The 114,628-nt window shown below is 59.4% G+C and carries 107 protein-coding genes, 2 tRNA genes and 7 pseudogenes (2 of these 116 only partly in view); 62 read left to right on the forward strand and 54 right to left on the reverse strand.

What is annotated here, in order from left to right; genetic code table 11:
* The 6 genes from PWG15_RS33315 to PWG15_RS33340 all read right to left on the reverse strand — a co-directional run.
* Positions 1-144 carry the start of an MFS transporter gene (locus tag PWG15_RS33315; protein ID WP_275027740.1) on the reverse strand. 1,185 nt of this gene lie to the left of the window's left edge, so only the first 144 of its 1,329 coding nucleotides appear in the window; the start codon lies at positions 142-144; its stop codon lies beyond the left edge, outside the window.
* Positions 145-147: 3 nt separating this feature from the next.
* A complete protein-coding gene (locus PWG15_RS33320) occupies positions 148-651 on the reverse strand; it encodes a DUF3833 family protein (RefSeq protein WP_275027741.1) in 504 nt (167 codons plus the stop codon).
* A gap of 68 nt (positions 652-719) precedes the next feature.
* Complete coding sequence (locus PWG15_RS33325) at positions 720-1,109, reverse strand: hypothetical protein (RefSeq protein WP_275027742.1); 390 nt, start codon at positions 1,107-1,109, stop codon at positions 720-722.
* 265 nt (positions 1,110-1,374) lie between these two features.
* Positions 1,375-1,557, reverse strand: a complete 183-nt coding sequence (locus PWG15_RS33330) for a hypothetical protein (protein WP_275027743.1) — start codon at positions 1,555-1,557, stop codon at positions 1,375-1,377.
* 81 nt (positions 1,558-1,638) lie between these two features.
* The gene (gene groL, locus PWG15_RS33335) at positions 1,639-3,267 is read right to left on the reverse strand and encodes a chaperonin GroEL (protein ID WP_275027744.1); all 1,629 of its coding nucleotides are present in this window, start codon (positions 3,265-3,267) and stop codon (positions 1,639-1,641) included.
* 52 nt (positions 3,268-3,319) lie between these two features.
* Complete coding sequence (locus PWG15_RS33340; RefSeq protein WP_275027745.1) at positions 3,320-3,634, reverse strand: co-chaperone GroES; 315 nt, start codon at positions 3,632-3,634, stop codon at positions 3,320-3,322.
* A gap of 282 nt (positions 3,635-3,916) precedes the next feature.
* Between PWG15_RS33340 and PWG15_RS33345 the strand changes: the two genes are divergently transcribed.
* The 4 genes and pseudogenes from PWG15_RS33345 (at position 3,917) to PWG15_RS33360 (ending at position 5,592) form a co-directional block, all read left to right on the forward strand.
* On the forward strand, positions 3,917-4,189 hold the full coding sequence (locus PWG15_RS33345) for an usg protein (RefSeq protein ID WP_275027747.1): 273 nt from the start codon (positions 3,917-3,919) through the stop codon (positions 4,187-4,189).
* 207 nt (positions 4,190-4,396) lie between these two features.
* Positions 4,397-4,870 (forward strand): Hsp20 family protein, encoded by a 474-nt coding sequence (locus PWG15_RS33350; RefSeq protein ID WP_275027748.1) that lies wholly within the window; start codon positions 4,397-4,399, stop codon positions 4,868-4,870.
* Between the two features lie 70 nt (positions 4,871-4,940).
* Positions 4,941-5,180, forward strand: a pseudogene (locus tag PWG15_RS33355) (DUF982 domain-containing protein); the annotation flags it as partial.
* A gap of 109 nt (positions 5,181-5,289) precedes the next feature.
* Complete coding sequence (locus tag PWG15_RS33360; RefSeq protein WP_275027749.1) at positions 5,290-5,592, forward strand: DUF982 domain-containing protein; 303 nt, start codon at positions 5,290-5,292, stop codon at positions 5,590-5,592.
* A gap of 612 nt (positions 5,593-6,204) precedes the next feature.
* Here the strand turns inward: PWG15_RS33360 and PWG15_RS33370 are convergent.
* A complete protein-coding gene (locus tag PWG15_RS33370) occupies positions 6,205-7,131 on the reverse strand; it encodes a LysR family transcriptional regulator (RefSeq protein WP_275027967.1) in 927 nt (308 codons plus the stop codon).
* A gap of 160 nt (positions 7,132-7,291) precedes the next feature.
* On the opposite strand from PWG15_RS33370, the gene PWG15_RS33375 reads away from it, so the two are divergent.
* The 6 genes and pseudogenes from PWG15_RS33375 to PWG15_RS33400 all read left to right on the forward strand — a co-directional run bounded on the left by PWG15_RS33375 (position 7,292) and on the right by PWG15_RS33400 (position 15,712).
* A complete protein-coding gene (locus tag PWG15_RS33375; RefSeq protein WP_275027750.1) occupies positions 7,292-8,980 on the forward strand; it encodes a GMC family oxidoreductase in 1,689 nt (562 codons plus the stop codon).
* 25 nt (positions 8,981-9,005) lie between these two features.
* Positions 9,006-11,519, forward strand: coding sequence for a CoA transferase (locus tag PWG15_RS33380; RefSeq protein ID WP_275027751.1), 2,514 nt, complete (start codon positions 9,006-9,008; stop codon positions 11,517-11,519).
* 117 nt (positions 11,520-11,636) lie between these two features.
* Positions 11,637-12,638, forward strand: coding sequence for an ABC transporter substrate-binding protein (locus PWG15_RS33385; protein ID WP_275027752.1), 1,002 nt, complete (start codon positions 11,637-11,639; stop codon positions 12,636-12,638).
* Between the two features lie 89 nt (positions 12,639-12,727).
* The gene (locus PWG15_RS33390) at positions 12,728-13,615 is read left to right on the forward strand and encodes an ABC transporter permease (RefSeq protein ID WP_275027753.1); all 888 of its coding nucleotides are present in this window, start codon (positions 12,728-12,730) and stop codon (positions 13,613-13,615) included.
* Positions 13,608-14,687, forward strand: a complete 1,080-nt coding sequence (locus tag PWG15_RS33395) for a quaternary amine ABC transporter ATP-binding protein (protein WP_275027754.1) — start codon at positions 13,608-13,610, stop codon at positions 14,685-14,687. The genes PWG15_RS33390 and PWG15_RS33395 overlap by 8 nt, the downstream gene beginning before the upstream one ends.
* Positions 14,688-14,735: 48 nt before the next feature.
* Positions 14,736-15,712: pseudogene (locus PWG15_RS33400) on the forward strand (MDR family oxidoreductase).
* A gap of 629 nt (positions 15,713-16,341) precedes the next feature.
* On the opposite strand, the gene PWG15_RS33405 reads toward PWG15_RS33400, so the two are convergent.
* The 3 genes from PWG15_RS33405 to PWG15_RS33415 all read right to left on the reverse strand — a co-directional run bounded on the left by PWG15_RS33405 (position 16,342) and on the right by PWG15_RS33415 (position 18,985).
* Positions 16,342-17,535, reverse strand: a complete 1,194-nt coding sequence (locus tag PWG15_RS33405) for an MFS transporter (RefSeq protein ID WP_275027755.1) — start codon at positions 17,533-17,535, stop codon at positions 16,342-16,344.
* Positions 17,536-17,603: 68 nt separating this feature from the next.
* Positions 17,604-18,203: an NADPH-dependent F420 reductase gene (locus PWG15_RS33410; RefSeq protein WP_425536847.1), complete on the reverse strand. Its 600-nt coding sequence runs from the start codon at positions 18,201-18,203 to the stop codon at positions 17,604-17,606.
* Positions 18,204-18,232: 29 nt separating this feature from the next.
* Entirely contained in the window at positions 18,233-18,985 is a 753-nt protein-coding gene (locus PWG15_RS33415) for a 3-oxoacyl-ACP reductase family protein (RefSeq protein WP_342457081.1), read from the reverse strand.
* Between the two features lie 109 nt (positions 18,986-19,094).
* Between PWG15_RS33415 and PWG15_RS33420 the strand changes: the two genes are divergently transcribed.
* Entirely contained in the window at positions 19,095-20,024 is a 930-nt protein-coding gene (locus PWG15_RS33420; protein WP_275027757.1) for a LysR family transcriptional regulator, read from the forward strand.
* A gap of 594 nt (positions 20,025-20,618) precedes the next feature.
* Here the strand turns inward: PWG15_RS33420 and PWG15_RS33425 are convergent.
* The 3 genes and pseudogenes from PWG15_RS33425 to PWG15_RS33435 all read right to left on the reverse strand — a co-directional run.
* Positions 20,619-20,756, reverse strand: a pseudogene (locus tag PWG15_RS33425) (D-amino-acid oxidase); the annotation flags it as partial.
* The gene (locus tag PWG15_RS33430; RefSeq protein WP_342457082.1) at positions 20,720-21,595 is read right to left on the reverse strand and encodes a 2-hydroxyacid dehydrogenase; all 876 of its coding nucleotides are present in this window, start codon (positions 21,593-21,595) and stop codon (positions 20,720-20,722) included. The gene PWG15_RS33430 and the pseudogene PWG15_RS33425, both read right to left, overlap by 37 nt.
* A gap of 401 nt (positions 21,596-21,996) precedes the next feature.
* Complete coding sequence (locus tag PWG15_RS33435; RefSeq protein ID WP_275027758.1) at positions 21,997-23,553, reverse strand: hypothetical protein; 1,557 nt, start codon at positions 23,551-23,553, stop codon at positions 21,997-21,999.
* 395 nt (positions 23,554-23,948) lie between these two features.
* Here PWG15_RS33435 and PWG15_RS33440 point away from each other — a divergent pair, with 395 nt between their 5' ends.
* Entirely contained in the window at positions 23,949-24,257 is a 309-nt protein-coding gene (locus tag PWG15_RS33440; protein WP_275027759.1) for a hypothetical protein, read from the forward strand.
* Positions 24,258-24,849: 592 nt separating this feature from the next.
* Here PWG15_RS33440 and PWG15_RS33450 read toward each other — a convergent pair.
* Positions 24,850-26,496: a caspase family protein gene (locus PWG15_RS33450; protein WP_275027760.1), complete on the reverse strand. Its 1,647-nt coding sequence runs from the start codon at positions 26,494-26,496 to the stop codon at positions 24,850-24,852.
* A gap of 15 nt (positions 26,497-26,511) precedes the next feature.
* A complete protein-coding gene (locus tag PWG15_RS33455; RefSeq protein ID WP_275027762.1) occupies positions 26,512-26,697 on the reverse strand; it encodes a hypothetical protein in 186 nt (61 codons plus the stop codon).
* A 345-nt stretch (positions 26,698-27,042) separates the two neighbouring features.
* Here PWG15_RS33455 and PWG15_RS33460 point away from each other — a divergent pair, with 345 nt between their 5' ends.
* Positions 27,043-27,309, forward strand: coding sequence for a hypothetical protein (locus PWG15_RS33460; RefSeq protein WP_275027764.1), 267 nt, complete (start codon positions 27,043-27,045; stop codon positions 27,307-27,309).
* Between the two features lie 110 nt (positions 27,310-27,419).
* Here the strand turns inward: PWG15_RS33460 and PWG15_RS33465 are convergent, their stop codons facing one another.
* From PWG15_RS33465 to PWG15_RS33480, 4 genes and pseudogenes are all read right to left on the reverse strand, one after another.
* Complete coding sequence (locus PWG15_RS33465) at positions 27,420-28,043, reverse strand: tetratricopeptide repeat protein (RefSeq protein ID WP_275027765.1); 624 nt, start codon at positions 28,041-28,043, stop codon at positions 27,420-27,422.
* A 5-nt stretch (positions 28,044-28,048) separates the two neighbouring features.
* Positions 28,049-28,180, reverse strand: a pseudogene (locus tag PWG15_RS33470) (tetratricopeptide repeat protein); the annotation flags it as partial.
* 62 nt (positions 28,181-28,242) lie between these two features.
* On the reverse strand, positions 28,243-28,611 hold the full coding sequence (locus PWG15_RS33475) for an adenylate/guanylate cyclase domain-containing protein (RefSeq protein WP_275027766.1): 369 nt from the start codon (positions 28,609-28,611) through the stop codon (positions 28,243-28,245).
* Entirely contained in the window at positions 28,590-28,802 is a 213-nt protein-coding gene (locus PWG15_RS33480) for a hypothetical protein (protein ID WP_275027767.1), read from the reverse strand. The genes PWG15_RS33475 and PWG15_RS33480 overlap by 22 nt, the downstream gene beginning before the upstream one ends.
* A gap of 94 nt (positions 28,803-28,896) precedes the next feature.
* On the opposite strand from PWG15_RS33480, the gene PWG15_RS33485 reads away from it, so the two are divergent.
* Positions 28,897-29,172, forward strand: coding sequence for a DUF4242 domain-containing protein (locus tag PWG15_RS33485; protein WP_060521340.1), 276 nt, complete (start codon positions 28,897-28,899; stop codon positions 29,170-29,172).
* A gap of 376 nt (positions 29,173-29,548) precedes the next feature.
* Here PWG15_RS33485 and PWG15_RS33490 read toward each other — a convergent pair.
* Positions 29,549-29,677, reverse strand: a pseudogene (locus PWG15_RS33490) (cold-shock protein); the annotation flags it as partial.
* 430 nt (positions 29,678-30,107) lie between these two features.
* Positions 30,108-30,329, reverse strand: a complete 222-nt coding sequence (locus tag PWG15_RS33495) for a hypothetical protein (protein ID WP_275027768.1) — start codon at positions 30,327-30,329, stop codon at positions 30,108-30,110.
* A 495-nt stretch (positions 30,330-30,824) separates the two neighbouring features.
* On the opposite strand from PWG15_RS33495, the gene PWG15_RS33500 reads away from it, so the two are divergent.
* Together PWG15_RS33500 and PWG15_RS33505 are read left to right on the forward strand one after the other, a co-directional pair.
* On the forward strand, positions 30,825-30,983 hold the full coding sequence (locus PWG15_RS33500; protein ID WP_192372824.1) for a hypothetical protein: 159 nt from the start codon (positions 30,825-30,827) through the stop codon (positions 30,981-30,983).
* 34 nt (positions 30,984-31,017) lie between these two features.
* Positions 31,018-31,281 carry a hypothetical protein gene (locus PWG15_RS33505; protein WP_275027770.1) on the forward strand — a complete coding sequence of 88 codons (264 nt, stop codon included), beginning with the start codon at positions 31,018-31,020 and terminating at the stop codon, positions 31,279-31,281.
* Positions 31,282-31,377: 96 nt separating this feature from the next.
* Here the strand turns inward: PWG15_RS33505 and PWG15_RS33510 are convergent, their stop codons facing one another.
* The 3 genes from PWG15_RS33510 to PWG15_RS33520 all read right to left on the reverse strand — a co-directional run bounded on the left by PWG15_RS33510 (position 31,378) and on the right by PWG15_RS33520 (position 33,717).
* Entirely contained in the window at positions 31,378-31,623 is a 246-nt protein-coding gene (locus PWG15_RS33510) for a hypothetical protein (RefSeq protein WP_275027771.1), read from the reverse strand.
* A 562-nt stretch (positions 31,624-32,185) separates the two neighbouring features.
* Positions 32,186-33,283, reverse strand: coding sequence for an IS1595 family transposase (locus tag PWG15_RS33515; protein ID WP_275027772.1), 1,098 nt, complete (start codon positions 33,281-33,283; stop codon positions 32,186-32,188).
* A 125-nt stretch (positions 33,284-33,408) separates the two neighbouring features.
* Positions 33,409-33,717, reverse strand: coding sequence for a helix-turn-helix domain-containing protein (locus PWG15_RS33520; protein WP_342457083.1), 309 nt, complete (start codon positions 33,715-33,717; stop codon positions 33,409-33,411).
* Positions 33,718-33,772: 55 nt separating this feature from the next.
* Here PWG15_RS33520 and PWG15_RS33525 point away from each other — a divergent pair, with 55 nt between their 5' ends.
* The gene (locus PWG15_RS33525) at positions 33,773-34,663 is read left to right on the forward strand and encodes a LysR family transcriptional regulator (protein WP_275027774.1); all 891 of its coding nucleotides are present in this window, start codon (positions 33,773-33,775) and stop codon (positions 34,661-34,663) included.
* 100 nt (positions 34,664-34,763) lie between these two features.
* Here the strand turns inward: PWG15_RS33525 and PWG15_RS33530 are convergent, their stop codons facing one another.
* From PWG15_RS33530 to PWG15_RS33545, 4 genes are all read right to left on the reverse strand, one after another.
* Positions 34,764-35,822: an SIS domain-containing protein gene (locus PWG15_RS33530; protein WP_275027775.1), complete on the reverse strand. Its 1,059-nt coding sequence runs from the start codon at positions 35,820-35,822 to the stop codon at positions 34,764-34,766.
* 10 nt (positions 35,823-35,832) lie between these two features.
* A complete protein-coding gene (locus PWG15_RS33535; protein ID WP_275027777.1) occupies positions 35,833-36,801 on the reverse strand; it encodes an ROK family protein in 969 nt (322 codons plus the stop codon).
* Positions 36,802-36,810: 9 nt separating this feature from the next.
* Positions 36,811-37,569, reverse strand: a complete 759-nt coding sequence (locus PWG15_RS33540; protein ID WP_275027778.1) for a GntR family transcriptional regulator — start codon at positions 37,567-37,569, stop codon at positions 36,811-36,813.
* 91 nt (positions 37,570-37,660) lie between these two features.
* A complete protein-coding gene (locus tag PWG15_RS33545; protein ID WP_275027780.1) occupies positions 37,661-39,259 on the reverse strand; it encodes a choline dehydrogenase in 1,599 nt (532 codons plus the stop codon).
* Positions 39,260-39,450: 191 nt separating this feature from the next.
* Between PWG15_RS33545 and PWG15_RS33550 the strand changes: the two genes are divergently transcribed.
* The 4 genes from PWG15_RS33550 to PWG15_RS33565 all read left to right on the forward strand — a co-directional run bounded on the left by PWG15_RS33550 (position 39,451) and on the right by PWG15_RS33565 (position 43,635).
* The gene (locus PWG15_RS33550) at positions 39,451-40,782 is read left to right on the forward strand and encodes an ABC transporter substrate-binding protein (protein WP_275027781.1); all 1,332 of its coding nucleotides are present in this window, start codon (positions 39,451-39,453) and stop codon (positions 40,780-40,782) included.
* A gap of 64 nt (positions 40,783-40,846) precedes the next feature.
* Entirely contained in the window at positions 40,847-41,710 is an 864-nt protein-coding gene (locus PWG15_RS33555; protein ID WP_275027782.1) for a carbohydrate ABC transporter permease, read from the forward strand.
* On the forward strand, positions 41,707-42,534 hold the full coding sequence (locus tag PWG15_RS33560; RefSeq protein ID WP_275027783.1) for a carbohydrate ABC transporter permease: 828 nt from the start codon (positions 41,707-41,709) through the stop codon (positions 42,532-42,534). Before PWG15_RS33555 ends, PWG15_RS33560 begins: the two co-directional genes overlap by 4 nt.
* A gap of 30 nt (positions 42,535-42,564) precedes the next feature.
* On the forward strand, positions 42,565-43,635 hold the full coding sequence (locus PWG15_RS33565; protein WP_275027784.1) for an ABC transporter ATP-binding protein: 1,071 nt from the start codon (positions 42,565-42,567) through the stop codon (positions 43,633-43,635).
* 142 nt (positions 43,636-43,777) lie between these two features.
* On the opposite strand, the gene PWG15_RS33570 is transcribed toward PWG15_RS33565, so the two are convergent.
* Positions 43,778-44,653 carry an alpha/beta hydrolase family protein gene (locus PWG15_RS33570; RefSeq protein ID WP_275027785.1) on the reverse strand — a complete coding sequence of 292 codons (876 nt, stop codon included), beginning with the start codon at positions 44,651-44,653 and terminating at the stop codon, positions 43,778-43,780.
* 312 nt (positions 44,654-44,965) lie between these two features.
* Here PWG15_RS33570 and PWG15_RS33575 point away from each other — a divergent pair, with 312 nt between their 5' ends.
* Complete coding sequence (locus tag PWG15_RS33575) at positions 44,966-46,198, forward strand: MFS transporter (protein WP_275027786.1); 1,233 nt, start codon at positions 44,966-44,968, stop codon at positions 46,196-46,198.
* A 46-nt stretch (positions 46,199-46,244) separates the two neighbouring features.
* Here PWG15_RS33575 and PWG15_RS33580 read toward each other — a convergent pair whose 3' ends face one another.
* Both PWG15_RS33580 and PWG15_RS33585 read right to left on the reverse strand, forming a co-directional pair.
* Positions 46,245-47,126: a sugar phosphate isomerase/epimerase family protein gene (locus PWG15_RS33580; protein WP_275027787.1), complete on the reverse strand. Its 882-nt coding sequence runs from the start codon at positions 47,124-47,126 to the stop codon at positions 46,245-46,247.
* Positions 47,127-47,156: 30 nt separating this feature from the next.
* On the reverse strand, positions 47,157-48,092 hold the full coding sequence (locus PWG15_RS33585) for a Gfo/Idh/MocA family protein (RefSeq protein ID WP_425536848.1): 936 nt from the start codon (positions 48,090-48,092) through the stop codon (positions 47,157-47,159).
* Between the two features lie 198 nt (positions 48,093-48,290).
* On the opposite strand from PWG15_RS33585, the gene PWG15_RS33590 reads away from it, so the two are divergent.
* Positions 48,291-49,115: a helix-turn-helix domain-containing protein gene (locus PWG15_RS33590; RefSeq protein ID WP_275027789.1), complete on the forward strand. Its 825-nt coding sequence runs from the start codon at positions 48,291-48,293 to the stop codon at positions 49,113-49,115.
* A 38-nt stretch (positions 49,116-49,153) separates the two neighbouring features.
* Here the strand turns inward: PWG15_RS33590 and PWG15_RS33595 are convergent, their stop codons facing one another.
* Positions 49,154-49,843 carry a hypothetical protein gene (locus tag PWG15_RS33595; RefSeq protein WP_275027790.1) on the reverse strand — a complete coding sequence of 230 codons (690 nt, stop codon included), beginning with the start codon at positions 49,841-49,843 and terminating at the stop codon, positions 49,154-49,156.
* A gap of 397 nt (positions 49,844-50,240) precedes the next feature.
* Here PWG15_RS33595 and PWG15_RS33600 point away from each other — a divergent pair, with 397 nt between their 5' ends.
* The 12 genes from PWG15_RS33600 (at position 50,241) to PWG15_RS33655 (ending at position 65,462) form a co-directional block, all read left to right on the forward strand.
* Entirely contained in the window at positions 50,241-52,043 is a 1,803-nt protein-coding gene (locus PWG15_RS33600; protein WP_275027791.1) for a thiamine pyrophosphate-binding protein, read from the forward strand.
* Positions 52,044-52,146: 103 nt separating this feature from the next.
* On the forward strand, positions 52,147-53,457 hold the full coding sequence (gene hisD / locus PWG15_RS33605; RefSeq protein WP_275027792.1) for a histidinol dehydrogenase: 1,311 nt from the start codon (positions 52,147-52,149) through the stop codon (positions 53,455-53,457).
* A 63-nt stretch (positions 53,458-53,520) separates the two neighbouring features.
* The gene (locus PWG15_RS33610; protein ID WP_275027794.1) at positions 53,521-54,768 is read left to right on the forward strand and encodes an ABC transporter substrate-binding protein; all 1,248 of its coding nucleotides are present in this window, start codon (positions 53,521-53,523) and stop codon (positions 54,766-54,768) included.
* A 75-nt stretch (positions 54,769-54,843) separates the two neighbouring features.
* Positions 54,844-55,737 carry a carbohydrate ABC transporter permease gene (locus tag PWG15_RS33615; protein WP_275027795.1) on the forward strand — a complete coding sequence of 298 codons (894 nt, stop codon included), beginning with the start codon at positions 54,844-54,846 and terminating at the stop codon, positions 55,735-55,737.
* Complete coding sequence (locus PWG15_RS33620) at positions 55,730-56,605, forward strand: carbohydrate ABC transporter permease (protein WP_275027797.1); 876 nt, start codon at positions 55,730-55,732, stop codon at positions 56,603-56,605. The genes PWG15_RS33615 and PWG15_RS33620 overlap by 8 nt, the downstream gene beginning before the upstream one ends.
* 4 nt (positions 56,606-56,609) lie before the next feature.
* A complete protein-coding gene (locus PWG15_RS33625) occupies positions 56,610-57,710 on the forward strand; it encodes an ABC transporter ATP-binding protein (protein WP_275027798.1) in 1,101 nt (366 codons plus the stop codon).
* Between the two features lie 9 nt (positions 57,711-57,719).
* Complete coding sequence (locus PWG15_RS33630) at positions 57,720-59,216, forward strand: GMC oxidoreductase (protein ID WP_275027799.1); 1,497 nt, start codon at positions 57,720-57,722, stop codon at positions 59,214-59,216.
* A gap of 5 nt (positions 59,217-59,221) precedes the next feature.
* Positions 59,222-60,868, forward strand: a complete 1,647-nt coding sequence (locus PWG15_RS33635) for a GMC family oxidoreductase (protein WP_275027800.1) — start codon at positions 59,222-59,224, stop codon at positions 60,866-60,868.
* A gap of 417 nt (positions 60,869-61,285) precedes the next feature.
* Positions 61,286-61,915, forward strand: a complete 630-nt coding sequence (locus tag PWG15_RS33640) for an HAD family hydrolase (protein ID WP_275027801.1) — start codon at positions 61,286-61,288, stop codon at positions 61,913-61,915.
* The gene (locus PWG15_RS33645; protein ID WP_275027802.1) at positions 61,912-62,694 is read left to right on the forward strand and encodes a DeoR/GlpR family DNA-binding transcription regulator; all 783 of its coding nucleotides are present in this window, start codon (positions 61,912-61,914) and stop codon (positions 62,692-62,694) included. The genes PWG15_RS33640 and PWG15_RS33645 overlap by 4 nt, the downstream gene beginning before the upstream one ends.
* Positions 62,695-62,831: 137 nt before the next feature.
* Entirely contained in the window at positions 62,832-63,725 is an 894-nt protein-coding gene (locus PWG15_RS33650) for a glycoside hydrolase family 3 N-terminal domain-containing protein (RefSeq protein WP_275027803.1), read from the forward strand.
* Positions 63,726-64,022: 297 nt separating this feature from the next.
* On the forward strand, positions 64,023-65,462 hold the full coding sequence (locus PWG15_RS33655) for an aspartate ammonia-lyase (protein WP_275027804.1): 1,440 nt from the start codon (positions 64,023-64,025) through the stop codon (positions 65,460-65,462).
* A 65-nt stretch (positions 65,463-65,527) separates the two neighbouring features.
* On the opposite strand, the gene PWG15_RS33660 is transcribed toward PWG15_RS33655, so the two are convergent.
* Together PWG15_RS33660 and PWG15_RS33665 are read right to left on the reverse strand one after the other, a co-directional pair.
* Entirely contained in the window at positions 65,528-65,749 is a 222-nt protein-coding gene (locus tag PWG15_RS33660; RefSeq protein WP_275027805.1) for a hypothetical protein, read from the reverse strand.
* Positions 65,750-65,785: 36 nt separating this feature from the next.
* Positions 65,786-65,923, reverse strand: coding sequence for a hypothetical protein (locus PWG15_RS33665; RefSeq protein ID WP_275027806.1), 138 nt, complete (start codon positions 65,921-65,923; stop codon positions 65,786-65,788).
* 74 nt (positions 65,924-65,997) lie between these two features.
* On the opposite strand from PWG15_RS33665, the gene PWG15_RS33670 reads away from it, so the two are divergent.
* On the forward strand, positions 65,998-67,179 hold the full coding sequence (locus tag PWG15_RS33670; protein WP_275027807.1) for an MFS transporter: 1,182 nt from the start codon (positions 65,998-66,000) through the stop codon (positions 67,177-67,179).
* A 137-nt stretch (positions 67,180-67,316) separates the two neighbouring features.
* On the opposite strand, the gene PWG15_RS33675 is transcribed toward PWG15_RS33670, so the two are convergent.
* The 3 genes from PWG15_RS33675 to PWG15_RS33685 form a co-directional block, all read right to left on the reverse strand.
* Positions 67,317-67,778, reverse strand: coding sequence for an NUDIX hydrolase (locus PWG15_RS33675; RefSeq protein WP_275027972.1), 462 nt, complete (start codon positions 67,776-67,778; stop codon positions 67,317-67,319).
* A gap of 364 nt (positions 67,779-68,142) precedes the next feature.
* Positions 68,143-68,218, reverse strand: a tRNA-Ile gene (locus PWG15_RS33680).
* A gap of 281 nt (positions 68,219-68,499) precedes the next feature.
* Complete coding sequence (locus PWG15_RS33685; RefSeq protein ID WP_275027808.1) at positions 68,500-68,940, reverse strand: lipid-binding SYLF domain-containing protein; 441 nt, start codon at positions 68,938-68,940, stop codon at positions 68,500-68,502.
* 251 nt (positions 68,941-69,191) lie between these two features.
* Here PWG15_RS33685 and PWG15_RS33690 point away from each other — a divergent pair.
* Positions 69,192-69,360 (forward strand): annotated as a pseudogene (locus tag PWG15_RS33690) (AhpC/TSA family protein); the annotation flags it as partial.
* An 89-nt stretch (positions 69,361-69,449) separates the two neighbouring features.
* On the opposite strand, the gene PWG15_RS33695 reads toward PWG15_RS33690, so the two are convergent.
* From PWG15_RS33695 to PWG15_RS33725, 7 genes are all read right to left on the reverse strand, one after another.
* Positions 69,450-69,944, reverse strand: coding sequence for a ferritin-like domain-containing protein (locus PWG15_RS33695; RefSeq protein ID WP_275027809.1), 495 nt, complete (start codon positions 69,942-69,944; stop codon positions 69,450-69,452).
* A gap of 296 nt (positions 69,945-70,240) precedes the next feature.
* On the reverse strand, positions 70,241-71,125 hold the full coding sequence (locus tag PWG15_RS33700; protein ID WP_275027810.1) for a YihY/virulence factor BrkB family protein: 885 nt from the start codon (positions 71,123-71,125) through the stop codon (positions 70,241-70,243).
* 299 nt (positions 71,126-71,424) lie between these two features.
* A complete protein-coding gene (locus PWG15_RS33705; protein ID WP_275027811.1) occupies positions 71,425-71,754 on the reverse strand; it encodes a hypothetical protein in 330 nt (109 codons plus the stop codon).
* A 202-nt stretch (positions 71,755-71,956) separates the two neighbouring features.
* Positions 71,957-72,736, reverse strand: a complete 780-nt coding sequence (locus tag PWG15_RS33710; RefSeq protein ID WP_275027813.1) for a COG3904 family protein — start codon at positions 72,734-72,736, stop codon at positions 71,957-71,959.
* Positions 72,723-74,030 (reverse strand): hypothetical protein, encoded by a 1,308-nt coding sequence (locus PWG15_RS33715; protein ID WP_275027814.1) that lies wholly within the window; start codon positions 74,028-74,030, stop codon positions 72,723-72,725. The genes PWG15_RS33710 and PWG15_RS33715 overlap by 14 nt, the downstream gene beginning before the upstream one ends.
* Before the next feature lie 180 nt (positions 74,031-74,210).
* Complete coding sequence (locus tag PWG15_RS33720; protein WP_275027815.1) at positions 74,211-74,924, reverse strand: MOSC domain-containing protein; 714 nt, start codon at positions 74,922-74,924, stop codon at positions 74,211-74,213.
* 70 nt (positions 74,925-74,994) lie between these two features.
* Entirely contained in the window at positions 74,995-75,213 is a 219-nt protein-coding gene (locus PWG15_RS33725) for a DUF982 domain-containing protein (RefSeq protein WP_275027816.1), read from the reverse strand.
* Positions 75,214-75,355: 142 nt separating this feature from the next.
* Here PWG15_RS33725 and PWG15_RS33730 point away from each other — a divergent pair, with 142 nt between their 5' ends.
* The 5 genes from PWG15_RS33730 (at position 75,356) to PWG15_RS33755 (ending at position 78,777) form a co-directional block, all read left to right on the forward strand.
* Positions 75,356-75,583 (forward strand): hypothetical protein, encoded by a 228-nt coding sequence (locus PWG15_RS33730; protein WP_275027817.1) that lies wholly within the window; start codon positions 75,356-75,358, stop codon positions 75,581-75,583.
* 433 nt (positions 75,584-76,016) lie between these two features.
* Positions 76,017-76,262 carry a DUF982 domain-containing protein gene (locus PWG15_RS33740; protein WP_275027818.1) on the forward strand — a complete coding sequence of 82 codons (246 nt, stop codon included), beginning with the start codon at positions 76,017-76,019 and terminating at the stop codon, positions 76,260-76,262.
* Positions 76,263-76,863: 601 nt separating this feature from the next.
* Positions 76,864-77,433: a nutrient deprivation-induced protein gene (locus PWG15_RS33745; RefSeq protein ID WP_275027819.1), complete on the forward strand. Its 570-nt coding sequence runs from the start codon at positions 76,864-76,866 to the stop codon at positions 77,431-77,433.
* Complete coding sequence (locus PWG15_RS33750; protein WP_275027821.1) at positions 77,426-77,845, forward strand: phage holin family protein; 420 nt, start codon at positions 77,426-77,428, stop codon at positions 77,843-77,845. Before PWG15_RS33745 ends, PWG15_RS33750 begins: the two co-directional genes overlap by 8 nt.
* A complete protein-coding gene (locus PWG15_RS33755) occupies positions 77,842-78,777 on the forward strand; it encodes a DUF3618 domain-containing protein (protein ID WP_275027822.1) in 936 nt (311 codons plus the stop codon). The genes PWG15_RS33750 and PWG15_RS33755 overlap by 4 nt, the downstream gene beginning before the upstream one ends.
* 244 nt (positions 78,778-79,021) lie before the next feature.
* Here PWG15_RS33755 and PWG15_RS33760 read toward each other — a convergent pair.
* Positions 79,022-79,171 (reverse strand): annotated as a pseudogene (locus PWG15_RS33760) (transposase); the annotation flags it as partial.
* Positions 79,172-79,518: 347 nt separating this feature from the next.
* Here PWG15_RS33760 and PWG15_RS33765 point away from each other — a divergent pair.
* The 4 genes from PWG15_RS33765 to PWG15_RS33780 all read left to right on the forward strand — a co-directional run bounded on the left by PWG15_RS33765 (position 79,519) and on the right by PWG15_RS33780 (position 81,464).
* Positions 79,519-80,016 (forward strand): hypothetical protein, encoded by a 498-nt coding sequence (locus tag PWG15_RS33765; RefSeq protein WP_275027823.1) that lies wholly within the window; start codon positions 79,519-79,521, stop codon positions 80,014-80,016.
* A gap of 263 nt (positions 80,017-80,279) precedes the next feature.
* Complete coding sequence (locus PWG15_RS33770; RefSeq protein ID WP_275027824.1) at positions 80,280-80,483, forward strand: Y4lK-related protein; 204 nt, start codon at positions 80,280-80,282, stop codon at positions 80,481-80,483.
* 183 nt (positions 80,484-80,666) lie between these two features.
* Positions 80,667-80,972 carry a DUF1236 domain-containing protein gene (locus PWG15_RS33775; protein ID WP_275027825.1) on the forward strand — a complete coding sequence of 102 codons (306 nt, stop codon included), beginning with the start codon at positions 80,667-80,669 and terminating at the stop codon, positions 80,970-80,972.
* 366 nt (positions 80,973-81,338) lie between these two features.
* Entirely contained in the window at positions 81,339-81,464 is a 126-nt protein-coding gene (locus PWG15_RS33780) for a hypothetical protein (RefSeq protein ID WP_275027826.1), read from the forward strand.
* Between the two features lie 181 nt (positions 81,465-81,645).
* Here the strand turns inward: PWG15_RS33780 and PWG15_RS33785 are convergent, their stop codons facing one another.
* Entirely contained in the window at positions 81,646-82,032 is a 387-nt protein-coding gene (locus tag PWG15_RS33785; RefSeq protein ID WP_275027827.1) for a hypothetical protein, read from the reverse strand.
* A 680-nt stretch (positions 82,033-82,712) separates the two neighbouring features.
* Entirely contained in the window at positions 82,713-83,207 is a 495-nt protein-coding gene (locus PWG15_RS33790; RefSeq protein ID WP_275027829.1) for an NUDIX hydrolase, read from the reverse strand.
* A gap of 210 nt (positions 83,208-83,417) precedes the next feature.
* Here PWG15_RS33790 and PWG15_RS33795 point away from each other — a divergent pair, with 210 nt between their 5' ends.
* From PWG15_RS33795 to PWG15_RS33810, 4 genes are read left to right on the forward strand one after another with little or no spacing between them, the layout of a single operon-like run.
* Positions 83,418-84,311, forward strand: coding sequence for an SDR family oxidoreductase (locus PWG15_RS33795; protein WP_275027830.1), 894 nt, complete (start codon positions 83,418-83,420; stop codon positions 84,309-84,311).
* Between the two features lie 31 nt (positions 84,312-84,342).
* The gene (ligD, locus tag PWG15_RS33800; RefSeq protein WP_275027832.1) at positions 84,343-86,967 is read left to right on the forward strand and encodes a DNA ligase D; all 2,625 of its coding nucleotides are present in this window, start codon (positions 84,343-84,345) and stop codon (positions 86,965-86,967) included.
* Positions 86,968-86,973: 6 nt separating this feature from the next.
* Entirely contained in the window at positions 86,974-87,876 is a 903-nt protein-coding gene (locus tag PWG15_RS33805) for a hypothetical protein (RefSeq protein WP_275027835.1), read from the forward strand.
* A complete protein-coding gene (locus PWG15_RS33810; RefSeq protein ID WP_275027836.1) occupies positions 87,869-88,372 on the forward strand; it encodes a DUF4334 domain-containing protein in 504 nt (167 codons plus the stop codon). Before PWG15_RS33805 ends, PWG15_RS33810 begins: the two co-directional genes overlap by 8 nt.
* Positions 88,373-88,396: 24 nt before the next feature.
* Here the strand turns inward: PWG15_RS33810 and PWG15_RS33815 are convergent, their stop codons facing one another.
* Both PWG15_RS33815 and PWG15_RS33820 read right to left on the reverse strand, forming a co-directional pair.
* Positions 88,397-89,209: a non-homologous end joining protein Ku gene (locus tag PWG15_RS33815; RefSeq protein ID WP_275027838.1), complete on the reverse strand. Its 813-nt coding sequence runs from the start codon at positions 89,207-89,209 to the stop codon at positions 88,397-88,399.
* 14 nt (positions 89,210-89,223) lie between these two features.
* Positions 89,224-90,111: a non-homologous end joining protein Ku gene (locus tag PWG15_RS33820; protein WP_275027974.1), complete on the reverse strand. Its 888-nt coding sequence runs from the start codon at positions 90,109-90,111 to the stop codon at positions 89,224-89,226.
* A gap of 248 nt (positions 90,112-90,359) precedes the next feature.
* Between PWG15_RS33820 and PWG15_RS33825 the strand changes: the two genes are divergently transcribed.
* From PWG15_RS33825 to PWG15_RS33855, 7 genes are all read left to right on the forward strand, one after another.
* A complete protein-coding gene (locus tag PWG15_RS33825; RefSeq protein ID WP_275027839.1) occupies positions 90,360-90,560 on the forward strand; it encodes a hypothetical protein in 201 nt (66 codons plus the stop codon).
* Positions 90,561-91,110: 550 nt separating this feature from the next.
* A complete protein-coding gene (locus PWG15_RS33830) occupies positions 91,111-92,430 on the forward strand; it encodes a PQQ-dependent sugar dehydrogenase (protein ID WP_425536849.1) in 1,320 nt (439 codons plus the stop codon).
* A gap of 402 nt (positions 92,431-92,832) precedes the next feature.
* Positions 92,833-93,117 carry a hypothetical protein gene (locus tag PWG15_RS33835; RefSeq protein ID WP_275027840.1) on the forward strand — a complete coding sequence of 95 codons (285 nt, stop codon included), beginning with the start codon at positions 92,833-92,835 and terminating at the stop codon, positions 93,115-93,117.
* Positions 93,118-93,368: 251 nt separating this feature from the next.
* Positions 93,369-94,355, forward strand: a complete 987-nt coding sequence (locus PWG15_RS33840; RefSeq protein ID WP_275027841.1) for a sensor histidine kinase — start codon at positions 93,369-93,371, stop codon at positions 94,353-94,355.
* Between the two features lie 28 nt (positions 94,356-94,383).
* Positions 94,384-94,740, forward strand: a complete 357-nt coding sequence (locus tag PWG15_RS33845; protein ID WP_275027843.1) for a response regulator — start codon at positions 94,384-94,386, stop codon at positions 94,738-94,740.
* 34 nt (positions 94,741-94,774) lie between these two features.
* Positions 94,775-94,903, forward strand: coding sequence for a DUF1515 family protein (locus tag PWG15_RS33850; protein ID WP_275027844.1), 129 nt, complete (start codon positions 94,775-94,777; stop codon positions 94,901-94,903).
* 107 nt (positions 94,904-95,010) lie between these two features.
* Positions 95,011-95,265 (forward strand): hypothetical protein, encoded by a 255-nt coding sequence (locus PWG15_RS33855; RefSeq protein WP_275027846.1) that lies wholly within the window; start codon positions 95,011-95,013, stop codon positions 95,263-95,265.
* Positions 95,266-96,364: 1,099 nt separating this feature from the next.
* On the opposite strand, the gene PWG15_RS33860 is transcribed toward PWG15_RS33855, so the two are convergent.
* Positions 96,365-96,583: a hypothetical protein gene (locus tag PWG15_RS33860; protein WP_275027847.1), complete on the reverse strand. Its 219-nt coding sequence runs from the start codon at positions 96,581-96,583 to the stop codon at positions 96,365-96,367.
* A gap of 716 nt (positions 96,584-97,299) precedes the next feature.
* Between PWG15_RS33860 and PWG15_RS33865 the strand changes: the two genes are divergently transcribed.
* Entirely contained in the window at positions 97,300-97,665 is a 366-nt protein-coding gene (locus PWG15_RS33865) for a VOC family protein (protein WP_275027848.1), read from the forward strand.
* Positions 97,666-98,668: 1,003 nt separating this feature from the next.
* Here PWG15_RS33865 and PWG15_RS33870 read toward each other — a convergent pair.
* Positions 98,669-98,744, reverse strand: a tRNA-Ile gene (locus PWG15_RS33870).
* A gap of 483 nt (positions 98,745-99,227) precedes the next feature.
* Here PWG15_RS33870 and PWG15_RS33875 point away from each other — a divergent pair.
* The 4 genes from PWG15_RS33875 (at position 99,228) to PWG15_RS33890 (ending at position 105,594) form a co-directional block, all read left to right on the forward strand.
* On the forward strand, positions 99,228-99,899 hold the full coding sequence (locus PWG15_RS33875) for a DUF938 domain-containing protein (RefSeq protein WP_275027849.1): 672 nt from the start codon (positions 99,228-99,230) through the stop codon (positions 99,897-99,899).
* 1,117 nt (positions 99,900-101,016) lie between these two features.
* Positions 101,017-102,240 carry a hypothetical protein gene (locus tag PWG15_RS33880; RefSeq protein ID WP_275027850.1) on the forward strand — a complete coding sequence of 408 codons (1,224 nt, stop codon included), beginning with the start codon at positions 101,017-101,019 and terminating at the stop codon, positions 102,238-102,240.
* A 98-nt stretch (positions 102,241-102,338) separates the two neighbouring features.
* Positions 102,339-104,057, forward strand: coding sequence for a type I secretion system permease/ATPase (locus PWG15_RS33885; RefSeq protein WP_275027851.1), 1,719 nt, complete (start codon positions 102,339-102,341; stop codon positions 104,055-104,057).
* A gap of 1 nt (position 104,058) precedes the next feature.
* Entirely contained in the window at positions 104,059-105,594 is a 1,536-nt protein-coding gene (locus PWG15_RS33890; RefSeq protein WP_275027852.1) for an HlyD family type I secretion periplasmic adaptor subunit, read from the forward strand.
* 221 nt (positions 105,595-105,815) lie between these two features.
* On the opposite strand, the gene PWG15_RS33895 is transcribed toward PWG15_RS33890, so the two are convergent.
* The 3 genes from PWG15_RS33895 to PWG15_RS33905 all read right to left on the reverse strand — a co-directional run.
* Positions 105,816-107,147, reverse strand: a complete 1,332-nt coding sequence (locus PWG15_RS33895; protein WP_275027853.1) for an HlyD family type I secretion periplasmic adaptor subunit — start codon at positions 107,145-107,147, stop codon at positions 105,816-105,818.
* Positions 107,144-108,994, reverse strand: a complete 1,851-nt coding sequence (locus PWG15_RS33900) for a type I secretion system permease/ATPase (protein ID WP_275027854.1) — start codon at positions 108,992-108,994, stop codon at positions 107,144-107,146. Before PWG15_RS33900 ends, PWG15_RS33895 begins: the two co-directional genes overlap by 4 nt.
* A 101-nt stretch (positions 108,995-109,095) precedes the next feature.
* Positions 109,096-114,628: the 3' portion of a beta strand repeat-containing protein gene (locus PWG15_RS33905; RefSeq protein WP_275027856.1), read on the reverse strand. 104 nt of this gene lie beyond the right edge of the window; 5,533 of the gene's 5,637 nt are visible here — the last part of the coding sequence; its start codon lies off the right edge, out of view — the gene reads right to left on this strand; its stop codon occupies positions 109,096-109,098.

Genomic DNA, 114,628 nt, shown 5'->3' on the forward strand with positions numbered 1-114,628 from the left:
TAGGCCCATGACCTCGGAATAAAAGGTTGGAACGATAACGAAAAGCGGCAAAGCCAGCGCCGCCAACGGAAGCGCGGGTAGCGCATAGAGGATGAGTGTCGATGCCTGCGACCTGTAGGCTGTTCCGCCCGATGCTTCCCCCATGCGTCACCGTCTCCTGAACTCGACACGCGTCCAGGCAACCGGCAATCCGAACTTCGTCACATAGGCGGTATTGAGGAGTCGACCATCAGCATTTAACGTCATGGTGTCGTGAAAGCGCACTTTGTTTCTCCGGTTTTCTGGATCCAGCAACACCAAGTAGCTGAAGCGCGCGACGTTACCTTTAATCGACACCTCGGTCTCTCCAATCACGTCCTCCCGCGTACCCCTGTATTTGCCGGGTCCATCCTTGATGAACCGCCATGTCTTGCGATCTCGCGTGCCGTCATCGAACGTGAAATCTTCCCTGAGCGTTAAGGTTCGACCATCCCATTTGCCCAGCAACTGAACCTGGAAGGTCTTCTTGACTCCGGTGATGCTGCGAAAGCTGCCCTCGGCGATCGACCTGCCCGTAAAGAAGCGCTCAAGCGAAAAGGATTCGGCGGCCGCGGGTGTAACAAATGCGAGGTTCATAGCGATGACCGTGAGAAAAACACTGATGGTGTGCATGCTCGTTCTCCGTCAAATCGAAATGCGCGGCATAAGCATCAATTCCACTCCCCATATTCGGTGCCATTTCAAAGCTCGGGGCCGATTCGGGCGATACCGGTCTTTCCGTCGTTCCGGATCCACTTCAGCTTCTGGTCGTTGACCCGATACAGCTCGAAACACATTGGGCGACCGTCGTACCAGGTGCGAAACCGCTGGCAGAGGCGATCGGAGTCTATCCACCACTTGCCCGTGTCCTTCGGTTTGACGAACCGACCAAGGCCCAGGGCTTCGCCGTCCCCGTCGACACTGCCAGTCCTTCGATAGTTCAGGGGGAATTCTCCACCCAGCGGTGCTGCAAGGAAAATGCGGCGGCCGACGATTTCTCCCTCGATCTCGTTTGCCTTGTATTGCTCCGCGGCGGCCTCTGACGGAAGGGCTGCGCACACAGTTGCGATCGCTATTGCGGTTCGGAACATGGTCGTTCGTTCGCTCCCGTTGTTTTGTCAGCTGAATTACGAGACCTGGGTGCTGTTGGATCAGTCTGGATCAGCATTGAAGTGATTCTGATTGGGCGATGATCCCGGCCCCATTCTCATGCGTGAAAGGAGCGCAGGCCAAAGTGGCGGACCGTCCGTCGCGTAAATGGTTAGAGGTTACCCTTCAAAGCACAATGGAGAACGAGCCCGCTAAAGCAGGAGGGTGCCGCCCTTTCGAACTTTGCTGGGGGCAAGAGGCGAATACTTAGAGGCGGACATAATCGCGCTCCCACGAGCCCTGCACGGCTGTTGCTGTGATGTTCACCTTCTGGGCTAAGATGATCGCATAATGTATCGACTGGATCGCATCGCGGGGTCGATCGAGACCGGGCGGCAAGGTGCGGGCAAGGATTATCTGATCTGCCTCGAAGACCGCAAACTTCGACAAGAGTGAACTTCGTCGTTGCCGGGGGGCCGATCGTGGAGCCGGTCAGGCCCGCCCTTGGGAGAACGGGCCTGAATCATCGCTTCAGAAGTCCATTCCCGGGCCGGCCGGTAGTACTGGCGCGACGTCCTTCTTCGGCTTCTCTGCGATCATCGCTTCGGTCGTAACCAGAAGACCAGCGACGGAGGCAGCATCCTGTAGCGCTGTGCGCACGACCTTGGCCGGGTCTATGACGCCCTGGGCATAGAGATCACCATATTCGCCGGTCTGAGCGTTCCACCCGTAGGAGAAGTCCGTCTTTTCGCGCAGCTTGCCGACGATGATGGAGCCTTCGGCGCCGGCATTCTCGGCAATCTGCCGAACCGGTGCCTCGACCGCTCGCCGCACGATCTCGATCCCAACCTTTTGGTCAGGATTGGCCGAAGGGAGAGCGTCAAGCGCCTTGACCGCCCTTAGCAGCGCGACACCGCCACCCGGAAGAATGCCTTCTTCCACCGCTGCCCGGGTAGCATGCAGCGCATCATCGACGCGGTCCTTCTTTTCCTTCACCTCCACCTCGGTCGAGCCGCCGACACGAACGACGGCAACGCCGCCGGCGAGTTTGGCCAGGCGCTCCTGCAGCTTCTCGCGATCGTAGTCGGACGTGGTTTCCTCGATCTGGGCGCGGATCTGGGCAACACGGGCGTTAATGTCAGCTTTGGCTCCAACGCCGTCGATGATCGTGGTGTTCTCCTTCTCGATCGTGACCTTCTTCGCCCGGCCGAGCATATCGGGGGTGACATTCTCGAGTTTGATACCGACGTCGTCAGACACAACCGTGCCGCCGGTGAGAATGGCGATATCTTCCAGCATGGCCTTGCGGCGATCGCCGAAGCCTGGTGCCTTAACAGCTGCGATCTTCAGGCCGCCGCGCAACTTGTTGACGACCAGCGTTGCGAGCGCTTCGCCTTCGACATCTTCTGCGATGATCAGCAACGGCTTGCTCGACTGCACGACCGCTTCGAGAACTGGCAGCATGGCTTGAAGGTTGGACAGCTTCTTCTCGTGGATGAGGATATAGGGATCGTCAAACTCGGTCCGCATCTTATCGGCATTGGTCACGAAATACGGGCTGAGATAGCCGCGGTCGAACTGCATGCCTTCGACGACTTCGAGTTCGGTCTCTGCAGTCTTGGCTTCCTCGACGGTGATGACACCCTCATTGCCGACTTTCTGCATCGCCTCAGCCAGGTAGCGGCCGATCTCCTCGTCGCCGTTGGCCGAGATGGTTCCAACCTGGGCGATCTCCGAGTTGTTCGAGATCTTGCGGGCGTTGGTCTTGAGTTCCTTCACGATCGCGTCAACAGCAAGGTCGATGCCCCGCTTCAGATCCATAGGGTTCATGCCCGAAGCAACGGCCTTCGCGCCTTCCTTGACGATCGCTTGGGCAAGCACGGTGGCCGTGGTCGTCCCGTCACCGGCGAGATCGTTGGTTTTGGACGCGACTTCGCGCAGCATCTGCGCGCCCATGTTCTCGAATTTGTCTTCCAGTTCGATTTCCTTGGCGACCGACACGCCATCCTTGGTTATGCGCGGAGCGCCAAAAGACTTGTCGATGACGACATTGCGCCCCTTTGGGCCGAGCGTCACCTTGACGGCATTGGCAAGAACATCGACCCCACGCAGCATGCGTTCACGGGCATCGGTGTGAAACTTGACTTCTTTCGCAGCCATTTCTCTAACTCCTCACTAGGCAGCTATTTGACTGATGGATGGTGTGGTCGGCTCAGGCTGCCTGCTTGCGCTCGGCCTTGGCGTCAAGCACACCGAGGACTTCGCTTTCTTTAATGATCAACAGGTCTTCCCCGTCGATCTTGATCTCGGTCCCTGACCACTTGCCGAATAGAATACGGTCGCCCGCCTTGACGTCGAGCGCCTGGACCTGGCCCGCTTCGCTTCGTGCGCCAGGACCGACGGCAACGACCTCGCCCTCCTGCGGTTTTTCCTTTGCTGTGTCGGGGATGATGATCCCGCCCCTGGTTTTCTCTTCTGAGTCAACCCGGCGGACGAGAATGCGATCATGCAGCGGTCGGAAAGACATGTTTTCCTCCATTGGACAAACATTATTGACGTTGTTCCCCCATCACCGGACCGGATCACCAGTCCGGACGGGTGCAAAACCTCGTCTGAGCGTTCTGCGCGAAATCATCTGGTTTTGCGGTTTTTTGATTTCAAGAGGGCGGCTCAAAAAAGTCAGCACTCGCTCAGCGTGGCTGCTAACACATTGTAAAGGAACAACAAAGTCCTACCGGCGTTTAGAAATCCATTGATGACCGCGAACAATTGCGCCACCTTGGCGCTTGTTGAGAAACGGAGATGAAGCATGCGATTTTCGTCGGATTTCGAGCGTCAAATAAACGGCTATGGACTGACCACCGCGCATATCCTTTACCGCATTCCCGATTTCGAATCCGTTCTGCAGACCTTTGTCTGGCAGGACTACGATCTCGCTCCTGACTTTCCGGAAATGCAGAAGTTCCTCGATTTCTGGCAAGCCAATCTCGATGGCCCCCTGCATTCTGTACGGTATTCCCATCAACGTCTGATCGGTCCCAATGAATGGCGCCGCGTGGATGGCGAGTTCAGGGTGAATTGAGACGCTTCCCTGAAAGGAGCCGGGTCCGCACAGGGGCTGCGCCCTCAGGGCGGTTGAGGGCTTTGTAAATTTTTTCTTCCGGCCCCTTGAAACCAAACTTGTGCCTAACCAAATCGCTTGCCGCCAGCCGCTGAATGAGGGCTGGACTTGCTGGAAGCGCGGTCTTTCGGCGCTTCCGTACCCATGTTGCTCTAGGAGGATATGGTTATGGCAACAACTTACGACTACGCACCGCTTTTCCGTTCGACTGTGGGGTTCGACCGGCTCTTCAATCTGCTCGAAACCCAGCGCGCGCGTTCGATCAGCGATTGGCCCCCCTACGACATCGCCAAGACCGGAGATGATAGCTATCGGATCTCGATTGCGGTTGCCGGTTTTACCCGCGACGATCTCGACATCACGTTTCAAACCAATCTTCTGACGGTCGTCGGCAAGAAGCAGGAACCCTCTTCCGATGCGTATCTGCATCGCGGGATCGCCGGTCGACCGTTCGAGCACCGGTTCGAGCTTGCGGACCACGTGCGGGTGACAGGCGCTGATCTGAACAACGGTCTCCTGGAGATCGACATGGTGCGGGAAATCCCGGAAGAGATGAAACCGCGCAAAATCGCGATCGAAAGCGCTGCGGCGGCTGAACGGTCACAGGCGCCGATGCAAATCGAGGCATCGAATGCCGCATGACTTATCCCAATAGACTGGGCGCCGGTCCTTAAGGCGCCCATCGACATCCCGGGTTGGAAAGGAGAGCACGATGAAACCCGATATGTTCGAGCGGCCAGTTGGCATCCTTGTGGGTCTCGGTTTTCCCGCAGAAATCCGGTCAGTGATGGACGCTTACCGTCTCCTCGTAGAGTGGCGGCACTCTTCGGGGGACGCGGCCCATTCGATGGCGCTTAAGGCCTGTCTGGCTGCATTGCGCGGCGAGGTTGAAGCAGAGACTGTGCGAGGCCTCTTCGTCGCCTTCGCCGAAAGACACCATCTGCTGGCCCCAGTAATGGACACGAGCGGACGATTTGCGCCGCCGACTTTTCAGATCGGCACTGCTCCTCGCACAAGCGTTGGAGAGTCTTCGTTTGGCATCAATGCGAAGGGAGATCACCATGCTTAATCCCGAACTGCTGCTCATGGCACCCATCTCGGTTGAGATGAAGGACGGTACACGACAGGTCTTTGCATCTGTCAACGACGTCCTCGACTTCCTGGAAGGCGAATGGACGATTTATCGAGGTCGGAAGTATAGCCGGGCGGTGCAAACCTGTCGTCGGGCGCTTAATCGAATGACGCCGGTTGCCATCGCCCGCGAAGCGTTCGTTGAGGCCTGCCGAGACGCCGGAATGCCTACCGATGCCGAGCGGCCCCTGGGCGCCAGACCTGATGCTGGTGGCCACCATTCCCCAATCTAGAATGGCGAAGGTCATGACTCCCGAAGCGCCAGCCCGAGACGATGTCATCCAGCATTGCCCCGTCGCTGGCGCACCTCATCCTCGACATGGAGCCTCGAGATGGAACAGCTTACCATGAAACTCCTCACCGATCGCTTGATCGAGATCATTCGCCCTGTGCCCGAAAAACGGGAAGCGCGGAGCACTGCGATGTGTCTGTGTTGTCATAAAAAGTTCCCAGCCTCACGCATGGACGTCGACGGCTGTGGCATTTGCGAGGAATGTCTCGCGCCTTAGTGGGCCGGTGGGCGATCACCATGTTGGATCTGTCCTGGCGTTCTTCGTTCGTAGAGGTTCTCCCCGCCCGTCCGAACGGCGCACGGTACGCAGTGGGCTCCTGGCGAAAGACCGCCGCTCAAATTATAGTGTAATCGTTAGCCCACCTAAGTTCGTGCAAAGATCGTGACAGTCTCGCCTTCTGACATTGCAAAGCGCGCGGCCGTCTCGGTGAAGACGGTTTCCGGCGCGTTGCATGGCGGCTCTCTATTTGCTGGCCTCGCGCCGGCAAACGCGTCTTTCACAGACAGGCACACGCGTTTCGGCGAACCGCTGCCATCACCCAGACCGGTGCGACTAGATCCAGACCCGTCTGATTGCATCAAAAGCAGCCGTTATAGAGGGATCGCCGAGGCGAGCTTCCAGGCAAACGAAACTCAGGGTCGTCGCGATCTTCACGTTTTCTGCGATCACGAGGCCGTGCGCCTGCTGTTCATGAAGGGCAATCGACTCTCGGCAAAGGCTCAATCCCACCCCGGTCCGTACCATGGCAACCATGGACGTCTCCTGATCCACTTGAGCGACTATATTCTGCCGAACGCCTAGATCGGCAAACAGGCGCGACAGCAATCGATTATGGACCGAGGCCTGCGGTGTGCCGATCCAAGGAAGCGACGCGAGCTGTGGCCAATCCGCGCCGCGCACGAAACCGGCGAGCGATGGTGGAGCGACGACGCGATAGGTTAATTGCGCGAGCTCTCGGGCATGAAAAAGCGGTGCGGCACTTTCTCCGGTAATCTCGGCGGCAGGATCATAATCTCTTGGGTCGCCGAGATAGAAACCGGCATCGAGTTCATTTCGCCTCAGCCTCTCCGGCACGTCGCCGCTCATTCCGTGACGTAGTGTGGTTTCTATACCTGGGCCGCTTTCAATCAACGCCTTCAGGAACGCACCCAAGCGGGTGAACTCCGGGTCGATGATCGTGCCGATCCGTAGTTTCCCTCGCACGCGCGTCGCAAGGTGCCCGGCCGTCTGGCCAAAATCCGTGAGGGCTGCCAACACCTGCTCCGCCTTGGCTGCCAAAAGGGCTCCTTCCTGCGTCAGTTCCAGCCCCGTGGAGGTTCTGCGGAACAAGGTGAGCCCCGTGTCGGTGGCAAGGCGCTTTAGTTGCAGCGTGACGGCAGGTTGGGTGATGTGCAGTTGCTCCGCGGCACGCGTGACGTTTCCCTCGCGCGCGACGGTGACGAATGCCTTCAATTTTCTCAGGTCGATTGGCTGAGGCATATTAATTTCACTTATAATGCCTTGCGTCATTTGTCATTGGATTTCCGGGCCGCTCCTCCGCTATTCCTGAAAATGGAGATGAGGAGGAGGCTAAAATGCTACGGCAAATCGTCGAAGCTTATAATTGTGCGGTGCTGCATCGCGGCAGGCGGGCAAGCCGATGACCAGCCACACTTCTCACCGCGCCGCCGACAGTTTCGATTATATCATCGTCGGTGGTGGCTCCGCCGGCTGTCTGCTCGCCAATCGCCTCAGCCGCGATCCCGCGATGCGCGTGCTGCTGCTGGAAGCTGGCCGAAAAGACGACTATCACTGGATTCACATCCCCGTCGGCTATCTGTATTGCATCGGAAACCCGCGCACCGACTGGCTGTTCAAGACCGAGCCGGATGCCGGATTGAACGGCCGATCGCTCCGCTATCCGCGTGGCAAGACGCTCGGCGGCTGCTCCTCGATCAATGGCATGATCTACATGCGCGGACAGGCGCGCGACTTCAACGGCTGGGCGGCGGCGACCGGCGATAGCGCCTGGTCCTGGCAGAACTGCCTGTCCGATTTCAAGGCGCATGAGGATCATTATCGGCTGGACAACGGCGCGGACCCAAAGACCGGCGGCAACAGCCGCTTCTCCGACATGCACGGCCACGGTGGCGAATGGCGGATCGAGAAGCAGCGGCTCAAATGGGATATCCTCGAATCCTTCGCCGAGGCCGCCGTCGAGGCCGGTATTCCGCGCTCCGACGATTTCAACAGCGGCGACAATGAGGGCGTCGGCTATTTCGAAGTCAACCAGCGCTCCGGCTGGCGCTGGAACACGTCGAAAGCCTTCCTGCGCCCGGCGAAAAACCGACCGAACCTGACGGTCTGGACGCAGGCCCATGTCGAACGGCTGATCCTTGAAGTCGTGGCGTCCGGCCGCAAGCGTTGTACCGGCGTCGTTGTCCGGCGGCAGGGGCAAAGTGCAGAGGTCAGAGCCCGCAGGGAGGTCATCCTGTCCGCCGGCGCCATCGGCTCGCCGCAGATCCTGCAACTGTCGGGCCTCGGGCCCGGCTCTCTCTTGAAGCGCCATGGTGTCGAGGTCACGCACGAGCTGCCAGGTGTCGGGGAAAATCTTCAGGACCATCTGCAGATTCGCGCGGTCTTCAAGGTCGGCAATGCCAAGACGCTGAACACGCTTGCCAACAGCCTGTTCGGCAAGGCGATGATCGGGCTCGAATATGTGCTGAAACGCAGCGGCCCGATGAGCATGTCGCCCTCGCAACTCGGCGCTTTCACCCGTTCAGATGACAGCCAGGTCCACGCCAACCTGGAATATCACGTCCAGCCGCTTAGCCTCGACGCCTTCGGTGAACCGTTGCACAACGTACCCGCTTTCACCGCGAGTGTGTGCAATCTCAACCCGACCAGCGTCGGAAGCGTGCGCATTCGTTCCGATAAGGCCGTCGACGCCCCGGCGATCGCGCCCAACTATCTGAGCACGGAAGAGGACCGCCGCATCGCTGCAGAGAGCTTGCGGCAGGTGCGCAAGATCGTGTCGCAGCCGGCATTGGCCAAATACCAGCCGCAGGAATGGAAGCCCGGCTTGCAGTTTCAGAGCGACGAGGAGTTGGCCCGGCTCGCCGGCGATATCGCCAACACCATCTTTCATCCCGTCGGGACAACGAAGATGGGACGTGACGACGATCCGATGGCAGTAGTGGACAGCCGTCTCCGGGTGCGCGGGATTGATGGCCTGCGCGTCGTCGACGCAGGCATCATGCCGAAGATCACCAGCGGTAATACCAATGCGCCGACGCTGATGATCGCCGAAAAGGCGGCCGGCTGGATCGTCGCCGATGCGCGCGCATAGAAAAATCTTGGGGAGATAAGAGAAAATGACATCGATCGCACGTTCCGCGCTTCCGCTTTCCGGCGTTCGGGTGGTTGATTTCGGGCAATATATTGCCGGCCCGGCGGTGGCCATGATCCTTGGCGATCTCGGCGCGACCGTCGTGCATGTCGATCCGCCCGGCGGTCCGCTCTGGGACAATCCCGCCAATGCCATCCTCAACCGCAACAAGCTGATCGTCACCCTCGATCTCAAAACGGAGGAGGGGTTGGGCGAGGCGAAAGCGCTGGTGGCCAAGGCTGATATTGTCGTCGAGAATTTCCGTCCCGGCGTGCTTGCCCGGCTCGGGATCGATTTTGCGGCGTTGCGCACGGCGCGGCCTGAACTGATCACCCTGTCGATCCCTGGCTTCGCCTCCGACGATGAGCTTCGCCGCGATTGGCGTGCCTTCGAGACGGTGATCGCGGCCTCGTCCGGCGTCTTCACGGATATGGGGCTCAACCGCGTGCTGATGGGCATCAACCCGTCTTTCTCGCCGCTGCCGCTGTCTTCCGCCTATGGCACCATGCTTGCGGCGTCCGCAACGGTGCTGGCGCTTCAGGCGCGCGAGCGCACCGGCTACGGCGATCATATCGAAGTGCCGCTGGCAAGCGCCGTCATGGAGGGCCTCTCCTACAATTCCATCCTGATCGACGACTATCCGCTGCGCTACCAGACCCAGCGCGAGCGGGAGATCGAACGGCGGCGCGCCGAAGGCCTGCCGATGGACATGTCCTATGACGACCTTCAGGAGTTCCTCGATCCCTTCTATCGCAGCTATGTGTGCGCTGACGGGCGGATGTTCTACGTCGTCTGCCCCAGCCACAAGAACCATGCGAAGCGCTGCCTGCAAGCTCTCGGCATCTACGATGAACTGGTGGCCGAGGGACTGCGCGAGGAGGAAGACACCTATCTGCCGGTCTCGCAATGGTCGTCCGACGTTTCGCTGGGCGTCTATCCGCTTCCTAAATTCTGGGCCGACAAGATCGCGGCCCGCATGAAGGAGGTTTTCCTGACCAGGACGGCGGCCGAATGGGAGCGCGTCTTCGGGGAAGGGCTGTTTCCGGGCGCGCCGCAACGCTGGCTGAGGGAATGGATCGGCGACGACCACGCCAGGGCCGCCGGCCTGATGATCGCGGTGGACGATCCGATCCTTGGCCGCATGACCCAGCCGGGACCGATGACCTGGCTGCAGGAGAGCGCCGAAGCCATGCTAACGCCGCTCCCTCGGCGTTGGGGAACGGCCAAGGAGGCGCTGGCACTGCTCGTCGGCATGGAACGTCCTTCCTTGCCGGTTGCAGCGAATGACGCCCCCGGGGGCTGGCTAGACGGTGTCAAAGTTCTCGATCTGTGCAATGTGATCGCCGGTCCGCATTCGGTCGCCTATCTCGCCCGCTTCGGTGCGGAGGTTATCAAGATCGATCCGGCCAAGCCACTCTACGACTGCTGGAATACAGTGATCTTCGGCATGTCGCACATGCGCGGCAAACAGTCCGTGCTGCTGAACATCGGTTCGCCCGATGGCCGTGTCGTCTTCGAGGAACTGGTGCGCTCTGTCGACGTCGTGGTCTGGAACGCCACCGACCGGCAGGTCAAGGCGATGAAGCTCGACGCCGAAAGCCTGAAGGCGCTCAATCCGCAGGCTATCTTCTGCCAGCTCGATTGCTTCGGCGGCGTTCGCACCGGCCCGCGCACCGATTATCTCGGCTATGACGATCTCGTGCAATCGGCGACCGGCATCATGCTGCGCTTCGGCGGTTCGATGGACACGCCGGAAGAGCACGCCCATGTCGGCACCATCGATGTCATGTGCGGCTTCGGCGCGGCGCTCGGCATTGCCGCTGCTCTCTACCAGAAATCCAGAACCGGGATCGTCGGCCGCCCACGCACATCGCTGTCGGCACTGACCGGCCTCGCGCAGATACCCTTCTGCTACGACTATGCCGGGCGCGGCCCCTTCGACGAGCCGTCCGGCCGCGAAACCAAGGGGTATCACGCCCTGTCGCGGCTCTACGAAACGGCAGGCGGCGACCACCTTCTTTTGTGCGCCTCGGAAGCCGATCTTCCGCGCTTCGGCAAGGTTGAAGGTCTGAGGGGGCTTGTTGAGATGGCCGCGTCCGATCGCGAGGCCTATCTCGCAGGGGCCTTCCTGACCGCGCCGGCGGAAACCTGGCAGCGGCGCCTACGGGAAGCCGATATCGGCGTATCGCTCTGCGAGAACATCGAAACGATCCGCAGCCGCAGTGCCCGCATTGCCGACGACACGCCCGGGATCGACCGGGGCAGCTATTCCTTCTCGATCTTCCCGGATCATCCGAGCGGGCACACGGTCACGCAGCTCGATCCCTTCGCCATCCGTCCGGCTGTCTGCAAGGTCAAGGCTGTCGCGCCGGCGGAGAAGTATGGAGCCTCCACGCGTGCCGTTCTCCGGTCGCTGAACTACACCGACGCCCAGATCGATCGGCTGATCGCCTCCGGTGCGATCAGCGAGACCTGGAGCGAGGAATATCTGCCGAGCTAGCAGAAAACGGCGGCTTCGGGTTCTGAGGAGGATATCGAAGCCGCTCGCGGCCCGCCGAGATATGCGATGGCGTCGACGGGCTTGGAATTTCAACATCGCACATAGGGAGGAAGTGCCATGAAAGAACTCTTCGCCTCGACATGCCTTGCAGCAACGATGCTGACCTTTGGCAATTCGGCGCAGGCTGCGGATTGCGGTGACGTCACCATCGCCAGCATGAACTGGCAGAGCGCGGAAGTGCTCGCCAGTCTGGACAAGTTTATCCTGTCCGAGGGTTACGGTTGCAACGCCGAAATCATACAGGGCGATACGGTCCCGACGATCACGTCGATGACCGAAAAGGGTCAGCCCGACATCGCGCCCGAAGGATGGGTCGATCTTCTTCCCGATGTCGTCAACGCCGGCGTTGCAAACGGAAAGCTCGTCGTCACATCTACCGTCCTGACCGACGGCGCAGTGCAGGGCTGGTGGATGCCGAAATACCTTGCTGACGCCCACCCGGACATCAAGACGATCGATGATGTCCTCAAGCATCCGGAGCTGTTCCCGGATCCCGAAGACAAATCGAAAGGTGCGATCCACAATGGCCCGCAGGGCTGGGGTGGCACGGTCGTGACCTCGCAGCTTTACAAGGCCTACGGCGGCGAAGCGGGGAACTTCACGCTCGTCGATACGGGTTCGGCGGCCGGCCTCGACGGCTCGATCGCCAAGGCCTACGAGCGCAAGGAAGGCTGGGTCGGCTATTACTGGGCCCCGACCGCGCTTCTTGGCAAGTACGACATGGTCAAGCTCGACTACGGCGTGCCGCACGATGCGGCCGAGTGGAAGCGCTGCAATACTGTCGCGGATTGCCCGGACCCGAAAAAGAATGAATGGCCGAAGGACACCGTCCAGACGCTCGTGACCAAGCCGTTCTCCGAGCGCGCCGGCGAGGACGTCATGGGCTACCTTAACAAGCGCGCCTGGTCGAACGACACCGTCAACAAGCTGATGGCCTGGATGACCGACAACCAGGCAAGCGGCGACGACGGCGCAAAGCACTTCCTCGAAGAGAACGAGGCAATGTGGAAGGAATGGGTATCGCCTGAGGCAGCCGAGAAGATCAAGGCGGCGCTTTGATCTCGTTCAAGACGTTGCTGGCGCCTATCGCGCCGGCAACGAACAGCGCGTCCAATGAATGCGCTAGCTGTTATCGAGGAGGATAGATTTTGGATTGGCTATTCAACTTTCCGCACATGGATGATGCGTCATTGCGCGATCTCAAGAAGGCAATCGACGAAGGGTTTCGCGGTTTCACACGGGCTTATGGGGACGGTCTTGAAGCGATATTCGAGCCGCTACAGCATTTTCTGATCTGGTCCGAGCGCTTCATGACCAAGACGCCCTGGCCGATCATCCTCTTGCTCATTGCCGCCGTCGCCTGGTTCGCCAGCCGCAACTGGAAGATCGTCGCAGGAACGGTCGTGACGCTTCTGCTCATCGGCTATTTCGACATGTGGGACGACACAATGAAGACGGTCTCGATGATCTTCGTCTGCACGGTCCTGTCGATCGTCGTAGGTATTCCCATCGGTATCGCCATGTCGCGCTCGGACCGCGTGCAGGGCATCGTCAATCCGGTGCTCGACGTCATGCAGACTATGCCGAGCTTCGTCTACCTGATCCCGGTCGTCATGCTGCTCGGCATCGGCAAGGTGCCGGGGCTCATCGCCGTCGTCATCTACGCCATTCCGCCGATGATCCGTCTCACCAATCTCGGCATCCGCCTGGTCGACAAGGACGTGCTGGAAGCCGCCGATGCCTTCGGCTCGTCGGGCTGGCAGAAGCTGAAGAACGTGCAGATGCCGCTTGCCCTCCCCACCATCATGGCTGGCATCAACCAGACGATCATGATGGCGCTTGCGATGGTGGTCATTGCCTCGATGATCGGCGTTCAGGGCCTTGGCCAGCCGGTGCTTAAGGCGATCTCCAACCAGTATTTCACGCTCGGCATCTTCAACGGCCTCGCCATCGTCGGCATCGCGATCATCTTCGACCGCGTCAGCCAGGCCTTCGGCGCGCGCCTACAAAAGCACCGGGAGGTGGTCCATGGGTAACAAGAATATTGGCGGCTTCGGCATCGAAATCAAAAAGCTCTACAAAATCTTCGGACCAAATGGTGCGGATTGCGTAAAGCTCATCGAGCAGGGTGTTACGAAGACGGAACTGAACGCAAAACATGGCCATGTCCTTGGTCTGAAAGACATCAACATCTCCATGCCTGCCGGTGGTATTCAGGTGATCATGGGACTTTCGGGATCGGGAAAGTCCACGCTCATTCGCCACATCAATCGCCTTATCGATCCGACGTCAGGTGAAGTCGTCATCGGTGACGAGGATGTGGTCAAGATGGATGCCGTGCATTTGCGCGAGTTCCGCCGGCATCAGACGGCCATGGTGTTCCAGAAGTTTGCACTCCTTCCGCACCGCACCGTTCTCGAAAACACCCTCTATGGCCTGGAGATACAAGGGGCGCCACGGAACCGGCAGGTCGACTGCGCCATGCGATGGATCGAGCGGGTCGGGCTAAAGGGTTTCGAGAGCAAATATCCCAATCAGTTGTCCGGCGGTATGCAACAGCGCGTCGGTCTTGCCCGCGCGCTGGCGAACGATGCGCCGATCCTGTTGATGGACGAGGCGTTTTCCGCACTAGACCCGCTCATTCGCGTCGATATGCAGACCGTGCTCCTCGATCTGCAGAAGGAGATCAAGAAGACGATCGTCTTCATCACTCATGATCTGGACGAGGCGCTGAGGCTGGGGGACCGTATCGCGATATTGCGGGATGGCGAAGTCGTACAGCAGGGCACCGGCCAGGACATCGTGATGAACCCGGCAGACGATTACATCGCCAGCTTCGTGCGGGAAGTGAACCGCGCGCGTGTCATCAAAGTTGAGACTGTCGCCACCGCGCCGAACGGCTCGTTCCGCGAGTTGGAGATTTCGGTTCCGGCCGGCGCGACGCTGGAGGAAGCAGCAAGAGCGATGACGCTGGCCGGGACAAGCGAGATCGCCGTCGTCGATGCCGACGGTCAGGCCAGAGGCGTGCTGACGCTTCCCCAGGCGGTTCATGCCATGGTCAATGCGCAAGTGGCCTCCTCACCGTCCGACACCAAGAAGGTTGCGTAGGCAAGCTAGGGAAATGCGGGAAAGGAACCTCAGACGTTTGACGCCGTCCTGATCGAAAAGTCCGATAGCGGGCAGGAAGCCGGTCTTTGCAGGATCGATACCGCGCAACTTCCACAAGGCGACGTGCTGGTGGATGTCGCATGGTCGACCCTGAACTACAAGGACGCCTTAGCAATCACCGGCGCGTCGCCGGTGGTTCGCAGTTTCCCGATGGTACCGGGGATCGATTTTGCGGGCGTTGTTGCCGAAAGTTCCCATTCCGACTTTAAGCCGGGCGATCGGGTTGTGCTGAACGGCTGGGGCGTTGGAGAGCGGCATTGGGGTGGACTGGCGGCCAGGGCGCGCGTGAGCGGAGACTGGCTTGTGCTTCTGCCGGAAGGGATCAGCCTGCGGAACGCCATGGCGATAGGCACGGCTGGTTACACGGCGATGTTGTGCGTGCTGGCGCTCGAGCGCAATGGGGTGCTGCCGGGCAGCGGAGAAGTGGCGGTAACCGGTGCGGCCGGTGGTGTCGGGAGTATTGCAACCATGCTTTTGGCCGCGCGTGGCTACAGCGTAGCTGCTGTTACCGGGCGGCCGGACGAGGCGGATTATCTCACGGGCCTCGGCGCCACCACCATCATTGACCGGGTGGAGTTCACACAGGTCGGCCGACCTTTGGCCAAGGAGCGTTGGGTGGGAGCCATCGACGTGGCAGGCGGAGCCGTGCTGGCCAATGTACTGGCGTCGATGCGCTATCGCGGTGTCGTCGCCGCATGCGGACTGGCGGGCGGCATGGAACTCCCACGACCGTCGCCCCTTTCATCTTGCGCGCTGTGACGCTTGTCGGGATCGACAGCGTCATGTGTTCAAAGCCCGAGAGGCTGATCGCCTGGCAACGGCTCGCAAAGGAACTCGACATGGCGAGACTCGATGCAATGACGACGGAAGTCCTGCTCGCCGATGTGGTCGCATTCGTCCCGCAGTTCCTCGAGGGTAAAGTGCGTGGTCGCATTTTAGTACCGGTTAATCCGCAGCTTCATTGAGACCTATACCAGTTTGCCAAGGTCCCCGGCGTACGCGAGTTATCACCAGTCTTGCCGACAGCGGATTTGAAGTAGCCTCATACATCCCGGGCCATGATCTCGCACTGGGTAAATGAGAGAGATAATGCGCCCATTATCGCTAATCACAATCCGAAGATAAAAGTGCGTTCCGGACCAGAGCGGCGGCGCCCTTGGTCAACGGCGGAGGGTTAGCACTTCACAGACATCGCGCTGGCGAGCTCAGACCAACTAAAGCTCATCGATCTCGTCGCTCGGTAGCAGGAGCGGGAAACTGATGGCCATTGTTCGTGTCGGCAACTCCAGTTGGACAGCGAGAGGCTATGGGTGGCCACCGTTACGCAGAGGTCTCGAGACAGAAAAGACCCCGACCCGGGAGGAGGGGTCGGGGTCCCTGGATCTGATCGGCCCGGGAGGAGGTGAGCCGATCGGCATCTGACGCAGCGGGAGGAGGTGCTGCGCTTCGACATATTCATCATAAATCACTTCGCGTGATTTAATACTGTTCATGCTGCATTGCAGCATTGCGTGATGCGCAGAGCAAACCCGGCGCCTTCGACGCACGAAACGGCAGCAAGAAACCAAATGCCATGACGATCGTCCGCCCTGGATCAATCAGCTTTTCTGGTTAGTGCGATCAGGCTCGCGGTTAGTAGTGCGCTTGCCGCACCGAGCCAGAGAGCGCTTGGCACGCCGAAATTATCGACTGCGAGGCCGCCGACCAGCGCGCCGAGCCCGATTGCAAGTTGCGCGATCGAGACGAAGAGGGCGGCGATGCTTTCCAGCCGGTTCGGTGCGGAACTGAACAGGAAGGTTTGCATGGCGATCGGCAGCATGCCGAAACCGAACCCCCAAGCGAGAACCCAGGCAATGGCGATAAGCGCGTTGCTGCCGGTTAGCAGCAAGCCCGCCACCGACAAGGAGATCAGAAACGCAGTACCGGCAAGCGCGAGGACGAAGTTCCGGCCAGCGGCCCAGCCCCCAAACAGGTTTCCGGCAAACCCCGCCGCGCCATAGCCGAGCAGCACCATGCTGAGGGTACCCGTATCGATCCCGGTTGCGCCGATGAGAAACGGCGTAATGTAGGTATAGGCCGCGAATTGCCCGACAAAAATGAGCACGGCTGCCGTCAGACCGATCCGGATCCGCCGCAACCGCAACACGTCCGGAACCTGCTTCAGCCCCGACCCCTTCTGCGCTGTTATTGCCGGTAGCAGAAACTGGAGCGCCGCCACGACCAGCAACGCCACGCCCGATACGAGCAGGAACGCGGTACGCCAGCCGAACAGGTCGCCAATCAGGGCGCCCGCGGGAACCCCGGCGACGGTGCCCAGCGAGACACCCGAGAAGATCAGTGCCGTGGCACGCGGGCCTTCCGTACCCGGACGCAGGCGTGGGCCAAGCGAGCCGCCAATCGTCCAGAAGCCGCCGACCGCAATTCCGAGCAGCACCCGTCCGAACATCAGTGCGGCAAAGCCCTGGGCTGTTGCGACGATGGCGTTGGAGACGACGAGCAGCACTAGCAGTGCGACAAGCACATGCTTGCGATCGAAGCGCGCGGCAAATCTGAGGGTCATCGGCGCCGCAATTGCCGCAAGGAAGCCGGGCGTTGTCACCATCAGTCCGGCCGTTCCCTCGCTGATGCCAAGGTCGGCCGCTATCAGAGGCAGAAGGCCGACCGGCAGGAATTCGGTGGTGACCAGAGCGAAGGCCCCGACGCCGACACTGGCGACTGCCGCCCAGGAGGCAAGCGGTTTGCTATCCGCGTGGCTTACGGGAACACTGCGGGAGACTGGCATGTCCATGGGAGGATTCCTTGGTGAAGAATTGGGCGAACCGGAGAAGAAGGGGGCTCCAGTTCGCCGACGATCGTTTAACCGAACTTGACGAGGTTAAGGGTGGGCAGAGGGCCGCCGGGGAACTGCACCAGTTTGCCGCCGACCGAGACCGGGCCGAGATCGATGCCGGTGAAGCCGAGCCTGGAGATCAGCGCGCCAACTTCCGCCTTGGAGCGCGCATCGTCGCCCGAATAAAACAGAACTCGCGAGCCACCCTCGGCTTTCGGATCACCCGAGATCAGGTGCGGTTGCAGATGGTTGAACGCTTTGACGGCACGTGCTCCGGGCACGAGATCGGCGAAGATCTCGGTGGAAAGACGACCGTTCAGCTCGGCCGGCTTGAACAGCGGCGCCTCGATGGGATTGTTGGCGTCGATGACGATGCGGCCGCCGAAATCCGGCAGACCCTTCAGCGCCTGCGGCAGCTTCGACCAGTTGACGGCGACCAGCACCATGTCAGCGCTGGCGGCTTCCTCAAGCGTACCTGCCTTGATGAAGGGCTTCAGTTCCGTTTCGAGTGCGGCAAGCGAGGCCGGGCCGCGACTGTTGGCGATGGTGGCGGAAATACTGTTGCGTGCAAGGGCACGGGCGAAGGCAGAGCCGATATTGCCGGCGCCGATGATACCGATAGACATGGTGATTTCCCTTTGAATTCGGTGACGGATTAGGCGGTGAAACCACCGTCGGCGACGATGTCGGCGCCGGTTACAAAGGCCGCTTCAGGGCTAACGAGGTAGGCCACGACGCTGGCGACCTCGTAGTCCTTGCCGTAGCGGCCGATTGCCATCCCGGGGCCGACAATCTTCGAAACAGGGCCACCATCCGGGTTCATGTCGGTGTCGGTCGGACCGGGATGCACGGTGTTGACGGTGATCCCTTTCGGACCGAGGTCACGCACGAGACTGCGGTTGAAACCAGCAACGGCTCCCTTCGTCAGGGTATAGAGTGAGGCGGTCGGGAAAGCGGCATAGCGGGTCATCGACGAGCCGATATGGACGATACGTCCGCCGGACTTCATCCGCCGTGCGGCTTCCTGAGTTCCGACGAAGACGCCCGTGACATTCACGGCGATCATGCGTTCGTAATCCTCGAACTTGATCTCGTCGATCGGGCCACCAAGGGCGATGCCGGCATTGTTGACGAGAATGTCGAGCGAACCGAACGTCTCTTCTGTTTTCGCGACAGCCGCGCGGACGGACTCCGGATTACCCGAGTCGGCGTGAATGGCGATGGCGCGGCCGCCAGCGGCTTCGATCTCGGTGACGACAGCGGCCGCCTTGTCGGGCGATGCGCTGTAGGTGATGGCGACAGCGGCACCATCGGCGGCGAGACGCTTGGCGATTGCGGCGCCGATCGAGCGCGAGCCGCCGGTTACGAGAGCGGCCTTACCGGCCAGATTCAGAGAAGTGTTGGTCATTTGGATACCTCCAAGGTTGGTTGATGGAGGCAATATCGGCTTCTTATTTTCTTGCGAAAAGTGGTAATGGGCTATTATCTATTTCAAGCAACTGTTGAAAGTGATGGACATGGAGACGCTTGCCAATCTGGAATCGTTCGTTCGCAGCGCTGAACTTGGCAGCTTTTCTGCGGCGGCCCGGCGCTTAGGGCTGACTCCGGCCGCCGTCAGCCGCAACGTGGCTGCGCTGGAGAGCAATCTAAAGCTAAGGCTGTTTCAGCGCAGCACACGCAATCTGGCACTCACGGAACCCGGCGAGCGGTTCCTGCTGTCGATCCGCGATCACCTGGCGAGCCTACAGGGGGCTATTGCGGAAGCCACGAGCGATCAATCAGAGCCGGCAGGCGTATTGAAGCTGAGCATGAGCCCGACCTTCGGAATGAACTATATCCTACCGACTCTGCCCGAGTTCATGAGACGCTATCCACTGGTCAGGCCGGAATGGTTGTTTGAAAATAGGCAGGTCGATCTGATAGCCGAAGGCTACGATGCGGCGATCGGGGGCGGCTTCGAACTGACCCCAGGCATAGTCGCCAAGACCCTCGCGGCCGCTCATATCATTGCCGTGGCGTCGCCTGCTTACTTACACAATCGCGCTCAACCACATGATCCCACCGCCTTGCAGGAACTCGACGGCATCGTGATGCGGTCGATGCGGACCGGTCGTATTCGACAGTGGCAGATGCGGAACGTCGCCGGCGAAGAACAGCCGGCCCTGCTGCGGGAAACGATTGTCGTGAACGATCCGGCCGCCATGCGGTCCGCAGCGTTGCTAGGGCTTGGGGTCGCAATGATCGCCAAGCCCGACGCGCTGCCCTATCTGGAAAGCGGTGAACTGGTCCGGGTGTTACCAGCTTGGTACGCCGATGCTGGGCCGATCTCGATTTACTACGCCAACCGTACACTTCTGCCGCTCAAGACCCGTGTTTTTATCGATTTCCTCGTCGAAACGTTCCAGCGCGAAAAGTGGCCGGAACGGTTCGCAGGGAGTCTGGGATAGCGAAGTCAGTGGTGCGCCTCCGAGGACGCCCGCGACCGGGGCATTGTCGCCCATAGCCGCTGTGCCAAAGGCTGCGCGCCTCGATAAGATGGACCCGGTACGCCCGAAGGCGGGGGCGCTTATCGCGCCGCCCCTTCGGTTTCGTTCTTCGCTTTCATTTGGCGGAGGGTGAGCTTGCCGTCGATAGGAATGGCTTGCAGCGCGATATGGAAGGCGTCCCGTCATCGTGCGGCCGGTTTTCGACCATTCGGATGGGAGGAAAAGGACCTGAGAGGCCACGCAGTTGAAACCCGAGTTGTGAAGCTGGGCCGTCGCCGCTACGATTGTGCCTCATGCGCTAGCCGCACAGTAGCCATTTCTGACACTAGCCGTGGTGCTGTACGCGCGCGACCAATTCCTACTATCAAGGATATCAGATGCAATGACGCTGCGTAAACATATGGATTGATAACGTCAGTTGCAAGTGCGCTTGCGGCGACCTCGATCTGGCATAAACGGCTGCGCTGGCGGCGACGTTGCCAGCCGCCAGGACTGGGTTGGCGCAGTCGGAACCGACTTCAGTGTCTTCGCCACAGCACCTAGAGCCTTGCCTCCCTAGAAATCGGCGACCTTACCCCAGGCAGATTTTCGGAAGCGGTCTGGATGGTAGGGGCGAGCGTCGACGATTGTTTCTTCACCGGTGACGATGTCGGCGATCAGGTGACCGGCGCCGGGACCAATGCCGAAGCCGTGGTTTCGGGTTGAGTCACGCTCGCTATGTGTGGCGTCAGCAGAATCTTCGAATGGCGCCAGATGGCATGATCCGCCGGGAGCGGCTCGGGGTCGGTGACATCGATGACGGCTCCGGAGAGATGGCCGCTGTCGAGTGCATCAAGGAGTGCTTGGTGGTCGAGCTGCGGACCGCGGCCGACATGAACGAGCGCCGCACCGGCCGGGAGCTTGGCGAAGAGCGTGGCATCGAGGAAGCCGCGCGTCTCGTCGGTTAGAGGAATGAGACAGATGAGGATGTCGGTGTCGGCCAACAGATTGTCGAGACCGTCAGCACCGTGCAGGCATCTGACACCCTCGAGTTCGTGCGCGCTGCGGCTCCAGCCGGATAGGGAAAAGCCGAAGGGCTTCAATCGTTCGAGAACCGCGGTGCCGAGCATGCCGAGGCCGAGCACGCCGATGCGGCGTTCCGACGCCTGAATCTGGGAAATGGCCCGCCAATGTTGGCTGCGCTGCTGGTCCAGATAGGCCGGCAAGTTGCGATGGAGCGCGAGCACGGCAAGTGTCACATATTCCTGCATCATTCTGATGATGCCGTCCTCGACCATACGCACGACCTTCACATGCGGCGGAACGGCCTCGATGCGGAACTGGTCGACGCCGGCGCCGATAGAAAAGAGGATTTCAAGATTGCGATAGCGTGAGAGATCTTCCGGAACCGTCCAGGTGATCAGGTAGCGCACCGCATCCGGATCGACCGCCGCCGCATCCGTGGCGAAAGGAACGTCCGGAAGCTCACGCGAAAAAGCTTCGGCGAAAATCGCACCGCGTTTTGCGTGTCCATGAATGCGAGATCCGATCATCTGGCTTGGCGCGGCCGAGCCAAGACAAGTGGATGAAAGTGAGTGAAAATCGGGTGGATCATCCGCCCTGCAGGCACAACCACACTGACGACAATCGGTTAAGGGTTCATTGCGGCCGGGAACGCCAAGCTTGATCGATAAGGTACTCTTCATATAACGGACACTGACAGCCGCTATACCCTGAAATACGCTTTCTGAACACGAACGTTGAAGTCGCATGGGAGGCGGGTGGATTGATCCGTCCAAACATCCAAGGAACGAGAAGCCCCCGCTCTTCTGAGTGCGGGGCCTTCTTTTAGACGCGACCGCCTTTCAAGCCCGGGCGACCTGGCGCTCAGACGCCCGCCGCGATCAGAGCCTTGATGCGACGCGACGACATTAACCCCCGCCAGCGAGGCGGTTCAACCGGGAGGCAGCCGCGTTCCATCCCAACCTTCACCACTGGCCGGTCTGACAAACCGCACCTTTTTCGGTCCCTCGAGCCGTCCGTCCGGAAAGCGCATTGACAGATTCGGGCTATCGACAGGTTCGCCGGTTCTGAAAGAGACGAGCTGCGAATAATGATCGAAGTTGCAGACATACTGCCGCCCCGGCACCTCCACCTCGCAGCCAGTTTTCACGACCCGCTTCAGCCTCACTTCCAGTTCCCCGAATTTACATCTTACATACTCGTCAGGCGCGTAGCGTCCCGGGGAGCATCGCATTGCTGCGAAGGTGTCATTAAACCCTTCGACGACGGCAAACATGTATTTGGCCATATCGTCGGCGCTCGGCTCGTTGCGATCGGCCTCGCCGGCAATACTCTCGACTTTGACCTCAGCAAGCGCGGCCAGTCTGCGGCCCTCCGCGGCAACGGCAGCAAGGGCAGAGGAAGTGTTTCGCAGGCCGAGTACGTTGAAAATCACGTTCTCAGTGGCGTCCCGCGGCTTTGCCTGGCCGCGGGCGGTGGCAAGCGCCGAGCGAAACTCGATGGCTATGCCAGGCATAGCTTCGAGGTCTGCAATCCGCTGGAACAGGGGCGCAAGAAGGTCTTCCTGATCGAGCACCCCGAATGCATGTTCCAGCGATTGGCGGTAATCCTCGATCGGGGCAATCGCTGCGCGGGCTTCGGCGAGGCCCTCGAGAGAGGATGGCACCTTGGGTGCCATCGCAGCGATTTCTGTCAGTTTTGGCCTCAGCACGTCCGCCACTCGCTTCTTGCAGGCGCTATAGACGCGCTGCTTGATGTCGTCCGGCCAGTCTGACTTTTCCGCCTGACCATAGATTCGCAACGCAACTCCAATGCCTCGAGGAAAGTCCCTCGGACCAGCCTCCAGTTCCTCCAGCAAGGCTGCCGAGCGAATACTCCCGCGCGCCGCCGTAATCTCCTCCAGCAGCGCGAGTTTGGTGGCGCGATCGACATAGCTCGTTACGACTTCGGTTTCGAGCATTTTCCACCAGCTCGGTTCATCGACGTGCTTCTGAACGTAATCCTGCGTTCTCGCGCGAACCGCGTTTATCCACTTTGGTCCTTTTCTGTCCTGCACCTTCTGCGCCAGCGGCGGCGGCGGTTTCTTGAAGGGCCTCTGGAAGGTCGCCCTGAAGCCGCCCGGTTTACATCCCACAGGCCGTCCTTGAATCTGAGGCGGACCGCTCCCCACGCTGATCACTTGCCCTTGCAGCTCGACCGCTCTGAAACCTGGTGGCTGATGGATCCAGGCGCCCGGCGTCAGTTCGAACGTGCCATCGGGCTTAGAGGTGCCAACGACATGATAGCTCACCTTGTTCCATCCGGCTCGCACCTCGAAAACGCCCTCGATCTGGCCGCTAGCCGTTTTTTTGATGTCCAGGATCATCCGGCTGTTTTTGGCCTGGCCGCAGGTGAAGACACCTCGCCATTCACCGACCAAACTCTCCGCCGCCAGAGCCGATGTACCGGAGCCCAGCAGGAGACATGACGCACAAAGCCACTGTTTCATCTCATTCTCCCCGGTCTCCGGCTCCTGCTGACGCCCGGCCTTGTCGCAACGCGAGTGCTTCTGCCACGGCCTTTACTTCCCGCATGCTACGCGCCGAGCCCTGGAGTACAATTCATCCGTTCGGATGAAAGCGCTGGAGTCGCAGAGCGCAGGCGGCATCGGCGGGTAAAACGAGCGTTTGAGCGGGCTGAGGATCAGAAATCCACGGCATATTAGGGGCGATCGAGCGTCACGGGTTTGTTTTGCCTGCGGCTCGCGTGAAATGGATGTTCTCAACAATCTGCGAAGCCGGTGACAGGGGCAAAACTCGCGTCGCTTAGGGACGATGGGGCGGGCTTGAAGGCGGTAACGTCTGCGCTACATGCTGCCTCTGATTGTGCGAAGCCGGGTTATCTATGACGCGTTTTACTCTCGATGCGAAATGTCTGATCGAACTCGATGGAAATGGAACAGCCGCCAAGGACGTGGCCGCCTTGGTTGAGGCGGCAAGGCAGGGACAGGCTGACGTCGCGATTGTTGCGTCAAGTAGCTCTAGATACCACCCCGGCGGCGCGCGCTTGGCCCGTTTCTCCGACTTCAAGAAGCAAATGGCCGAGGTTGGACTTGGATCGCTTTCGCTTCTGCGACCGAAAGCGAAGCATGGATTTACATATCACGGCTTTGGTGTGTTGGGCATGGGGCCGCGGTGGAGCGTGAGCGCCTGATCTTCGAAACGCTCTTCGCTGACGTGTTCGACGCGCTGACAGCCGACCGGCCTTACCGGGCCGCGATGCCGATTAACAAGGCGATTGCAATCCTTTGGGACGGCGCCGGGCAGTCGCATGATCCGATCTGCATTGAGGCGCTAGAACGAGCACTCGCCAAAACGTCGTTGCGCAATGTTGACGCGCCGAAGCATTCGGATGAGAAGGTTCCCGACGCAGCGCCCAGCGAAAGGGCTGCGTAGGATTTGCGTGTATCAGCTCACGCGGCAAGCCAGATCCGTGGGTCGGTTACAGCCTGCAGCGGCCCTTAACCGAAGCGCCTACGGGCAGCCAAGGTCAAGACCCTCAGGTATTTATGCTGCGGCGGGCCATTGACGAGCAAGAGCAGGTTCGGGTCGCGCGGGTCTAGCAACGACTACGATATACGTCATTCCGAGGCCATCGATCTTCGTCCGAAACTGAGCGGTGCGGATGGGTTAACAGGGCCTTATTCCAGCCGCTCGAAAGAGGTATCACTGTCGGTTCGCGAGATCGCTTGGAAGGCGCAGACCCGCCTGACGCGCATCGCAGATGCACGGACATCAGCCTCGCCCTACATCTTGGTCATGGTAATAACGCCTGAGCAGCCGCTGCCTGCTCCGGTCCCCTTGAACCTGCCGGTCCCTTTGCCTCCTTTTATCATGCCCGTTACGGTGTTGCCTCCTTTCCTCCCTTTATGGACGAAGGTGCTGGCAATATTGACGGACCCGTTGCTGGAGATCTTTCCTGAGAAGCTCGAGCTGGACGATACCACGCCGTTTCGTACGAAGAGGAGTGTCGAGAGTTCGCGCCAGTCGCCGCAGTCCGTCTTTGCATGCCGTGTTAAGTACCATGCGCCGTCGTAAGCACTCAGACCGGGCTCCACGCAGCGGTTGTCCCGAGCCACCGTTCCGTTGCCGCAGACGAGCGGACAGACGCGATTGCCGATCGCCATCAGCCCATTCAAAAGCTCCTCGGTCGGCGAGAGCGAGGCAAGCTTGAGCCCCCTGCGTACGGCGTATTCTTTCAGGGCCTTCTGACTGCTCTCACCCCACTTGCCGTCGATCTGGCTGAGGCATCCGATCCGCGCCAGTTGACTCTGGGTAGCGAGCGCCAGGTCCCCGGCAGCCATGTGGCCGGCGGACGAACCTGACGCCTGGGCCTCTGGGGTGGTCTGCTCGAGCGCGGCGACGTTGGTTTGGCTGGCGTTGTCTTTCGGGTCTACGGCGCGCTTGGAATCCGTCTTCTCCTGTTCCGTCGCCTGCCGTTCCTTTTCGCGTTCTGCGATTGCCGCAATCTTCAACTTCGCAAGCGTTGCGAACGCGCCATTGGGGTATTCCTGAAGGTATGCTTCAAAGAAGCTGCTTGCGGTCAGATCCTTGATGGAATTCCAGTAGGTTAGCTCCACGGTTCTGTCGGTATCTGTCGTCGCGACCGGGCTCGTCGCCGTGGCTGCAACTGGCGACGGATTGAGAACGACGGGGCCCGTCAGGGATGAGCTGTCCCAGGGAACCTGCTTGCCATCAGTGGCCTGTAAGACTGTGCGACGCACTGCAATCAGGTCATCCGTTATACTCTGCCCGGGCGTGCCGAGGTGGTTCAGCAGCGCCGTCGTGAAGGGGGAGTTTCTGCCAGCGCCGTCAAGAGCAACGTTTCCGGGCTGCGTGGCGAACGCAATCAGCGAGCCCACGCCGGTATCGAGTTTCGCCAACCCCCGGCCAACGGCCATGGATCGGGTTCCCATAGAGCGGGCCAATGTCGCAGCGAGTGGATTGTCGCGGCACGCATCCAGGAAGACCAGGCTGACCCTGGCGTTACGCTCCATTGCAGACAGCACAAGTTCTATCGGCAATGCCTCGAAATCCAAGTCGTTGTTTGAACGAAGCTGCGCGTCGACCGGGATCATGTAGTTGCCGCCGTTTACCTGCAGCCCATGACCGGCATAGAAAAACAGCGCTACGTCGGCGCCCTCGACCTTGCCGACAAATTCTCGGATCGACCGGCGCATTCCCGTAAGATCGAGGTCGCGGCCCGTGACGACCACGAACCCCAGTCCTGTCAGTTTCGACGTCATGTCGCTGGCGTCATTCTGGGGATTGGCAAGCGGCGGCGCATGCTGGTAGGCCGAGTTTCCGATGACCAAGGCGACGCGCTTATCGGCCCAAGCGTAAGAGCTTAAGAAAAAGAATGAGAGCAAGACGACCGCGCGAAGGTAACGCATGGGAGCCAGCCTGCATTACCGCCACTTCGGTGCGCGCTGCGCGTTGTTCAGGAGTTCGCGGGCTGTGGCGAACATCCCAAACAGGCGCGTCAAACGACGTTCCTCGTCGTCGCAAAGGCGGTATCGTTTGCAGAAATCATGAACGGACCAGACCTTCGTGGCAGCGTCGGTTTCGAGCTTTTCGGCTTCCAAGCGTTTCATGCTTGCCTCCTCCCTGCGCACCTGCACTCTATTAAAGTCTAATGTAGTTGAAAATAAACTGAGACATAGCCCAATCCGGCTAAAGCCCGCTGTTGAGGACGGCGGCTGCCCGGAGGAAGAGAGGCGTCTTTTCGAAGCGCGCTCCGCTTTCCGATGACCAGAAGATGTTCCTGCGCCCGCACCAGGCTCACCAGCCCAGCGCCATCAATTCCCAGGAACCGCGGCCTTTTTCTTCGATGGCGACGGTTGTCAAATCCGTAGGTACGATAGGGGCGCGTCGGATCGCATCAACGTTGACAGGGCCGGCGCGCTTTTCGGGATAGTTTCGCGTGCGGATGCGCTGCGATGGCAGCGAGATCGGGACATTGGGCCGACCTGCTGGCAGACAAGGTATCGGACACCTCGATCCCGATCGGGCATCCCGACGACACCGTTGGGCACATCGATATCATGATTGCGACCGACGCGGCGCGGACCCCCATCACAGATCCGGTTTCCGGAATGCTCGTCGGCCTCATCGCCCGCACGGATCTGCCTCGTCTCAGGCAATCCCATGAATCCGCTGAACTGGAACGGCGACCCTTTCTTGGAAGGACTTTTCCGGAGAGTTGAAACAGCGCGGCTCGGTACAGGTTTGTTATATCCCGACTGCTATTTTGGCTGCGTACCATCCATCTTGAGGTTGAGTTTCTCAACCCTGTTTCGTGGACGGTTCCTTGTTTTCATTGCGGCGTTTCCAGGTCCTTTGCCCGACGAAAGAGACGATCGGCTAGTTCCCAGTCACCCTTGAGCTGCGCCAGCAAGCCAAGATTGTAGTTTGTTTCCGGATCGTCCGGTCGCAGACGGAGGGCGGTGAGGTAGTGTTGCTCCGCAGCGGCGAGTTCGCCGTTTTCATGCAGCAGAACCGCCAGGTTGTTGTGCGCCTCGGCATACTCCGGACACGCAAGAATTGCGGCGCGATAATGCTCCTCGGCCTTGGCCCGATCGTCGCGTTCAAGCAACATCGCGTAGTTGTAATGCGCTTCGGCGTAGTCAGGCCGCAGAATGAGTGCTTGGGCGTAGTGTCCCTCAGCGCCCGCCGCGTTACCCTGCTTTTCGAGAAAGATGCCAAAGTTGTTGTGCGCCTCGGCAAAACCAGGTCGAAGGTGGATGGTCTCAATGTAGTGTTGTTCGGCTCCAAGTCGATCACCGGCGACATCGAGGAGACCGGCATACCGCAGCCATGCTTCCACATAGTCGGGACGCAGTTTGATCGCCTGGCTGTAATGGATCGCAGCCTCGGCCCGGTTTCCCTTGGTTCCAGGAGAATGGCCAGATTGTAGTGTGCCTCGGGATATTGCGGCCAAAGACGAAGTGCCTCGTGATAGTGCTGGATGGCGGCGTCGGCGTCGCCGTTCGCCTTGAAGAGGATGCCCAGATTGTTGTGAGCTTCCGGATAGTTGCTCCGAAGCCGAAGGGCCTCCTGGTAGCATCGCAGCTCCAATTGCGAAACCCTGCCTTTTGGATCCGAGAGACTGACGCCTTTCAGAAACCAATCCTCTGCCGTCAGCCTGTCTTCGGGCCGCGCTGCAAGCGCGGCCCGGTGACTGAAGACAGCCGATAGAGCAGCCTCGTCGGAAGAAAATCCCCTCTCAACTCAAAGAGCCCAGCCTCGCTGAACTCGTAGACCGGCAGGTCGATGAGCTCGAGGATCGTCTGTGTGACGAAAAGCGAATCCGGCTCTGCGCTGGATTCCACGCGCTTGGCGATATTGATCGCGCGTCCTACCCAGGCATCTTCCTCCTCCATTTGTGAGCATTCGCCGAAATGACAACCGACTCTGACGGGCAGATCCTGAGCGTTCGGGACCGAGAACAACGAGCGGCGCCGCTGCTTCCAGTAGGCGATGAGCTTCAGCCCGAAATGGACGGCCACATCCGCAGACTCAAACAGATACAGATGACCGTCACCGGTGAAATTTTCATGCCGCCATACTGGCTGGCGAGCGAGCGCGACAGGTAGCGATACTCGGTGATGACGTGCGTGACGGTGTCGCGAGCTACCTTGTTCCACACGGCGGAGTGTCGAACCAGGTCCGTGAAAACAGCGGCGAAGTAGATACTCATACCGTTCACCAGCGGAGCGCGCTATTATTTAGAGGATGCGCATATTGAAGAGGGTTTGACAACGCATTCGCTGAACCTGAAGGGGAGTCTGATCATGCCACAATATATGGTCGAGCGACACTTGCCGGGCATCACACCAGAGCAACTCATGGCCGCTGCGGGCCGCGCAAAGGCGGTAACCGCCGAGATGACACAGCAGGGAAAGCCGGTGCGCTATCTGCGCTCGACGTTTGTGCCGTCGGAGGAAAAATCCTTCTGCCTCTTCGACGCGCCCTCAGCCGAGCGGGTGCAAGAGGCAAATGAGCTTGCTCAGATTCCATTGCTGAAGATCACCGAAGTTGCGCACATCGCTTCAGAAGATCTGGCTTGAAGCCGAGGCTGGCTGGCGTGGGTCGGGCGGGTTGGAGAATTGGCGCGCGTTGTCTCCGATGTCCAAGAGCGTCAGCGAACCCTTCGAAACGAGTGTCTTGTACACGCCTCGGCGCTTCCTTATCTCAGATTTAATCCTCGACATGGAGCCTCGAGTTGGATCAGGTGGCAATGAAACTCACTACCGAGCGCGAGATCGAAATCATCCTGCCCACGCGCGATGAAGGGGACCCGCAGACCACTACGACCTGCCTGTGTTGTCAAAAGAAATGCCCGGCCTCGGTCATGGACGTCGACGGTTGTGGCATATGCGAGGAATGTCTCGCGCCTTAAGCATGCTCTGGGCGAGCGAGCTCCCGGAAAGATCGGCTAGGCGTTCAAGCTGGTCTGACGTTTTCGGCTCGCGATTTCCCCGTCTTTCGGTCTTGCCCAATGTCGTAGCTGACCTTCTGACCGTCTCGCAGCGGACCTGCGCCTTCGACTGCGGAAACATGGACAAACACGTCCTACGCCATATCCGCTTTCGGAGGCACGCGACCGAGCCATCAAATCATGACCGACCCCTACCACCTTACAAACGGGCTCCATGTTCCAGGGGAGGTACGTGGAGCCCGTCTTTGATCCTCGGGGCATGATCGGAGCGGCAGCGAATCTCCGCGACACCAATTTGTTCCGCAGCCAGGCCCGAAATACGGATCCCGGCCATTGAGATATTCTCGAATTTTCAGATAGATAGACGGCGCGCGAGGGACGTTCTGATCGACTTGCAAGTAGCGTCGTCGCGTGCTCGGGATCTTTCCCCTGAGGATGCGAGAGATACACTTCTTGACGCGGCGGGCATCATCCGGGCGCTGCGGATCATGCAAAATAATTTATGGTGATACCAAGCACCGGCTCGGCAAAGTCCTGAACAGAGCTCCGCAGCGCGGCCACAGTTCAGGCCTCAGCAACTACGATGTCGTCGCGGATCAGCCTCGCCAGCTCGTCTTCGTCGGTCACGCCGAACTCATACCAGCTGATCAGCGATTTGGCAGTGCGTCCGCCTTCTTGACTATCGGCGCGGTGGCCGCGCTCGTCGCACCAGTCTCGCAAGATCCGGCGAAGCACGACAATCGTTTCCGAGGTCACCGCCGATTTTGGCCAATCCGTCTTCCACATTGCCGCCGCCCCCTCTGAACAACCAACCCCATGCGGACTCTGGCGAGAATCACAAGCTGTGAAATCCACGGTTATCGAATACCGAGCCCGGCAATCCAACGAAGTCTATGCACCACCCCCTCAATGCGCTTGAACCTCCGCACCGGTTACGGAGGTCCAAGCCATGTGCGCGAATGAAAATGGAGGAATTGCGCGGCAATAAAAACAGCACTCTCTCATCTTTAACTTGTGCTTTTCTGGTGCGCAATCTCAAGTACATGATTGCAATTGCCCGTCTCGAAATCAATAAGATTTTATGAACAGTAGCTAATCAATTGGGGCTACTCTGGATTGCCGCGTGGATCAGGCGCGTGCCTCATAAGTCTTCAAACACGGGCTACGTCAGAGAGAAGTGCCCAGAAGCTTGCACATGCCAGCGGGCGGCCAGATCCATTCGGCGTAAGTCTCACTCAAGCAGAATGGAATATAACCCCTCAATCTTTAGGGGTTTAGGCGATGACATACGTGTTCGAAGTGGTCGACGAAGCGGGTGCGGTTCGCAACTACGTCGCCAAGTTCATGCGTCGGGAAGCGGACAAGTTGGTCGTAGAATACCGCGGGCTTCAGATGCGGTTCGCTATCTCGCACATCCGCGACTGGTGCGCCGTAGAATAAGGCCGCATCTCCGCGTTGCCAGGAGGCTAAAATAATGGCGAGCCGAGGAAAGATCATAGGTCTCTTAGCGGAGAGGGTCGTTCATATCGGCGGACTGAGTATCCCTCCGGGGCTTTACGCGGCGACGGTGAGAACATCGTTATCCAGCCAGCACCGGAAGAAAACCCTGGAGATCACGTATGAGCTCCATCTGAATGCCCGCGATCTTAAAGCGGTCCGCGGTTTCATCGCAGATGAACGCGGCGCCAGCATGGATGCGACAACAGCCGTCCAAAAGGGATATTTCACCATCGCCTGATGCGCGGTCGCGCCGAGGGTGAGCGGCCACATAGGAATATCGCGAATTTGTCTAAGGGCGGCCTAGCATTGTTTCCTCAACGACCAGGTCTATCGCTCACTCAGCGCTTTCTCCGTCGGACGTCTCGCTCGCAAGATCGTGGAGGGCCTGGGCATCCTCTGAGGCATACTCGGCGGACAGGATGATGGTGAGAAACGCAGCTCGGGCAATGTCTTTTTTCGAAGCATTTGGGTGCCGGGCCTTGACGGCTTCAATCAGGGCCCTTGGCTTCATACCCGGGACTGCCAGTTCCCTGATCGTTTCGGAGATGGTTTCGGTCTCGCGAAGCTTCTTCTCTCGCATTGGTACTCCCTGTGCTGACGTTCAACACTCATACCCGCGGTACATGAGAGATTTGTGATTTAATCCTGCTGGGCGGCTCGTCGGATGTGGCTAAGAGTTTGCTGTCGTCGCGAGATCTCATGGTCGATGTCCGCCATTCATCCGCCATAACGCCCGACATTGGTGGTGAACGGAGGCCCGAGATGTGCTCCCGCAAATCAACAAAACCGAACATCTGCTGCCGTCACGGTGGGAGTCGACTGTGTCGAACCGTTGACCTCGAGTCCCTCGGGACGCTGGTTGCCTTTCAATGTCGATCAATGAGGAACCCCTAAAATTAGAGGGAACAAAGATAGTCGGAGACCAGAACGAAGGCGCAACCATGCCGACAGTTATGGAAACGACTGCCGCAACATAAAGTCGAGTAAATCTGGAAGGAATGCGGACGAAGCCCACGTGACCTTGAACGGCCGGTTGCCGCGCCAGCGCTGTCAACAAACAAACTGCGCGACCTCATCGGGTTCATGTGCCGAGTTTGTTTCCGGTTTGTGCGTCTGGGATCGCATAATGTATCGGGCCCTTATCAACCAAAGACAGCGACCGCTGATTTGACGATGATGCCACCATCCGGACTTCTGCGCAGCTGACGGCCGGTCGCGACGCGAAAGATTTGCAGCAATTGCAGCGCCGGCGGCACGCGCGACCACAGGGTTTTCATCCGTTCCCTGCCATTTCGGCTTTTCCGAACAGCCTGGCCCGTCACAATGCGCTGTGACCAGCGGAAACCGATCTCGTGGAAATACAGGTCGGCGTGCTGCGGGCTGATATGATGAAAGACACCGGCGATGGTGCGGCGGACGCGGGCATTGAAACCTTCGACCGAATTGACATGAACGGCGTCACGAACGTATTCGCGGCTGGAATGCTTCACAGTGTCATGCCTGGCATAGTTCTCGCCAAGGGCCATGAACGCTGTCGCCTCATCGCTCATCAAGTAGGCGTCCGGGTCGATCTGCGCTTCGGCGGCGCGCGCCGCTGCACGGAGCGAAAGACCCGTCACCACCGCAGCACGCGCGTCACCGGCCGGAGTGCCGGGTGTGACGTCATCTGGCCGCTGCACGATCACCATGACCGGCGTCTTCTGGGTGTTCGGCAGACCTTTTCGGCCTCGGCCAGGCGGTGGATCGTCCGGATTTATTCTGGCTCGCCCGCCGAGATAAAAATGGTCGATCTCCACCGTGCCATCGAGCATGTGCTCGCGCGCCGCCATGAGACGCAGCGCGTGTCCCATCCGCCAGGCCGTCGGTTGGCTCACGCCCAGGGCCTCGGCCAGGCGCACCGAGGACAAACCTTTATCCGACTGCAGCATCAGCCACATGCCCTTCAGCCAGAGACTCAAAGGAAGCTTTGTGGAATGCAGCGGCGTGTGTGTCGTCACCGTAAACTGGAAGCGACAATCGCCGCTGGAGCATTGATAGAGACCCGGACGCGCACGCCGCTTGCCCATATCGCGCCCGGCGATTGCGATCGAGCGTTTGTAACCACAGGCAGGGCAAACTCTCCCGGCCGGCCACACCAGGCTTTCCAGCAATCGCCGGCACTGCTCCTCATCGCGAAAGGCCACGATCATATCTTCCGCGGTGCGAATGTTGGTAAGCGCTGCAAGCATCGTTTCCGCCATTCGTATCCCCCTCGGATCATGCCCGAAGAATCGCATGGCAAGCCCCTAGATAGCAAGGCTATTGCTGTCTTTGGTTGATAAAGGCCATGTATCGACCGGAACGTGGATAGCGCTGGACCGAAAGGCTAATCCGACTCTGCCTTTCGCATGATCTCAAACGGATCGGCGCCGATCGCGCGGCTTACCTTCACAAATTCAGCAGGATCCAACCGGCGCTCCCCAAGTTCAAACTTGGAAACGAACGTTTGGCGTTGGCCAATGCGCTCGCCCAATTCGACTTGAGTGATGTTCGCCGCTTTGCGGGCTGCAACGAGCCCGTCAATCATTCGACCGTAAACAATTGCGTGGAACGAAGACAAATTGGATCGCCAGTTTGAGAAAACTGACGTCTTCAATAAAACCGATTTTCGGATACCCCAAAATAGGGTATTCATGGTTGCACGCGAGCGGATCGCTCGCGTTTTCGTGGCCGTAGATCGGAGCATGAGCATGGAACTACGCCAACTGTCTTTTTTCGTCGCCGTGGCCGAAGAGCTGCATTTCAACCGTGCGGCCGCGCGGATGTGCATCGCGCAGCCGGCGCTGAGTGCGCACATCCAGGCGCTGGAGAAGGAGCTCGGCGTCCGGCTGCTCGAGCGATCGACGCGCCGGGTCGAGCTGACGCGGGCAGGGGCGGTATTCTACGATCGGGCGGTCCGGATCATTGGCGATGTAGGACTGTCGATGGATGTGGCGCGGTCTGTTGCCGGCAAGGCGGCGCGCACGATCAAGATCGGAACCGTCTATCCGGCGACCATAGGCGTGCTGCCGGCGTTTCTTTCGCGCATCGGCCGGAAGTTTCCCGACGTCGCCCTGCATGTGACGAGCGGCTCGACCAGCGACATCATCCGCGGACTAGAGAATGGCCAGATCAATCTCGGCTTCATCCGTCCGGTCGAAAACATCGGATCCTTGCGCTTCTTCTCGATCGCGCATGAGCGCTATCTGCTGGCGGTCGAAAAGACGAGCACGCTCGCACTTCGAAGCGAGGTTGACATCGAGGACCTTCGCTTAGAGAAGATCATCGCCTTTTCCCGTCAGAACCCTTCCTATTCCGAGCGCTATTTCTCCGAGATGTTCGAGACCCATGGGCTGACCGGCAACATCGCCTATAGCTGCGACGATACCTTTTCGCTGGTGTCTCTGGTCTCCGCCGGCCTTGGTATCGGATTTGCCCCGGAATGGACGAAGGATCTGCCGAACCGCAACTTCGAGCTTCGGCCCGTGCGCGGCGTTGATCTGAAGATCGGGCTTGGGGTTGCGTGGAATAGAGAGGATCCGACGGCATCACGGGACGACATCATCGACATTGCCCGGTCGCTGGCGCGGCCGGGCAGGTGAGGCGAGGAGGGCTGCTGATCGAGCGCGGCAGCTTGATCCGTCCCGCACCAAATCACGGTCGGAAGGGGCCGCTGGACGCAGCATTTGGCTCCCTCATCTCCTATTCGATCACAGTGATCTTCGAGCCGTTGAGGAACTTTGCGGGCTCAAAGCCTCGGGCAAGGGCCATGGGGACCATCAACAGCTGAATGGGAAGTATTTCCAATACGGGGAGCAATCCTTCGGCAACGGTCGGAAGAGGCAGGACCAGACCGTGACTGGAGGGTTCCGCTGCCGCGTTCGTGGGGGCGATGACAAGGCAGCCGCCTCCGAGGCGGGTGATATCGGCCACAGTCCTCAAGTTGAGATCGAGTGTCGCACCCGGGCCACCGAGGAACATCACGCTACGGAAACCCTCGCGGACCAGTTCCAGCGGGCCATGGCGAAATTGGCCCCCGGATAGCGCCTGCGTCGGTGCCTTTGCCGCTTCCGCGGTGACCAGGGCTGCCATTGCAGCACTGGCAAAGCTTGCACCGCGGCCGACGAAGGTCAGCGGAGCGTCGTGGCCGAGGAAGGCCAGCATCTCGTCGAGTTTTGCGGGCAGGGAGGCAAGGAGTGCATCGACGGCGCCGGCGAGCGTCGCAATCTCTTCGGCGAGCGCATCGGCGTGACCGGTCAGAATGCGCTCAAGGATGTAGAGGGCCGCAAGCCCAGCGGTATAGGTCTTGGTCGAAACGGTCTGCTCGGGGCCGACCTCGGTTGCCATCGATAGGGTGGCCCAACACGAAAGCGTGTTGTCACGCGGATTGGTAATTGCGACCTTGACGCTCACACCGGCGTCCAATTCCGTCATGCGGCACAGCTCGACGCTTTCACCCGACTGAGAGATGGCGATGACCATCGCACCGGAGCGCAAAAGGGCGGGCGTCTGCTGGATTAGCTCGGACGTATCCCAAAGCGACACGGGAACCGGTAGCGACTGGCTGAGCCGCAGCCAGGTGCCATAGGCGCTGTACAGAGATCCGCCCATGCCCGTAAGGATGACGTGCTGCACGTCGCCCCGATCGATCGCGGCACGGATGGCCTGAACCTTCTCGATGAGGTCAGGCGTTACAAGCTGAGCCAGCTTGCGGATTGCGGCCGGCTGTTCGGCGATTTCGTCGAGATAGGATTGGGACACGGGAACTCCATCATGCCTGGGGGATAAGAAAGATCTGGGCTGCGGCGCCTATGATGCCGGCATCGTTGCCGAGCGAAGCGAGCGAGAATCGAACTGGCGCGAGATACATGTCGAGGCCGCAAAGCCTGGCTTCACGTTCGAGCGGCGCTAGCAGGAGGTCGCCGGCGGCACTCAAGCCGCCGCCAAGCAGGATGACATCCGGCGCGAAGATCTGCGCCCAGGTTGCAGCACCCCGGCCGAGCCACCGGCCGACATCGGCAAGCATCGCCCTTGCAGCGGTATCGCCGTCAAGCGCCGCCATGATGACATCTGAAGCATCGGCTTCGCGCCCGAGTTCACGTGCCCTTGCGGCGATCGCGCTGTCGGGAACCTCGATACAATAGCGTCGCGCGATGCTGTTCAACGCATCCCCGGATGCCAGCGATTCCAGGCATCCGACGCATCCCTGACGACAGGGCTGGCCCTCGCTACCGGAGATGATGAGCTGTCCGGCGTTCCCAAGACCCCCGCCGGATGTGATGAAGGGTTTTCCGTCGACAGTCAGGGCAACGCCGATGCCAGTTCCGGCCGCGATCAACAGAAGACGTCCGGCATCCTTGTCCTTGCCGAACATTGCCTCCGCAAGGCCGGCCGCGGTCCCGTCATTTTCCATCCGGGCGGGGAGGAAAAATTGTGCACCGATGCGTTCCGCCAGGGGAAAGTCGTCGAGGGCAGGGATATTGCCGAGATCGCCGGAGAGATTGTCCGGATGGATGCGGCCCGGAAAGCCGATGCCGATCCCGCGCGGTCTTGCCTGCGGCTGCGCGGCCATGATCTCCCGGATCGCTTCCGCATAGTGGTCGACGATGACATCGGCATCGTCAGCGTCGCCGACGACGATGCGACGCCTCTCGACGATGTCACCCCCTGCCGAGACAAGTCCGATCTTGGTGCTGCCGCCGCCAATGTCGATACCGATTGCGAAATCCTGATCCGGCACTGACTGCTCCTAGAGACGATAGCGGTTGACGCTCAGCATGAAGCCGTCGCCCTTGTAGACGGACTTCACATATTCGACGGCCTGGTCGGTGTCGGTTACGGTGACACGCCAGACGGTGAGCACCGGCGCACCCGGTTCAATTTTCAGATGGCCGGCCTCTTCCTCCGTCGCGGATGTCGGCTCGAACAGTGCGTCGGTCCAGGTCGGAACGATGCCCCAGGTCGCTGCCATTTCCGCATAGAGCGAGGCACCTTCGAACGTCGCGCGCGTCGCCGATGGGTAGAGCGCTGCCGGCAGGTATGCATCCTCGAGTGCTACCGGATTGCCATCGATGCTGCGTACTCGACGCAGGAAGAGGAAATCCGGACCGCTTTCGCCAGCCGTCTGGAGATGCTTGCGGAAGGCGGGTGACAGGGCTTGGCCCTCCTCGTAGGCAACGATAGTCGAGCCAGGCTCGGCGCCGAGTTTGCGGACTTCCGTCGTGAAGCTGTGGAAGCCGGAGACACCCTTCATGCGCGAAGCGGTACTGAAGTAACCGCGGCCGTGTTCGCTGTAGATGACGCCGCGGGTCTCCAGTTGCTTGAGCGCCTGGCGAACGGTGACGCGCGATACGCCGAACTCGCGCGACAGTTCGCCTTCGGAGGGCAGGGCGAAATGTGCGCCGTTGCGCGCCTTCACCTCATTGTCGAGGATTTCGGCGACTTGCACATACATCGGCGTAGCGCCGCTCTTGCGGATTGGTTTCTTCTTCAGCCACATCTCGGTCATCGGTCTTCCTTTCTCCTGAGGCGGTCGAGCCGCTAGTCTCTAACATGTCGAGACAAGTCGGCAAGCACACCTGCAGGGTGCAGCCTTGTCTTCAATGCCGTGTCATGGTCGCGGCGATCTTTTCGGCCGCCATGATGATCGGTGCGTTGATGTTGGCAGACGGCACGCGCGGGAGGATGGAACCATCGACAATGCGCAACTTTTCCAATCCGTGCACCCGGCCAGTGGAATCGGTGACCGCGAAGTCGTCGGAACCCATGCGGCAGGTGCTCGTCGGGTGGTGTTCCGTGTTGGCCACGGTGCGCAGCCAGGCCTCGATCTCGGCGTCTGACGCCTTGATATCCGGTGTGTCGACCGCCTGACCGCGATAGCGACCCCAAGCCGGTTGGTGTGCCATTTCCAGCGTCTTGCGGATACCGTCCACCATTTCGAGCGTGTCGCGCCGATCGGTAAGGTAATTGAAACGGATCGACGGCTTTGCAGCCGCGTCGGCGGATCGAAGTGTGATCCGACCGCGGCTATGGGGTCGCATCTGGCTGACGAAATACTGGAAACCGTCGGAGATCGTCACCTTGCCAGACTGGAAATCAGCGAGGAACGGCAGGAACTCGTGCTGCATGTTGAAGTAGTCGATCGTGTCGCTGGACTTGAAGAAGGCGCCGACCTCGAAAAAGTTGGTGGCGCCCAGCCCGCGCTTGAACAGCAGCCATTCAATGCCGAGCTTCAGCCTGCCAGCCATGTTCAGCTGCCGGCGTATGGACACGCCGCCCGGCGACGTGAAGCGCAAGGGAGCAACGACGTGGTCTTGCAGGTCACCGCCGACGCCCGGAAGGTGGGCGGTGCTGCTGATGCCGTGCTCCTTCAGTGCTTCCCGGTCGCCGACGCCTGAAAGCATCAGCAGATGCGGCGAACCGACCGTGCCGGCCGACAGGATGGTTTCGCGCGCTGCGCGGATCGTTCGGCGCTCGCCGCGCTCAACGAGCGTGACGCCAACCGCCGCGCGGCCCTCAAGCAGGATCTTTTCAACGAGGCAGCCGGTCATCACGGTGAGGTTTGCCCGGTTCTTCGCCGGCGTCAGGTAGCCGAGACTGGTGCTGCAGCGGACGCCATCGCGGATGGTCGCCTGGGTGATGTGCACGCCATCCTGCGCGCCGCTGTTATAGTCGTCGGCGTCGCGCAGACCGAATTCTTGGCCGGCCGCAAGGAAGGTGCGGTAGAGCGGGTGGTCGGCCTTGCTGCGAACGACGCTGATCGGGCCGGCGCCGCCGCGCATCGGGTCGCGGCCGCCCTCGAAGCTTTCTAGTTTCTTGAAATAGGGAAGGCAGTCGTCAAAGTCCCAACCCTCGACACCGAGGTCACGCCAACCGTCGTAGTCCTGCCTTGCTCCGCGCACGAAAACCATGCCGTTGATCGAGGAGCTACCGCCAAGGCCGCGTCCACGCGCCTGGCCGATGCTGCGGCCATGAAGTTCCGACTCGGGCTCGCTCTCGAATTTCCAGTTGTAGCGGTCGCTTTCGATCGGGAAGGTCAGTGCGGCCGGCATCTGGATGAAGATGCTGCGGTCGCTCGGGCCGGCCTCAATGAGGCAGACGGAAATGGCCGGATCCGCGCTCAAGCGATTGGCCAGCACGCAGCCCGCCGAGCCGGCGCCAACAATCACATAGTCAAATTCCTTGGTTGCGGTGGGCATTTCTCTTGTCTCCGAACGGCGCTGGGCCGGATTTTTGCGCGGCCGCCCGACTTCGCCTCACGTTTGGAGAGCTTTTTAGAAGGGGCTGGACAGCGATCTGAGCCTGTGTTAGCTACTGTTTAACATGTAGTAACAAGTTGTCAAGCGGTCAACATAACTACATGCAACCAAAACAAATCGGGAGCAGAGCCATGAAACGAAGGGGATTCATCACGTTAGCGGCTGCGTTCGCAGCCGCTGCCTTGTCCACCAGCGCATACGCCATCGACTGGAAGCAGCAGTCCGGTCAGCAGATCACCGTGTTGCTCAGCGAACACCCTTGGACCTCCGAGCTTCGCAAGCATGTCGGGGAATTCGAGGCTGAGACCGGAATCAAGGTCAAGATCGACGCATTTGCGGAGGATCTCTATTCGGATCGCATGAACCTTGCGGTGCGCTCGGCCGAATCCGTCGCTGACGTATATATGATCCAGATGGACTCGGCCCTTTACACCCAGTGGGAGGCCGGTGTGGTCGAGCCGCTGACGCCCTATCTCGACGATCCTGCCAAGACGGATGCCGACTACAATCTCGCCGACTATCCGGAAGGTTTTCGCGCCGGCGCATCCTTCCCCGTCGCAGAACCGAACCCGCAACTCTATGCGATCCCGATCTCGTTTGAAGCCTACACGCTCTTCTACAACAAGGATCTGGTCGAAAAGTATCTGGGCGGCAAGGTGCCGGCGACGATGGATGAGCTGATCGCTGCAGCAAACGATATCAGCGCCAAGGGCGAGGGCAAGATCTTCGGCGCATCGATGCGCGGCAAACGCTCGGCCGAGCTGGTGGATACGATGACAGGCATCGTGCTCGACGCCTGGGGCAGCGAACCGGCGAACCTTCCCTATAACATCTGGTTCGATGGCGACTGGTCCAAGCCGCGCTTCAATGATCCGCGGGTCGCCAAGGGGCTATCCTACTATGCCGGCCTCCTCAAGGCCGGTCCGCCGAGCGCGCTTTCCTATGGCTGGGAGGATGCGAGCCGCTTCTTCTCGCAGGGTAATGCCGCCTTCTTCGTCGACGCTTCGGTCTTCGGTCCGGGCTTTGAGGATCCGAAGACTTCGGCAATCGCCGGCAAGGTAGGCTATGCGCCGCTACCGGCGTCCACGGGGGATATCGGCTACAGCGGCCATTGGTCATGGGGCATTTCGATTGCCAAGAACTCCCCGAAAAAGGACGCTGCCTGGCTCTTCGTGCAATGGGCGACGAACAAGAAGATGACGGCGGCGCTCGGCGTTGCGACCGGCGGCGCGCCGCGCGACACGTCCTGGGAGGATCCCGACTACGTCAAGGCGCTCGACGCCGGATACGTTTCCGCGGTGAAGGCCCAGATGAAGCACACGCGTCCGACATCGGTTTTCCGCCAAGGCTGGAACGATGTCGTGCTCTTGGTCGTCGACGCCATTCACCAGATCTACCAGGGCACCACGCCCGAGGATGCGGTGGCCGAACTTCAGACGAACGTCGAAGACACGCTGCAATAGTCCGTACCCTCCCGGGGCCGGACCGTCCGGCCCCGTTTCTCCCGAAAGCAGGATCGTATCGACCATGCGTCGTGAAAAACATATCCGTTGGCTGATCGCGCCGGCCCTCGTGCTTCTGGCCGCGGGAACGCTCTATCCGGTCATCTATTCCGGCTATCTGTCGCTCCTCCAATGGAACTGGGGCTCGGAAGCAAAGTTCGTAGGACTGCGCAATTTCGTGCGGATTCTGTCGGGCAGCGGTTTCCCTAAGGCGCTGTTCAACACCTTCTACTTCGCCGTCTTCGCCGTCGTGATCGAGACTTTTTTAGGACTGGGCCTGGCACTTGCCATCAACCGCATCCGCATTGGTGCGGGCCTGATCCGGACGCTGATGATCCTGCCGCTGATGGTCTCCGGCATCGCGGTGTCGCTGATCTGGAAAGTCATGCTCGACCCGACGCTCGGCATCGTCAACTATCTGCTGTCGCTTGTCGGCATACCCGGTCCCGCCTGGCTCGGTACGGTGCCGACCGCGATGCCTTCCATCATCATGATCGACACCTGGTGGCAGACGGCCTTCACCTTCATTATCCTCTCGTCGGCGTTGAAGAGCCTGCCTGCCGAACCGTTCGAGGCCGCAAGACTGGAAGGTGCGACACCATTCCAGACGTTCCGCTTCGTCACCCTGCCGATGCTGAAGCCGGTGTTGATCACCGTCATCATCTTCCGCACCATCGACACGCTGAAGGTCTTCGACATCATTTTCGGCACGACCGGCGGCGGGCCGCTACGGGCGACCGAGAGTGTCCAGACACTCGCCTACCAGACGGCTTTCAAATCCTACAAGTTCGGCGAGTCAGCGGCCATCGCCGTCGTTTTCTCGCTCATCATTCTGGTCCTGTGCATCATCTATCTGGTGATCGACACTGACGATGGAGAAAAGGCATGAGCCGCTCCTCTTCCTCTCGCCATGCCCTCTGGCCCTACGCGGTTGCCCTCGTTGCCGTGGTCATTTCGCTGTTCCCGATCTACTGGATTCTGACGATCGCGCTAAAGAACCGCGTCGACGCCTTCGCGATGCCACCGGTCTGGCTCTTCTCCCCGGTCTGGGAAAATTTCGGAAAAGCCTGGTCCTCGACCGGTTTTTCAGGCGCGTTCTTCAACAGCCTCATCGTCTGCGCCATCGGCAATGTGCTGGCGCTCGCGGCCGGCATTCCCGCCGCCTATTATCTCAACAGGAAGCGCGTGCCCGGCAGGCGCACGATCCTGATCTGGCTCCTGATCTCCTACATGTTGCCGGAGTTCCTGTTCATCGTGCCGATGTACGTGCTCTTCCAGTCCGTCGGGCTCTACGACACGGTGATCGGCCTGGCGCTGATCTACCAGGTGTTCACGCTGCCCTTCACGATCTGGCTGCTGCGCGCCTTCTTCGCCGATATTCCCGAAGCGCTCGCGGAGGCCGCAAGGTTGGAGGGCGCAAGCACCTTGCGCATCATCTGGACAATCTACGTGCCGATCGCAGCACCCGGTATCGCGGCAACGGTCATCCTCAACTCCATCAAGATGTGGAACGAGTTGACTATCGCGTTGGCTCTGACCTTCGAGAAGGCTCAGACCGTCACGCTCGCCGTCGCCGGTTTCCGCGGCTACGCCTCAATTGACTGGGGCGCGATGTCGGCCGCCTCCATCATCATCATCCTGCCCATGGCCCTGTTCGCCATCCTGGCGCAACGACGCATCGTCCAGGGTCTCAGCCTCGGCGCGGTCAAGTAAGCCGCACCCGATCAATCAAGGAAAAAAGCCATGTCCGCCGTTTCCCTTCAGGGCATCGATATCTCCTACGGCTCCGTCGATGTCGTCCGCAATCTCGATCTTGATATCCGTTCGGGCGAATTCGTCGTCTTCGTCGGTCCCTCCGGCTGTGGCAAGTCGACGACGCTTCGCCTGATCGCCGGCCTGGAGGAGGGACGCTCGGGCCAGATCTCCATCGGCGGCCGCATCGTCAATGACGTCGATCCGGCAAAGCGCGATGTCGCCATGGTGTTCCAGAACTATGCGCTCTTCCCGCACATGTCCGTCGCCGACAACATTTCCTTCGGCATGCGGCTGCGCGGCGAAGCGAGGGAGAAGATCCAGGCAAGTGTTACGGGAGTTGCGCGCATGGTCGGCCTTCAGGATCACCTGCACAAGCGGCCGGGCGCGCTGTCGGGCGGCCAGCGGCAGCGCGTGGCGCTTGCCCGCGCCATCGTGCGCAAACCGGCCGTCTTCCTGTTCGACGAGCCGCTCTCCAATCTCGATGCGGAGTTCCGCGCCGCCATGCGCTACGAGCTAAGCAGGCTCCACCGCGAACTCGGCTCGACCATGATCTACGTCACCCACGACCAGGTCGAGGCGATGACGATGGGCGACCGTATCGCCGTGCTCGCTCCCTTGAAGCAGGCTGGCCGCTCGAACCTCATGCAGTTCGGGACGCCGGAAGAAGTCTATCACCGTCCGGCCAACCTGTTCGTCGCCAAGTTCATCGGCTCGCCGCCGATGAACTTCTTCGACGGCCACGCGAACGGCGCTGCTGTCTCCATCGGTGCGCTCAGCTTTCCGGGCGCAAGCCATCTTCCGGCCGACCTCACGGTCGGCATCCGCCCGGAGCACGTTGGTCTCGGCACGGGCGAGGGACCTTCTGTTGCCGGCACGGTGGAGGGGGTGGAAAACCTCGGGCACGAGAAGCTCTGGCTTCTCGCAACTGAGCAGGGGCGGGTCGTCGCCCGCACATCGGGCGCGGTCAGCCACGCTGTCGGTGATCGCATCAGCGTGCATTTCGTGACGGAAAAGATCCACCTCTTCGACCGAGCAACGGGCGAGAGAGTCGAGGTCTAGGGGGTGCGTGGGCGCCTCGGAACCCCGGCGGGCTCGCGCCATGACCAGTGAAGGCTTTGGCGCCGGTGACAGCATAGCTGCCACCGGCTGGCCAACCGCTCGGGAGGTGTAACGTTACCAGCGGTTGGATTGGGCGATATGCTCATTCAGTCAAAAGGTGCCGTTGGAACCATTCCGCGCTCTTGGGGATCAGCAGGTCGTCGACGGTTTGGGTCGTAGTGCCAGCATTCCAATCGTGGTCGGAGTCGATCTCGACCAGGTCCTCGACCCCTTCATGATAGTTGAGGAGAATCTGACCGGCCGCCGGCTGTGGCGTCACAATGGTCTCGCGCTTTCCGACGATCACCCGCAGCGGTCCCGGGTATTTGCCTATGGCTCCTACCGGCGTGACAGTCGGCAACTCCTGGAAGAAGGCCGCTTTCAACTTGGTCTCTCCGCCCCAGGAGAGTTTCGCCGTCACGATGGCGTCGGGCGATTGCGCAAGCGCACCTTGAACAGTTTCGCGTCCCATGATCGTGCTGTAGGTCGAAAGCGGGTTCGTCACGGGGGCCCATAGCACGACAGCGGAAGCCTCGGGACGTTTCGCAGCCAAGTGGCCGCCGACGAGGCCACCCTGGCTGTATCCCAGTATCCCGATTTTTCTGGTGTCGATCGAGCTCAAAGCTTGAAGGTAGTCGAACGCAAGGACCGCATCCTGTATCTGCCCCGAGAATGTGGTCTCTTCCCACTTTCCGTCGCTTTCGCCTGAGCCATGGAAATCGATCCGCAAGCTGGCGATGCCGATCTCGGCCAATCGCTTCGCCGTGTGCGCAAACAAGCCGGCTTGGGAAGATACGATCGGGAATTCGTCCTTCTGGCCAGTAAAACCGTGGAGCATCAAGACCACCGGCGGGGCTGCGGCACCATCGGGTATGTTGAGCACGCCGACTATTCCGCGTCCGCCGTCCTCGATGCGGACTTTGCTCTCCGCGGCAAAAGCGCATGTCGCCGCAAGCGTGGCTGAGACCGATGCGACCAAGGACAACCAATTCATTCCCACTGCTCCTCTCAGAGTGATGCATTGCTTCGTCGAGCACCAAACTGAAGGCGTGGCGAGACATCGACAATTTCGCAAAGGGCGGCTTGGTGACGCTGATAGACGCAACACACGCTCACAAAAGATGCGTGCTTGCCCCCGAGAGAGTTGCGTCAGCCTGCGCCACGTGTTTGCGCAGTGCGAAGTTGTTGCCCATTCGTTGATTGCTAGAAGATGCCCGCCGCAAAGGCATAGCTCGCCGGACACCCTTTCGTTGTCGAGCACCCTGGCTTCTTGTCCAACTGGGATACCAAAATGAGCGCAAGCAGATTCTCCCTACGCGCACTTGCGACATCGAGGCGGGTTCGCTGTGCTCTCTTCTTTCTTGCGGGTGGTGTCGGCATCGGTGCCTGGGCGGCGAGTCTGCCTCTGCTTTCCGCCAAGCTGAACATCGACAAGGGGCAGTTGGGTGCTCTCTTGCTCTGCTTTGCTCTGGGCGCGATCGCGTTGATGGTAAACATCGGGCGGGTCAGTGACCGGCTCGGCAGCAGCCATCTGCTTAGTCTCGGCGGCAGCCTTGTGTTCGGTGTTTCGATCTTTGCGACCCCTTTCGTCGACGGGCTGCTCACCGTCGGCGCTCTTATCGTGGTTGCGGGCACGGGCTTCGGGACGCTCGATGTTTCCATGAATATCGAGGCTTCCGACATCGAGCGCGCATCGGGTCGCCACCTAATGTCGTCGTTTCATGCGATGTTCAGCATTGGCAACATTGTCGGTGCCTTCCTGGTTGGAGTCGTCTTGTCCTTCGGCGGACAGATCCACGCGTGTTTGGGAGGGGCTGGCGTCCTTGTCGTCATCACCGCGCTCACCTCCCGTATCATCGACCACGAGACGGACGAAATAGCGATACCGCCCGCCAAAGGCACAATTTCCGCAGCCAATCCTTCGCTCAGCAGACAGCAAAGGGTGCTTGTATTGACGTTTGGCGCCATTGGCTTTCTGGCCTTTCTTGCGGAAGGAGGCATCATTGACTGGTCCGCAGTTTACATGGTGGGAACCTTGGGTGCCTCTGAAAGCGTCGGTGCCTATGCTTTTGCGGCGTTCTCAGTCTCAATGGCACTTGGCCGGTTGCTCGGCGATATCGTCACGCAGCGGGTGGGGCACGTGAACATGCTCAGATTTGGCGGGATTGTCTGTGGGCTGTCGGTTCTTGCCATGCTCGTCGCGCACAACGTGGTGGTTGGCATGGTGGCGCTGGCTATTTGCGGCTTCGGTGTCGCCAACATGATCCCGGCCGTATTCGCATCCGCGGGAAAAGTTGGCTCGCATGCCGCCGGACGCGCGATGTCGATTGTGACCACTCTTGGATACAGTGGTCTGTTGATTGGACCGGCCTTGCTTGGGTTTATTGCGCAGATCCCCAGCCTCACCATCAGTCTTGCGCTTGTGGCACTTTCATTTGGAGTCATCTCCTTGGGCACGGTCTACCTGAAGCGCTTGGCCGCGAAATTTCAGCCAGAGATGAGGGGCTCGAAGCACTACGCATGATGCGGGGTTTCAACCGCATGCTGCCCAGCGTCGATTGGCACGTTCATCAATCTAGGATCATTCGCTCCATCAGCGTCTTTAGATCCCGCGCCACGTCGTAGCTGTTGTCTTGATGCTGCCGATTGCAGAAGAGTTCGCAGCTCCACCAGCCGCGATACCCCGTTGCCTTTACGGCGTCGACCCAACTTTGCAGGTCGAGGACTCCTTTTCCCGTCGGCACGTCGCGGAGCAACGCTTCATTCGGTAGTCCCCCGTGGTACTGCAGGGAATCGCACACATGCACGCCGTAGATGAGATCCTTGTCGAGACGCGCAATTCGATCCGGTGTGTCCCCAGAGGTATATGCGTGCCAGAAATCGATGACCAGGCGGACGTTGTCTCGCCGGCAAACCTCGATGATCTGCAGTTGGGCGTCCATCGTGTTGAGCGGAGTCCAGGAGAGAGATTCCAGATATACGATCAGCCCGTACTTTGCCGCAACATCAGCGACGGCACGCAGGTTTTCTGCAGTCAGTGTGATCTGGGTCTCGCTCGGCGCATCGATCAGGCCGCGATAAAGTGCGGGGTAGCGTTGAGCAGAAACAGGTTCGAAGGCCCGTAGGTCGAGCGGCCCGGTAATGGCCTCGATGCCCTTCGCTCCGATCGCAACCGCAAGCCTGCAGAGTTCCTCCGCCTCTCGCAGCATCTCTTCCCGGTCGGCTCCCTGGCGCTCGAGGTCGATGAGAAAGCCGATGCCCGGAACGTCAAGGGCCTTGAGGCGTCCCTTGAGATCGTCCTCTGTGAAACCGGAATTGAGAAATGCTGCGATTTTCGATCCCGAAGTTTCGAGGCCATCGAAGCCAACGGTTTGCGCGATATCGATATCGATCGAGAGCGTGTTGAACTTCGAAGCCATGGAGTGAAATATCAACGTGTCTCGCGTGGTCATTGCTTTCATTCCTGTAGTTGAATTGAAGGACTATTTGGATTGGACAGGTACGGTCCGCTGGCGCTTGTTGGAGGCCTTGATTGCCTCGGCCGCCCTGAGGGCTATGACGTTGTCGTCGCCTCGACAAAGCCAGTCGCAAGTGGTTCGCGTGGAGGCGAGAAACCCTTCGATCGTGGTTGCAGGTAGGTCCCTTTCCCTGACAGGAACCAGTTCGTTGCGGGCGTTTGCGCGCCGGGTCAGTGTGCCCGCCTTTCCGTTCAAAGTGCCCTGAGCGATCAAGGCCCCTTGATCGCCGGCCAGCATGACCAGGCTCTCGATTTCCGCGGTGGTATAGCTTTCGAACGCCTGGAACATCGCACCTCCGGACAGACGCATTGCGTAGGAGATTTGCTGCTTGCTCGCGACGTTCGGCGCTGCGGACAGCGCCGAGACTTCGATGGGCTCCTGTCCCGTCAAGAAGCGCGCCAGGTCGACGTCTTCGACAGAGACGTCAAGCAGGAGCTCGCCTTGAGAAGGCAATTCCTCGCTTCTTCGGTTTGGCGGAGAGTGATAAGGCGCGCCGCGGACGATCAAGAGCGATTGAAGTGTCCCAATATGCCCCTCAATCGAGAGGCGCCTCATCGTCTGGTGGACGATTGAGGCCCGAGAAGGCTGGTTTACCGCCAGCGCCACGCCTGCTGCCCTGCACTGCTCAACCAGTCCGCCTGCAATCCGGCTGCTGTGGGAAATGGGAGCGTCGCAAAGTATGTGTTTTCGTGCGTCCGCGGCCGCCGATATGTAGTGCTTCCGACGATCTCTGGCGGCGCTCACATAGGCGAAATCGACGAGCGGGTCGTTGAGCGCCTGGCTCGCTTCGGTCGACGTTTGCGGGATCTTCAGGTCTTCGGAAAAGAACTTGGCGTACTCCTTGTTCCGGCTGACGACCCAGCGAGCCTCATGTCCGATCGAACGGATCGCCGCCACCATGTGCTCCGTGGCGATGGTGCCAGTCCCCATCACCGACCATCCTGGCTTTCTCGAAGACGTCACCGCCGCATCCTTTCCACTCGATGTGTAAAGATTGGCTGGAGGAGCGCTCGTTCACAACTTCGCAAGTTGTTGAAGTGCTTCGCAAGATGAAGTATAGTTCGCTTCATATTGCTTCACATTGGAGAGTGCTTCCGGATGGAACATTTGGGGAAAGACGGTTCTGCATTGGCTGCAAACCTCCGCACGCTCTGCGAGCGTCACGGATCTGTCGCTGCGGTGTGCCGGAAGATTAACGTCAACCGTCAACAGTTTAATAAGTACCTGTCGGGAGCCCATATCCCTTCGGCCGCCAATCTGAGGATTATCGCCAACTACTTCGGCCTTAGCGTGCCGATCTTGTTTTCAGATCCGGATGAGTTCCGCACGCTTGTTGACGGAAACTTTTTTCATGCCATGCAGACCGCGCGACAACTGCCGGAGTTCTCGCGGTTTGTTTCCAACATGATCGTCGAGAACAAATCGGACCACAACGATATTGTCGGTATCTACGATCGATACCAGTATTCCTCCATCTACAAGGGATTTGTGCTGCGGTCGGCCCTCTGCATCTATCAGAACAAAGAATTCCTGCAGCACTACTGTGTGGAGAGATTTCCAAGCTTCGACGATCCAAGAAAGACGGAATACGTTTTCAAATACTACGGCTTCTGCTTTCCGGTGGCCGATCGATTGTTCACGGCTGATTTCGAGGGAATTCAGTCAAACGAGCTGACATTTGGCGTCTACGCCCAGGTTAAGCGCAACGCGAAGAAGTTCATGTTCGGGATATCGAGCGGGATCGCAGCAAATGTTTTCCGCCAGCCGTACTCCACCAAGGTTGCCCTCCATTACCGCGGCCCCGGTCTTCTCCGCCGCGAACACCTGAAGAGCCTGACGGTTATGGACCGCAACGATCCTGCAATCCCGCGAGAAGCGCTGCAATATCTGGGGGATGGTTCTGACATGATCCAGATGAACTGACGCGCCTAGTGCGCCAGTTCATCCTCGACCAAGGATGACTATGGGTGAAGCTCGATGGCGAGCCACACACTGTCGGTGTCGGCGTAGTAGCGATGCCAGGGATACGTCCACTCGTTGTGGCCGGTCACGCGGCAGAAGGGGTCATGCGAGTATCCGATCGGCATCAGGACGTCCTCATAAATGGTCGTCTGATCGCGGTGCTTGAATTTCTGCATCCGGCCAATGCCATGGATCTGCGTATGGGTTTCGAGGAACGGGTGTTCGTTGTGGATGAAGCAATCCGTATCGCCGGGCGACCACCACAGATTTAGCTTCAGGGTGAACTCCTGGGTTTCCTTCGAAGTCGCGCGTTCGTTGGTGAAGACGCGGGGATCCAGAGAGACCTTGCCGATCTCATCCTGCGCAGAGATGTAGAGCGGAGTATCTCTTGGAAAGCTCCGGATGCGATTTCCAAGCCAGTCCCAACCCCGGAACATGCAGCCACCAAGATTGGTAGGCTTCACGACCTTGATAAGGGCGGCACGTTCGGCGGACTTGATCTTTCCGCCCTTCAGCCAGGTCGATTTCCAGGCCGGCACGATCGCAGGGTGTTCATCGCCCGTGACCATGACCGATGGGCTCAGATTGACAACCACTGCGTCGTCTACATCGTAGTCAACCACATTCTCAACGAGCTTTGCGACGATGAATTCGTCGGCGAAGGCAAGGTTTCTGGTCGCGTTCTGCACGTCGGATGTCCTTCCAAGCATTTACTTTTTTTACAGGAAGCCACATCGCATTTCGTTACAAAAGTGCGCGCCTTTGTGATTCAGTATGCGTACTGAAGTGATCTCCGCTTCATATTGCGAAATGCTTGGTTCCTCGGCCGAGAACGCGACTGCCTGGAACACGCTCTCTCTTTGCAGCAACGGCCGCGCAATTCGGCGACCATTGTATGAGGTTGGCTTTCCCTCCGTCGGGTATTTGATGCACTTGGAAACCATGAGTGCGTCACCTTGCTTCAGTGATTCAACTCCTGCGAACTTGAAGCTTCCGCCATCTGGTCGAGAATAGTGCCATCGTTGGGTAGGTGCTTACTTCCGAATACCTCCCCGTTGAGAAACATAACAATCAGAGGGTCGATCAATGAAGCTCACAGGTGGCCAGGTAGTCGCGAAAGCGCTGAAGGAATATGGTGTTGAATATGTCGCCGGTGTGCCTGGACATGGCATTTGGTCGCTTTTCGATGCCTTTTTGCAGGAAGGTTCTGAGATCCCGTTCATCCAGGTGATGCATGAACAGAGCGCGGTGCACATGGCTGACGGCTACTATCGTGCATCGGGCAAGCCCATGGCCTGCTCGACCTCGGTTGGACCGGGTGCGGCCAACACGATCATTGGCCTGGCAACCGCCTATTGTGACTCGACGTCGCTGTTTTACGTCTCCGGCTCGCCGCAGACCTATATGCATGGCCACGGCACCATGCAGGAACTCGAGCGCCAGCAAGACAACGCCTTCCCACGCATCACCGAACAGGTAACCAAACGCGCTTGGCAGGCCAATTCCGTTGAAGTTCTCCCAAGCATCATGCACCGCGCGTTTAGCGAGATGCTGACCGGCCGCCCGGGACCGGTTCACGTCGAAGTCCCGATGAACGTCCAGGTCGAAACGGCCGATGTCGCCATCCATCCCCTTCAGAAGCGCTTGCCGATCGGCGTTGCCTACCCGGATCCGAAGGCGATCGAGGCAGCTGTAAAGGTCCTGCTTTCCGCCGAGCGCCCGGTTATCGTCGCCGGCGGAGGTGCGATCACTTCGGGTGCGTCCAAGGAATTGACGAGCCTTGCCGAAAAGCTCGGTGCGGCCGTCTCCATCACCTGGAACGGGAAGGGCGCGATTTCCGAGGACCATCAATTGTTCATCGGCGCCGTTGGCCAGACCGGAACGACGTGCGGAAACAAGATCACCGCCTCTGCCGACGTCGTGGTCTCGGTTGGTTGCCGGTTTACCGACTGGTCCGCATCGTCCTATGCGAAGGGCGTGTCCTTCTCGATCCCTTCGGCCAAGCTGATCCACATCGACCTGGATCCACGCGAGATCGGCAAGAACTATGAAACCGAGGTTGGCATCGTCTCGGACGCCAAGGTCGCTCTTGGAGCCATTCTCGCGCTGATTTCCGACGCCGATAGCAAGAAGATGATGTCGCGCCGCGAAACGTTCCTCTCCGACGTCCAGAAGGCAAAGGCGGAATGGCGCGCGCAGGTCGAGCCGCGCGAGAACAGCCGCGAAACGCCCTTCACCTCCCAGCGACCGCTTATGGCGCTTCGCAAAGTGCTCGACAGGGACGGCATCGTCGTGGTCGGCTCCGGCAATACCCAGGGCTCCGTCAAACAGAGCTTCCCGGTCTACGAGCCGCGCACGCACCTCACGTCAGGCTCCTACTCGCCGATGGGTTGGGCCGTGCCCGCAGCACTTGGCGCGAAACTCGCTTGCCCGGATCGCCAGGTGGTCGCCATCGTCGGCGACGGGGATTTCATGATGTCGCTGCCGGAAATGGGCACGGCTGTCATGAACGGCATCAACGCGGTCTTCCTTGTGCTCAACAACCAGGGATACATGTCGATCCGTGGCGGTCAGCGGAAGTTCATGGGCCGCCACATCGCCTCGGAATTCAATCACCACGCCGGAAACGGCGCGCCCTACTCGGCCGACATCGCGGCTTCGGCCCGCGCATTCGGGCTTGCGGCCTGGAAGGTCGAAAGGGACGAGGATCTCGAAAGCAGCCTCAAGGCAGCGCTCGAGTGCGGCGGCCCGGCGCTGGTGGAGGTCATCGTCTCTCGCGACGCAGCCGGACCGTTCGCCACCGGCTGGTGGGACTTCCCGTCGCCTGCCTACTACGAAAAGGAACAGGCAGCCTACGCCGAGATGCGTGCACGTGAGCAGCATCTGTAAGTAACTGAGAAGGGGTGCGCGCTCCGGCCCGCACCCCACCATTCCATCCCACATCCCCTCGGATCGCGGAGCGTCGTGCTTCCGCAAACGAAGAGCTATTGTCATGATACGACACATTAAAACCGCGCAGGCATCGGTCACCGGCAGCACCGACGGCTCAGTCACCAAGACCGTAGAGGCCCTGCTTGCAAAGGTGGAGGCCGGTGGCGACAAGGCGGTGCGCGAACTCTCCGTGCAATTCGACAAGCTCGACCGCGAATCCTACCGCCTGACAAAAGATGAAATTGCCAACTGCATCAATTCGCTGACGAGCCGGGAGCGCGAGGATCTCGATTTCGCGCAGGATCAGGTCCGCAAGTTCGCTGAGGCGCAGAAGGCTGCGCTCTTGGATATTGAAGTTGAGTCGCTGCCGGGCGTGATCCTTGGCCACAAGAACGTACCGATCCAGAACGTCGGCTGCTACGTTCCAGGCGGCAAGTATCCGCTGCTGGCATCTGCGCACATGACCGTCCTTACGGCTCGTGTCGCCGGATGCGAACGGGTTATCACCTGCGCGCCTCCTTTCCAGGGGAAGCTCGCCGAAAAGATCGTCGCTGCCCAGGCGCTTGCTGGGGCCGACGAGATCTATTGCCTGGGCGGCGTCCAGGCGATTGCCGCAATGGCCTATGGCACCGAGACCATTGCCCCTGTTGATATGCTTGCGGGCCCCGGAAACGCCTATGTCGCCGAAGCCAAGCGCCTGCTCTTCGGCAAGGTTGGCATCGACCTTTTTGCCGGCCCGACGGAGACGCTCGTCATTGCCGACGACAGTGTCGACGGTGAGATCGTGGCGACGGACCTTCTCGGCCAGGCCGAACACGGCGCCAACTCCCCGGCCGTCCTCATAACCAATTCGGAAAAGCTCGCCCGCGAAACGTTGTCGGAAATCGAGCGCCTGCTGAAGATCCTGCCGACCGCCGCAGTGGCTGCCAAGGCCTGGGAAGATTACGGCGAAATCATCGTCTGCGACACCCTCGAAGAGATGGTCGCAGAAGGCGATCGGGTCGCCTCCGAGCATGTCCAGGTCATGACGAGGGATCCCGACTACTTCCTGAACAACATGAAGAACTACGGCGCATTCTTCCTCGGCGCACGCACGAATGTCGCTTTCGGGGACAAGGTGATCGGCACCAACCACACGCTGCCGACCAACAAGGCCGCCCGCTATACCGGTGGCCTATGGGTCGGGAAATTCCTCAAGACCTGCACCTATCAGAAGATTCTCACCGATGAGGCGTCGGCCATGATCGGTGCATACGGCTCCAGGCTCTGCCTCATGGAAGGCTTCGCCGGGCATGCCGAACAGGCAAACATCCGCGTCCGTCGCTACGGCCGAAAGAACGTCGGATACGCGATGCCTGCTGACCCCAGCTAATGCCTTCGCCCAAGAGCCTGTGAAGGGCCGGCGATCTAAAACCAACCAGAGAGGACTATCCATATGTCAAAGTTTTTTTCCGCCCTTGTCGCTGCGACGATGCTTGTTCCGGTGGGAGCACGTGCCGAAGGGTCGATCGAGGTTCTTCATCACTGGGTCTCGCAAAGTGAAGTTGACGCCTTGAACGTGATCCGCAAGGACCTCGAAGCCAAGGGCTTCCAATGGAAGGATTCCGCCGTCGGCGGAGCAAGCGGCGCGAACGCGCAGCAAGCTCTGCGCGCGCGGCTTACCGCCGGCAATCCGCCGGGGGCGATGCAGTTCCTCGGCTGGGAGGGCGTGCAATGGGCAGAGCAGGGTGTCGTGCGTGACCTGAACGATCTTGCAGCGGCAGGTGGGTGGCGCGAAGCGCTCGCTCCGCAGCTTCTGCCTTTCGTGACATCGGGCGACGCATTCATCGCTGCGCCGATCAACATGCACCGGCAGAATTGGGTCTGGGCCAACAAGAAGCTCTTTGACGATGCCGGCGTTTCGGTTCCCAAGAATTGGGCGGAGCTCATCGACGCGGGCAAGAAGCTCAAGGAAAAGGGTGTCGTCCCGATCGCGATGGGCGACGAGCCCTGGCAGATCGGCATCATCTTCGACGCTCTCCTGTCGGATATCAACGGTCCCGAGTTTTACCAGAAGGCAGCCATCGATCTGGACCCGCAGACGCTCGCCAGCCCCGAAATGGCAAAGGTGTTCGACACCTTGCGCGAGGTGCGCGGTCTGGTCGACGACAACTTCGTCGGTCGCGACTGGGCCGTTGCCACGGGCATGGTCATCAATGGCGAAGCCGCCATGCAGTTCATGGGCGACTGGGCGAAGGGCGAGTTCCTTGCAAAGGGCCTGAAGCCGAACAAGGATTTCTACTGCTTTGCGACGCCCGGCCAAGTCACCGCTTTCCAGTACATCATCGACAGCTTCGGAATGTTCACAGTGAAGGACGAGGACCTGCAAAAGGCCCAGGTGGCCCTTGCCGAAACGATCATGGACCCGAAGGTTCAGAAGGGGTTCAACCTTATCAAGGGTTCGATTCCTGCACGTATCGATGTGTCGGTCGACGAATTCGATGATTGCGCGAAGCTCGGTTACAGCGAGCGGACGGCGGCGATCGAGAAAGGCAGTATGCAAGGTGCCATGACCCATGGCTTCGCTGCGAAGCCGGAGTTCGCCGCTGTCTTCAGCGACGTCGCCGCGCAGTTCTTCGTTGGCAACATGAGCTCCGACGACGCGGTCAAGATGCTGGTCGAAGGCATCGACAACGCCCGCTAACCCGAACTCGCCTTGAGAGCGGGCCGGGGTGTCACAACCCGGCCCGACCGTTGAATTCGCCATCGGAGCAGATCCATGAGCGCCTCCAAGCGCATGTCCTCACGATTGGCACGCTGGCTTCCACGCCTTGTCGTTGCTCCCAGCCTGCTGATCGTCGTCATTACAGTCTACTTGTTCATTCTTTGGACCGGGCTGATTTCCGTCACTTCCTCGAAGTTCGTGCCTGTCTACGACTTCGTGGGGTTGGAGCAGTATGTGCGCCTGTGGGCGACGCCGCGGTGGCACACTGCGGTAGCCAATCTGTTCATCTTCTCCGCGCTGTTTCTGGCGCTATCGACGGCTCTTGGCCTCCTCCTGGCCATCCTGCTCGATCAGAACATCCGCGCCGAAGGGGCTTTGCGGGCGGTCTACCTCTACCCAATGGCGCTCTCGTTCATTGTGACCGGAACGGCCTGGAAATGGATCATGAATCCGGGGCTCGGCATACAGAAGGTCGTCAACGACCTCGGCTGGGAGACGTTTCGCTTCGACTGGATCACCGATCCCCAGATGGCGATCTACACGGTCGTTATCGCCGGCGTCTGGCAGTCCTCGGGTTTTGCGATGGCCATCTTCCTGGCGGGACTGCGCGGGGTCGACAACTCGGTCATCAAGGCAGCGCAGATCGAAGGCGCGAGCCTTCCGCTCATCTATCGCCAGATCATCATTCCGATGCTGCGTCCGGCAATGCTCAGCGTCATCGTGCTGTTGAGCTACATCGCCATCAAGAGCTTCGACCTGGTGCTGGCGCTCACAAATGCCGGGCCGGGCGCTGCCACCGAGCTGCCGTCAACCTTCATGTTCGCTGCCACCTTCCGCCGCAACCAGATGGGAGTGGGGGCTGCCAGCGCCGTGATGATGCTGATGACGGTCGCGGCGATCATTGTGCCGTACCTCTATTCCGAACTTCGGGAGCGCAACAATGGCTGAAGCACTTTCACAATCCGGAAAGGCGCGCCTGGGACGGTTGGCGATCTATGGCTGCCTTCTCACGGTAGCGCTGATCTACCTGATACCCTTGTGGGTCATGGTCGTGACGTCTCTCAAGTCGCTCGACGAAATCTACGCAGGCTCCTTCATCGGCTTTCCGAAGACCGTGACCCTGGACGCCTGGCGTGCGGCCTGGTCGCAGGCATGCATCGGAACCGAGTGCACAGGGCTTAAGCCCTACTTCGTGAACTCGCTGCTGATGGTCGTCCCCTCGGTCATCCTTTCAACGGGGATAGGCGCCATCAACGGCTACATCCTGACGAAGTGGAAGTTTCCCGGCGCAAACTTCGTGTTCGGCCTGCTCCTGTTTGGCTGCTTTCTGCCGTACCAGGCGGTCCTGATCCCGATGGCACGCACCCTTGGCATTCTCGGGCTGGCGGGCAGCATTCCGGGCCTGATCTGCGTGCACGTCGCCTATGGCATCTGCTTCACGACCCTCTTCTTCCGAAACTACTTCGTGTCACTTCCAGACGAATTGACCAAGGCAGCCATGGTGGATGGAGCGGGGTTCTTCCGGATTTTCTGGAGCGTCATCCTTCCGACGTCGATCCCCATCATCGTTGTGTCCTGCATCTGGCAGTTCACCCAGATCTGGAACGATTTCCTCTTCGGCGTCTCGTTCACGTCGGGGGCAAGCAGTCCGATAACCGTTGCGCTCAACAACATCGTCAACGTGACCACCGGGCGCAAGCAATACAACGTCGATATGGCCGCTGCCATGATCGCCGCGATCCCCACCCTCTTCGTCTACGTCGTCGCTGGACGCTACTTCGTCCGCGGGTTGACCGCTGGCGCCGTGAAAGGCTGATCCCATGTCTACTCTTGAAATCGATCGTGTTCGCAAGGCCTACGGAAGCCTCGAGGTTCTCAAGGAAGTCTCGATATCAATAGGCACCGGCGACTTTCTGGTGTTGCTCGGCCCCTCCGGTTGCGGAAAGTCGACGCTTCTCAACATGATTGCCGGGCTTGAAACCATCAGTGGCGGCGACATTCGCATTGCGGGAAGGGTCGTAAATCACCTGTCGCCGAAAGACCGGGATATCGCCATGGTGTTCCAGTCCTACGCACTCTATCCCACGATGACAGTGCGCCAGAACATCGAGTTCGGCATGAAGATCCGGGGGCTGTCGCAGGCCGAGCGGGATAAATCGGTGAAGACGGCCGCCGACCTGCTGCAGATCACGCATCTTCTTGACCGGAAACCGTCGCAGCTTTCGGGTGGTCAGCGCCAGCGCGTGGCGATGGGGCGCGCCATCGTGCGGCAACCGAAACTGTTTCTGTTCGATGAGCCGCTGTCGAACCTTGATGCGAAGCTTCGCGTCGACATGCGGACAGAGATCAAGCGCCTTCACCAGCGTCTTGGCACGACCATCGTTTACGTGACGCACGACCAGATCGAGGCCATGACGCTCGCAACGCGCGTCGCTGTCATGAAGGACGGTGTGGTTCAGCATCTGGATGAGCCGCAATCGGTCTATGACCGCCCGGCCAACGTCTATGTGGCGCGGTTTGTCGGCTCGCCGGCCATGAACATCGTGCCCGGTGTTCTGGAGGTCCAGGGCGACAATGTGACGGCGAAAGTCGATATCGCGGGCAAACCGCCCGGCAGGATTACCGGCATTCCGCTGTCGGCCGAGGCGGCCCGCAAGTATGCCGGAAAGAAGGTTTTGGTCGGTATCCGGCCGGAGAACTTCTCGGTCGCCGGCGGAGGGGCGGCTGCGATGCTTGCCGTCAATGTCGACGTTGTCGAGCCCACGGGTCCGGACACCCTCGTCGTGTTTCACCTTGGCGGGGTCGAAGTAACGGCCCGCTTGCCGCCCAAGCAGGTCGATGCTGGTCGCGAGGCCGCCTTGTCGATCGACACGTCCAAGATCGTTCTTTTTGACGCTGACACCGAAACGCGCATCGATTGAGTACAAGCAATGGCACAGACCGCTGACATCGTCATCATAGGATCCGGCATCGGCGGAGCATCGCTTGCCTCAAGCCTCGCACCGTCCGGCCGGCGCATCGTCATCCTCGAGAGGGGTGATTTCTTGCTTGATGCCCCCCAAGCCAGAGACGACATCGAGATCTTCCAGAAGGGATACTATCGCAACACCGAGGAGTGGTACGGGACAGACGGACAGAGCTTCCTGCCCGGGAACTACTATTACGTGGGCGGAAACTCGAAGTTCTTCGGTGCGGTGATGTTCCGCTACCGCAAGGAGGATTTTCTTCCGCGAAGCCACATGGACGGGGCATCGCCGGGGTGGCCGATCTCCTACGACGAATTGTCACCGTGGTACGATGCGGCAGAAGCGGTCTTCCAGGTGCGCGGAAGCACCAGAGACGATCCGACGGAACCACCCCACTCGCAGCCCTATGGCTATCCGCCCGTTCCCGACGAACCGGCAATCGCTGCCGTGCGCAAGCGGCTTGAAAAGGCGGGCATTCATCCCTCGCCCCTGCCGCTCGCGATCGACATCGAAGCCTGGCTCCGGCGCGCGAAAACCGGATGGGATGCGTTCCCGAACACAGGGCAAGGCAAGATCGACGCGGAAGTCGGGCCCCTTTCGCGCGCCTTGGCGCATGAAAACGTCAGCCTGATAACGGGTGCCAACGTATCGCGCTTGGAGACCGACGGCAGCGGGAGAAAGGTCGTCGCGGCCATCTTCACCAAAGATGGCGTTGAGCAACGGATTTCGGCGGATACTTTCGCGGTGGCCGCCGGGGCGGTGCAGTCCGCAGCCCTGTTGCTCCGATCGGCCAACAGCGCGCACCCGACCGGCCTCGGCAATAGTTCCGACCAACTCGGCCGCAACTTCATGAACCACAATACAAGCGCAATGCTGACGATCGATCCGCTTGCGCCCAACACAAGCGTCTACCAAAAGACGATCACCTTCAACGACTTCTATAACGAAGACAATGAGTTCGGTTTTCCGCTCGGCAACGTCCAACTGCTTGGGCACATCACCGGCAACATCTTGAAGGCCAATTTCCGCGTTCCGGCTCCCGCCTGGTTTACCAGGGTCCTTGCACGCTACGCCTACGGCTGGTTCCTGACGAGCGAGGACCTGCCAAACCCGGAGAGCCGGGTAATGGTGCGCGACGGCCGAATTGTCATGAATTGGGTTCGCTCGAACATGCGGGCGCACGAGGCATTGATCAAGAAGACCCGCGCTGCCATGCGAAAGGCGGGCTTTCCAATCGTGCTGACGCATACGTTTGGTCGGAAAACGACGTCTCATCAATGCGGCACTGCACGCTTGGGCAACGATCCGAAAACCTCGGTCGTCAATCTGGATTGCCGCAGCCACGACGTCGAGAACCTGTACGTCACGGATGCCTCCGTCCTGCCGACATCGGCTGCGGTCAATCCGGCTCTTACGGTAGCAGCCCTGGCCATCAAGGCCGGCTTTTCCATTGCGAGGTAACCCTGATGTCGTTTTCCGATTGGGTGTCAGCGCGCTTGGGAATATTGCCGCCAGCGCCAGACGAGCTCTTCACCTACGACTATATCGTGGTTGGAGGGGGATCGACGGGATGCGTCATTGCCTCCCGCTTATCCGAGGATCCGAGCGTCAACGTCTTGCTTTTGGAGGAAGGTCCTAGAGACCTCAATCCCTACATCCATATTCCAGGCGCCTACTACAAGACGGCTCAGGGCTCACTTCTGAAGCGAATCCCATGGGAGCCGCTGCCCGAGCAAGGGCGGAATGCCAACCCGACCATGGTGCAGGCAAGGGTGCTGGGCGGCGGAAGCTCCGTCAACGCCATGATCTACATCAGGGGCGTGCCGTCGGACTACGACCAATGGGTTCGTATGGGAGCGGATGGCTGGGCATATTCCGATGTCCTGCCCTATTTCAAGCGGGCGGAAAACAACAATCGGTTCTGCAACGAGGCGCACGGCGTCGGCGGTCCGCTTGGCGTATCGGATGTGGACTATATCCATCCGTTGACGCGTGCCTGGCTGCAGGCGTGCCAGCAGGCCGGCCTCCCGTACAATCCGGACTTCAATTCCGGGGACCAGACAGGCTGCGGCCTCTACCAAATAACCGCTCAGGATGGCCGCAGGAGTTCGGCGGCGGTCGCCTATCTGAAACCTGCCCGCAACCGCCGCAACTTGCGCGTCGAAACAGGCACGACGGTGACGCGCGTCATCATCGAAAAGGGAAGGGCGGTCGGCGTCGAGTGCATGCGCGGCAAGCACAAGGTCACGCACAGGGCGAGGCACGAGGTCATCCTGTCGGCCGGTGCGATTGCCACGCCAAAACTGCTCATGTTGTCGGGCATCGGGCCAGCCGATCAGATTCGGTGCCAGGGCATTGATGTGCAGGTGAACCTGCCGGGTGTCGGGCAAAACCTGCAGGACCACATCGAGATTTCGCTCGTCTATCAGCTCAACGGACCGCACAGCTACGACAAATACAAGAAGCTGCATTGGAAGGCGGCGGCTGGTTTGAACTATGCGCTGTTTCGAAACGGCCCGGCTTCCTCCAACCTCATCGAGGGAGGGGCGTTCTGGTGGGGAAACCGGAACGAAGCGGTTCCAGATATCCAGTACTTCATGGTCGTCGGCGCAGGCATCGAAGAAGGTGTTGACGCTGTTCCGGGCGGTAACGGCTGTACCGTGAACCTCGGGCAGATAAGGCCGAGGTCCAGAGGCGAAGTAACGCTCGTCAGCGCTGACCCTTTGTCAAATCCGCGCGTCGCGCCACGCTATTTCTCGGATCCATATGATCTGGAGGCGATCACTGACGGGACGATGGCCGCGATCGATATCATGTCGCAGCCGTCGATCGCAAAATACGTAGCGGCACGGCATACCCCGGCGTCGCGAATGAAGACACGTGAAGAGATCAAGACGTTTTGCCGGCAAGATGCGCATGCGGCGCTGCATCCATCGGGAACGTGTCGGATGGGCAGGGACGAGATGGCTGTCGTCGACCCTGAGCTCAAGGTCCATGGCGTGGAAGGCCTGCGTGTTGCAGACGCATCCATCATGCCAACGCTGATATCCGGGAACCCGAACTCGGTTTGCATCATGATTGGCGAGCGGGCGGCAGACTTCTTGCGCGCCTGAATTCGGGCGACCTCGGGCGCCTGCGAAGTCTTTGTGTTTCGGCGGCGGTCCGGCCGCTGAAGCCATGACGAACTGCCGTGTTGGCGTCGCCCTCCCGGTGCTACTGGGTCGACGCATGGAAGCCTCGCCCCCGTTGCGCATGGCAAATCACGGGGCGGTGATAGGCGTACTCATCCCGCATCCCGGCGCAGGCACCAGATGGCGCCTGCAAAACCGATCGTGTCATTTAGCCACATCTGCCGCTGTGCCGCCCTGACAGATCGAGCGCTGTGCGCATTCCGCGAGGCATCGGTCGCCGGTGCCGATACTCGCTGATCTTCAGTAGATGCCTAAATGCGCAATTGTTTGTGCGTGATATTGCGTAATTATGCGTGTTCGTGCATATTGATTCTCGTGTTTATGCAGAAAGGTAAGGAAGTGACCCCAACCAACGTGGTATTCGACATAGGTGGCGTGTTGATCGACTGGAATCCCGCCTACCTCTATCGCAAGCTCCTTCCAGACGAAGGAAGCGTTGCCAGATTTTTGGCAGAGGTCTGCACCTCCTCCTGGAATGCGCAGTTCGACGCGGGGACGCTTTTTGCCGAAGGTATTGCTGAACGCTCCGCGCGCTTTCCGGAACATTCCGAGCTGATCGAGGCGTACTGGAGCAGATGGCACGAGATGCTCGGCGGGGAGGTAGAAGGAACCTCGCAGGTTCTTGCGCGGCTCAAGTCCGCAGGCGTGCCTGTTCATGCAATTTCCAATTGGTCGGCTGAGACTTTTCCGAGGGCCCAGGCGATTTTTCCGTTTCTCGGCGACTTCGACGTTCTCGTGGTTTCCGGACGGGAGCGGCTCATCAAGCCGGACGCGGCAATTTTCGACTTGTTTTTGGAGCGTGCCAACGTGCGCGCGCAGGATTGCATTTTCATCGATGACAATCTCGCCAACATCGCCGCAGCCTCAAGGCTCGGATTCCAGACCGAGCATTTCCAGACAGCCGCCGCGCTCGAACGCAGGTTGTCGACCCTTGGCATTCTCGCGCCGCTCGAGGGGATTGCGGAATGAGTGCCGGGATGGAGGAACCGACAACCCTTTCGCCAGTGGAACGTCAGGCCATCATCCTGGAAAAGGTCAACGCCTCGGGGCGCGTCGTCGCGGTCGACCTGGCGCAGGAATTCAACGTCTCGGAAGATTCCATCCGACGCGACCTGCGCGAGCTTGTCGACGCAGGTTTGGTGCAACGCTTCCACGGAGGAGCGGTGCGGCTGGTGACACCGGCACTCGATTTTCATCGTCGTGAAACACTGGGGACCGAAGAGAAGCAGCGTATTGGCCGCGCTGCGGCAGCGGCAATCCCTGAAGGCGCAACCTTGCTCGTCGATACAAGCACGACCGTTGTGCATTTCATCCGCCAACTTCCGCCGACGCTGTCCGTTCGCATCTTCACCAGTTCGGTAGACGTCGCCGGCGCCGCGCTCGATCATCCGCTTGCGGAGGTTACTCTGCTTGGGGGACGGCTAAGCAAATTCACACGCAGTGCGACCGGAGCCAGCGCAATCGAGGCTGTCCGTGGGCTCAAGGTCGATTTCTGTGTGCTCGGAACCTGCGGCATCGACGATGACTTGATATTGCGCGCGGACGACCTTGAAGACGCGTTCTTCAAGAAGGCGATGATCAAGGCGTCGAACAAGACCTTGGTTCTGGCATCATCTGACAAGCTCGGGCAGGTGGCGACCCACGAGGTGGCGCCGATCTCCGTAGTCTCGCAACTCTTCACCACGAGCGAGGACAGTTCTTTTTTAGAGCGAATCCGCGAGATGGGCGTGAATGTGGAGACGGTCTGACAAGGCTTCATTCAAGGAGAAAATCAATGAACTACTCGCTGGACCAGGACGCCAGGGCCGTATTGCTGCCTGCGTTTGACAGTCTCGATTTCGCTGACGTCATGGGACCGTTTCTGGACCAGGGCGGACACTCGCTTTTGATCGGAGAAACGCGCGACGAATATGTGGCTCGCACGATGTCCGAGACGCGGCTTTCCACTGAAACGGCGAGCATCCTTCGCTCGGCAATAGAAAGGCTACTCGCGAAGTGCCCGAAGCTCATCGTTGCTGTCGACGAGGAGATGGGCGGAATCCAAAGGTTGCAGGGTCTCGTTCCTCCTCTTCCAGCCTTGGCAGAGGCCATCGCGCTTTCTCATCAAGATCTGGCTGATCGGTGTTTTCGAACGGCCAGTGCCGCTCGCGAACTTGGTGTAACGATGTTTCTCGCGCCGATTGCCGATGTTGCGGGCAGGCAAAATCCCTGGCTGCGCAACCGGCAGATGGGGACCGACCCCGCCACGGTCGCCAAGCTGGTCAAGGCGTTCGTGACGGGTGTCCAAAAGGCAGGCGTTTCTGCCGTTACCAAGCACTTTCCCGGATACGACAACCTGGTTGCTGACCCGGCGCTCGTCGATGTCGCCTTGCACACCCCCCTTGAGCGGATCCTGCGCAATGCGCTGCCGTTTCAGGCAGCCATCGAGGCCGGAACCAGGGCGGTCATGACGGGGCCGGCCCCTGTTGTCGCGGTCGATGCTGAGAATGCGGCCAGCACATCGCCCGCCGTCATTGCCCTGTTGCGGCAGCAATTCGGGTTTCAGGGGCTCGTCGTAAGTGATGATCTCGATGCCCCTGCCACCATGCGCGGCAGATCGCTGGTGGCGACGGCGGTCGCATCGCTGAATGCCGGGGCGGACCTCTTGCTTGTCTCTGGCGGGCCGCATCTTGGCGAGCTGTGTGAGGGGATCGCGGCTGCGGCACGGGCGGGTACAGTTTCGGCAGATCGTTTGTCGGATGCCGCAAACCGTGTGAGGCAGCACGCGGCATTGAACTAGATCTCATCGAAAGCCGTCCTGTCCGCTGGCGCCGCCTCGGTGGTGCAAGATCGTTCGACACGCGTGTTGGGATCTTAGGCGTTCAAAACGTCGGCTGGGTTCGCGAAGTCGCAGGCATCCATGCGGCGCGCCATTTGCGTCACCTTGCGTCAGGTGTTTTTGCCTCGCGAAGTATAAAGCCGCCCTGCCGACGGATAGCCTTCAAATCGTGCTCGAAACGGACAGGGTCGAATGGGCGCGCCCGAAGACCGTGGCGTTCACGCCCGGACGGCGATCACGGAACACCAGAGGACTAGCATGTCAGACACTCCGCCCATGTTCCCTTGCAAGACACGCAGCGAACGAGACACGCTCGGCGAAATCGAGCTCCCGTCGGACGCCTACTACAGCGCACAGACCGCTCGCGCGATTGCGAATTTTCAGATTTCGGGAATCCCGGTCAGCGATTATCCGTTGTTCATCCGCGCCCTCGCGTTGACAAAGAAGGCGGCCGCCTTCGCCAATCTCCGGCTTGGCGACCTTTCGCCTGCAAAGGCGCTCGCGATAGAAAAGGCCTGCGACGACATAGCAAACGGCCAATTGCTCGACCAGTTTCCCGTGGATGTGTTTCAGGGCGGAGCCGGAACTTCCACGAACATGAACGTCAACGAGGTTATCGCAAATCGGGCGCTCGAGCATCTTGGCCTCCCTCGGGGACGCTTCGATGTCATTCATCCCAACAATGATGTGAACCTCGCGCAATCGACGAATGACGTCTACCCAACGGCGATAAGACTGGCGTTGCTCTTCAGCTACCGGGAGCTATCGGCCGCGATTGAACGACTGGCCTCCGCATTCGAAGCGAAGGCGCTAGAGTTCAGGGACATCGTCAAGCTTGGAAGAACCCAACTCCAGGACGCTGTCCCGATGACGCTCGGACAAGAGTTCATGGCTTTTGCCGTGACCCTGCGAGAAGATGTCCTTCGACTGGACGAGGCCGCTCATCTCCTTAAGGAGATAAATCTTGGTGGTACCGCAATTGGGACAGGTATCACGGCTGATCCCGCCTATGCGGCGATTGCAACAGAAGAGCTCTCGAGCATGACCGGGATCGAGCTGCGGCGGGCGTCGGATCTTGTCGAGGCCTGTTGGGATACCGGCGCCTTCGTGCATTTCTCCGGAACCTTGAAAAGGACAGCAGTAAAACTGTCCAAGATCTCGAATGATCTGCGGCTGCTTTCCAGCGGCCCGCGTGGCGGCCTTGGTGAGATTAATCTTCCTGCGATGCAGCCAGGCTCGTCAATCATGCCCGGAAAAGTGAACCCTGTTATTCCGGAGGTCGTGAACCAGGTTGCATTCCAGGTCATCGGCGCGGACCTTGTTGTAACGCTGGCAGCTGAAGCGGGACAATTGCAACTGAATGCGATGGAGCCGGTGATTGTTTTCAACCTTTTGCAGTCAATGAAGTTGTTGACGAACGCGTGCGAGACGCTCACCGACAAATGCGTTGTCGGCATCACCGCCAACATTGAGCGTTGCCGGCAGAATCTTGAAGCTGGCACTGCACTTGCGACCGCACTTGTATCACTTCTCGGGTACGAGCGATCCGCGCAGATCGCGAAGGAGGTTCTGGAAACCGGCCGGACTATAAGCGAGGTACTTGAGGCGACGCAGGCATTGCCAGCGAGCGTCAAGAACGACCTGCTAAATCCCCTCCATCTCACGAAACCGTCGAGACTTCGGACACCGGACTGCTAGGTGGGAAGGGTGACCGAGGGAGGCTGGGGTACGCCTTGGTTCTCTCAATGGCCAAGTGGCCCCGCCTATTTCAACAAAGAAACGAGGGCCACCAACGAGTCGCGTTGAACCAATGCAGCGCCTTCACGGACTTGGCCAGCTTTTTCCAAGAACGACCAGATTGGGCCTGATGATAGGAAGATAATGCCGACCAGGACCGCAGCAGAGACGACATGAAAATTGGCGGGTTTGAGAAGTCGGGTAAACACCACTTGTTCCTCCTGGTTCCTTGTAGATTTGAGTGTCATTTAAACCGCTTTTGTTGTCCCCTTCTCACTCTTCATCTAAGTGACGCAAGATGACGCACGATAAAGCTGGGCCACGGCGTTGATGGCGAGTTCGGCCCAGCGAGCTCCCTGAAAAAGAAAGGTCTCGCCAAACCTGTTTGATAGCGCAGCAAATTTCGCGTCGATCGTGGTCATTGGTGATCCGTCCGAGGTCAAGCTGGGCGCTCGGCTCACTCGTCAACACGCTCAATACAAGGGACCAGCATCAGATGCTTGCAACACATCAAAGACCCTATCTGGCGTTCTTTCTGCTCGCCACATCAACCGGCGCCTTCATGGCCCGGATCCCGGATCTCCAGACCAGGCTGGGAGTCGACAAAGCCCAGCTCGGTATGACGCTGATCGGATTGGCCGTTGGGTCTCTTGTGTCGCTTTCGACGTCTGCCCCCATCATCGAGCGTCTTGGTAGCAAGCGGGCGCTTTCCATTGCGATACCTGGTATCGCGTTCCTGCTCGCTCTCACCCCTATTCTACCCAGCGCGGAATTTGTCTTCGGGTGCCTGTTTCTGACCGGCCTGCTTGCGGGATCCCTTGAACTGACTTTGAACGTGGAGATAGGGCGTATCGAGGCGGTGAAGGGCTTCAGCATCATGAACCGATCACACGGTTTTTGGAGTGTCGGTTTCTTCGTGACCGCCGTCACCGCGTCGTTTATCCGACAGGCGGGAATTCCGATGTGGTCGCATATGCTGTTCGTAGCTGTGATCGTCAGCATTCTGGCCATGCTCACCGTGAAGGGCATGGTGAATTCGCCAAGCCTTGCCGTCACCGAAGACGCGAAGGCGCCCTTCGTTGCTTTCCCAACGCTCGCGCTCATGCCGCTGTGCATCATCGGCATCGCAGCGTTCCTTGTAGAGGGCGCGGGGCTCGATTGGTCAGCGATCTATATGCGGGACGTTTTCGGTTCAACTCCCTTCATCGGGGGATCCGGACTGACGTTGTTCGCACTCTTCATGGCAGTCACACGCTTGACCATCGACCCCGTTGTCGACCGGTTCGGAGCAGGGCCGGTTGCACGCGTCCTCTTGATCACTTCTGTGATCGGCCTGGCTTTGGTCTGGCTCACCCCACATGAATACGCCGCCCTGGCTGGTTTCGCTTTGATGGGTGGTGGTTGCAGCGCCGTCTATCCGATGGCGGTGTCTGCGGCAGCCCAAAGGACCGACAGACCCTCGGCAATCAACGTGGCTGCTGTCAGCCAAATGGCGTTCGTGGTGTTCTTTCTGGCACCGCCGCTCCTTGGTTTCGTTGGTGAAGCGTGGGGCATGAGGGCGGCATATGCCGTTTGTATCCCGCTTATACTCATTTCCATCCTTCTCAGCGGGGCGTTGAAGTCCGGGGGCAAATCGAAGTCCGCTGTCAGCGGAGCGAGTCACGAAACCGCATTGTGACACTGCCGGGGATCGTGCGACGGTTGAGTGCACGCTCGCGCGTTGCGAGGATGTTCACGTTCTGTGCTTGCAAAGTCGCATAATGTATCGACTGGAAAATTAGCGAGCCTAGCGCTCCTAGAGTGCGAAGTGTCCAGTTATCCCAGTATGCGGACAAGGAGCTGCCGAAGTCCGGGCTCTCCCACTTCGTATGCGGCGATTGGAGCCGGCACCCATCGGTTCGAGCGGACACCCCTTTCCGGGTAGTCAGAGGCGAGCGAGCGCACGGCAATCAGGTGTACGCGAACCCGGTAAACTAAAGCGCTGCTATCCTTGCAATACGTAAACCCGCCCACTGAATGTTCAGTGGAAACTCCGATTACTCCCGCCTCTTCAAATGCCTCACGAGCAGCTGCGTCCTTGCTCGTTTCTCCAGTTTCCACGTGACCCTTCGGAATGCCCCAGCGCCCGCTGCTCTTCCCCGAAATCAGCAGCACGTCATATCCATCTGCTCCACGCGCCCTGCGATAGCAAATGGCGCCAGCTTGACGGACTTCGCTTGGCGCGGGACCGAGGGCATTTACACGGGTTGGCAGGCGGGATGCGAATATCGTTTGCATCGTCGGTTCCTCGTTGAGGCGAACGGGAAACAGAGTAGGCTCGGCTTTTGCGCCATCAGTTTTAAGACGGAAAATCGGGAAACTCAACAGAAGCAATCCCGAGATACCTCCCCGAGCCGTCCCACAGCATTTCGCCTTGAAAGAAAGCAAAAAGCCCTTCCTCTTAGACGACAAGAGGAAGGGCCGGGCGTCTGAGCGTTCGACTTCACAGACATTTCATCTGTGGCTTAAATACTCAAGACATCAAGCCCTTCGAGGAAAATTAGCTAGCAAAGGCTTTCTCGCACAGTTTGGCGGCTGATCCGTCTTTCTTGGAAAGGCGAGAATATGCAGGGAACGTCTTAGAACAAAAGGAGAAGTTGTATGGTGGGCCTGGCAGGACTCGAACCTGCAACCAGTCGGCCATGAGCCGACGGCCCTAACCATTGAGCTACAGGCCCCCACCAGAGAATCTCCAAGGACAGGGAACCGATTGATCAAGCTCGGGTCTGGATGAATTTCTTCGCAAACTTTGGCGCTGCGAAGGAAGCAACTCCGAGCCGTCGACGTCAGCAATGTCATATTCCGACCCAGTTTTCCCATCCGCCCGCCGGTTCGTATCCCTTCAAGGCGAGGGATGAAGGTCGGCGCTCGGCCGCTTCCTAGCTGGTGGCTCTGAAAGCCGACCTTGGCATTCAGAGCAGTGGACCGACCGCATGGACGACGAACGGAGCGACGGCCCTTACTTTACCGTGATGGCAATACCGCTGAGATCGGCGTTGACTTGCAGGCCTACCTGCTTGCCTGAGAGCTCGAGTTGGGCGCCCTTGTCATTGGTCATGACGATCACCTGGGCCCCTTTTCCGAGCGCGCCGCCACCACCCGCCGCACCGTAGACCCCCGTCACATCTCGGGCGCGGCGAATGTGGCGAACATTACCATGGAAATAGGTCTTAGAAGCCCCGAAGGCGAGGCCGCCCGAGATGCCGCCGACAGAGATGGGATAGCGGCGACCATGGAAGGTCAGCGTGCCCTCGCCTCCAGAGCCACCCACAAAGAAGGCAGCTTTGTAGACCGAGAAGCTGATCGTACCGCTGTCGGCATGCGCGGAGCCGGCAAAGCTGATTCCCGCCGCAGCGATAACCGCAGCCGCGACTGAACGAAATCTGGACGAAATCTTCATGATGCGAGTCTCCTCAAAATCGAGGCTTACCCAGCCAGGAGGGCACGTCAGCGTCATGCCAAAGTCACAGCTGAAACAGTCTTGCCCGTCATTAGTTCCAAGCACGCGGACAGAATCCGGCTGCGAGAAGGCCGCCACGAAACGAGGCGGATGGCAAACATGGTCTCGGTGGCAGGGCCGGTGGGCAGCCAACGCTCGGCTGGCTCAGAATTGCCTTTTGGGATTGATTTCGGAAGTGCGCTCGGGCGGTTGAGATTGCGGAACCCGATCAGCAGGCGATGGCCTCCAGCCAAGGGCAGCTTGTCGGTCAGTTCCTGATCGACCGAGGAGGCATCGCACGCTGGAGCTTCACTCAAGTCCTAGAGGCTGGACTCAATACGTGAGGATCTGATCTCGGCAGCTTCCCAAGTCCGACATTAGTGAGCTTGACTTTGACTCATTCCTGCACTAGTGCGCCCGGCTGAATGCCGGGCGCATGGCAAATTCCACGCTCAGTCCCGGCCCGTCAATCAGGCTGCCTTGCGGGTCGTCGATGCCTTATTGATGGAGGTGACTGCAAGGTTGGTAAGTTTATTGTTCGTTGCTTTTTCCTGGTCGAGGATCTCAGAAAGGAGCGTGTGCGCTTCGTCGTGTCCAAGATCTTTCGCCCACTCGCGAAGTGACCCATAACGGGCGATTTCATAGTGTTCCACGGCCTGGCATGCAGCCAGAAGGCCCGCGTCCAGCGCGGTCCCTTTCGCCTCGTTTATGAGACCATCGGCTTCCTTGATTAGTCCCTCAATGGCGTCGCACTTTTCGCCGGCGGGCTTCTTTCCGATGGATTTGAATACCTGATCGAGCTTCTTGATCTGATCCTTCGTTTCCGAAAGATGCTCCTCAGCCGCCTTTTTCAACTCCGGGCTCTTGGCCGCCTTGGCGACATTGGGAAGAGCCCTGGTAATAGCGTTTTCGGCGTAATAGACGTCCTGAAGCGTGTGTTCGAACAGTTCGGCAAGCGAGTTCATGCTAACTCTCCTTTGTGAATGAATGCCGTAGAAGAAGCTTCGTCTGCGCTTTTCGTTCCAAGCAGCAGCTACTTTTGGATTTCTCGTGCCGGGCCGGGCGGCACGGCCGGACACTGAAGTAGCAACCAGACGCGCTGGCACGATGCGCCTGCCATTTGGCAGGCACTTACAAAGTGCTAGCAGAGGCGACTGGCCGAGTTCTGGTCAGTCAATTTGCTTTTCATCAGCACTCTTGCCGTCCGAGCTTTCCGACCGCTCCTCAAAGCGACGGAGGCTCTCGTGGTGCGGAGAAACCTTCATCTCGCCGCTTTGCCGATGGTATCGGCCATATGCGCTCCACGAAGGCCCATGGGAAGCGGCCTGCCGGTGGTCGAGTCCTTTGCAGTTTGATGCTCAAGTTCAGCATTGAGCTCGGCACCAACGAGAAGCAGGGTCACGGACAACCAGAGCCATATGAGGAAGCCGACGAGGCCGCCTAACGCACCATAGCTGGCAGCGTAGTCAGCAAGATTATTGAGGTACCAGGCATAGATCAGAGACATCACAATCCACGCGGATGTTGCGAAGATCGATCCCCACGTCAACCAACGGAGCTTTGCCGGCTGGCGACTGGGACCGACACGGTAAACGACCACCGCCCCTGTCAATGCGGCGACGACCACGAGTGACCAGCCAATGAGGAGGACTATGGTTTCGTTCGCCGGATCGAGCAACGCAACGCCAAGGATTGTGGGTATCGCTGCGGTGATGCCGATCATCATGATGAGGGCGATCATCGCGCAAAGGGTAAAAATGATGGCAATGAGATTGAGCCTGAGAAACCCACGCTTCTCGACTTCCTGGTAGGCAACATTCATCGCGTCGAAAATCGCGAGCGTACCGCTTCGGGCACTCCAAAGGGTAACGGCGAAGCTGATGAAAAAGGCAAGACTCAAGGTCGCGTCACGCATTTGGACGAGCGCGCGAACCTGGGTCGCGACAATGTCGAATGCCCCCGGGGGGAGGACATAAGCGAGCGTTCTCAAATGCTCCGCTATATCGACAGGATCGGCGAGCAGTCCATAAAGGGCCACGATCGCGCCCAGTGCTGGAAACAGGGCAAGAAGTAGATAAAACGTGACGCCAGCTGCAACGAATGCGACCCGGTCGTTGGAGACTTCGTTTATGACGCGCCAAAGCACATCATAGAGCCCCTTGGGAGGTATTTCCTCGGGTACATTGGCGTTGCGGCCGCGACCTTGGTCAATATCGTCGCCTGGGGGATACAGCGTTTCGCCTTGTCTCGCGCTCAGAGTGCGCCCTTTAAGCGGAGCAGCCAGAGCGAGAGCACCGCGATCGCACAAAAGCTGACGACGACTTGACGATCGGTTGACTTTAAGGCCATCGGCAAAGTTCCCCCCAGTTTTCCTTTCTAACGGCTGCCACGCAGAATGGATGCGCAGGAAACCGTTTTTCGCCTGTGCGGCGTGATCCTGAAGGCTCAGCGGGGCCGCACGAACGCGGTCCAGACGTATCCCACAACACCAGCCATAACGAGAGCGGGAACGAAGTGGCGTCTGACCTTGTTTTCTACCGCTTGGATGGCGACATTTGCCTCTAACACGGCCAATCGCGAACTTCCGGCTGCGATGGTGGCGAGTTCTGTGCGAAGCCGGATTACGTCTGTCCGCAAAGCCTCTAGCTGCGCCGCGCGAGTGAGATGGTAGGATTGGACGTTAGTGCTGCCCGCCGTCTCGCGATCAGTTCCTTCCCGTGTCGTGTCGGTCAACTGCGATGCTTCAACACTGTCATCGCGTGTCTGATCCATCATGGCGTAGTCCTCCTTTGGTTCCTTTCAACCGAGGAGGATGACCGTTGTTCCACCATCGCGCTTCTCAGCCGCACCGAAGACGCTGAAACATTATTACTTCGGGGAGGCAATGCGGTTTGACCGGGGAAGACTGGACGAGGGCTCCCGTCGTTGCCGCCGCTCTCTGCGGGATCGAACGCCCTCTCGGATCCGCAGCGAAAACTTAGTTCTTTTTCTTGGCGCTAACCGTAGCCTTCGTCGTGAGCCGGAAATCGGCCATCTCCTGCGCCGTCAAATAGTAGAGATGATCCGGCGGGGTTTCCAAAGCGTGGAACCAAAGGCCCGCAGAAATTCCCATTGTGTCGAGATGGCGCGCGACCCGGGCAGTGGCAGACTGGGCTGCAGACATGGCTTCCTCTGCAGTCGGCCGGTCATTGGTGCCGCTGAATAGCTGGTGCACACCAACTACCGCGTCAGATTCCACAAGGCGCTCGACACCGCCTGATAGGATAATCGGGCAGGAGGATGCGCACAGCGCTCTCGATGCCACCTTGGTGCGAAGTCTCTTGTCTCTGATCAGCTTGGAGATCGCCAACGCGTCGTCGACCGAACCGCCCGGGGAATTGAGCTCAACGGTTTCGACATATTCACCGCGTTGTTGGATCTCGCGGGCAAATCGCAAAGCTGCGCCTAAGTCGAGCGTCCCCTCCGCAAGCAAGGAGCCGCCTGGGCCAAGATCGAATGTCATGGCCTTCGCTAAATCTTCGATCGGGCTTGCCGGAGTTGCCGTAGGCCTGTTCGGATCCACATTGGTTCCCGCAGGTGGCAAGAAGGGTGGCGTGTGGGATGGATCGAAGGCTGGCAGCTGCGTCTTCGTCGCGATTTCGCGAACGTCGATAAGGAGAAAAATTACCGTCAACGCCAGCAGCAGCAGGAAGGTGCCCCGCATCAACGCGCCATCGTCCAGGCGCTTCAGCACCCTGATCGGTTCATCGATCCTCATTCGATCGATCCTTTGGACGAGTTCGTGGATCGAGACTGGTGATGTTGTTTTGCTCCTCCGGTCTTTTCTCTGGTTCCAGCTCTGCAACAGCCTCTTCGAGGTTTATCCCGTTTTTCGTCAAGGCGCGCTGCACTTCCAAAGCCTGCAAAAGTTCGGCTGCCGTGATGCGCTCCGCAAAGGGCATGCTTTCCTCCTGTTTGCGGATTGCACCATGGGCGACGGCGAGAATGAAGACCAAGACGCCGGGCAGCAGATCGATGGAGATGGCGCCGGCCCAGGCGGGAATAAAGTCTGCGGCGTAACGCAGCACAGCTTCTGCGGAAGATAGCGGCACAAACCTGCGTTCCGTCACCGGTGTGCGCGCAAGGATTTCGTCGGCGGCGTCGGAAAGAACCTTTGACTGGGCGGCGACCGAAGCACGTACCGTTGCCATTACCCTGTCCTGACGGTCGACAAGGTCTGCATCGCCACCGTCGGCAACAGGAGCAATAAAGCCGAGAGAAAGATCGTCGGCCGCGCGGCGGATCGAAGGGGCGATCGACGTCTGGCCGAGCGAGGCTATGACGCCCGTGAGCGCTACGACTTCTGAGGAAAATTGATCGGCGCGCGGCTCGATTGCGCCGGGTGCCGACACCAGGGTGCGCATGATCCCCAGCCGCTTTTGTCCCTGATTGAACAAGGTGGTTACTTGTTCGCGCGAAGCGTTGATTCCGCTCTCAAGATCTTTCATCTGCGCTGACATTTGAGACAGCAGCTGCACGACGCTTCCAGAGCCTGTCGTGCCGGTGAGAGCGCCTGATTGCCGTTCAGAAAGGGCAAGCTGAGCGAACCGTTCGGATGCGCGCTGGATGTCGGGCAGAAGGCTCTGGGCGGCCAGCGCGTTTTGGTGCGCCTGGTCAAGGTCGGCGGTATAGTCCTCGACGGTTTCTGCAAGATGCTGCTCGAGTGCGGCAGAACCGGCGAGTGCCGCCGCATTCAGCCAGCTGGACATAGCGACGATCATGGCCGCGCCTAGGGCCATGACGCCGAGCATGGAGGCGCGACCCGTATGGGTGGTGATATGCGGATAAAAGCGGGCCATATAGGACCAGAACGCGTAGATGCCGACTGAAACGGAAGCCGAGTAGATGATCGCAGCAAAGAACACCGCGGTCGGCGAGCCATCGAGGATGCTGCGGACGCCGAGGTAGGTGTACACGCCTGACGCCAGGGCCAGCACTGCTACGGCAAACCGCGTCATCGTCTCGACGGCGGCAACCCCGTCGTGCAAACGTTGGGATGCGCCGGTCGCCATGGGCAAGTCTCCGCAAAAGGAATGTATTCCTTAAAAGAGGATGAAGAAACAGGCGGAATAAAGGCCGGCTTCTTTGCGGTGGCGTGTGGTTTAGAGCCCGTCGTCAGGTAGCTCGCACTCAAGAAAGCGCAAAGGCAGGCCGTCAGACCTCACCATCGGCTTACGAATCCGCGTCTTTCCTCACGATTTGATGGAGCCTTGGGCGAGTGAAGCACGCACCTTGGCATGTACCGGCACGGTCAGGTAGCGATGGATGAGATCAGGAGACGCCCTCTTGCCGTGATGCTTCATCATCTCAGACAGCAAGATCCGATCTCCTTCGAATGGCTCATATTTCAATGACGACCCGGCAGCGATGCGGCCGCTTTCTATGACCCGACAGTAAAATCCGGGGCGGGCGGCTGTCAGATATCTCTTGGCGAAGGCAGGGTCACCTAGCCACTCACACAAGGTACGACACGGCATTCTTGGCGCTGTCGCTTCCAGCACGACGTTTCCAATGGAGAAATGGTCGCCAAGCGCGACAATCCGGTTATCCAGCCCTTCGATGCATAGATTTTCTCCGAAAAACCCCGGCGGGATGGCTTTGTTCAATAGGCCTTCCCACCAAAGACGGGTTATGTTTCCCTCCACGCACAGCGCCTGCTCGGGGCCGCCATGATGCTTGCGGTTGCAAACGGCGTCGTCTTCAAGGCCCTCAGCGGTCACTGACATAGCGAAGTTGATAGGTTGCTTGTGGATTCCCGTCCGGACCGTTTTGCCAGGTCGATCCTCGGGTATTCCCACGCATACGGCCAGCACCCTCATGCGTCCGCCTTCCGCAACGACTTGCAACTCGCTGTCAGAGTTCAGAGCAGGGCCACCATCGCAGCGATCGATCGCGAGTGCCGCCAAGGCCGCATCCAGCAGGACCGCACGGCTGGCTTTGTTTCGATATGCTCGAGACATGGTCTCACCTCAAATATCAGGGAACGCAAAACTTCAACGCGTCATCGCAAGATCCGAAGGACAGACGCCCAGCATTTGCATCGGTGCATTCGTCGAGCGCCTCCGCGTACGCAATTCCGTGATCCACCGGCCAACAGTCGCTGAGCAAATGCGCCGCTTGAACACCGGTGTCCAAACGATCTGCACCCGTCGAGCGCGGGCAACTGAATGATGATGCATTCGTCCGAAGTAACATCGCCCGATCCTCTGTCCTTGGGCATAACGAGGGGATAGCCCGTTCGTTCCCGTCCACATGTCGAAGCGGGCCACGGCCCAGTCAGGCAGTGGATGCGGAACAATCCCGTGCGCTGTCTATTGTTGACTGAAGGAGTCTACCAATGACGCGGGATATTAGAAACGCCACGTTTTACGTATTGAAGCAGGACGACCCTTCAACGCTTGGCGATGCAGTTCCGGTTGGGTTTGACGAGGCTTACGAGGAGGCCAAGAAGCTCACGGAAAACGGTGGAGCCGTTCACGTTCTTTATACAGAGGACGCAACCCAGATGCAGCTGACACGGTTCGCCGAGGCCGGCATCAGAACCAGCCTGGCTTCTCAAGGGTAGGAGGCAAAAAAGCGACTGCTGATCAAGGGCCGTGATGAAGCGCGATTGGCATGCGGGCGTAATTCCCGGATGGACTGAGGCACCCCGCGCAAAAGTCCAACGTGCCTATCGACACAACCAACTCCCGGAACAAACACAGCCAGCTATCGGTTTGCCTCATGAAGAGGAGCCCAGTATGAATACGATGCCGACTGAACCGATCCCGAGGCCCCCTGACCCTAAATTCCCGCCAGGAATGCCGCCGGACGTGCCGTGTCCACCGATCGAGGAACCAGAGCCCGACATCCTTCCGGACGAGGTTCCCAATCCGAACCCGGATGAGAATGATCGGCCACCGAAGCAGTAAGCGTGACTGCGGTGCAGACAGCGCAGCAAGCGGAGCGGAACGATGGCCGCAACCCGGAGTTATGTTCAAAGAGAAAGGGAGCCGGCGATGATCGAAAGTTGGAACGAATGCGTGATCATCCAGCTTCCGGATCTGGACGGGGTGCAAATAGTATGGACACCCGGCCGCGCAGCCACGCTGCTTAGTGAGAGTTGGCCGATCGATTACGGAGTCGCCTATTTGGATGCCCTCAACAAATGCACGGACGCAATGCTAGGCACCTACCCATGGGAACAAGCGCGAGACGCATTCCTGGAGGCCATTGCCGAGGCTAAGGTCGCAAAGCTGCGCTAAATCGCAATGCCGCCGCCGGGAGAATAGTATCGGCGTGCCCCTTGAAGTGAACATTTCCCTGAGAGCTCGCTGGATGTCCCCTTAATGGCGGCGCCCAGTTGTCAGTGGGACATCTAGTCCTAAGGCTGAGGCTCGTTGGCCTTGTACCTAAACATACAGACATCAGTGGGCTGGCTACGGGATTGGGAAGTTTCCGATCGCGTCGCCCCTGGCTGTAGTGGCAAGACGTCTTGACCATGGGCGAGGCGGTGCAGGATGAGGTCCATCGCTGCCCGAAGATTGGCGCCGGTCACGTCCAAGCGGGCGGCCAGACTGTTATCGTTCGGCATGGATCTCATGCAACCCCGAGACAATTAGCCCAGCGTTTGCGTTCGATTCGGTCGCAGGTGAGGTGAACGCTTCACCATGCCATCTCCCTGTGCATGAACCATGAAGCGTTGAAAGCGCAGCGGCTCACTCACCACCAGCCTGAGGTTTTCCAAAGCCGTGATCAAGCTTCGTCGGTAATTCACCGTTCGGCCCGTCCAAGGAACAAGGTTCAGACTTGCTGGTTTGAGGCACAATGACTTGGTGCTCCTGCCCGATTGAAGAGGAGGCGCAGATGATCGACGACCCAAGAGATCGCACACCCCAGCAACAACAAAGATTTTTACTGCCCGACGAAAATAACCGGGACGCGGAGAGTCTTGGCGATAATTCCGCCGATTGGCAGAGCGAAGGCCGGGGCGGCGAAAGTCCGCGCCGTGATGATCAGACCAGTCAGGCTAAAGAAGCCGCGGCGCGCGCCGTGGAGCACGAGAAGAATGCACTGGCGCGCCAACTACGCGGCCTGGCAGGCGCCATGGAAAAGGTCGGGTCCGAACTTCGCCAATCAGAGCAACCAGCGCTTGGGCGCTACACCCAGCAAATTGGGAGCTCGATCGGACGGCTGGCGCACGATTGTGAAGATCGAGAGCTCGGCGAAATTGCCGCGATGGCAGAAGATTTCGGGCGAAAGCAGCCTCTCGCCTTCCTCGGCATGGCGGCAATAGCAGGGCTAGCAGCGAGCCGTTTCCTTTCGGCCTCAACACAGCGATCCCACACCAATCCGGAAAGGGCACGGCCGAACGCTCCTCCCGCGCGCGCCAGGGACGGTGATTGGGACTTTGAGAAGGAGTTGCGAGATGCTTAACCCCCGCGATGACCGCCCTCTTTCGGAACTCATGACAGTCTTGGTCACTGACATATCCGGGCTTTTCCGGAAAGAAATCGATCTTGCAAAGGCCGAGGCAGGAGAAAATCTGGATCGCGCTATCGGCAGTCTCGAGACGCTTCTTGTGGGGCTCATTTTCGCCATCGCCGCCATTGGCGTGCTTTTGAGCGCCGTGGTGCAGGGTCTCAGCGCGTTCCTCGTCGGCCAGGGCATGCAGGAGGCAAACGCCGACGCCTTGTCAGCCGTAATCGTCGGCGTCCTCGTCGCTTTACTCGCATGGGCAATGATCTCGCGCAGCCTTGCCAAACTGTCGAACCGCACCATGCGCTTCGACAAGACAACGGCGTCCCTCCAGCGTGATCTCGAGGTAGCCAAGGAGACAGTACGATGACCACCGATACGCATTCGCCTGCCGAGTTAGAGCGGGAGATCGACGCCGACCGACAGAGGATCGAAGAGACGCTTCACGCCATCCAGGAGCGGATGTCGCCCGGTGAGTTGATGGATGAATTTCTGGATTACGTGCGGCGCAGCGGCGGAGCTGAATTTCTCAAGAACCTCGGCGGTGCGATGAAAGCCAATCCAATTCCAGTGGCCCTGACGGGTGTCGGCCTTGCATGGTTGCTGGCGGATCCTGCGTCGCGCGCACCTCAAACTCTACCCCCAGACAATGGTGCAGACAATTATCCACTCGCGTCTGTCAGTGGCACTTTACGGCGCGTTGGGCCGGTCGAGGCAAATTTTGGCGAGCGCTACAGCCACTTCGCAGACGACAATGGCAGTCGCTTCCGCGCCCGTACCGATACCGCCGGCCGTCGAGCCGGACATTTCGTCGATCCGACCGGTACCGTCTATCGTGGCTTTGCCGACACCGCCGGGCGAGCGATCACTGATATTCGTGACGAGAGGGGAAATTTGTTCGATGAAGCGTCTGGCTGGGCATCGGCAACGTGGCGAGAAATGAAGGGCGCGGCAAGCGGACTTTCCGATACCATTGCTGGTACCGGCCGGTCAGTGGCAGACGGCGCTCGCGATGTTGGCCAGGCGGCACATGCCCGCGGAGCGCAGTTGAACGCGGCCATTCTAAGCAACTTTCGCGACCAGCCGCTGGTTGGAGGTGCGCTTGCGTTTGCCATCGGCGCCGCGATTGGCGCCGCACTGCCTGCGACCGCACTGGAGGATGAGGTGGTCGGCGAGACTGCGGACCGAGTTCGCGATCAACTCGCGGCCACGGCCGATGCCGCGGCAGAGGGGGCAATCGACGGTGTAAAAGGAGTTTTGGACGAAGCAAAGAAGGCGAGTGAGGCACGTTCTCCCGGATGAACGCTCAACCTTCGCGTGGCGCGCCGCCCAGGGCACGCCGCTGCGGATGGCGGCTCGTGCTTTCACGTCCTTCGCGAAGTGACCGCAAGAGCAGCGGTGAAACGAGCACAAATCCGGCGGTGGGTTTCCGAAGACATGTCAGGCGCCGCACGAGAGCCATCGGACAAAAAGGGTCCGGGTGAGGACTGGGACGTCCGATCTTCTTGTGACGGCCTCCGTGGGACGGGACACCGTGAAAGAACCATCGCAGTCGTGGATTGCCGGCTTTCGACACCCCTTGTTCCCGGTCGGTCGCCCTGGTCTGGCATGGCATCGGCGCCAAGCCCGCATAGGCGGCGACCTGCCTGCGATTATCAAAATGCCGCGACAACCCTTCGGTCCAAAGTACCGCCGCACAGCGTTTCGCCAATTCGGTCTGGAACGGAATGACTTTTCACTGGTTAGACATCCCAAAGGAGAACGTCATGAATCAGTTGATCTACCTTGTGGGCCTTGTCGTAGTCGTCATCGCGATACTGTCTTTCTTCGGATTGCATTAGATCGCACTCAACCGCTGCGAGGAGCGAGAGGGTTCCGCCTTCCCCGTCATTGCCGTGACGAGGCCTTTCCAATAGAGCAGCCCCACTGACGGCGTTGCATTCGGGCAACATCGGCGCATACTGCTGCCATCGCCGAGCTGTTAATACGGGCCTCGGCGGCTGGAAGATAGTCCGCGCTTTCGCCCCAACAGGAGGTCGCGCGATGTCTTCCACGACCAGGCAAATGGCGCTTCTCCCTCACGAACTGAATAAGATCGACCAGGTCTTCCAAGACATCCTGCAGGAGCGCGGGTTGCCGCGGAATTGTGAGGCAGCTGAAGTCATAGCAAGACGCCTTCTCGGTTACTACCAGAGAGGCATCCGAGAAAGCGGCGCCCTGAAGTACATGACCGCATCTGACAAGAGACCGGAAGCACTGGGCGCGTTCCTCCTTGGAAACAACCCAGAAGTCTCAACGCACAGGGTTGCAGCAGACCCAACCATCCACATCAGCCCTGACGAACTCGACATGCTACAGCGGACATTCGACCGGGTGTGTCTCTGGTGTAGCATTCCACGCTATGGGAAACGCGCGGAACGGCTAGCCCGGCACCTTACCAATCAATTCCGCGACGGCGTGAACGATGAGGCAGCGCTATTCGATAGCGCCATGTGGCTCGAGCAGAATTCCGACCGCGATCGATATCGATCGGATGCATAGAAATACTTTTGAGTCACTCGGCGGAACGTTATCTGCGCCCGTACGTTCCTGTATCGCCAGCGCCACTCTCCGCTGCGCAACACGAGGCCGGGCTCCAAGTCTTCAAGTCCCAAACCTTGGAGCCCGTTGAGTACCATCCTGCTTGGCCCCACCTGACGGCGGGGCCATTGCTTTTTCCCCTGCCCCAAATTTCTTAAGAGCACTTTGCGCCCGGCGACCTGGCCGCGTCTCGCCTAGGTCAAACGAGGACCTGATATGTCTAAATGACGGCAGTCGTCGACGTGATCGAGGTTGGGTGCGGCATCAGCGCCGTTGGCCACGACATGTACGTAATTGGCGATGCCGACGAGCAGCAAGCCAGGATCGAAGAACCCAGCCGTATCGGCGAGAAATACAGTAATCGCGAGCCAACTCAAGTTGGAGATCGTCCCCTACCTTCAGTCGATTGGAAGGTTCGTGGGACTTAGCTTGGCCTGAAACACGGCACTAGCAGCGGCAGCCTTCCGCGAGGGCCATCAGACAATGGTCGGAAGCGCTGCCAGACGAAGGTCGAACATCATTGATTTCGGGAACGAAAGATCCCCAGCAAGGTTGGTCAGAGGTTCCCCGCATCGCGAGTGGAACAGCTAAACACAAGATTGGAGAAGAAGATGAAAAAGCTTGTCAGCACCGCCCTTGCAGGGATGTTCTTGGTGGGTACTTCTGCCGTCGCCCTGTCTCAAACGGTGGTGATCACGCCAGAACAGGAAACAGTCGTTCGCGAATATGTGAAGAAAAAGCCGATTGCTTCCATCAATCTTCCAGGCGTGGAGCTAAATGTCGGCTCGGTGCTCCCAGAAACGGTCGAGCTGCACACGATTGATGCACCGGACATTACCTACAGATATGTCGTCGTTGACAACCGAACGGTGCTGGTAGACCCAGGAACTCGCAAGGTCGTTCAGGTTATCAACTAGCTCGACGCTGCATCAAAGCAGCTTTTTTCCAAGCCGCGTGGCAGCAACGCGTAGCTGTCTTGTCTTGGTGGGCAACGGCGCCCGAGCATTCCTTGGCCGCATGGAACCAGCTTTGGTGCCGTTGCTCGATTGCGGGAGGACTTACCAGTGCATGAACGACATCTTTACCGAGCGTCAGAGAAAAAATTCACGACAGGCCTCCCCATCGCACTGATGCTTTTGTCCATGATGGTAATCGTTGCGTACCTGCTTGTCGGCGCTACCTTGAGCGACGGAGATCAGACGGTCGCCATCGTTCTTCCGAAGCCGATTGTAGCCAGCTCGCGATAGGCGCGGTTGTCCGATCAACGCCAGTGAGGAAGCAGCATGGGTTTGATTGGCGATGGCGCTACCACGTACCGCCAACAGCTTCGCGAAACCAGAGATCAAAAGCTCGTTGCTCTGTTCGAGTCCTATGACCTGGCTTCATCGAAGCTCAACGACCTGGTGTGAGAAGTCCCGCGGCAAGAAGGATCTGATAGGCGGATCGAACGCTCAGACGGAAGGGCCTGGATTCTACCCGTTTCGGATCTGGGGTCTTTCTTGTCATATCGAGGCAACGGCGGCAGCCGCCCCGCTTGAAATCCTTGGAAAGGGACAGCCGTTCGATCTCGTTGTGACCGATTGCTCGGCGTCAGGCGTCCGTATCGGGTTGCGCCCGTCCTGCGGGGATGGTGCTGCCAGTGGCAGACGGTGGATCGCTGGCGGGAAATGAGTTCTTCAAGCCTTCGACGAGCTGCTCTTCCAAGGTGCCGGTATCCTTGGCGCTACGAGCACTTCGCAATGATTGAACGGCAGGCGAACCGGTAGCGTCGACTTCATCGGCGTCGTCGTTCTCGACCTCACCGAAGGTAGCCACTTGCACCATCAAGGCTTTCGCCTTTGTCACGGCGTCGTCAACGCTGAGATTGTCCGTCGAGCTTTGAAGACGGACCGAAATCACGTCGCCGCCTTCAGCGACCCATTCGACCGTCTTTATGCCGCCTGCATCGGATAAGACCTGTTGCCCGACGATGTTCATGGTAGCTACCTCCAATGACTTCCCAGGCTAGAACCCGCTTGAACGTCAGTTGTTCCGGGAGAGGGAAGATTGGAAAAGGATGCCACCACGCAGGACAATGACGTCACGGTAGACTTCCGCGCGAAAGGGAACGGCTGCGATTAGGCCAAATGCTACTGGCGACTGGCGCGACAGATAGTGTTGCCACTGCCGACAATTGCAGACGCTGGGCGGCTTTACATTTCATTGGCAGCCAACGCGCAGGCTCACGTGGTGCGGACCACCATCTTGCCGCCTTGCCGATGGTGTCGGCCACATGCGACCCCCGAATTGGAGACTTCGTGCGCGCGCGAATGCACATCCTGCCGAAGCCGGCCGGAAGGGTGGAAATCCTGGAGCGGCCACTCGGGCGCCGGAGGTTGTTGTGATCTCCGGCGTCCGTTCTTTGCGCTGGCGCGGCCGTCTACGATCGCGCAAGCCATCGATGGAGACGATGATCATTGGGAACGTTTACGCCGCCTCGACATTTCCTTTAAAGGTCGCAGGCCGTGTCAAACGGACGCGATGGAGATGGAGAACAGGAGGATTTTTCCGTTTTCTCCTTCTGGCCAACGCAGTGGCAGTCGAGCTCCCCACCCATCAGGTCTGCGACCGACTGAAATCCCTGCGCCTCTCCGAAATGCAGAGCATAGTTTTGAGTGTCACAACTCGGACGAGACATGGGCCCTCAGCGAGAACGAATGAGCGAAACGCAAAATCTGCTGTCGAAGGGAAGGCTCAGCCACACGGCGCGCAGCTTCGCTGTACTCGAACCAGACAAGTCTGCGCTCGCCTTTCTCGGGAAAATTCCGTCGCAACCTCGAGACTTCCATGGTGTGGATCTGAACTTTGCAGGCGATCTTAAGACCACTGTCCAGTCGCTTTCTGTAGACATAATGGCCAAACGGAACCCTCTTGCATTTGCCCTCTACGCCCGCTTCCTCGTATGCTTCCCTTGCCGCTACCTCATGGGCTCGTCTTCCCCTCATCGGCCATCCCTTCGGGATGACCCAGCGGCCGGTATCGCGGCTCGTGATGAGAAGAATTTCCAGAGGTTGACCTGGGCGGGTACGGTAGCACAGGGCGGCGTATTGCAGCCGCGGCGGACGGCGAAGCATTAGCTGCACGTCGGAAAATACCCTGTGCAGCAGGTGCATCGCTTTGTCTCCCAATTTGCGGGGCACCCATGGCCCACTCGCGACAGGAAAGAAACGAGGACATCGACGATTGGTTCCGTGACTACACTTGCGGCGGCTCGCCAACCGGACTGCGTCTACCCGCGCGCATTGAGCTACACCGTCCCCCACCGTCGGAACCCCAAACCGGCAAACGAGTTTATGGAGTAGAAATCACCCGAGGACTGCCTAATGACCGATCGTCTGACCATGCAAGATCCCCGAACGCAGTATCCGTCCCCACCCTTCGATCCCCACCCGCAACGCGCGCCAGGTCTCGTTGCCGAAATGAACCCCAGGCCTGATCACGGCGAACAGAGTTACCGTGGGGCAAATCGGCTGAGGGGGCGAAAGGCCCTGATTACAGGCGGTGATTCAGGGATCGGACGGGCCGCAGCCATCGCATTCGCGCGGGAGGGGGCGGATGTCGCCATCTCCTTTCTGCCGGAAGAGGAAACGGACGCAAAAGAAGTCATTGAATTGGTTCAGGCGGAGGGCAGAAAGGCTCTAGCACTGCCCGGTGACGTGAAGAATGAAGACTGGTGCCGTGAGTTGGTTTCGCGAACATTGCGTGAGCTTGGTGGCATTGACATCTTGGTGATCAACGCGGCTCGCCAACAGTTTCGCAAGGATGTTTCATGCCTGAGCTCGCAGGATTTCGATGCGACGCTGAAGACCAATCTTTATGCACTGCACTGGATTGCCCAGGCGGCCGAGCCGCACTTGCCTCCCGGCGCCGCCGTGATCACCACCGCATCCATTCAGGCATATCATCCCTCTCCAATCCTGCTTGATTACGCCACGACAAAGGCGGGGATCGTCGCCTACACCAAGGCGCTGGCAAAGCAATTGATCGAAAAAGGGGTGAGGGCCAATGTCGTGGCGCCAGGCCCGTTTTGGACTGTGCTGCAGCCGAGTGGCGGGCAGCCTGACGAAAAAGTGAAAGATTTCGGGAAAGACAGCGATTTTGGCCGACCCGGCCAGCCCGTGGAACTGGCCCCGATCTACGTGTTCCTCGCGTCGCAGGAGGCAAGTTTTGTCAACGGCGAGGTTTACGGTGCAACCGGCGGCAAAGGCGTCGACTGACAGCTGGCGGGCGTAATATGTGAGCATGTCGATGACTGAAGACAGACTGTCGATCTACAAGAACAAGCGAGATTTCAGGCAAACGCAGGAGCCGAGCGGCAAGACACGGGTGGTGTCGTCGAACCGTCGGCGCTTCGTCATCCAGAAGCACGATGCCTCGCGACTGCATTACGACCTGAGGCTTGAGCTGGACGGCGTCTTTAAATCCTGGGCCGTTACCAAAGGCCCTTCCCTTGACCCCCATGATAAGCGGCTCGCCGTCGAGGTAGAGGACCACCCCCTCGATTATGGCGACTTCGAAGGAACGATCCCGAAGGGTCAGTACGGTGGCGGGACGGTGATGGTGTGGGACCGTGGCTATTGGGAGTTCAAGGGAAAAAAGTCTCCGGAAGCGGCATTGAAGAAAGGCGAGCTCAAGTTCTCGTTGGAAGGAAAGCGGCTCAACGGCAGTTTCGTTCTCGTTCGCATGCGCAATGACCGAAATGGCGGGAAACGATCAAACTGGCTGCTGATCAAGCACCATGACGATCATTCTGTCGCGAAACAGGGCGCGAAAGTGCTGGAAACGAACACGACTTCCGTTGCCTCCGGCCGCAGCATGGACCGTATCGCGACTGGCAAGGGCCGAAAGCCGCGTGCCTTCATGCTGGCAAAGGGAGTAATAGAGGCGGATGCGGTCTGGAACAGCAAACAAGGACTTGCCGCGGTGGAGCGGACAAAATTGCGAAGGGGAACGCCGACATCGCCGATTGGGGTTCTACCGGAATTCATAGCCCCGCAGCTTTGTGAAACGGTCGAACGCCCGCCCGCCGGTGACAGCTGGGTGCACGAGATCAAGTTCGATGGCTACCGACTGCAGTTGCGCGTCCTTGATGGACAGGCGACGCTGAAAACCCGAAAGGGGCTCGATTGGACTGGCAAATTCGGCGAGATCGCTGAGGCCGCGTCTGCGCTTCCTGACTGCATCATCGATGGCGAAGTCTGCGCGCTCGATGAGAACGGGGCCCCGGATTTTGCTGCACTCCAGGCAGCACTGTCGGAAGCAAAGACCGGCAATCTCATCTATTTTGCCTTTGACCTTATGTTTTGTGGCGCCGAGGACCTGCGAGCCGATTTACTGGCCGAACGCAAAGGCCGACTTCAGACGATGCTCCGCGACGCTGGAGACGACCCTAGACTCCGTTTTGTCGAGCACTTCGAGACCGGCGGCGATGCGGTGCTAAGATCCGCGTGCAAGCTGTCGCTGGAGGGGATCGTATCCAAAAGGAACGATGCTCCCTACCTGTCGGGTCGGACGGATACCTGGGTCAAATCGAAGTGTCGCGCGGGCCACGAAGTGGTGATCGGCGGCTATGCCAAGACCAATGGCCGGTTCAGATCTCTTTTGGTTGGCGTCTACAGAGGCGACCATCTTGTGTACGTCGGACGTGTCGGCACGGGGTTTGGAGCGAGCAAGGTTTCAAGCCTGCTCCCAAATCTGAAAAATGCAGAGGCAGAAACGTCTCCCTTCTCTGGCATCGGCGCACCCAAGAGGAAAGGTGAGGTTATCTGGCTGAAGCCGGACCTTGTTGCTGAGATCGAGTTTGCCGGGTGGACGGCGGATGGGCTTGTACGGCAGGGCGCCTTCAAGGGCCTTCGCCAAGACAAGCCGGCGAGGGAAGTGAAGACCGAAAAGCCGGCATCGCCGGGAAGAACGCCGACGCCGAAAGCGTCGAAGCCGACCTCTTACCGCAATGGCCAAAAAGCAGAGATCATGGGTGTGTGGATCTCCAGTCCCGACAAACCCCTGTGGCCAGACGCCGGTGACGATGAACCGGTCACCAAGGAACAGCTTGGACACTACTACGAGGCGGTCGGGACGTGGCTCATCGAGCATGTCCGGGGAAGGCCCTGTTCGATTATCCGTGCACCGGACGGAATTGCAGGCGAACAGTTCTTCCAGCGCCACGGGCTGCCCGGCACGTCGAACCTTCTTGAACTTGTGAAAGTCTTCGGAGACAAGAAGCCGTATCTGCAGGTTGATCGCATAGAGGGCCTCGTCGCGATTGCCCAAATTGGCGGTGTCGAGCTCCACCCCTGGAACTGTCGGCCAGGCCATCCTGAAATTCCCGGTCGTTTGGTGTTTGACCTCGACCCTGGAGCCGACGTGCCATTCTCCGCAATTGTTACCGCCGCAAGAGAAATGCGCGACCGGCTTGCTGGCCTCGGCCTTGTCAGCTTCTGTAAGACGACAGGTGGCAAGGGGCTTCACGTTGTGACGCCCCTTGCGGCTAAGGACCACAAGCCGCTTTCATGGGCAGAGGCGAAGGGATTTGCCCATGACCTGTGCCGGGAAATGGCTGCGGACAATCCGGATCGATATCTGACCAAGATGACCAAGAGCCTGCGTGAGGGGCGTATTTTTCTCGACTATCTGCGAAATGATCGAATGGCCACGGCAGTCGCTCCGCTATCGCCGCGGGCCCGGTCCGGTGCAACCGTGTCGATGCCACTTACCTGGACGCAGGCCAAGGCCGATCTCGATCCGAAGCGCTATACAGTCCGTACAGTACCGGCGCTGCTTGCCAAAACCAAAGCGTGGGAAGATTACTGCGACAGCGAGCGGCCACTCGGCGAGGCCATCAAACGGCTTGCAAAGGTCAGACGAGCAGCGTGATCTGTTATGGACGAGAAAGAAGACGTCAAAGCCAGGCCGACAGAAAGCGCGCGCATCGGTGCTACGGCCGACTTGCCGCACGACCGCGTAACTATCGAACAGTTTCGAAAGACGTTTCCACGCGCGCGGTGGAGCGACCGATTGAATGCCTGGTTCGTGCCGGGTCGCACGGCTGCGCGTCGGATCGGCCGCTGGCGTGCGGAGATGGAGGCGCAGCAAGGCAGTTTTGCCGATGAGAAGGGCAGGGACGCGTTCGTGTTCGAGCCGATCCAGAGCCCATATCTTAGCGCCGGCGCCGCGGCGTTGGAGATCCGTACGCCCTATTCACCGTCCATCGTCAACGACATCCGCGAGATCCCATTTGCGCGATGGGATGCCGACCGCCGCCTTTGGACCGTCCCCTATCGTTCGCTCTTTGAACTTCGTCAACGCTGGCCGGATATTGAAGCCGAAGCCGAGCGCAGCGAGCCTGACGCCAGAAAAGCAAGGCGAGACGCGCTCAAAGGCACGAAAGAGGAGTGCGACGCAAGGTCAAAGGCAAGGGAGAGGCGTCGCCAACGCTACCCGGTACCCGGGGAGCACATCCCGCCCTTCGAGCGCGCAATCGCCACGCATAGGGGAGTGGTCTTTTTTATAGGAACCAACGGTGAGCTTGCCGATGCCGGAACAGTCAGCGATTTCTATTTTCCAGTGCGGGAGAGCGATGGATTTGTCTGGGCTACCTGGCGGCGAGGCTCACTGGAAGAGCTTGTGAGGACCTGGCCCGAAAGAACACTGCCGACGACGACCGAACTTGAGCAGGGTTGGTGGTTCCCGACGCTTGATGACTTGCGGCAGGCGCGTCGCCAAGCCCGATCGAAGCGAAATACCGGAAGCCGCAACGGTGCGAAGACCCAAACCGATGGATGAGCAGCAACGGGCATTGCAGCGATTTCGGCAGCTGTCACCTTTAGACCTATATGAACTTGAAGGCCTGTGGGTTGGCCGGCATATTCCGACGGGTCATCCATTCGACGGCGTTTTGGAGAACCTCGGCTGGTTCGGCAAGCGTTTTACGCCAGATCTGCGCGCAGACGCATTGCTCTTTCGTACCGGAGATCGAAGGCTTCGGGCGATCGATCCGAAATGGATACCGCTTGGTCTTGCGCTCCGCTTGCATGCGTTTGGGAGGACGGGGCTTGCCCGATCGCTCTTCTCCTGGGGTCAATGCGCTTTTCAGGCAAAGGCCCCTGTCGCCTCAGTCAAGACACTCACCTTTGAGGGCGTGGCAAGTGCGGCGATGATCTATGACCGCCAGCCGATCATCGACCATTTTCGGAAGGTCAATGACAACAGGATCATGGGGCTGATGGTGATACGAAATGACGATCGCCTGTTTGCGTTTGAGCTGGAGCGCGTGACTTAAACGGCGACTGGGGTTTGCGCGCCGCTATTTCCGCCCGCGATTTTCCGCAGCGACCGACTTTCTCAAGGCATCCATGATGTTGACGACATTGTTCGGCGTTGCCTCTGAACGCGCCGATCCGGACTTTGCCTTAGTCGGTCGCTTCAAGGCCTTCTTCTTGGCAGCAATGATCTCGACCAGACGTTCCTGTACCGGATCAGCGACCATCGTGGGGTTCCAGTCTTTCGTCAGCTTGTTGATCAGGCGTTGCACGAGCGGCATCATTTCGGTGTCCGCCTTTATCTCGCTGGCTGCGGTAAAATAAGTGGCTTCGCTGCGAACCTCGTCGCCGTAGCGAAGCGTCCACAGGACAATGCCCTTGCCACGAGGCTCAAGCATGACGGCGCGTTCGCGGCGTGAAATCACCAGCCGGGAAATTCCGACCATTTTCTGCGCCTCCATGGCGTCTCGGATGACCGAAAACGCTTCCTCGCCGACCGGTTCATTCGGAGACAGGTAGTACGGCGTGTCGAGCCAGATCCACTCGATGCTGTCGCGCCGGGTGAACGTCGAAACGTCGATTGTCTTTGTGCTGTCCAATGCGACCGTCTCGAGCTCCTCGTCCTCGAGGATGACGTACTCGTCTTCCCCGCGCTGGTAAGCCTTGACCTCGTCTTCGTCCCTGACCTCTTTTCCGGTTACCGCATCGACGAAGCGGCTGACGACGCGATTTTGAGTTTCGCGATTAAGGGTATGAAAACGAACCTTCTCGCTTTCCGACGTCGCCGGCATCATCTGGACCGGGCAAGTCACGAGCGATAGCTTCAGATAGCCTTTCCAATAAGGGCGAACAGCCATATCTCAACCTCCTATCAGCTCGCACGACGCGATGGCACCGACGGTTTCGCCTTGGCAGAAGGCTTTTCCGCTCGTGAAGCGCCTTTGTTGGCATTGGTGGCCTTTCGTTTGGAGTTGGATCTGCCCACCCTCAGGCCTGCACTCTCGCGAAGCGCCTTGAGCAGATCGCCCGGTTTGGAAGCGACGGGCGCTTTCTTCTTCGGCAGGGAGCGCCCCTCGATTTTCGCCTTCACCAGTTCCGCAACGGAAGCCTCGTAACGGTCATCGAAGGCGCTGGCGTCGAAACTGCCTTTCTTGGTACCGATGATATGTTCGGCAAGCTCGAGCATCTCTCCCTCGATCTTGAGGTCGGGAAGGTCCGCAAAGGCTTCCTTCGCCGATCGCACTTCATAGTCGAAATTAAGGGTCGCTGCGATCAGCCCCTTGCCATGCGCGCGGATGAGTACGGTTCGCATCCTGCGAAAGAGCACAGTCTTGGCGATCGCAGCGACCTTGGCCTTCGCCATCCCGTCACGAAGGAGCGCAAAAGCCTCGCCGCCCATTTTGTCGGGTGCAAGATAATACGGCTTGTCGAAGTAGGTCGTGTCGACCTGCGAGCAGGGAATAAAGGCTTCGATCTTCAGCGTCTTGTCGCTATCTGGAACTGCGGCGGCAACCTCTTCGGGTTCCAGAACGACGTATCGTCCGTCATCGACCTCATAGCCTTTTACTTGATCATCACTCGCTACCGGCTCCCCGGTTTCGCTATCGACGAACTCACGCCTTACGCGATTACCTGTCTTGCGATTGAGGGTATGGAAGCTGATGCGTTCCGATGAAGAGGAGGCCGTGTAAAGTGCCACCGGGCAGGTGACTTCTCCAAATTTGATATAGCCTTTCCAGTTCGCTCTTGGGGCCACCATCACACCATTCCTCTCTTCTGCCGAATAAAACTCAACCCAGTCAGCGGCCAAAACGTTCCACGCCTCGTCACTGGAGCTGGTCTGCTTGCTGTGCAGCGAAGGATCGGGTTCTTTACAAAAAAAATGGTCCCATGTAGGACCGAATTGGAGTTCTAGGGCTTCATCCTAAACACACCGGGACTCGTGTGGTTCCGGCACAGAAGCAACACGCTCCTGGAACCGCATGCGGTTCTGCCCGTTGTAGCTTTATGACCGGCGCACTCAAAAGCCATGAACGGAAGCTGGTCGCAATCCTGCGCGCTTCCGCCAGATTGCATTTTGCCGACGCCGACAAGGCCGACGCCGAAGTTGAGCGGGTGTTGCGTTTCGCGATCTCAGAAGCCGAGCAAGGGCGCTCCAGAGTTGATAAGAAACGGTGGCTTCTTCGTATGATGCATGTGCCATCGTGACCCTTACCTTGCGGTCAAGTTGCCGCCATCGTTTGCAGCACGGGCTTGCTGGCGTGCGGCTCTCTGCCAAAATCTGTCCGGACGCAGACGAAGTGCGGTCAAGTAATGTTGCTCCGCCCAGCGCTTATTATGCGCTTCGGCAAAACCCCGAAGGCGGATGGTTTCATTATAATCTAGTTCGGCTCCAAATCGGTCACCGGCGATATGGAGGGGCCGGACGTAGTTTGATCGCCTGATCGTAATGGATCGCTGCCTCGGCTCGATTTCCCATGGTCTCCGGGAGAATGGCTAGATTGTAGTGCGCCTCTGGATATTGCGGCACACGAGGATGAGGTGGTCGGCGAGACTGCGGGTCGAGTTCGCGAAGTGGCAACGCATTGGGGCGACGAGGGTGCGCTCCGGGATTTAAAGGCCGCCATGGCAGGGAGATGTCGCCATGAAGCTGTGTCAGTCGACTGGGAACCCTATTTTGTGTTGCCGGTTGGAATAGTCCGCAAGGCTGGCGCGGTATTGTCCCTGAAATGCGCCGCCGAACCGCTGGAGCGACCCGATGACATGTTTCGTGATGCGCATGTCTGTTCTGTGTCTCGCTGTGCTGGTGGTGGCATGCACATCACCACAACGGGCAACGATCGCGAGCGGCCAGGGCTACGGTCCCGATCCGACACTGCCGAAGCCACGACCGACCCTGATCCCGATTGTCAACATCGCCGAAGCAAAGGGGTGGTCCAGCGGTGAGACTCCACACGTAGCCAGGGGGCTTCGTGTGAATGTCTTTGCCAGTGGGCTCGATCACCCTCGTTGGCTTTACGTGCTTCCAAATGGAGACGTTCTCGTCGCGGAGACCAATGCCCCTGCAAAGCACGACGACGGCTTCAGCCTGAGAAAGGTTTTCATGGCGCAAGCCATGAAGCGAGCAGGGGCTGCGACGAAGAGCGCCAACCGCATAACGCTTCTGCGAGACACGAACGGGGATGGTGTCGCCGACCTACGGAGGCCGTTCCTCGAGGGCCTGAACTCGCCTTTTGGCATGACGCTGTCGAAAGGAATACTTTACGTCGCCGCAACTGACGCCCTTGTCGCCTTTCCCTATTCAAACGGCCAGTCACGAATAACCGCGGCGCCGCGAAAAATCGCGGACCTGCCAGCGGGTGAGATAAACCACCATTGGACAAAGGACGTGATTGCTAGCCGCGACGGGACAACGCTGTACGTCACCGTGGGTTCGAACAGCAATGTCGGTGAGAACGGCATATCAGCCGAAAGGAATCGGGCCTCGGTTCTCCAAATCGACCCGTCGAGCGGACGGACGCGCGTGTTCGCCTCGGGACTGCGCAATCCAAACGGGCTTTCCTTTGAACCGCATACCAGGGCGTTATGGGTGGCGGTCAATGAGCGTGACGAGATCGGCGACGATCTGGTGCCCGACTACATGACGTCGGTGCGAGACGGCGGCTTTTATGGGTGGCCCTATAGCTACTATGGTCAAAACATCGATGCTCGAGCCAAGCCGCCAAGACCGGATCTCGTCGCAAGAGCACTCAAGCCTGACTACGCCCTCGGTTCCCATACGGCATCGCTAGGGCTGACCTTTTCTGAAACCTCGTCTCTGGGATCGGCGTATCGCGACGGCGCCTTTATTGGCCAGCACGGCTCTTGGAACCGGCGCGAACACAACGGTTACAAGGTCATTTACGTGTCGTTTCGAAAAGGAAAGCCGGCCGGCAAACCAAGAGATGTTCTTACAGGTTTCATTGGTCGGGACAACCGGGCACGGGGACGGCCCGTCGGTGTCACTTTCGACAAGAGTGGCTCTTTGCTTGTGGCCGATGACGTCGGCAATATCGTTTGGCGGGTAAGCCGAAAATAGCAGGCATTGGCCGAAATTGTGCAACCCGCTTGTCGCGCGCAGCAGCGCGATGACTCGGGCGTTCTGGCGTTGCCTGGCCGCTTATCCGTTGCTGGCGCTCCGGCGAGGGCGCTTTCTTTAGGGTTGCGGTGCATCATTTCATTCTGGAAGGGAGGGAACCTAAAGCAACGCCGGATGTTTGACGTCCACCTAATCGTTGTTCGACGATGCGAGAACAAAGGCGCGAGAGGAAGTTCGTTTCGATGCTGGAACTTGCACTTGCCGTACATCTCGCAGTCTCAGATTGGGCCAAAAGGCGATGGAGGCTGTCCGGACAACAGGACCGATGCACTGCAAGACGATGCAGCACCTGCACGGAAAAGAGAAAAGGCCGTGAAACTTAAGTCCTCAACAGACTGCTGTATGATCACGCTGGCTTCGATTGAGCGCGGCCTGCTGCTGGCAGACTGCCAGGTGGAGGCCACCGAGCGCCACGTGGCGTCGCAGCGAGAAATCGTCGGCGCTCTTGAAGAAGTTGGGGGCGACCCGCGCGTTGCACGCAATTTGCTCAACACCTTCGAAGACTTGCAGGCTTTTCATATCAAAAATCGTGACCGGCTGTGGGAGATGAAGACCGAGGTGGAGACGATGGCGCTGCAGCGGCTACTAATCAATCAACGGCTTGGCCGCCTCGGCCGATACAGGTGAGATCGCCGAATTCAACGACAATCGCAACATCGGTCCGCCGCACCGCAGTCGTAGATAGCGCCGTCTGTGAAATCGAACGCTCAGACTGAAGGCGCTGGATTCTACCCGTTTCGGATCCGGGGCCAAACGCCGACGATCGAATAGGTTCCGGCATGGTGGGCGGACTATCTTCTCATCTGGAACAAGGATCTTTCCCCGTACGTTGTTGGGTTTAGAATCGTGATTGCTGCAGTTGACAGGCGGGATTGACAATGAATCTCGAAGATCTTTACCGTTTGCTGCGGAACGGCCACCTCGAAGCCCAGGGGATCATCGACACGGTCCCTGATCCCTTGCTTTTGCTCGATCAAAACCTACGCGTCCGTACCGCCAGCCGGGCGTTCTTTTCAACTTTCAAAGTCGGCCACGACGATACAATCGATGAATACCTCTACGACCTGGGTGACGGCCAATGGGACATTCCCGAGCTGCGCCGTCTCCTCGAAGAGGTGATCCCGAAAAGTGCCGCTGTCGTGGATTATGAGGTTCAACACGATTTTCCGAGGATTGGCCGTAGGACGATGCTGGTGAGTGCGCACCGTCTGTTCCGTCCCGAAAACAACAGCCGATTTTTGCTGTTATCGATCGTTGACGCCACGCAGCAACGCAAGCGGGAGGCCGAGCAGGCGGTGCTTCTTGGTGAGATCCGGCATCGGATGAAGAACCTTCTCGCGCTCGTCCAGGCGCTTGCCCGGCAAACAACGGCCGAGGGTCGATCTGGCGAGGAGTACCGGGATGCCTTCCTCGGCCGCTTCAATACGCTGGTGCGAGCCCATGATGCGGCTTACGCACAAGAAGATCAGGCAGATCTGAAGGAGGTCCTGGAACGAACCCTCAACCCGTACTCGGAAAGCCCTGGGGGAATTCTGATTGAACCGGGGCAGCCGGTTCTCTTGGAACCCGGTCAAGTCGTATCGCTGAGCCTAGTCTTGCACGAACTGGCGACCAATGCTGTGAAGTATGGTGCGCTCTCGACCAAAGCGGGAAAAATCAAGATTCGATGGAAGACAGAGTCGGCGAGCCCACCGCGCCTACGTTTGATATGGCGGGAGAGTGGCGGCCCACGGGTCAAGTCGCCGGTCACGATGGGCTTCGGCACGCGGCTCGTCCAATTTGCGGTGAGCCAAGAACTTCGCGGGCGGGTGGAACTGAATTACAGACCAGGGGGTTTGGTGGTGGAGATCGTATCCCCACTCTGATCGGTCTCGTGGCTTCGAGGCTGGTTTCATGTCCAAAACCGTGCTTCTCGTCGAGGACGAGTTCCTGATCGCGCTGGACCTTACGCTTGTGCTCGAACGGCATGGGTGGATCGTGATCGGGCCTGCGGCAACTGTGACAAAAGCCCTGGCGCTGTTGAAAATACAACGGCCATCCGTCGCACTGCTCGACGTGACGCTCAGGGATGGTTCGGTAACCCCGGTTGCGGAGGCACTTCGCGCAAACAATGTACCGTTCGTAATAGCCAGTGCCTACGAAACGCCAGAGGATGTCGGGGGCGAAGTTCTGGCGGGGGCAATCAACGTCGGTAAGCCAACAGACGCGCAGGATCTGCTTAAGACCCTCGAGCAGGTAATACAATCCTGATTGATTGCGATCTTCCTTGACGTCGTCTCCTACAATGACTTGTGATGAAGCGCGGACGTCCAAGGCTATGAATATCGGTGCGCTGGCCGTGACCGGTGTAGCGGCGATGGCGCTTGGTGTGAGCGTTGCCGAGGCGATCAGGCGGGTGGTGTTCGGATCATAGCGAAGGGTAAACGGCCGCAGATCACGACGATGTGTCCTCGCCGCGGGGAACGTCAGTTTCGTCCGTGGGTTGGTTCGACATTCAACGAAGCCGAAGAGGAGATACCAATGCTGAAGACACTACTGACGGCGACAGTGCTATTCGCGCTTGCTGGGCCTTCTGCCTTTGCCTTGTCCGATATCGTGTGTGATCAATCGAACATGTCGAAGCTGGAGCGTGACGTCAACGGCATGAAAGACGCGATGAAGAAGGACTACGCCAACAAGGAATTGGCGATGGCCAAGAAGGCACTTGCATCGAACGAGAGCGACAAATGCAAGACGCATATGTCGAACGCCATGGAGGGAAATGACCCGATGTGACGGGTCGAGGCAGCCCGAAAGAATGGCTCCGCGGGTAGGACGGAGCCATAGAGTGTGGGCCCCATTGGAGAAGAGCGCGGAGCCGAGCCGATAATCCGGCATCGTGGCTCACCGACAAAGCCAGCACAGCCTCCGAACCAAAATGTTCCCTATGCGTCAGCGCCGGTCCTGAGCAGCGTGTCCTGAGCGGCGTGCTGTCCGTCGGGGCGACGAGCATGTGAGCACTTCGACGACGTCAGTCTGCAAGTCGAGATAGATTTGCTGATATTCGCAGATCTTCGCGTCGGGGGACCTCTCGCAAAAGATTGTCGCGCTTCGTTGAAGCCAGAAAAGTCTCTGGTTTCTGGTTTCGCGGAGCTGCCGGCGATGACGCGGCAGCGCCATGGCCAGTCGGGCCCTTTCCAAATGCATCAAGCCCATACTGATCTGATCTTTTGGTTGAGTTCGCCCGAGAGCTTCGCCGATCCGTCCTGCTATTGCGAGTTGGACACCGTAGGCTTGGGAAGGACGGTGGTCATCGGTCGGTCACTATCGTTCGAAGCACCTCCTACCAGCAGGTAAGCAGTGATCGCCACCATTGACAGAAGCATCATCCCGACGGGTAGACCGGTGGTAAACTTTCGTTCCGGCACGACGTATGTGTGTCGTTTGTACATTTGCACATCCTCGGTTCCATCCATCGGGCGACGGCACCAGACCAGTGGCTGACCTGGAAGGAGTGCTCCGGCGCCGTGCCCCCCAAGACAGAAAAGAGCTGTGCTGCTTGGGCAAACGCGAAAACTAACGCGAGCGTACGGTGAGACAACGAACCTAGGACTTTTGCGCTGGCCGTTTGGGACTGAAGTCCAATGGAGGAACCTTTTCCGCCGCCTTACGTTTGGTGATGCTCTCGATCCTCGACCCGATCGAGGCCCTCTAGGCCCCACTTGCCATTAGTGTCCCCGCTAGCCGTGGGGCCTACCGAGGGAGTTGGGTAGTCAACTTCTTGATCGCTCGCCAAACCGAAGGGCGACGGTCACCTCAACGGCTCCGCACTGTCGAAGTCGTCTTTTTACCCAGAATGGATGAGTTGTGGCATTAGCGCTGAGGTGTGCGTGACCTAAAAAGCTGTCCCTCGTGGCCATAAAAATTCGGCCATCTGACGGAGATCATCTCTTTCGCGGATGCCGTTTTGGTAAAGGTTCAACAACCGAACCGCCAGGATCTCGGCTTCATCGCTGGAACGATCCAGCTGACGTGAACGAATTAGTTCGCAAAATACGAGGTCTATGACTGTCCTGGAAACAGGGAGGATAGGGTCGGTGCGGCGACGTGCCATCGCTACCTCCTCAAATGGGCGAAGGCGATGATCTTCAGATGGAGCCTCAACGTCATCCGGAGGGAACCTCGATCATCGGCAACCAGACGAACGCGCATCGTGCCAAATGGTTCCAGTGTCGCTATTCAGCTGACCCACCAACTTCAACGGGATCAGGCACAGTCGCGTTAAAAATATCCATGACGCTCCGGCGCGTCGTAGGTGAGTTGGCACCAAGCTTCTCGAAACCAGGTGAACGGGCGCTTCCGCGTCGGTCGCAGCTGCCACCGCTTTTGCTTTCGGCGTCAGCGCCTCTTGGCGGGTGCCTCATCCTTCGTATCCACCGGATGATCTCGCTTTTTTTCGGCCGTATGCTCGATGGACGCGACCTGCTTCTCTTCCATCACGGGCGCACGCAGGAGGGCCAACGGACGAGTCTCCGCTCTGGGCGTACTCCGGAGTCGTCTTGACGAGGCTGTTAGCGGCGCTTTCAGCCCATCTAGCTAGCTTTTAGCTAGCGGAGTGCAAAGACGAGGCAGTGCGCCCTGCTCTCGTCAGCCCGTGGAGCTTCTACTCATCGTGATCGTACAACAGAGATTGAGCGCGACGGGCGCCCCAACGAGCCGGCGGCCACAGACGAGAAGCCGCCATGCGAGCAAGGCATGAGACTGAGGGTTCAAGGTATCTGCCTGCCGGGTTTTGGTATAGATTAGAAATAGGACAGAGGGAGAACCTGAATGGTCTCCGTTCGATATATAGTCGCCGACGTTGATGAGGCGGTCGCGTTCTATCGAGACCAACTCAATTTCAACCTCGACAAACACAATCCGGGCAAATTCGCAGCGCTTGTGCGGGACGAACTGACGCTGTATCTCAGCGCCCCAGGCGCGGGAAGCGGTGGTCAAGCGGGCGGCAATCCGAAGCCAGGAGGGTGGAACCGGTTTATGATCGTCACGCATGAGCTCGATGCTCTGATCGAGCGGTTGCACCGGGTTGATGCAAAATTCCGCGGCGACATAAGCGATGGCGGCGCCGGTCGGGCCATTCTGCTCGAAGATCCGTCGGGCAACCCCATCGAACTGTTCGAGTTCAAAAAGGACTGAGCCCGGCCAATTCAGCCTCCAGGATGAAGCGCGATTGTGCAATCGACGCGGCAGAACTGAGGCCATCGGTCTGCCTGATCGATCAGCAAACCGGGCGCTACGATTGTCGGCAACGGGGCCTATCTTTGCGGCGGCACGTCGGCATGTCGGTCAGGACGCGTTGCTCCTGCGAACAATCTGATTTGCAGAGATCTTCCGTGGTCACAGCAAAAGGCTCATGTTTCTTTTTAATTCCCGCAGCCGGGAGGCCTTCTGCTGACCGGTGGCTTGGAGCGGTTACACAAACATGGGCTCACGATCTGCCCGGAACCTTCCGTCCGGGCACCCGGTTATTCTCACTGAAACGAGAGGAACTGGCTATGTTCAAGAAAATAGTGCGACCACCGAAGACAGTGGTCCCCAAAGAGCAGCCTGTATACCGTCCCGACGACACGGAAGCGCCGCGGGCGCCTGACGATCACGAACATCCCACGCGAGATACAAGGGAGACGCCGGCGCCGAATCCGAACGGCGAACATCGTGATCAGCGCGACAGAGGTGCACGCACCGAGCCTGTGACTTGAGCCCAGGCTGTGACGGCCTCATCGGGAATCCAGTGTTTATGCTTGGGGAGCGATCGCTTGGCATCGCTGCAATACCGGAGGGGCTGCGAAAAAGAGCGGTGGCTGAAGCGCTTGATGGGAGGCTCAAGCTGTTTGACGATCGTGTGGCAAATGTCTTGTTCGGCACCGGATAGAGGCAACACTTCGCGTGGGAACCTTTTCGCCCGCGAGACGTTCCCTGTTGTGATCCCGTGAACCCCCGCTTGGGATCAAGCCAGGCTTCACCAACATCGTCCAGGCCCCGCGCGCCTTCTTCGGCGCCCATGGCTTCGACCGTGACGATCCTTGTGAGGAAAAATTAGCTAGCAAATGGCTTTTTCGGACAGGTTTGGCGGCTGACCCGTCATTTTTGGAAAGGCGAGAATATGCTCGGAGCGTCTTAGAACATAGGAGAAGTTATATGGTGGGCCCGGCAGAATTCGAACCTGCAACCAATCGGTTATGAGCCGACGGCTGTAACCATTGAGCTACAGGCCCCACCAGAAAGGTTTCTAGGGACAGCAAACCGATTGATCAAGAACAGGACGCAATGGATATCGCGAACTCTAGCGCAACGGGCAACCCATCTTCCCCGTCCGCCCACCGGTTCGTCTCCCTTCAAGAAAGAGCCGGCCGCGTTTGATCTGGTCGGCAAGGTGGTGGCTCGCCAAGCGAACTTACTGTTCCGCCTAAAAAGTTTTGTGTTGGTTGGACTTATGATGACGGGGTCGACGGTTCAAGGCAAAGGATAGGGGCGATTTCTTAATTGGGGACCGAAAGGCGTCGGTCGACTTCCGTGCTGCGACTTTTGAAAGCAGACCTTGAGCCTGGCGAGGCGTGATCTGACGCGAGGTGGACGTTTGGTCGCCCTCGGCCGATCGTACACGGGCCGGCGCGCCGTTTGGAAGTCCGAAATCCTTGGTTTCAGTCCCATCACTTCAGCTATAAGGTGGGAGACATCGCTTAGAGGATTCAAGACCCATGCCCACGGAAAGGGAGGACCGTTCGCCTGTTGCGCTGGAACAGCGCGAGGTAAGCGCCGACCACCGCATGTTCTCGCCTTCCGTAGCGCGAAATGCGGCGCCGATCCTCGCGGTTCTAAAACGTGTCCTTCCAACACATGGGGCTGTGCTGGAGATTGGTTGCGGGACCGGCGAGCACGCCGTGTGTTTTGCGGGAGCAATGCCCAGCCTAACCTGGCAGCCGAGCGATCCGGATGCCGACGCCCGCGCCAGCACGTCCAGCTGGATCAAATTCGCAGGGCTGAAGAATGTGCTGGCACCGCGAGATATTGATGTGTGCTCAGAACAATGGGGCGTCGAACAAACGGGGCATTTTGACGCCATCGTGTCGATCAATATGATCCATATCGCGCCATGGGCCTCGAGCTTAGGATTGTTCGCAGGAGCTGGCCGTTTGCTTCGCGCTGGTGGGCTTCTTGTTCTCTACGGCCCATTCATGCGCGACGGCGCATACAACGCCCCCTCGAACGCTGCTTTCGACGCGGCTCTAAAGGAGCGAAATCCATCCTGGGGTTTGCGTGATATCGCTGATCTTGAACAAGTGGGGGAGGCCGCTGGACTTAATCTCCGCGAGACGATCGAGATGCCCACCAACAATATGTTGCTGGTCTTCTCCACCGGTAGTGCCTAAACGACAATGGTCCCAGACACCCGGAAGATGGCCGGACACAAAGGTGCCACAGTTGTTGGCGCCGGGAGTGGATCTCGACGTAGTCGGACGCTCGTTTAGAGTCTGCCGTCGGTAGGGGGCCTGCGCTTCGGGACACGATCTGGCAACGTAGACAATCCGATGTCGGCTTTCGGGTGATAAGAACTTCGGCTCAACGGCCAAGATGGCGGCGCAATGCTGTCGTTTGCAGACCTAGCGTGGATGCGCCTCACGGGCCGAACAGACTGTGCTTCCACGAGCCCTGCAAGCCCTATTGCTGTGATGTTCACTCTTTGGGGCAGTTTCTGGTCGCAGTGGCCGCCAGTCTGAAGGTAGCCGATTGCTACGCTAAATTGCGTCGCCGAACGATCTGACACGCACGAGCGCCGCGACTTGATGCTGGCGTGTTCCGGGACGTCGGAGAGCACGGTTGGTTCGAAGAAACTCCAAAGGGAGTGCTAGTACTGGACAACTGAGACGAGCGCCGCTGCGCCGAAAATGTCTCGTCATAAGATATTCGCGGGGGGCCTACGAAGGCGGGAGGGCGTCGAACAACTGCTCCCGACCGCTCAAGGTCATCGATGCTCTGTCGCCTATGCGCTTTGAAATTTGAAATAAATCCGAAGCACCCAAGAATGGTCAATTGCGCTGCTATTGGCGTGTGCTAATCCGCGGATATGCCAGACCAAACCACGGCGAGCGCCGGGCGACTCAATCAAAATTTAGGAGATGAGCAGCGGCCATCATCTGGGGATTGCGATCTACGTTGGGTTGAACTAGGTGCCAAGAGTTGGGGGCACTTGTCATCTGAAGACGCGGTAGGCCGCGGACAGCACCCTCATCGTGTGCTTGTGTCGGACATCCGTTAACTGTGATGGTTAGCCATCTGTTAAAAAAGGGATCGGAGCCAAGTGACAGTAGTCCGAATTCATGGCAATAGGCTTTGTGTGAAGTTGCTAATTAAGGATCGCCAATATCAGCTGCAAGCTGCATAAGCAGGTCGCAATTTAATAGATGAGGTTGGCAGTCCAAAATGCCACGCGAGCGGCGTTAAGCCACGTTCGCGTGGAGTTTAGAGGAAAAATGGGGGCCTTTAACATTGTCGACTTTTGATTACGCACATGAACTCAGTACGCCGCTTAACTCTAACCAGTCTATTCAGGGCACGCTGTCTTCGAAATACACCAACTGGGTGCAAGACCAGGTTCACGACGCCGCGGATGCGATCGCCTATCAGTGGTTTCAGGCGCATGGGGACCTCGACGCGGCCATTGCTATCCGTGACGCGCTCGAGGGCGGGCAGTTCTCCGTCGAGGACCTTTTCCTGTCGGCAAACGGAAAGTCTAGCCTCGGTTCCAACCTGGCGGGCGATCCGCATCCGAAGCTCGTGGTTGCCGGTCAGGTCATCGACCTCACCTCTTTCTTCAGCGGCACGCACGTTACGGAGTGGACCTCGGGCAACGCCAAGAACGTGCAGTACCACGCCCGCGAATATTACACGGACTTCCATGCGGACGATGCGCCGGCCAACTGGGATCACCCGGCGACGGAGAACCATCAGCCGACGGCCACGGCCATCCATGTGGACGTGACCGAGACGCAGTCGATATATAACGACGCTCATCAGATCACGAACCTCGCCCCCGATGTCGAGACCGTCCAACTCATCAACGGCGTCGCCAGCGATGTGGACGGAGATGTGCTGCACATCGTGGACGGCAGCGTGGTCTGGGACGGCGGTGTAAACTTACCCTCCTACATCACGGTCGTTGGGGATACGATCGCGATCGACAAGAACAGCCGTGAGCTCGACGAGCTCCTGAATGGTGGGGTTAAGGAGATCAAGCTCACCTACCAGATTACCGACGGCCATACCGACCCGATCACCAACACGGTAGCGATCGATATTACCGGCACGGCCGATCAATATCATGTGGAGGGCGAAGGCTCCGTTTCCGCTACTCACTACCGCTCGGATTCGACTACTGGCGGCGGAAATATCAACGGCAACGTCCTGTCCTTCGCCAATCCGCTTCCGAGTGACGCCTTCGATTTCCATTTCGGTGGAACCCTGAAGGCACAGTCGGCAGGCCTGACAGGCAACGAAAATGGTGGCGTGAGTGATAATACTGCAGGGGTCGACTGGACCAGCGGGGCTATCAATCTGGATGCAACGCATCAGTCGGGGCAGGCGAACCTGACCTCGACCGCGTTGAACGATCACCAGGTTGATTACAATGTTCACTTCAACGGCCAGGCGGATCCTAGTGACTCGATAAAAGTGACGCTCGATTACCAGTACGACTACTGGCACATGGCCTGAGCGAGGTCTTTAGCGGGCTTTGACAAGGGGCGTGTCTGCGCCCCTTGTTGCAAGTCCCGAAAGTTCAGCCAGCGGGGGCGGCCTGGGCCGGGCGAAGCGTGAGCGTCAAACCAAAATCCGAGGAATTGAATGCGGCCTTTTCGGCCTGCCGCCGCTACTTCGCGACGGCGGCGCTATTCAGCCTCGCCATCAACATCCTGTACCTGGCCTCGCCACTCTACATGTTGCAGGTCTACGACCGGGTCATCAACAGCGGCAGCGAAGTCACGCTGGTGATGCTGACGCTGGTTTTGCTTGTGGCACTGGGCGCGCTCGCTGCGCTCGACATGGTGCGCGCGCGCATTCTGTCGCGCGCCGGGGTTCGTCTGGACAGCCTGCTGGCGGGGCGCATCGTGGGCGCCACTTTCGACGGCGTATTGCGGCGCGGGCGCGCGGCGCATCCGCCGCTGCGCGACTTCGACACCTTCCGGCAATTCCTCACCGGGCCGGGCATCCATGCGCTGTTCGATCTGCCCTGGGCGCCGATCTATATCTTCGTCATCTTTCTGCTTCACCCATATCTGGGCGCTTTCGCCCTGTGCTGCGCGCTCCTGCTGGTCGGGATGACGGTGGCCAACGAATGGCTGGTGCGCCAGCCGATGGTCGATGCCAACGAGGCGGCGTCGCGAAGCTACAATTTCACCGAGGCCAGCCTGCGCAACGCCGAGGTGATCCAGGCCATGGGCATGTTGCCCGGCCTTCTGCTGCGTTGGCGGCGCGACCGCAACAGGATGATCGACCGTCAGCAGCTCGCCAGCGACCGCTCCGCGGCGGCGTCGAGCCTGATACGGTTCCTGCGATTGACGATGCAGTCCCTCATTCTGGGCGTTGGCGCCTATTTGGTCATCGAACGCATGGCGACCAGCGGTGCGATGTTCGCGGCCTCCATCATGCTAGGGCGCGCCTTGCAGCCGGTGGAACAGATGGTCGGTTCGTGGCGCAACCTCGTATCGGCGAGCAGCGCCTATGAGCGCATCAAGCTTATGCTCCTGAATAATCCGGTGCAGGAGCAGAATTTGAGCCTGCCGCGCCCGGAAGGACACCTGGCGCTGGAAGCGGTGGGTTTCGCGTTGCCGGGCAACGGCAAACCCATCCTGCGCGGCATCAGCTTCGGCATCGGCGCCGGCGAGGTGCTGGGCATAGTCGGCCCCTCGGGCGCTGGCAAGTCGACGTTGGCCCGCCTTATCATCGGGGTCACGGCGCCCTCCGCGGGCGTTGTGCGATTGGACGGCGCCGACGTTTCCGTTTGGCCTCGCGCCTTGCTCGGCCGCCATCTCGGCTATCTTCCGCAAGATATCGAACTGTTCGCCGACAGCGTCGCCGCCAACATCAGCCGCTTCCGTCGCGAGGGGGACATGCGGGTCATCGAAGCCGCCAGGCTTGCCGGCGTGCATGACATCATCCTGCGCCTGCCGAAGGGCTACGACACCAATCTGGGGGAGGGCGGGGCTGTGCTTTCCGGCGGCGTGCGCCAGCGCATCGCCCTGGCGCGCGCCGTTTATGGCAATCCCAGCCTCGTTCTTCTCGATGAGCCGAGTTCGAACCTGGATGCGGACGGCGACGCCGCGCTTCTTGCCTGCATTGCGGAGCTGAAGCGGCGCGGGACTACCGTTGTCATGGTGACCCACCGGCCCAACACCTTGTCAGTGGTGGACACCTTGCTGGTGCTGAAAGACGGCATGGTGGAGGCCATTGGGCCAAGGCAGGAGGTGATGGCTCGGCTGGTGCGCCCGACCGTGCCCAATGCCTTGCAGGACGGCAACAAGCGGGGGGCATGAAGTGACGCCGACCAATGTCAGCACTTTGAAATCGCTTCTGGGCCGCCTTGACGGCCGGCCGCGGCCGGCTGTGGCCGATGCCGTGCGGACGGCGCCTCTGCAGGAGAGGGCCCAGCAGGCCGGACCGGTTCGTGCGATACCGGTGGTGCGGGCGGCCACTTCGCAACCGGACACTCACCGCATGCGCGTCCAGCATGTGGAGGTTGGCGCGGCGGGCGACGACGGCCAAGACGGGAACGAACCGCCGCCGTCCGACTCGATCCGCCAGCTGTCGCTGTGCGGCTGGACCATCATCTTCTTGTTCTTCGGCGTGCTGGGCGGATGGGCCTTGTTCGCTCCACTGCGTGGCGCGGTGGTGGCCAACGGTGTCGTCAAGGTGGAGGGAAACCGCAAGAGCGTCCAGCATCTGGACGGCGGCATCGTCAAGAGACTGTCAGTGAAGGAAGGCGACCACGTAAACGCGGGCGACCTTCTTTTAACGCTCGACGATAGCCAGGCGCGCGCCGAGTTCCAGGTGCTGCGGCAACAGCTGTATGTGCTGCGGGCCACTGGTGCGCGCTTGAAGGCGGAACTCGCGCGCGCGGACGGCCTTGTCATGCCCGCAAATTTGAAGGTCGCGCAGAAACTCGACGCGGAAGTGACCGATATCTGGAACGGGCAGGTGCAGCAGTTCGAAAGCCGACAGGCAGCACTTGAAGGGCAGCGCAGCGTTTTGCGGGCGCGTATCGCGCAATATGAAGCCCAGATCGACGGTAGTGAGGCGCAGGTCAACGCTTACCGGGCGCAGCTCCTGTCCGTCCGCGAAGAGCTGAAAAGCATCGACCCGCTCGTCAAGAAAGGATTGACCTCGAAACCCCGCCAGCTCCAGCTCGAACGCACCGGCGCCCAGCTCGAAGGCGAGGTAGCGGATATGATTTCCGCGACAGCAAAAGCGCGCCAGGCCATTGCCGAGCAAAATCAGCAGATCGTGCAACTGGACAACGAACGGTTCTCCGACGCCTCGAAGGAGTTGGAAGCCACGCAGGCCAAGGAATTGGAAATCCTGTCGCGCCTGGACAATGCCAAGGCCGTGTTCGCGCGAACCGAAATTCGGGCGCCCTATTCTGGGCAGGTGGTCGGGTTGACCGTGTTTTCCGTCGGCGGCGTAATCATGCGCGGAGAGAAGATCCTCGATCTGGTACCGGACCGGGATTCGCTGGTGATCGACGCTCAGATCGCAGTTGACGAAATCAGCGATGTCCATCCCGACATGCTGGCTGAGGTTCACCTGACGGCCTACAAGCAACGCATAACGCCTATGGTGCAGGGCCGCGTCGTCAATGTCTCGGCCGACAGGCTGGTGGATAACCGGACAAACGCGCCATACTATGTCGCGGAGATCAGAATAGACCAGAACCAGCTTTCCGAACTTCCGCAGGTCAAATTGTATCCGGGCATGCCGGCGAATGTGATCATCCCGACCGTCGAGCGCACGGCGTTCGAATATATCGTCGGCCCGTTGACCATGACGTTCAACAAGGCGTTCAGGCAAAAATAGGTTTCAGACAATCTCTTCCATATGAACCAGAACAGTCTGCAGCATCATCAACGATTTTCGCGTGAGCCTCGTCGAGATCATCTGAGATCGCCATGAAGGCGAAGCAATCGAGCGGCGCAGCGCGAGGAACAACATGTTTCTTGTGTCTGCCATTGAGCAGATTGTCGCTGGGGGCAATCTCGGGACGGGGTCACCGACGTTCGGCGACCTCAACCGGGGCCTTATTTCTCCCGCAACGCCCGGCGGAAGTTCTGCGTGATCGGCTCGGCCAAGTAGGCAAGCACGGTGCGAGCGCCTGTGCGGATCATTGCTTCGCTGGTCATGCCCGGTAACATTTTGCGGCCATCGAGTTTTGCGAGCTCGCCCCTGTCGATCAAAACCGTGGCGGCGAAATATGGCGCCCCGCTGCGCTCCTCTATCATACGGTCGGCCGAAACGATGTCCACGACGCCGTCGAGCGGCGGCAGGTTGTAGCGGGCAAAGGCCGGGAAGCTAATGCGCGCCGGTTGTCCCGGGGCGATCGTCTCGACATCTTCCGGTTTGACCATGGCTTCGACCACGAGCTGCTGTCCGAGCGGAACGACGGTCATCAACGTTTCCCCGGGTTTCACGACGCCTCCGGTTGTGTGGACCTTCAGGTCCATGACGATACCATCAACCGGTGCAGCGACGTTGGTGCGGGCAAGCACGTCGTTGGCGGAACGCTCCTGCTGTTTGAGGTCAAACAATTCCGCCTCCACTTTGCTCAACTCCTCGACCGCATCTTTCAACCGCACGGTGTCAAGGTTGAGTATCTGCGCGTCAATCTCGGACATGGCGCTTCTGGCACGCGCGATCGCCGCGACATTGGTGGCGCGCTCGCCCTCGATCTCGCGCTGTTGTCGTTTCAGCAGCAGGTTTCGCTCGCGGGTGGTCAGCGCCTTCTTGAGAAGAGTATCAAGATCCCTGGTTTCATCTTCGAGTGCCGCGATCTGCTTGTCCTCGGTCGCAACCAGTTTTTCAAGCCCCGTTATTTCCTCCGCGGCCTGGTGGCGGCGCTGCCCGAGAATAGTACGCCCGTCGTGCAGGTTGTGGCGCTTTGCCGCAAACACGTCACGCTGTGTGACGACTGCGTCCCTGGCGGCGGCCGAGGGGTGTGCGATTAACGCCGGATCAAAGTCTATCTCGGCTTTGTCGTCGCGCTCGGCCCTTAGCCGCGCTGCCAGCGCCTCACGCGTTGCGATCCGGTTTTGGACCAGATCCAGTTGCGCTTTGGCTTGGGTGTCGTCGAGGCGGATGAGAACTTTCCCGGCCTTCACGATGTCACCGTTGGCGGCATTCAACTCCGAGATGATGCCGCCTTCGAGATGCTGGATAAGCTTGCGGTCGCCAGCAACCTTGACAACACCCGGGGCCACTGCGGCGCTGTCCAACGGCGCCAGCGCGGCCCACCCCCCGGCGGCGCCGAAAAAGAGGACCATGATTGTGAAGCCCGCCCAGGTTATTCCCGCAAGCCGTAAAGGTATTGGCTGAGGCGCTGCGGGTGGCGGGGCGGGTAACGGGACAACGGTCATATCTGCTTCCGTTCCGACGATAGAGGAGTGCCTGTGTCCGCTCCGGAGACACTGCTGGTTACAAGGCCGGGGCTAAGTGACAGGTCGCGGACCGGAAACCGACGTGTCGAACCACCGCCGCTGTCCTGGTTCGCTGCTACCGTCGAAATCTGATTTATGCCGCTGCGTCGCGCGAGCTCAGCGAACACCGAGTCACGCGGACCGAAGAGGTCTTGTTGACCACGATTGAGGACCAATACCTTGTCGACCTTGTCCATGATGTTCGGTCGGTGGGCGATCAGGATAATCGTCGTACCGGCGGACTTGATTGATCCAAGCGCCGCGACCAATGCTTCCTCACCCTCGCGGTCGAGATTGGAGTTTGGTTCGTCCAGGATAATGAGTGCTGGATCGCCGTAAAGTGCCCTCGCTAGTCCGATGCGTTGACGTTGCCCGCCGGATAAGGCAGCGCCAGACTCACCGATCTCAGTGGCGTAGCCCTTCGGAAGTCCCTTAATCAGATCGTGGACGCCGGCCAATTGCGCGGCCTTGACGACATTCTTAAAGCTCGAGGCGTCCAGCTTTGCGAAACGGCAGATGTTTTCCGAGACCGTGCCGGCGAAGAGTTCAATATCCTGCGGCAAGTAACCGACATAATGACCCCTGTCCTCCGCTGCCCATTGGGCGACGTCCATGCCGTCAAGCAGCGCTCGTCCCCCTGAAGCGCGCCAGGCCCCCGCTAGTATCCGTGCCAGACTTGTCTTGCCGGCCGCACTCGGGCCGATCAACGCCATTACCTCGCCCTGCTTTAGCTGGAAACTGATGCCTTTGAGTATTGGTTCGCCTCCCTGGCGGGCGAGCGAAAGGTTGTCGGCCTCGAACCTACCTTTGGGGCGTGGCAGTGGCAGAGCTGGTGTGGCCTCAGGATACTGTCCGGCGACTGCAGTCAGGCGGCGGTAAGCGGCCCGGGCTCCAACAGTTGCTTTCCAGGTGCCGATCGCCTGCTCGACCGGGGATAATGCGCGTCCCATGAGGATCGAGGCAGAGATCATGATGCCGGGTGAGGCCTCATTACGAAGGACGAGATAAGCCCCAAGGCCTAGAATGGCCATTTGCAAGGCCAAGCGATGGCATCGGGCGATGGCCGCGATCACGCCGCCACGATTGGCTGCGAGAACCTGCCCTCGGTTAGCCTCGTCCTGCTGCGCCCTCCAATTCTCCAGCAGCGGCTTCAGCATGCCCATTGCCTGCACCACTTCCGCATTGCGGATCGTCGCTTCAGCCTGGATGTATGCGCGCGACTGGGCGCTTTGGGCTTCCGTCAGCGGCTTGCGGGTGATGAATTCGTTGAGAAATGCCAACGCGAAAAGAACGATCCCGCCGCCAAGCGCAAGCCAGCCAAGCCAAGGATGCATGAAGAATATGGCCCCGAAAAATAGCGGCGCCCAGGGCGCGTCAAGGAGCGGGAAGATGCTGGGGCTAGTGAAGAAATTGCGAACCTGTTCCAGGTCGCGCAACGGCCGCGCATTTACGTGGCCGGGCACTGAAGCAGAATATTCGACCGCTGCGGTCAAAAGCACCGGCGCCAACCGGGCATTCATCCAGGATCCGACTGTTGCAAGTAGACGCCCGCGCACGATTTCCAGCGCTGCCATCGTGGCAAGCGCTCCTGCCGCCATCAAGGACAGCATCCCCAGCGTTTCCAAACTGTGGCTGGACAGGACACGATGATAGACTTGGAGCATGTAGATCGCTCCGGTCAGCATCAGGACGTTGATGCCGGCACTGAACCAGATAAGCGGCCGAATGGCCCGGCTGGCTTCTTTCATGACTACTTGCAGGGCAGGGCGCTGTTGACTGGTTTTCATCTTCTATAACTCTGGTACGCGGAACAGAAGAAACACGACGGGACGGCATTCCGTGGGGCGTGACGGGGGCAAGCTTGGCTGCCCCCGCCCGAGGGGAAGCGTCAGGTGACGTCCACGTTCACCAGAATATGCTGCGTCGCTGTCGTATCGCCGTCGGCGTCGGCGACCTGGAAGGCGAAGTCGAGGTTGGCAGGGATCGTGCCCGACGTGTTTTGAACGAAGCCGATGTCCACGATCTTCAACACGTCGTTGTCGCCGATGGGCTGACCCTTGGAGTTGAGATTATTGTCCCAAGTCTGGGTTCCGGATGAGAACCCATTAGCCCCGGTAACGCCATTGAAGTTGATAGCGCTGCCGGTCAACCCGTTGCCCGACTGCATGATCTGTACCCCCTGTATCTGCCACTTCTTGCCGGCATCGAGGTTGTAGTCATTGCTCTCGATGATCACGAGCCCATCGTTGTTGTCCAACGAGAACTCGGTGCTGTAGGGGAAGGGGACATTGGCATTACCCTTGATGATATCGATGTTGTCCACCCTGATCGCCCTGGTGGTTTCGGTGTCGGCATTTAGGCCGGTTCCACCAACCTTGCCGTCAGCGCCGTAGTCGATCAGATTGAGGATCATCATAAGATCCTCACTGGTGCCGATGCCGTCGAACTTCAGAACCACACCGCTGGCCGTTTGGTCCGGATCGGTTGCCTCGGTTGCAATGCCGACGTTGTGGTCGAAGAAGCGCAAGGTCAAAACCTCGCCAAGCTGGATGGTGTCGCCGGCCACCCCATTGGTGGTTTGCGTTGCGGACACCCAGTCCGGATGGTTGTTCGCGACAAAGTCACCATTATCGAAGGCTTTGTCACTGCTGTTGGTGTCCGCGCCCGTCGTGTTAAACGAGAAGCCAACCTGAGACGTGGTCGAGTTCGCCGTGAATTGCACGAAGAGCGGATCGGGATCGTTGTTCGGCGTCAGCCGCTCGGTGACGATGTTCGGGTGACCGGAGTTGCTAGTCGGCTCCTTCGACACCAACTCCGCAGTGTGCAGAACATCAAAGCTAAACCCGTCGATTATGTCCGTCAGGGTGAAGGTATAGGTGTCTGCCACCTTATCAAAGACGAGCGTGCCGGCAGCCGTGGAGTCCTGCACACCGGCCGTGATCGGGTCCTTGTCGTAGTGGAATGAGAAATTGAAGGTGGCGGAGGTATCGGTCTCACCCGTAAGTGTTGCGACGGCGTTGGTGATGTTCGGATTCTGCGCGTTATCGACCGTGCCGGTGAGCCCAATCTGAATGCCACCCAAAGCACCGTTAGCATCGACGAAGTCGCTGATGCCCGCCGTATACTCCGCGGCTGTGTGCTTATCCGTCATATCGTAGCCAAAGACGCCGCTCGCGGTTGCCTGCGCAACATTGTTGAGATGCTCCGGCGTTTGAATGCCAGCCGTGCCGGGGTCGGCATCGAACGGCTTCGTAATTGTCGGATCGGTGTCGTTGAAGGTGAGCGACAGAGCGGCACTGGTGCTTTGCTTGACTATGGCATCCTGGTCGCCGTCCGTCGTCGTGACCGTGGCCACGACCTTGATCAGGCCGTTGAGGTCGAGGGTATTGTCCTCGCCGGCACCTTGCGAGTTATCGTGCTCCAGGGCAACCAGAGACGTCAGGGTCACGGTGGTGCCGGACAGCGTTACCGTGAATGCGGTCGCATCGAGCGAACCATTGCCGTCGCTGTCGTACTTGCCCGAGATCGAGGTGGCCGAGTCAGCCACCAGCGTGATGGCGTGGTTGCCGTCGGTCGTTTGCAGCCCGGTGGCAGTCGGGCCCGTCAAGGTCAAAGCGTAGTCCACACTCGTCGTCTTGCCGTCGACCGCGCTGGCGTCGAAGGTCGGCGCCGTGATCGTTGCCTGGTTCTGTCCGCCGGCACCACTGGCCTCATCGACCGCGGCGGCAGCAACCACAGGGGCAGCGGTGATCGAAAGCGTCGGATCGGTGTCGTTGAAGGTGAGCGACAGAGCGGCACTGGTGCTTTGCTTGACTATGGCATCCTGGTCGCCGTCCGTCGTCGTGACCGTGGCCACGACCTTGATCAGGCCGTTGAGGTCGAGGGTATTGTCCTCGCCGGCACCTTGCGAGTTATCGTGCTCCAGGGCAACCAGAGACGTCAGGGTCACGGTGGTGCCGGACAGCGTTACCGTGAATGCGGTCGCATCGAGCGAACCATTGCCGTCGCTGTCGTACTTGCCCGAGATCGAGGTGGCCGAGTCAGCCACCAGCGTGATGGCGTGGTTGCCGTCGGTCGTTTGCAGCCCGGTGGCAGTCGGGCCCGTCAAGGTCAAAGCGTAGTCCACACTCGTCGTCTTGCCGTCGACCGCGCTGGCGTCGAAGGTCGGCGCCGTGATCGTTGCCTGGTTCTGTCCGCCGGCACCACTGGCCTCATCGACCGCGGCGGCAGCAACCACAGGGGCAGCGGTGATCGAAAGCGTCGGATCGGTGTCGTTGAAGGTGAGCGACAGAGCGGCACTGGTGCTTTGCTTGACTATGGCATCCTGGTCGCCGTCCGTCGTCGTGACCGTGGCCACGACCTTGATCAGGCCGTTGAGGTCGAGGGTATTGTCCTCGCCGGCACCTTGCGAGTTATCGTGCTCCAGGGCAACCAGAGACGTCAGGGTCACGGTGGTGCCGGACAGCGTTACCGTGAATGCGGTCGCATCGAGCGAACCATTGCCGTCGCTGTCGTACTTGCCCGAGATCGAGGTGGCCGAGTCAGCCACCAGCGTGATGGCGTGGTTGCCGTCGGTCGTTTGCAGCCCGGTGGCAGTCGGGCCCGTCAAGGTCAAAGCGTAGTCCACACTCGTCGTCTTGCCGTCGACCGCGCTGGCGTCGAAGGTCGGCGCCGTGATCGTTGCCTGGTTCTGTCCGCCGGCACCACTGGCCTCATCGACCGCGGCGGCAGCAACCACAGGGGCAGCGGTGATCGAAAGCGTCGGATCGGTGTCGTTGAAGGTGAGCGACAGAGCGGCACTGGTGCTTTGCTTGACTATGGCATCCTGGTCGCCGTCCGTCGTCGTGACCGTGGCCACGACCTTGATCAGGCCGTTGAGGTCGAGGGTATTGTCCTCGCCGGCACCTTGCGAGTTATCGTGCTCCAGGGCAACCAGAGACGTCAGGGTCACGGTGGTGCCGGACAGCGTTACCGTGAATGCGGTCGCATCGAGCGAACCATTGCCGTCGCTGTCGTACTTGCCCGAGATCGAGGTGGCCGAGTCAGCCACCAGCGTGATGGCGTGGTTGCCGTCGGTCGTTTGCAGCCCGGTGGCAGTCGGGCCCGTCAAGGTCAAAGCGTAGTCCACACTCGTCGTCTTGCCGTCGACCGCGCTGGCGTCGAAGGTCGGCGCCGTGATCGTTGCCTGGTTCTGTCCGCCGGCACCACTGGCCTCATCGACCGCGGCGGCAGCAACCACAGGGGCAGCGGTGATCGAAAGCGTCGGATCGGTGTCGTTGAAGGTGAGCGACAGAGCGGCACTGGTGCTTTGCTTGACTATGGCATCCTGGTCGCCGTCCGTCGTCGTGACCGTGGCCACGACCTTGATCAGGCCGTTGAGGTCGAGGGTATTGTCCTCGCCGGCACCTTGCGAGTTATCGTGCTCCAGGGCAACCAGAGACGTCAGGGTCACGGTGGTGCCGGACAGCGTTACCGTGAATGCGGTCGCATCGAGCGAACCATTGCCGTCGCTGTCGTACTTGCCCGAGATCGAGGTGGCCGAGTCAGCCACCAGCGTGATGGCGTGGTTGCCGTCGGTCGTTTGCAGCCCGGTGGCAGTCGGGCCCGTCAAGGTCAAAGCGTAGTCCACACTCGTCGTCTTGCCGTCGACCGCGCTGGCGTCGAAGGTCGGCGCCGTGATCGTTGCCTGGTTCTGTCCGCCGGCACCACTGGCCTCATCGACCGCGGCGGCAGCAACCACAGGGGCAGCGGTGATCGAAAGCGTCGGATCGGTGTCGTTGAAGGTGAGCGACAGAGCGGCACTGGTGCTTTGCTTGACTATGGCATCCTGGTCGCCGTCCGTCGTCGTGACCGTGGCCACGACCTTGATCAGGCCGTTGAGGTCGAGGGTATTGTCCTCGCCGGCACCTTGCGAGTTATCGTGCTCCAGGGCAACCAGAGACGTCAGGGTCACGGTGGTGCCGGACAGCGTTACCGTGAATGCGGTCGCATCGAGCGAACCATTGCCGTCGCTGTCGTACTTGCCCGAGATCGAGGTGGCCGAGTCAGCCACCAGCGTGATGGCGTGGTTGCCGTCGGTCGTTTGCAGCCCGGTGGCAGTCGGGCCCGTCAAGGTCAAAGCGTAGTCCACACTCGTCGTCTTGCCGTCGACCGCGCTGGCGTCGAAGGTCGGCGCCGTGATCGTTGCCTGGCTTTGTCCGCCGGCACCACTGGCCTCATCGACCGCGGCGGCAGCAACCACAGGGGCAGCGGTGATCGAAAGCAAGGGGCCCGAGTCATCGAAATTGATGAAGGAGCCGACCTGTTCGGTGTAGGCATTTGAGGTTTGCGATGTGAAATGGAATTCGGTGATGTCGCAACCTTCGTTAGCGTCGACCCCCGTAACCGTCAGCCGATCCATCTGTGTGGCTGTCGTGATATCGACGGTCGTGACGTTATCCAACCCGCGGATAGTGACCGCATTGCCCGTACCGGTAAGGCCCGAGATAATGACGTTGCCGCTCCCCGTGGCATAGGTACCATCGGCGGTGATAGTCGTGGCGAACCCGGACACACCGGTCAGCTTGATGCTCACGATGTCGACCGGGTTGGTCGCAGTGCCGTCGAAGAAATTCGACCCCTGCTCATTGCCGGTGTTATCGAAGGCTTTGATTGTGATGTCCACACGCAGGTTCGGATTGGAGGGTGTGATCTGGTTGATCGTAAACCCGGCCTGAGTGACATTGTTCAGGTGGCTGCCGTACTGGATTTGCGATCCGCTGCCGGCAGCGATATTGCTGCCGGTGACAAAATCCACCTGGACGGTTTCAGTGGGATTTATGCTTTGATTATCAACGCCGAACCCCTGTGTACTCACGTTAGCGGTGGCATTGGCCCCGTTCAGGAAGCCCGTCACGAGCAACTGCTTGGATGCATCAGTGGACGAGTTGATAACATAGAAGTCGTGATTACCTGGTGCTGCATTCTGCCCCAAGAAACTAAGCACGGTTGTTCCGGACACGGACGCAAAGACCTTGTCGGTGAGGTCGATCCGTTCGTCGATTTGGTCCGGGTCCGGATGGGACAACGCCACGTACTGGACCAGATAGAGGTCCGCTTTGGTGCTGCTAGTTGGATCAAGCCCAAAAGCGAAGGCAAGAGAACCATCGGCAGCCGGCGCGGCTGCGGGATCAGCTGTGCCAATGACACCAATTACGACGTTTGGATGCGTCGGATCCTGGAATAGCCAAACATAATTGCCATCGGCGGTAAGAATACCGCTGTTCACGCCCACAGTCGTGGAGAAGGGAGTCCCGGAGGCACTCTGTGTCAGAATGATCGAGTTGATGGTTTCCCCCGCACTTGCCGAGGCTTGTACGAAGTTGGCCTGGTAAGCGACTTCAGGTGAAATGAGTCCACCTGGGTCGTCGAGGCTTAGGAGA

This window comes from Ensifer adhaerens (assembly GCF_028993555.1).
GTDB classification, from domain to species: Bacteria; Pseudomonadota; Alphaproteobacteria; order Rhizobiales; family Rhizobiaceae; genus Ensifer; species Ensifer adhaerens_I.

Coding starts and splice junctions, on each gene's coding strand:
- PWG15_RS33755 (WP_275027822.1), top strand. CDS start 77,842: ATGACCACCGATACGCATTCGCCTGCCGAGTTAGAGCGGGAGATCGAC.
- PWG15_RS33860 (WP_275027847.1), bottom strand. CDS start 96,583: ATGGCACGTCGCCGCACCGACCCTATCCTCCCTGTTTCCAGGACAGTC.
- PWG15_RS33845 (WP_275027843.1), top strand. CDS start 94,384: ATGTCCAAAACCGTGCTTCTCGTCGAGGACGAGTTCCTGATCGCGCTG.
- PWG15_RS33820 (WP_275027974.1), bottom strand. CDS start 90,111: ATGGTGGCCCCAAGAGCGAACTGGAAAGGCTATATCAAATTTGGAGAA.
- PWG15_RS33590 (WP_275027789.1), top strand. CDS start 48,291: ATGGAACATTTGGGGAAAGACGGTTCTGCATTGGCTGCAAACCTCCGC.
- PWG15_RS33345 (WP_275027747.1), top strand. CDS start 3,917: ATGCGATTTTCGTCGGATTTCGAGCGTCAAATAAACGGCTATGGACTG.
- PWG15_RS33435 (WP_275027758.1), bottom strand. CDS start 23,553: ATGAAACAGTGGCTTTGTGCGTCATGTCTCCTGCTGGGCTCCGGTACA.
- PWG15_RS33625 (WP_275027798.1), top strand. CDS start 56,610: ATGTCTACTCTTGAAATCGATCGTGTTCGCAAGGCCTACGGAAGCCTC.
- PWG15_RS33505 (WP_275027770.1), top strand. CDS start 31,018: ATGGCGAGCCGAGGAAAGATCATAGGTCTCTTAGCGGAGAGGGTCGTT.
- PWG15_RS33340 (WP_275027745.1), bottom strand. CDS start 3,634: ATGTCTTTCCGACCGCTGCATGATCGCATTCTCGTCCGCCGGGTTGAC.
- PWG15_RS33610 (WP_275027794.1), top strand. CDS start 53,521: ATGTCAAAGTTTTTTTCCGCCCTTGTCGCTGCGACGATGCTTGTTCCG.
- PWG15_RS33450 (WP_275027760.1), bottom strand. CDS start 26,496: ATGCGTTACCTTCGCGCGGTCGTCTTGCTCTCATTCTTTTTCTTAAGC.
- PWG15_RS33375 (WP_275027750.1), top strand. CDS start 7,292: ATGACCAGCCACACTTCTCACCGCGCCGCCGACAGTTTCGATTATATC.
- PWG15_RS33565 (WP_275027784.1), top strand. CDS start 42,565: ATGTCCGCCGTTTCCCTTCAGGGCATCGATATCTCCTACGGCTCCGTC.
- PWG15_RS33830 (WP_425536849.1), top strand. CDS start 91,111: ATGACATGTTTCGTGATGCGCATGTCTGTTCTGTGTCTCGCTGTGCTG.
- PWG15_RS33895 (WP_275027853.1), bottom strand. CDS start 107,147: ATGACCGTTGTCCCGTTACCCGCCCCGCCACCCGCAGCGCCTCAGCCA.
- PWG15_RS33660 (WP_275027805.1), bottom strand. CDS start 65,749: ATGACACTCAAATCTACAAGGAACCAGGAGGAACAAGTGGTGTTTACC.
- PWG15_RS33350 (WP_275027748.1), top strand. CDS start 4,397: ATGGCAACAACTTACGACTACGCACCGCTTTTCCGTTCGACTGTGGGG.
- PWG15_RS33455 (WP_275027762.1), bottom strand. CDS start 26,697: ATGAAACGCTTGGAAGCCGAAAAGCTCGAAACCGACGCTGCCACGAAG.
- PWG15_RS33740 (WP_275027818.1), top strand. CDS start 76,017: ATGATCGAAAGTTGGAACGAATGCGTGATCATCCAGCTTCCGGATCTG.
- PWG15_RS33380 (WP_275027751.1), top strand. CDS start 9,006: ATGACATCGATCGCACGTTCCGCGCTTCCGCTTTCCGGCGTTCGGGTG.
- PWG15_RS33815 (WP_275027838.1), bottom strand. CDS start 89,209: ATGGCTGTTCGCCCTTATTGGAAAGGCTATCTGAAGCTATCGCTCGTG.
- ligD (WP_275027832.1), top strand. CDS start 84,343: ATGACTGAAGACAGACTGTCGATCTACAAGAACAAGCGAGATTTCAGG.
- PWG15_RS33560 (WP_275027783.1), top strand. CDS start 41,707: ATGAGCCGCTCCTCTTCCTCTCGCCATGCCCTCTGGCCCTACGCGGTT.
- PWG15_RS33765 (WP_275027823.1), top strand. CDS start 79,519: ATGTCTTCCACGACCAGGCAAATGGCGCTTCTCCCTCACGAACTGAAT.
- PWG15_RS33655 (WP_275027804.1), top strand. CDS start 64,023: ATGTCAGACACTCCGCCCATGTTCCCTTGCAAGACACGCAGCGAACGA.
- PWG15_RS33430 (WP_342457082.1), bottom strand. CDS start 21,595: ATGATCGGATCTCGCATTCATGGACACGCAAAACGCGGTGCGATTTTC.
- PWG15_RS33630 (WP_275027799.1), top strand. CDS start 57,720: ATGGCACAGACCGCTGACATCGTCATCATAGGATCCGGCATCGGCGGA.
- PWG15_RS33600 (WP_275027791.1), top strand. CDS start 50,241: ATGAAGCTCACAGGTGGCCAGGTAGTCGCGAAAGCGCTGAAGGAATAT.
- PWG15_RS33515 (WP_275027772.1), bottom strand. CDS start 33,283: ATGGCGGAAACGATGCTTGCAGCGCTTACCAACATTCGCACCGCGGAA.
- PWG15_RS33325 (WP_275027742.1), bottom strand. CDS start 1,109: ATGTTCCGAACCGCAATAGCGATCGCAACTGTGTGCGCAGCCCTTCCG.
- PWG15_RS33665 (WP_275027806.1), bottom strand. CDS start 65,923: ATGACCACGATCGACGCGAAATTTGCTGCGCTATCAAACAGGTTTGGC.
- hisD (WP_275027792.1), top strand. CDS start 52,147: ATGATACGACACATTAAAACCGCGCAGGCATCGGTCACCGGCAGCACC.
- PWG15_RS33480 (WP_275027767.1), bottom strand. CDS start 28,802: ATGAGTATCTACTTCGCCGCTGTTTTCACGGACCTGGTTCGACACTCC.
- PWG15_RS33500 (WP_192372824.1), top strand. CDS start 30,825: ATGACATACGTGTTCGAAGTGGTCGACGAAGCGGGTGCGGTTCGCAAC.
- PWG15_RS33705 (WP_275027811.1), bottom strand. CDS start 71,754: ATGATGGATCAGACACGCGATGACAGTGTTGAAGCATCGCAGTTGACC.
- PWG15_RS33900 (WP_275027854.1), bottom strand. CDS start 108,994: ATGAAAACCAGTCAACAGCGCCCTGCCCTGCAAGTAGTCATGAAAGAA.
- PWG15_RS33395 (WP_275027754.1), top strand. CDS start 13,608: ATGGGTAACAAGAATATTGGCGGCTTCGGCATCGAAATCAAAAAGCTC.
- PWG15_RS33460 (WP_275027764.1), top strand. CDS start 27,043: ATGGCAGCGAGATCGGGACATTGGGCCGACCTGCTGGCAGACAAGGTA.
- PWG15_RS33510 (WP_275027771.1), bottom strand. CDS start 31,623: ATGCGAGAGAAGAAGCTTCGCGAGACCGAAACCATCTCCGAAACGATC.
- PWG15_RS33320 (WP_275027741.1), bottom strand. CDS start 651: ATGCACACCATCAGTGTTTTTCTCACGGTCATCGCTATGAACCTCGCA.
- PWG15_RS33555 (WP_275027782.1), top strand. CDS start 40,847: ATGCGTCGTGAAAAACATATCCGTTGGCTGATCGCGCCGGCCCTCGTG.
- PWG15_RS33775 (WP_275027825.1), top strand. CDS start 80,667: ATGAAAAAGCTTGTCAGCACCGCCCTTGCAGGGATGTTCTTGGTGGGT.
- PWG15_RS33545 (WP_275027780.1), bottom strand. CDS start 39,259: ATGCCCACCGCAACCAAGGAATTTGACTATGTGATTGTTGGCGCCGGC.
- PWG15_RS33360 (WP_275027749.1), top strand. CDS start 5,290: ATGCTTAATCCCGAACTGCTGCTCATGGCACCCATCTCGGTTGAGATG.
- PWG15_RS33675 (WP_275027972.1), bottom strand. CDS start 67,778: ATGCAAACGATATTCGCATCCCGCCTGCCAACCCGTGTAAATGCCCTC.
- PWG15_RS33485 (WP_060521340.1), top strand. CDS start 28,897: ATGCCACAATATATGGTCGAGCGACACTTGCCGGGCATCACACCAGAG.
- PWG15_RS33750 (WP_275027821.1), top strand. CDS start 77,426: ATGCTTAACCCCCGCGATGACCGCCCTCTTTCGGAACTCATGACAGTC.
- PWG15_RS33695 (WP_275027809.1), bottom strand. CDS start 69,944: ATGAACTCGCTTGCCGAACTGTTCGAACACACGCTTCAGGACGTCTAT.
- PWG15_RS33585 (WP_425536848.1), bottom strand. CDS start 48,092: ATGGTGGCGGCGATCCGTTCGATCGGACATGAGGCTCGCTGGGTCGTC.
- PWG15_RS33415 (WP_342457081.1), bottom strand. CDS start 18,985: ATGACCAACACTTCTCTGAATCTGGCCGGTAAGGCCGCTCTCGTAACC.
- PWG15_RS33615 (WP_275027795.1), top strand. CDS start 54,844: ATGAGCGCCTCCAAGCGCATGTCCTCACGATTGGCACGCTGGCTTCCA.
- PWG15_RS33790 (WP_275027829.1), bottom strand. CDS start 83,207: ATGCACCTGCTGCACAGGGTATTTTCCGACGTGCAGCTAATGCTTCGC.
- PWG15_RS33525 (WP_275027774.1), top strand. CDS start 33,773: ATGGAACTACGCCAACTGTCTTTTTTCGTCGCCGTGGCCGAAGAGCTG.
- PWG15_RS33715 (WP_275027814.1), bottom strand. CDS start 74,030: ATGGCGACCGGCGCATCCCAACGTTTGCACGACGGGGTTGCCGCCGTC.
- PWG15_RS33670 (WP_275027807.1), top strand. CDS start 65,998: ATGCTTGCAACACATCAAAGACCCTATCTGGCGTTCTTTCTGCTCGCC.
- PWG15_RS33580 (WP_275027787.1), bottom strand. CDS start 47,126: ATGACCACGCGAGACACGTTGATATTTCACTCCATGGCTTCGAAGTTC.
- PWG15_RS33795 (WP_275027830.1), top strand. CDS start 83,418: ATGACCGATCGTCTGACCATGCAAGATCCCCGAACGCAGTATCCGTCC.
- PWG15_RS33810 (WP_275027836.1), top strand. CDS start 87,869: ATGGATGAGCAGCAACGGGCATTGCAGCGATTTCGGCAGCTGTCACCT.
- PWG15_RS33645 (WP_275027802.1), top strand. CDS start 61,912: ATGAGTGCCGGGATGGAGGAACCGACAACCCTTTCGCCAGTGGAACGT.
- PWG15_RS33850 (WP_275027844.1), top strand. CDS start 94,775: ATGACTTGTGATGAAGCGCGGACGTCCAAGGCTATGAATATCGGTGCG.
- PWG15_RS33440 (WP_275027759.1), top strand. CDS start 23,949: ATGACGCGTTTTACTCTCGATGCGAAATGTCTGATCGAACTCGATGGA.
- PWG15_RS33495 (WP_275027768.1), bottom strand. CDS start 30,329: ATGTGGAAGACGGATTGGCCAAAATCGGCGGTGACCTCGGAAACGATT.
- PWG15_RS33405 (WP_275027755.1), bottom strand. CDS start 17,535: ATGGACATGCCAGTCTCCCGCAGTGTTCCCGTAAGCCACGCGGATAGC.
- PWG15_RS33805 (WP_275027835.1), top strand. CDS start 86,974: ATGGACGAGAAAGAAGACGTCAAAGCCAGGCCGACAGAAAGCGCGCGC.
- PWG15_RS33685 (WP_275027808.1), bottom strand. CDS start 68,940: ATGAAGATTTCGTCCAGATTTCGTTCAGTCGCGGCTGCGGTTATCGCT.
- PWG15_RS33635 (WP_275027800.1), top strand. CDS start 59,222: ATGTCGTTTTCCGATTGGGTGTCAGCGCGCTTGGGAATATTGCCGCCA.
- PWG15_RS33540 (WP_275027778.1), bottom strand. CDS start 37,569: ATGACCGAGATGTGGCTGAAGAAGAAACCAATCCGCAAGAGCGGCGCT.
- PWG15_RS33770 (WP_275027824.1), top strand. CDS start 80,280: ATGACGGCAGTCGTCGACGTGATCGAGGTTGGGTGCGGCATCAGCGCC.
- PWG15_RS33370 (WP_275027967.1), bottom strand. CDS start 7,131: ATGCCTCAGCCAATCGACCTGAGAAAATTGAAGGCATTCGTCACCGTC.
- PWG15_RS33875 (WP_275027849.1), top strand. CDS start 99,228: ATGCCCACGGAAAGGGAGGACCGTTCGCCTGTTGCGCTGGAACAGCGC.
- PWG15_RS33745 (WP_275027819.1), top strand. CDS start 76,864: ATGATCGACGACCCAAGAGATCGCACACCCCAGCAACAACAAAGATTT.
- PWG15_RS33825 (WP_275027839.1), top strand. CDS start 90,360: ATGACCGGCGCACTCAAAAGCCATGAACGGAAGCTGGTCGCAATCCTG.
- PWG15_RS33575 (WP_275027786.1), top strand. CDS start 44,966: ATGAGCGCAAGCAGATTCTCCCTACGCGCACTTGCGACATCGAGGCGG.
- PWG15_RS33780 (WP_275027826.1), top strand. CDS start 81,339: ATGGGTTTGATTGGCGATGGCGCTACCACGTACCGCCAACAGCTTCGC.
- PWG15_RS33725 (WP_275027816.1), bottom strand. CDS start 75,213: ATGTTACTTCGGACGAATGCATCATCATTCAGTTGCCCGCGCTCGACG.
- PWG15_RS33710 (WP_275027813.1), bottom strand. CDS start 72,736: ATGAGGATCGATGAACCGATCAGGGTGCTGAAGCGCCTGGACGATGGC.
- PWG15_RS33385 (WP_275027752.1), top strand. CDS start 11,637: ATGAAAGAACTCTTCGCCTCGACATGCCTTGCAGCAACGATGCTGACC.
- PWG15_RS33835 (WP_275027840.1), top strand. CDS start 92,833: ATGATCACGCTGGCTTCGATTGAGCGCGGCCTGCTGCTGGCAGACTGC.
- PWG15_RS33865 (WP_275027848.1), top strand. CDS start 97,300: ATGGTCTCCGTTCGATATATAGTCGCCGACGTTGATGAGGCGGTCGCG.
- PWG15_RS33520 (WP_342457083.1), bottom strand. CDS start 33,717: ATGAATACCCTATTTTGGGGTATCCGAAAATCGGTTTTATTGAAGACG.
- PWG15_RS33855 (WP_275027846.1), top strand. CDS start 95,011: ATGCTGAAGACACTACTGACGGCGACAGTGCTATTCGCGCTTGCTGGG.
- PWG15_RS33785 (WP_275027827.1), bottom strand. CDS start 82,032: ATGAACATCGTCGGGCAACAGGTCTTATCCGATGCAGGCGGCATAAAG.
- PWG15_RS33420 (WP_275027757.1), top strand. CDS start 19,095: ATGGAGACGCTTGCCAATCTGGAATCGTTCGTTCGCAGCGCTGAACTT.
- PWG15_RS33620 (WP_275027797.1), top strand. CDS start 55,730: ATGGCTGAAGCACTTTCACAATCCGGAAAGGCGCGCCTGGGACGGTTG.
- PWG15_RS33410 (WP_425536847.1), bottom strand. CDS start 18,203: ATGTCTATCGGTATCATCGGCGCCGGCAATATCGGCTCTGCCTTCGCC.
- PWG15_RS33550 (WP_275027781.1), top strand. CDS start 39,451: ATGAAACGAAGGGGATTCATCACGTTAGCGGCTGCGTTCGCAGCCGCT.
- groL (WP_275027744.1), bottom strand. CDS start 3,267: ATGGCTGCGAAAGAAGTCAAGTTTCACACCGATGCCCGTGAACGCATG.
- PWG15_RS33730 (WP_275027817.1), top strand. CDS start 75,356: ATGACGCGGGATATTAGAAACGCCACGTTTTACGTATTGAAGCAGGAC.
- PWG15_RS33840 (WP_275027841.1), top strand. CDS start 93,369: ATGAATCTCGAAGATCTTTACCGTTTGCTGCGGAACGGCCACCTCGAA.